At 35.4% G+C, this 99,951-nt stretch carries 90 protein-coding genes and 1 tRNA gene; 52 read left to right on the top strand and 39 right to left on the bottom strand.

All coding sequences use genetic code 11. The annotated features are described in order from the left end of the window. Nucleotides 1-367: 367 nt before the first annotated feature. Together DRF58_RS08565 and rseP are read right to left on the bottom strand one after the other, a co-directional pair. A tRNA-Asn gene (locus tag DRF58_RS08565) sits at nt 368-441 on the bottom strand. Nucleotides 442-513: 72 nt separating this feature from the next. Further along, nucleotides 514-2,022, bottom strand: coding sequence for an RIP metalloprotease RseP (gene rseP / locus DRF58_RS08560; RefSeq protein ID WP_116034632.1), 1,509 nt, complete (start codon nt 2,020-2,022; stop codon nt 514-516). A gap of 272 nt (nt 2,023-2,294) precedes the next feature. Between rseP and DRF58_RS08555 the strand changes: the two genes are divergently transcribed. Then, nucleotides 2,295-3,197, top strand: coding sequence for a pirin family protein (locus tag DRF58_RS08555; protein WP_116034631.1), 903 nt, complete (start codon nt 2,295-2,297; stop codon nt 3,195-3,197). A gap of 342 nt (nt 3,198-3,539) precedes the next feature. On the opposite strand, the gene DRF58_RS08550 is transcribed toward DRF58_RS08555, so the two are convergent. Continuing rightward, nucleotides 3,540-4,736, bottom strand: a complete 1,197-nt coding sequence (locus DRF58_RS08550; RefSeq protein WP_116034629.1) for an endonuclease/exonuclease/phosphatase family protein — start codon at nt 4,734-4,736, stop codon at nt 3,540-3,542. A gap of 220 nt (nt 4,737-4,956) precedes the next feature. Here DRF58_RS08550 and DRF58_RS08545 point away from each other — a divergent pair, with 220 nt between their 5' ends. Together DRF58_RS08545 and DRF58_RS08540 are read left to right on the top strand one after the other, a co-directional pair. Then, nucleotides 4,957-7,839 carry a carboxypeptidase regulatory-like domain-containing protein gene (locus tag DRF58_RS08545; protein ID WP_116034628.1) on the top strand — a complete coding sequence of 961 codons (2,883 nt, stop codon included), beginning with the start codon at nt 4,957-4,959 and terminating at the stop codon, nt 7,837-7,839. Between the two features lie 25 nt (nt 7,840-7,864). Continuing rightward, nucleotides 7,865-9,262 (top strand): DUF5689 domain-containing protein, encoded by a 1,398-nt coding sequence (locus tag DRF58_RS08540; RefSeq protein ID WP_116034627.1) that lies wholly within the window; start codon nt 7,865-7,867, stop codon nt 9,260-9,262. A gap of 55 nt (nt 9,263-9,317) precedes the next feature. Here DRF58_RS08540 and DRF58_RS08535 read toward each other — a convergent pair whose 3' ends face one another. Genes DRF58_RS08535 through DRF58_RS08520 form a run of 4 tightly spaced genes read right to left on the bottom strand, consistent with a single transcriptional unit; the run spans nt 9,318 to nt 11,672 of the window. Further along, nucleotides 9,318-9,911, bottom strand: a complete 594-nt coding sequence (locus DRF58_RS08535) for a DUF4126 domain-containing protein (RefSeq protein WP_116034626.1) — start codon at nt 9,909-9,911, stop codon at nt 9,318-9,320. A gap of 43 nt (nt 9,912-9,954) precedes the next feature. Next, the gene (gene rnpA, locus DRF58_RS08530; protein ID WP_116034625.1) at nt 9,955-10,326 is read right to left on the bottom strand and encodes a ribonuclease P protein component; all 372 of its coding nucleotides are present in this window, start codon (nt 10,324-10,326) and stop codon (nt 9,955-9,957) included. Then, nucleotides 10,316-11,056, bottom strand: a complete 741-nt coding sequence (locus DRF58_RS08525; RefSeq protein WP_116034624.1) for a tRNA threonylcarbamoyladenosine dehydratase — start codon at nt 11,054-11,056, stop codon at nt 10,316-10,318. The genes rnpA and DRF58_RS08525 overlap by 11 nt, the downstream gene beginning before the upstream one ends. Further along, complete coding sequence (locus tag DRF58_RS08520; protein ID WP_116034622.1) at nt 11,049-11,672, bottom strand: TatD family hydrolase; 624 nt, start codon at nt 11,670-11,672, stop codon at nt 11,049-11,051. Before DRF58_RS08520 ends, DRF58_RS08525 begins: the two co-directional genes overlap by 8 nt. 77 nt (nt 11,673-11,749) lie before the next feature. Here DRF58_RS08520 and DRF58_RS08515 point away from each other — a divergent pair, with 77 nt between their 5' ends. Further along, nucleotides 11,750-12,379: a TetR/AcrR family transcriptional regulator gene (locus DRF58_RS08515; RefSeq protein WP_116034639.1), complete on the top strand. Its 630-nt coding sequence runs from the start codon at nt 11,750-11,752 to the stop codon at nt 12,377-12,379. Here the strand turns inward: DRF58_RS08515 and DRF58_RS08510 are convergent. Beyond that, complete coding sequence (locus DRF58_RS08510) at nt 12,376-13,521, bottom strand: serine hydrolase domain-containing protein (RefSeq protein WP_116034637.1); 1,146 nt, start codon at nt 13,519-13,521, stop codon at nt 12,376-12,378. The two genes, DRF58_RS08515 and DRF58_RS08510, sit on opposite strands and share 4 nt — an antisense overlap. A gap of 85 nt (nt 13,522-13,606) precedes the next feature. Here DRF58_RS08510 and DRF58_RS08505 point away from each other — a divergent pair, with 85 nt between their 5' ends. Further along, on the top strand, nt 13,607-14,848 hold the full coding sequence (locus DRF58_RS08505) for a DUF445 domain-containing protein (protein WP_116034620.1): 1,242 nt from the start codon (nt 13,607-13,609) through the stop codon (nt 14,846-14,848). Nucleotides 14,849-14,969: 121 nt separating this feature from the next. Here DRF58_RS08505 and DRF58_RS08500 read toward each other — a convergent pair whose 3' ends face one another. Then, nucleotides 14,970-16,637 (bottom strand): DUF6909 family protein, encoded by a 1,668-nt coding sequence (locus DRF58_RS08500; protein ID WP_116034619.1) that lies wholly within the window; start codon nt 16,635-16,637, stop codon nt 14,970-14,972. Nucleotides 16,638-17,007: 370 nt separating this feature from the next. Here DRF58_RS08500 and DRF58_RS08495 point away from each other — a divergent pair, with 370 nt between their 5' ends. Together DRF58_RS08495 and DRF58_RS08490 are read left to right on the top strand one after the other, a co-directional pair. Beyond that, entirely contained in the window at nt 17,008-19,206 is a 2,199-nt protein-coding gene (locus tag DRF58_RS08495; RefSeq protein WP_116034618.1) for a glutamine synthetase III family protein, read from the top strand. A 224-nt stretch (nt 19,207-19,430) separates the two neighbouring features. Then, complete coding sequence (locus DRF58_RS08490; protein ID WP_116034616.1) at nt 19,431-20,087, top strand: C40 family peptidase; 657 nt, start codon at nt 19,431-19,433, stop codon at nt 20,085-20,087. Between the two features lie 48 nt (nt 20,088-20,135). Here DRF58_RS08490 and DRF58_RS08485 read toward each other — a convergent pair whose 3' ends face one another. After that, complete coding sequence (locus DRF58_RS08485) at nt 20,136-21,152, bottom strand: aminoglycoside phosphotransferase family protein (protein ID WP_116034614.1); 1,017 nt, start codon at nt 21,150-21,152, stop codon at nt 20,136-20,138. 46 nt (nt 21,153-21,198) lie between these two features. Here DRF58_RS08485 and xrtF point away from each other — a divergent pair, with 46 nt between their 5' ends. The 3 genes from xrtF (at nt 21,199) to DRF58_RS08470 (ending at nt 23,794) form a co-directional block, all read left to right on the top strand. After that, on the top strand, nt 21,199-21,729 hold the full coding sequence (gene xrtF / locus DRF58_RS08480) for an exosortase family protein XrtF (protein ID WP_116034612.1): 531 nt from the start codon (nt 21,199-21,201) through the stop codon (nt 21,727-21,729). 317 nt (nt 21,730-22,046) lie between these two features. Further along, nucleotides 22,047-22,469, top strand: a complete 423-nt coding sequence (locus DRF58_RS08475; RefSeq protein WP_116034611.1) for an exosortase F system-associated membrane protein — start codon at nt 22,047-22,049, stop codon at nt 22,467-22,469. A 365-nt stretch (nt 22,470-22,834) separates the two neighbouring features. After that, nucleotides 22,835-23,794, top strand: coding sequence for a T9SS type A sorting domain-containing protein (locus DRF58_RS08470; RefSeq protein WP_116034609.1), 960 nt, complete (start codon nt 22,835-22,837; stop codon nt 23,792-23,794). A gap of 62 nt (nt 23,795-23,856) precedes the next feature. On the opposite strand, the gene DRF58_RS08465 is transcribed toward DRF58_RS08470, so the two are convergent. The 9 genes from DRF58_RS08465 to DRF58_RS08425 all read right to left on the bottom strand — a co-directional run bounded on the left by DRF58_RS08465 (nt 23,857) and on the right by DRF58_RS08425 (nt 32,836). Continuing rightward, on the bottom strand, nt 23,857-24,849 hold the full coding sequence (locus DRF58_RS08465) for a cation diffusion facilitator family transporter (RefSeq protein ID WP_116034607.1): 993 nt from the start codon (nt 24,847-24,849) through the stop codon (nt 23,857-23,859). Nucleotides 24,850-24,900: 51 nt separating this feature from the next. Then, a complete protein-coding gene (locus DRF58_RS08460) occupies nt 24,901-25,890 on the bottom strand; it encodes an aspartate-semialdehyde dehydrogenase (protein ID WP_116034606.1) in 990 nt (329 codons plus the stop codon). Nucleotides 25,891-25,922: 32 nt separating this feature from the next. Next, complete coding sequence (locus DRF58_RS08455; protein ID WP_116034604.1) at nt 25,923-26,351, bottom strand: hypothetical protein; 429 nt, start codon at nt 26,349-26,351, stop codon at nt 25,923-25,925. Between the two features lie 82 nt (nt 26,352-26,433). Next, nucleotides 26,434-29,025: a TonB-dependent receptor gene (locus DRF58_RS08450; RefSeq protein WP_116034602.1), complete on the bottom strand. Its 2,592-nt coding sequence runs from the start codon at nt 29,023-29,025 to the stop codon at nt 26,434-26,436. 60 nt (nt 29,026-29,085) lie between these two features. Continuing rightward, on the bottom strand, nt 29,086-29,949 hold the full coding sequence (nadC, locus tag DRF58_RS08445; protein ID WP_116034600.1) for a carboxylating nicotinate-nucleotide diphosphorylase: 864 nt from the start codon (nt 29,947-29,949) through the stop codon (nt 29,086-29,088). A gap of 90 nt (nt 29,950-30,039) precedes the next feature. Further along, nucleotides 30,040-31,635 (bottom strand): L-aspartate oxidase, encoded by a 1,596-nt coding sequence (gene nadB, locus DRF58_RS08440; RefSeq protein WP_116034599.1) that lies wholly within the window; start codon nt 31,633-31,635, stop codon nt 30,040-30,042. A gap of 33 nt (nt 31,636-31,668) precedes the next feature. Further along, nucleotides 31,669-31,962, bottom strand: coding sequence for a type II toxin-antitoxin system RelE/ParE family toxin (locus DRF58_RS08435; protein WP_116034597.1), 294 nt, complete (start codon nt 31,960-31,962; stop codon nt 31,669-31,671). Continuing rightward, the gene (locus tag DRF58_RS08430; RefSeq protein WP_116034596.1) at nt 31,962-32,186 is read right to left on the bottom strand and encodes a hypothetical protein; all 225 of its coding nucleotides are present in this window, start codon (nt 32,184-32,186) and stop codon (nt 31,962-31,964) included. Before DRF58_RS08430 ends, DRF58_RS08435 begins: the two co-directional genes overlap by 1 nt. A gap of 23 nt (nt 32,187-32,209) precedes the next feature. Beyond that, the gene (locus DRF58_RS08425) at nt 32,210-32,836 is read right to left on the bottom strand and encodes an NAD(P)H-dependent oxidoreductase (protein ID WP_116034594.1); all 627 of its coding nucleotides are present in this window, start codon (nt 32,834-32,836) and stop codon (nt 32,210-32,212) included. A gap of 239 nt (nt 32,837-33,075) precedes the next feature. Between DRF58_RS08425 and mraZ the strand changes: the two genes are divergently transcribed. The 21 genes from mraZ to DRF58_RS08320 all read left to right on the top strand — a co-directional run bounded on the left by mraZ (nt 33,076) and on the right by DRF58_RS08320 (nt 56,495). Beyond that, entirely contained in the window at nt 33,076-33,543 is a 468-nt protein-coding gene (gene mraZ / locus DRF58_RS08420) for a division/cell wall cluster transcriptional repressor MraZ (protein WP_116034593.1), read from the top strand. An 83-nt stretch (nt 33,544-33,626) separates the two neighbouring features. Further along, nucleotides 33,627-34,520 carry a 16S rRNA (cytosine(1402)-N(4))-methyltransferase RsmH gene (rsmH, locus tag DRF58_RS08415; protein ID WP_116034591.1) on the top strand — a complete coding sequence of 298 codons (894 nt, stop codon included), beginning with the start codon at nt 33,627-33,629 and terminating at the stop codon, nt 34,518-34,520. Between the two features lie 76 nt (nt 34,521-34,596). Then, nucleotides 34,597-34,968 (top strand): FtsL-like putative cell division protein, encoded by a 372-nt coding sequence (locus tag DRF58_RS08410; RefSeq protein ID WP_116034590.1) that lies wholly within the window; start codon nt 34,597-34,599, stop codon nt 34,966-34,968. Further along, complete coding sequence (locus tag DRF58_RS08405) at nt 34,949-36,946, top strand: penicillin-binding transpeptidase domain-containing protein (RefSeq protein ID WP_116034588.1); 1,998 nt, start codon at nt 34,949-34,951, stop codon at nt 36,944-36,946. Before DRF58_RS08410 ends, DRF58_RS08405 begins: the two co-directional genes overlap by 20 nt. A 24-nt stretch (nt 36,947-36,970) precedes the next feature. Continuing rightward, a complete protein-coding gene (locus tag DRF58_RS08400) occupies nt 36,971-38,431 on the top strand; it encodes a UDP-N-acetylmuramoyl-L-alanyl-D-glutamate--2,6-diaminopimelate ligase (protein WP_116034586.1) in 1,461 nt (486 codons plus the stop codon). A gap of 6 nt (nt 38,432-38,437) precedes the next feature. Next, the gene (gene mraY, locus DRF58_RS08395) at nt 38,438-39,679 is read left to right on the top strand and encodes a phospho-N-acetylmuramoyl-pentapeptide-transferase (protein WP_116034585.1); all 1,242 of its coding nucleotides are present in this window, start codon (nt 38,438-38,440) and stop codon (nt 39,677-39,679) included. Between the two features lie 16 nt (nt 39,680-39,695). Beyond that, nucleotides 39,696-41,039: a UDP-N-acetylmuramoyl-L-alanine--D-glutamate ligase gene (murD, locus tag DRF58_RS08390; RefSeq protein ID WP_116034583.1), complete on the top strand. Its 1,344-nt coding sequence runs from the start codon at nt 39,696-39,698 to the stop codon at nt 41,037-41,039. A gap of 24 nt (nt 41,040-41,063) precedes the next feature. Further along, a complete protein-coding gene (locus tag DRF58_RS08385) occupies nt 41,064-42,299 on the top strand; it encodes an FtsW/RodA/SpoVE family cell cycle protein (RefSeq protein WP_116034581.1) in 1,236 nt (411 codons plus the stop codon). Next, complete coding sequence (gene murG, locus DRF58_RS08380; RefSeq protein WP_116034580.1) at nt 42,300-43,412, top strand: undecaprenyldiphospho-muramoylpentapeptide beta-N-acetylglucosaminyltransferase; 1,113 nt, start codon at nt 42,300-42,302, stop codon at nt 43,410-43,412. A gap of 47 nt (nt 43,413-43,459) precedes the next feature. Then, nucleotides 43,460-44,818 carry a UDP-N-acetylmuramate--L-alanine ligase gene (gene murC, locus DRF58_RS08375; protein ID WP_116034578.1) on the top strand — a complete coding sequence of 453 codons (1,359 nt, stop codon included), beginning with the start codon at nt 43,460-43,462 and terminating at the stop codon, nt 44,816-44,818. 96 nt (nt 44,819-44,914) lie between these two features. Continuing rightward, the gene (locus tag DRF58_RS08370) at nt 44,915-45,292 is read left to right on the top strand and encodes a GxxExxY protein (protein WP_116034577.1); all 378 of its coding nucleotides are present in this window, start codon (nt 44,915-44,917) and stop codon (nt 45,290-45,292) included. Between the two features lie 90 nt (nt 45,293-45,382). Next, complete coding sequence (locus DRF58_RS08365) at nt 45,383-46,372, top strand: cell division protein FtsQ/DivIB (RefSeq protein WP_245955387.1); 990 nt, start codon at nt 45,383-45,385, stop codon at nt 46,370-46,372. A 132-nt stretch (nt 46,373-46,504) separates the two neighbouring features. Further along, nucleotides 46,505-47,890: a cell division protein FtsA gene (gene ftsA, locus DRF58_RS08360; protein ID WP_116034575.1), complete on the top strand. Its 1,386-nt coding sequence runs from the start codon at nt 46,505-46,507 to the stop codon at nt 47,888-47,890. A 107-nt stretch (nt 47,891-47,997) separates the two neighbouring features. Then, nucleotides 47,998-49,887 carry a cell division protein FtsZ gene (gene ftsZ, locus DRF58_RS08355; RefSeq protein ID WP_116034573.1) on the top strand — a complete coding sequence of 630 codons (1,890 nt, stop codon included), beginning with the start codon at nt 47,998-48,000 and terminating at the stop codon, nt 49,885-49,887. Nucleotides 49,888-49,970: 83 nt separating this feature from the next. After that, the gene (locus DRF58_RS08350) at nt 49,971-50,417 is read left to right on the top strand and encodes a GatB/YqeY domain-containing protein (protein ID WP_116034572.1); all 447 of its coding nucleotides are present in this window, start codon (nt 49,971-49,973) and stop codon (nt 50,415-50,417) included. A 262-nt stretch (nt 50,418-50,679) separates the two neighbouring features. Then, entirely contained in the window at nt 50,680-51,090 is a 411-nt protein-coding gene (locus DRF58_RS08345) for a BrxA/BrxB family bacilliredoxin (protein WP_116034570.1), read from the top strand. 105 nt (nt 51,091-51,195) lie between these two features. Beyond that, nucleotides 51,196-52,134 carry a ribose-phosphate pyrophosphokinase gene (locus DRF58_RS08340; protein WP_116034569.1) on the top strand — a complete coding sequence of 313 codons (939 nt, stop codon included), beginning with the start codon at nt 51,196-51,198 and terminating at the stop codon, nt 52,132-52,134. A 43-nt stretch (nt 52,135-52,177) separates the two neighbouring features. After that, on the top strand, nt 52,178-52,807 hold the full coding sequence (locus DRF58_RS08335; RefSeq protein ID WP_116034567.1) for a 50S ribosomal protein L25/general stress protein Ctc: 630 nt from the start codon (nt 52,178-52,180) through the stop codon (nt 52,805-52,807). A 78-nt stretch (nt 52,808-52,885) separates the two neighbouring features. Next, on the top strand, nt 52,886-53,707 hold the full coding sequence (locus DRF58_RS08330) for a T9SS-dependent choice-of-anchor J family protein (protein ID WP_116034566.1): 822 nt from the start codon (nt 52,886-52,888) through the stop codon (nt 53,705-53,707). An 88-nt stretch (nt 53,708-53,795) separates the two neighbouring features. Continuing rightward, complete coding sequence (locus tag DRF58_RS08325; protein WP_116034564.1) at nt 53,796-55,313, top strand: GH3 auxin-responsive promoter family protein; 1,518 nt, start codon at nt 53,796-53,798, stop codon at nt 55,311-55,313. Nucleotides 55,314-55,331: 18 nt separating this feature from the next. Continuing rightward, nucleotides 55,332-56,495, top strand: coding sequence for a thioredoxin family protein (locus DRF58_RS08320; protein WP_116034562.1), 1,164 nt, complete (start codon nt 55,332-55,334; stop codon nt 56,493-56,495). Between the two features lie 37 nt (nt 56,496-56,532). Here DRF58_RS08320 and DRF58_RS08315 read toward each other — a convergent pair whose 3' ends face one another. The 5 genes from DRF58_RS08315 to bamD form a co-directional block, all read right to left on the bottom strand. After that, nucleotides 56,533-58,182 carry a DNA repair protein RecN gene (locus DRF58_RS08315; RefSeq protein WP_116034560.1) on the bottom strand — a complete coding sequence of 550 codons (1,650 nt, stop codon included), beginning with the start codon at nt 58,180-58,182 and terminating at the stop codon, nt 56,533-56,535. A 31-nt stretch (nt 58,183-58,213) separates the two neighbouring features. Further along, the gene (gene porD, locus DRF58_RS08310; protein WP_116034559.1) at nt 58,214-59,119 is read right to left on the bottom strand and encodes a type IX secretion system protein PorD; all 906 of its coding nucleotides are present in this window, start codon (nt 59,117-59,119) and stop codon (nt 58,214-58,216) included. A gap of 90 nt (nt 59,120-59,209) precedes the next feature. Next, nucleotides 59,210-60,403 (bottom strand): bifunctional phosphopantothenoylcysteine decarboxylase/phosphopantothenate--cysteine ligase CoaBC, encoded by a 1,194-nt coding sequence (coaBC, locus tag DRF58_RS08305; protein WP_116034557.1) that lies wholly within the window; start codon nt 60,401-60,403, stop codon nt 59,210-59,212. A gap of 109 nt (nt 60,404-60,512) precedes the next feature. Further along, on the bottom strand, nt 60,513-60,836 hold the full coding sequence (locus DRF58_RS08300) for a DNA-directed RNA polymerase subunit omega (RefSeq protein ID WP_116034555.1): 324 nt from the start codon (nt 60,834-60,836) through the stop codon (nt 60,513-60,515). Between the two features lie 33 nt (nt 60,837-60,869). After that, nucleotides 60,870-61,862: an outer membrane protein assembly factor BamD gene (gene bamD, locus DRF58_RS08295; RefSeq protein ID WP_116034554.1), complete on the bottom strand. Its 993-nt coding sequence runs from the start codon at nt 61,860-61,862 to the stop codon at nt 60,870-60,872. Between the two features lie 215 nt (nt 61,863-62,077). On the opposite strand from bamD, the gene lepA reads away from it, so the two are divergent. Then, nucleotides 62,078-63,874, top strand: coding sequence for a translation elongation factor 4 (gene lepA / locus DRF58_RS08290; protein ID WP_116034552.1), 1,797 nt, complete (start codon nt 62,078-62,080; stop codon nt 63,872-63,874). 46 nt (nt 63,875-63,920) lie between these two features. On the opposite strand, the gene DRF58_RS08285 is transcribed toward lepA, so the two are convergent. From DRF58_RS08285 to DRF58_RS08265, 5 genes are all read right to left on the bottom strand, one after another. Beyond that, entirely contained in the window at nt 63,921-64,358 is a 438-nt protein-coding gene (locus DRF58_RS08285; RefSeq protein WP_116034550.1) for an HvfX family Cu-binding RiPP maturation protein, read from the bottom strand. Nucleotides 64,359-64,372: 14 nt separating this feature from the next. Next, the gene (locus tag DRF58_RS08280) at nt 64,373-65,119 is read right to left on the bottom strand and encodes an HvfC/BufC N-terminal domain-containing protein (protein ID WP_116034549.1); all 747 of its coding nucleotides are present in this window, start codon (nt 65,117-65,119) and stop codon (nt 64,373-64,375) included. Beyond that, nucleotides 65,100-65,936: an HvfB family MNIO-type RiPP peptide maturase gene (locus tag DRF58_RS08275; protein ID WP_116034547.1), complete on the bottom strand. Its 837-nt coding sequence runs from the start codon at nt 65,934-65,936 to the stop codon at nt 65,100-65,102. Before DRF58_RS08275 ends, DRF58_RS08280 begins: the two co-directional genes overlap by 20 nt. A gap of 85 nt (nt 65,937-66,021) precedes the next feature. Then, nucleotides 66,022-66,396 (bottom strand): HvfA family oxazolone/thioamide-modified RiPP metallophore, encoded by a 375-nt coding sequence (locus DRF58_RS08270; RefSeq protein ID WP_116034545.1) that lies wholly within the window; start codon nt 66,394-66,396, stop codon nt 66,022-66,024. Nucleotides 66,397-66,522: 126 nt separating this feature from the next. After that, nucleotides 66,523-67,035 carry an RNA polymerase sigma factor gene (locus DRF58_RS08265; protein WP_116034543.1) on the bottom strand — a complete coding sequence of 171 codons (513 nt, stop codon included), beginning with the start codon at nt 67,033-67,035 and terminating at the stop codon, nt 66,523-66,525. Between the two features lie 166 nt (nt 67,036-67,201). Here DRF58_RS08265 and DRF58_RS08260 point away from each other — a divergent pair, with 166 nt between their 5' ends. Then, nucleotides 67,202-68,914 carry a M14 family metallopeptidase gene (locus DRF58_RS08260; protein ID WP_116034542.1) on the top strand — a complete coding sequence of 571 codons (1,713 nt, stop codon included), beginning with the start codon at nt 67,202-67,204 and terminating at the stop codon, nt 68,912-68,914. On the opposite strand, the gene DRF58_RS08255 is transcribed toward DRF58_RS08260, so the two are convergent. Both DRF58_RS08255 and DRF58_RS08250 read right to left on the bottom strand, forming a co-directional pair. Beyond that, the gene (locus tag DRF58_RS08255) at nt 68,911-69,327 is read right to left on the bottom strand and encodes a type II toxin-antitoxin system VapC family toxin (protein WP_245955386.1); all 417 of its coding nucleotides are present in this window, start codon (nt 69,325-69,327) and stop codon (nt 68,911-68,913) included. The two genes, DRF58_RS08260 and DRF58_RS08255, sit on opposite strands and share 4 nt — an antisense overlap. After that, the gene (locus DRF58_RS08250) at nt 69,327-69,581 is read right to left on the bottom strand and encodes a DUF6364 family protein (protein ID WP_116034539.1); all 255 of its coding nucleotides are present in this window, start codon (nt 69,579-69,581) and stop codon (nt 69,327-69,329) included. Before DRF58_RS08250 ends, DRF58_RS08255 begins: the two co-directional genes overlap by 1 nt. 162 nt (nt 69,582-69,743) lie before the next feature. Between DRF58_RS08250 and DRF58_RS08245 the strand changes: the two genes are divergently transcribed. Together DRF58_RS08245 and DRF58_RS08240 are read left to right on the top strand one after the other, a co-directional pair. Next, on the top strand, nt 69,744-71,603 hold the full coding sequence (locus DRF58_RS08245) for a M1 family metallopeptidase (protein ID WP_116034537.1): 1,860 nt from the start codon (nt 69,744-69,746) through the stop codon (nt 71,601-71,603). 112 nt (nt 71,604-71,715) lie between these two features. Further along, entirely contained in the window at nt 71,716-72,474 is a 759-nt protein-coding gene (locus tag DRF58_RS08240) for a type III pantothenate kinase (protein WP_116034535.1), read from the top strand. Here the strand turns inward: DRF58_RS08240 and DRF58_RS08235 are convergent, their stop codons facing one another. The 4 genes from DRF58_RS08235 to DRF58_RS08220 all read right to left on the bottom strand — a co-directional run bounded on the left by DRF58_RS08235 (nt 72,475) and on the right by DRF58_RS08220 (nt 76,227). After that, nucleotides 72,475-72,906 (bottom strand): nucleoside deaminase, encoded by a 432-nt coding sequence (locus tag DRF58_RS08235; RefSeq protein ID WP_116034534.1) that lies wholly within the window; start codon nt 72,904-72,906, stop codon nt 72,475-72,477. A 3-nt stretch (nt 72,907-72,909) separates the two neighbouring features. Further along, nucleotides 72,910-73,335, bottom strand: a complete 426-nt coding sequence (locus DRF58_RS08230) for an RrF2 family transcriptional regulator (RefSeq protein WP_089768090.1) — start codon at nt 73,333-73,335, stop codon at nt 72,910-72,912. A 103-nt stretch (nt 73,336-73,438) separates the two neighbouring features. Continuing rightward, the gene (locus DRF58_RS08225; protein WP_116034532.1) at nt 73,439-74,986 is read right to left on the bottom strand and encodes an SGNH/GDSL hydrolase family protein; all 1,548 of its coding nucleotides are present in this window, start codon (nt 74,984-74,986) and stop codon (nt 73,439-73,441) included. Nucleotides 74,987-75,000: 14 nt separating this feature from the next. Then, a complete protein-coding gene (locus DRF58_RS08220; protein WP_116034530.1) occupies nt 75,001-76,227 on the bottom strand; it encodes an OmpP1/FadL family transporter in 1,227 nt (408 codons plus the stop codon). A gap of 376 nt (nt 76,228-76,603) precedes the next feature. On the opposite strand from DRF58_RS08220, the gene DRF58_RS08215 reads away from it, so the two are divergent. The 5 genes from DRF58_RS08215 to DRF58_RS08195 all read left to right on the top strand — a co-directional run bounded on the left by DRF58_RS08215 (nt 76,604) and on the right by DRF58_RS08195 (nt 83,812). Further along, entirely contained in the window at nt 76,604-78,073 is a 1,470-nt protein-coding gene (locus tag DRF58_RS08215) for a PSP1 domain-containing protein (protein WP_116034529.1), read from the top strand. After that, nucleotides 78,066-78,527, top strand: coding sequence for a gliding motility lipoprotein GldH (locus DRF58_RS08210; protein WP_116034527.1), 462 nt, complete (start codon nt 78,066-78,068; stop codon nt 78,525-78,527). The genes DRF58_RS08215 and DRF58_RS08210 overlap by 8 nt, the downstream gene beginning before the upstream one ends. Nucleotides 78,528-78,534: 7 nt before the next feature. Further along, nucleotides 78,535-80,892: a penicillin-binding protein 1A gene (locus DRF58_RS08205; protein ID WP_116034525.1), complete on the top strand. Its 2,358-nt coding sequence runs from the start codon at nt 78,535-78,537 to the stop codon at nt 80,890-80,892. Nucleotides 80,893-80,934: 42 nt separating this feature from the next. Then, nucleotides 80,935-82,470, top strand: a complete 1,536-nt coding sequence (locus DRF58_RS08200; RefSeq protein ID WP_116034524.1) for a protein adenylyltransferase SelO — start codon at nt 80,935-80,937, stop codon at nt 82,468-82,470. Between the two features lie 130 nt (nt 82,471-82,600). Then, nucleotides 82,601-83,812, top strand: coding sequence for a DUF6080 domain-containing protein (locus DRF58_RS08195; RefSeq protein ID WP_245955385.1), 1,212 nt, complete (start codon nt 82,601-82,603; stop codon nt 83,810-83,812). A 49-nt stretch (nt 83,813-83,861) separates the two neighbouring features. Here the strand turns inward: DRF58_RS08195 and DRF58_RS08190 are convergent, their stop codons facing one another. After that, on the bottom strand, nt 83,862-84,371 hold the full coding sequence (locus DRF58_RS08190) for an SPOR domain-containing protein (RefSeq protein WP_116034520.1): 510 nt from the start codon (nt 84,369-84,371) through the stop codon (nt 83,862-83,864). 186 nt (nt 84,372-84,557) lie between these two features. On the opposite strand from DRF58_RS08190, the gene DRF58_RS08185 reads away from it, so the two are divergent. From DRF58_RS08185 to DRF58_RS08150, 8 genes are all read left to right on the top strand, one after another. Beyond that, nucleotides 84,558-85,928 carry a c-type cytochrome gene (locus tag DRF58_RS08185; RefSeq protein ID WP_116034519.1) on the top strand — a complete coding sequence of 457 codons (1,371 nt, stop codon included), beginning with the start codon at nt 84,558-84,560 and terminating at the stop codon, nt 85,926-85,928. Between the two features lie 21 nt (nt 85,929-85,949). Next, a complete protein-coding gene (locus DRF58_RS08180) occupies nt 85,950-89,009 on the top strand; it encodes a TAT-variant-translocated molybdopterin oxidoreductase (protein ID WP_116034517.1) in 3,060 nt (1,019 codons plus the stop codon). A gap of 18 nt (nt 89,010-89,027) precedes the next feature. Beyond that, entirely contained in the window at nt 89,028-90,425 is a 1,398-nt protein-coding gene (gene nrfD / locus DRF58_RS08175; protein ID WP_027383084.1) for an NrfD/PsrC family molybdoenzyme membrane anchor subunit, read from the top strand. Beyond that, nucleotides 90,412-90,933, top strand: a complete 522-nt coding sequence (locus DRF58_RS08170) for a DUF3341 domain-containing protein (protein ID WP_116034515.1) — start codon at nt 90,412-90,414, stop codon at nt 90,931-90,933. Before nrfD ends, DRF58_RS08170 begins: the two co-directional genes overlap by 14 nt. After that, a complete protein-coding gene (locus DRF58_RS08165; RefSeq protein WP_116034513.1) occupies nt 90,926-91,618 on the top strand; it encodes a c-type cytochrome in 693 nt (230 codons plus the stop codon). Before DRF58_RS08170 ends, DRF58_RS08165 begins: the two co-directional genes overlap by 8 nt. A gap of 11 nt (nt 91,619-91,629) precedes the next feature. Next, a complete protein-coding gene (locus DRF58_RS08160; RefSeq protein ID WP_116034511.1) occupies nt 91,630-92,964 on the top strand; it encodes a quinol:cytochrome C oxidoreductase in 1,335 nt (444 codons plus the stop codon). A 75-nt stretch (nt 92,965-93,039) separates the two neighbouring features. Further along, nucleotides 93,040-93,735 carry a 3'-5' exonuclease gene (locus tag DRF58_RS08155; RefSeq protein ID WP_116034509.1) on the top strand — a complete coding sequence of 232 codons (696 nt, stop codon included), beginning with the start codon at nt 93,040-93,042 and terminating at the stop codon, nt 93,733-93,735. Between the two features lies 1 nt (nt 93,736). After that, the gene (locus DRF58_RS08150; protein ID WP_027383088.1) at nt 93,737-94,063 is read left to right on the top strand and encodes an SUF system Fe-S cluster assembly protein; all 327 of its coding nucleotides are present in this window, start codon (nt 93,737-93,739) and stop codon (nt 94,061-94,063) included. Between the two features lie 34 nt (nt 94,064-94,097). Here DRF58_RS08150 and DRF58_RS08145 read toward each other — a convergent pair whose 3' ends face one another. Both DRF58_RS08145 and DRF58_RS08140 read right to left on the bottom strand, forming a co-directional pair. After that, entirely contained in the window at nt 94,098-94,502 is a 405-nt protein-coding gene (locus tag DRF58_RS08145) for an OsmC family protein (protein WP_116034508.1), read from the bottom strand. 118 nt (nt 94,503-94,620) lie between these two features. Beyond that, the gene (locus DRF58_RS08140) at nt 94,621-95,469 is read right to left on the bottom strand and encodes a hydroxymethylglutaryl-CoA lyase (protein WP_116034506.1); all 849 of its coding nucleotides are present in this window, start codon (nt 95,467-95,469) and stop codon (nt 94,621-94,623) included. Between the two features lie 234 nt (nt 95,470-95,703). On the opposite strand from DRF58_RS08140, the gene pepT reads away from it, so the two are divergent. The 4 genes from pepT to DRF58_RS08120 are packed head-to-tail and all read left to right on the top strand — an operon-like array spanning nt 95,704 to nt 99,267. Continuing rightward, a complete protein-coding gene (gene pepT / locus DRF58_RS08135; RefSeq protein WP_116034505.1) occupies nt 95,704-96,954 on the top strand; it encodes a peptidase T in 1,251 nt (416 codons plus the stop codon). Nucleotides 96,955-96,982: 28 nt separating this feature from the next. Next, on the top strand, nt 96,983-97,402 hold the full coding sequence (locus DRF58_RS08130; protein WP_116034503.1) for a SufE family protein: 420 nt from the start codon (nt 96,983-96,985) through the stop codon (nt 97,400-97,402). Then, nucleotides 97,403-98,368: a glycosyltransferase family 9 protein gene (locus DRF58_RS08125; RefSeq protein WP_245955384.1), complete on the top strand. Its 966-nt coding sequence runs from the start codon at nt 97,403-97,405 to the stop codon at nt 98,366-98,368. It abuts the gene before it with no gap. Beyond that, complete coding sequence (locus DRF58_RS08120) at nt 98,365-99,267, top strand: glycosyltransferase family 2 protein (protein ID WP_116034502.1); 903 nt, start codon at nt 98,365-98,367, stop codon at nt 99,265-99,267. The genes DRF58_RS08125 and DRF58_RS08120 overlap by 4 nt, the downstream gene beginning before the upstream one ends. On the opposite strand, the gene DRF58_RS08115 is transcribed toward DRF58_RS08120, so the two are convergent. Beyond that, the gene (locus DRF58_RS08115; protein ID WP_116034501.1) at nt 99,242-99,709 is read right to left on the bottom strand and encodes a VanZ family protein; all 468 of its coding nucleotides are present in this window, start codon (nt 99,707-99,709) and stop codon (nt 99,242-99,244) included. The two genes, DRF58_RS08120 and DRF58_RS08115, sit on opposite strands and share 26 nt — an antisense overlap. Nucleotides 99,710-99,951: the final 242 nt, after the last annotated feature.

Raw genomic sequence — 99,951 nt, 5'->3', positions numbered from 1 at the left:
TAATAATTCGTTAAATATTTGAATTTCAGAAACTTAAATATACGAATTATTACTTTTCATTGCAAATTTTATTTCATTTCTTATCCCGAACTCAGGTTATTTATTATATTTGAATACTAATTGACACATGAAAAACAAGAGTTTTTATCAAAATTAAGGGTGGTCAATTTAAACCGAAATTACCTGGTCACTTTGATTTGAAATTGGGTGGTCAATATCACTGGAATTTACAAAAGGACACCCAAAATTTGTAAGAGAATAGAAAATAGGTAGAAATAAGAAGAATAGGCAAAACTCCAAATAATGAAGCAAACAAGCTATTTACGGTACTAAAACAAAAAAACCATCACATTTCTGTGATGGTTTGCTCCTCTTGCTGGGCTCGAACCAGCGACCCTCTGATTAACAGTCAGATGCTCTAACCAACTGAGCTAAAGAGGAATGTCCTTTGTTTTAAGTGGTGCAAATATATAACGTTTTTATATTTGCACCAAATTTTTTGACAAACTTTTTTTAATTTTTTTGACTTAATAATTGCGCTATCAGCTTAACTATGTCATTTCCAAATATTAACGCCATAAGCCCTAATAAGAAAATTACACCCACCATTTGTGCGTTTTCCAAGATTTTCTGTGGAACCGGCTTTCTTGTGATGATTTCCCACAATGTAAATAGTACATGACCTCCATCTAATCCCGGAATCGGAATTAAATTAAGGAAAGCCAACCAAACCGAAAACATTGCCGTAAAACTCCAGAAAAACTCCCAATTGATAGATAAGCTTCCGTCTTTGCTTTTATCAACGTGCATATTGTTGACAATCGCAATTGGACCACCCACTTTTTTATAACCTTGTATCTTCTTATGGAAAATCAGTTTGAATTGCTTTACCTGCTTTGTCAAAGAGGCAATACTTCTGTCAAAACCTCTTGGAATTGCTTGTAAGAAAGTGTAGCTTTTTGTTATCTCACTTTCTTTAAGAGAACTTTGAGCAAGTTTCAAATCCGGTGTAAAACCTAGTTTTCCTTCTTTATTCACATCTGAGCTGATAGCCAATGGTTGATTATTTCTAACAACGTCCAAAGAAATTTTTCTGCCTTTGTTTGCTTTAAGAATATCTCCAATCTGGTCATAGAATTCTATTTTTTGACCATTGATTCCAACTATTTTATCTCCTTTCTTCAATCCTGCTTGTGTTGCCGGCATATTCGGAGCAAGACTGTCAACTACAGCTGGGAATCTTGGCGTGATATAAGCTTTAGCTTCATTTGCACCTAAGATATGTGCAATTCCGTCTTCATTTGGAGCGAAATTAACTTCTTTTCCATCTCTTAGAACCGTGATTTCGTTACTTAATAAAATATCAAGGAAACTATCTTCCAATCTTTCTTCCGGTTTACCATCGATTTTCAAGATTTTATCTCCCGTTTTGAAACCTAACAATTGTGCAGGTTCAGAAACCGCGATTCCATTTTCGAATTTCGCATTATCGTGATAAGTTTCTCCATTGAAGTAAGAAAGCGAAGAATAAATTGCCCAAGCCAAAAAGAAATTAACCGTAACTCCACCAAGCATAATAATCAAACGTTGCCAAGCCGGTTTCGCACGGAATTCCCAAGGTTGCGCAGGTTTTTTCAATTGTTCGGTGTCCATACTTTCGTCCACCATTCCTGCAATTTTCACATAACCTCCGAAAGGCAACCATCCGATTCCGTATTTCACACCTTCGTGTTTTCTCCAGTCATCTTCCGGAAGTTTAGAAATATCGATTGGCTGAAGAACTTTTTTCCCATCAATTTCCACCTCTTCTTCAGTAGGTTGGTTTTTAGAAAGGAATTTATATTGCCATTTTCCATTGATTTTCTTCATTGCGAAGATGGAAAAATAAGGGTCAAAGAATAAAAAGAATTTGTCTACTTTGGTTTTAAACCATTTCGCCGGCAAGAAGTGCCCGATTTCGTGTAAAGTTACAAGAATAGAGATGCTCAGTACAAACTGAAAAATCTTTAATGCTAATTCCATTAATATGTTTTAAAATTATAGGTTCACAAAGGTAATCATTTCAGTCATAAACTGTACCAACGAAAAATCTTTGTCAAAAAGTCATTTATCGGCTTCGAGACATCAATTTTATTGGGGCAGCTTAATCCGCCTTCCGCTCCCAATCTTTTCACTCTACTTTGTTGCGTAAGAAGGATTTCCGCTCAAGTCGGGCTGCGAGTGATTCAGTATCAATTAAAATGAAAAAGTTCAATAGAAATTATTAATTTTAAGTCCAAATTAAAAATGAAAATATGTCAAATATTCAAATGATAATCGAAGAAAGAGCGGCCGATATCGGTAACTTTTTGGTTGGCAGATTGTTACCTTTTACTCAGAAAAGAAGCGTTGGACCATTTGTGTTCATCGACCATATGGGGCCAGCGGCGCTTAAAGATTATGAAAATTTGGATGTCCCACCTCATCCGCATATTGGACTCTCTACGCTTACTTTTTTGTTCGAGGGAGGCATTATGCACAGAGATTCTATGGGAACAGAAATCGAAATCAAAGAAGGCGCTGTCAATTGGATGACCGCAGGAAAGGGCGTTGCCCATTCCGAAAGAACTCCGGAATACCTCAGAACAACTGATAAAAACCTTCACGGATTACAAATTTGGGTCGCACTTCCAAAAGAATTGGAAACTATGGAACCCGAGTTTTTCCACATCAACAAAGAAGATATACCAAGTTGGATAGATAACGGGGTTAATTATAAACTAATCGCAGGCGAAATCCTAGGTCATAAATCTCCGGTTCCAGCTTATTCACCATTATATTTTCTAGAAGTTAAAAATACACTTCAGGAAGACAGAGAAATCATTCTCGGTGATTATCTTTTTGGAGAATCTTCTCTTTATATATTGGAAGGAAATATCGAAAGTGAAGGTAATCTTTACTCTCCAAAGCATATTCTGATTGCTAAGGATTCCAAACTTTGTCATTTTGTTTTAAAACCCAATTCCACAGTTTATATTTTCGGAGGAGAACCTTTTCCTGAGCAGAGATTCATTTATTGGAATTTCGTTGGAACTTCCAGAGAAATCATAGAAGACGCCAAAACAAGATGGCAAAACCACGAGTTCCCTAAAGTAATCAATGATGATGGCTACGTTCCGCTTCCGCTACAGAATAAGAATCTTAAATTGAAAGAATAAATTATCAAAAGCATTTCGAAATATCGGAATGCTTTTCTTTTTTTTCGGATTAAATTAAAAGTTACATTTCTGAAGTAATAAAATTTTTCTCTTAATTGTCACATTAATAACGAAAAAATCAGTTATAAAATGAAAAAGCTATATTTAATCATTATTTTGCTTTTATCCATAAGTACTTTTGCACAAACTGTGACAGACTTAAACAACAAAAACAATTTAAAAAAAAGAATCAATCTATGCGGAAAAGATGATTGAAAAAAATCGAGAAAGAAATCGGGAAATAACATTGCAAAAATCTACAAAAAAACCGTCCCAAAATTTGAAACGGTTGATTTTTATTACTTAAGGTTCTTTTTGCAATACCACAAATGCAGGAAAGTGATCGGAATAACCTCCGGTAAACTTGTCTCCTGACCATGATCTAAATGGATAACCTTTGTAATTTCCCTCTTTGGTAATTAGATAGTCTGGAGCGAAAATTTCTGCTTTGAAAACAGTATAGTCTTTTCTTAGCTCTTTATTAGGTGAATGTAGGTTGGATGATACAATGATTTGATCAAACAAGTTAGGTGCATCTTGGTAAGCCAAGGAAGCAATACCTTTTTTATACAAGGGATACATAAGGTTAAGATAATGGTTTTCTTCCGATAAATCTTTTGGGTTGCCTACTGCTTTAAGTCCATTTTTTAAACTTGGACTAACTGGATCATCATTGAAATCTCCCATTGCAAATAATTTTGTAGAAGGATCTAGTGCTCTTACGCTATCCATTTGTTGTCTTAAGACCTTTGCAGCAGCATTACGCTTAGAAAGAGAAATAGCTTCGCCTCCTCTTCTTGATGGCCAGTGATTTAGGAAAAATGCAACTTTCTCGTTGTCAAGAAAACCGGTTAAAACTAAAACATCTCTTGTGTATTCTCTTTTTCCTTCGCTACCAAAAATTTTGATTTCTTTTGTCCAAGATTTGGAAGGAGTGAATCTTCTTTTTTGATAGATAAAGGCTATGTCAATACCTCTGTAATCATAAGAGTTATAATGAACAACTCCATAATCATATTTTGCAATAGCTGGTTCTTTTACAAGGTCTTCTACAACTTGGCGGTTTTCTACTTCCAAAAGACCAACCACAACAGGAGCTGTTCCGGTATAAGATTTCCCCATTTCAGAAATCACTTTTGCTTCATTGGCTAATTTTTGTTTATAAACATCATAGGTGTAATTTTTTCCACTTTTGGGAGTGAACTCTTCTGAGCTACCTTGGATTCTCACGACTTTTTTGCCAATAAGGGACTCGTCATTCCATGGTCCTTTGTAATCTTTATCTGTTACTTCAAGATATTTGATAGAGTCTAAAGGCACACTTCTGTGGAAAGCGGGGTTGCTTCTGTCTTTTGTGCCGTCGATATAATCTGCAGAACGAATGGTATCCCAAAGGTTTTCAACGTTTAAAAATCCTATGGTAGCAGCGCGAACCTGTCTTTTTTGAGCGGCTACTAAGGAAATGCTAAGAATAGCAACAATAGTAAATATATTTTTCATAATAAAAAATGTAAGGCTACAAAAGTAATTTTTTTTGAACTGTTGTAAAATAAAAATTGCAATATTTTAATAATATACAATTATGTTTCGAAAAATTGATAATTTGTTAAAATAAAAAAATGTTAAAAAGTATTAATTATCAAAAATTTATTTACATTTGCCTTCCGTGTGTAACGGACTGTATATTAGAAAAAAAGAGCAAACAAAACCTAATTGATTTATGATTAAAAAACTATCATTAATCTCCTTATTTACAGTGCTTCCAGCGTCGTTTTATTTTGCACAAACTACGGTTTTTGCATATCTGAAAGATGCAGAAGGGAAACCAGTTGAAAAAGCACAAGTAAGTCTTAAAGGAGAAGGTAATGATGTTTCGGCAGACAAAATTGGATATTTCCAGTTTGTAGATTTAAAAACCGGACATTATCAGATTGTGGTATCTAAGTCAAATTTCGAAACAAAAACCTTGGAATTTGATATTACTACGGAGAAAAGAAAAGACTTGGGGGTTATTACCCTTTACTCAACATTGACAGGCGCGGATCAAGGTCTTGCAATCCTAGATAATGCGGGTGATGAAGACAATGGGCAATCGTCAACAGTAGGTCTATTACAATCTTCTCAAGATGTTTTCAACAGAATAGCAAGTTTTGACCTTGGTGCATATTGGTTCAGACCAAGAGGTGTAGATGGTAGAACTTCTGAAAATATGTTGAATGGCGTGTCTATGGTAAAATCTGATAATGGAAATGTAGATTTTTCTAATTGGGGAGGTCTTAATGAGATTGTAAGATATCCAGAGATTGCTGCTAATCATTCACCATCTGAGTATGCATTTGGAGGAGCGAGTGGAGTGATTTATAAAAATACCAAAGCTAGCGAGTATAGAAAAGGTTTCCAAGCTGTTTATTCTATCACCAACAGAAATTACAGACAAAGAGTTTCTCTAAGATACACATCTGGAATGTCTAAAAAAGGTTGGGCATTTACAGTAATGGGAGCTAAAAGATGGGCAGAAGAAGGAATCCAAGACGGTACTTTCTATGATGCGTACGGAACTTATCTCGGGATTGAGAAGAAAATTAATGATAATCACACGATTACATTCAATGCTTTTGCTTCTCCTACAAGAAGATCTACGTCTAGTCCTAATACTCAAGAGGTTTATAATTACAGAGGCGTACATTACAACTCATATTGGGGGTGGCAAAATGGAGAAAAAAGAAACGAAAGAGTTAGAAAAGGTTTTCAACCGATTTTCCAATTGCAAGATTTCTTAAAAATCAATAAAAAATCTAGCCTTTGGACTACGCTTTCTTACCAATTTGGAAAAGATAGTGGATCCAGATTAGATTGGCAAAATGCAAATAATCCATCGCCAACCTATTACAAAAAATTACCAAGTTATTACTCCAATAGTATAGAGTATAATGCATATCATAATGTACAAAATCCTGCATTATATACTGAGTTAATGAACGGTCGCGATGCGGCTATTGAAAATTGGGCGAATAATAATCAAGAAGTTACTCAGATCAATTGGAACAATCTATATAACGTAAACCGTAGTAATGATGCTTTTGACCAGCAGGAGATGTCTACAAAATATGGTCTTACAGGAAAAAGAGCAAAATATTTCTTAGTAAATGACGTAAGTGATGATAAGATCTGGAATGCAGCTACACACTACACCTACAATTTTACAGATAAATCCAAATTCTTACTAAACGTTTCTTATCAGAACTTCCGTTCCGAATATTATAGAGAAGTAGAAGATATGTTGGGCGCAGATTATGTACTGGGAGTTGATCCATTTGCAGATTCTAACAGAAAAGGCTCCTCTGGTCTTTATGATGTGAAGGATACCAACCTTGCAAAACACGTTGGCGACAAAATTGGTTATAATTATATCTTAAGAAGACAAGAGGTAAAAGTAAATCCAGGCGTTAAGTTTTCCACAGGCAATTTTGATGTTTTTGTGAGCGGTTTATTTGGATACTCTACTTCTAGCAGAGAAGGATTGTTCCAGCATTATCTTTATCAGGATCATTCTCTTGGGAAAGGTCAAGACTACAATTATTGGAATTATGGTCTGAAAAGCCAAGTTGTTTATAGATTAAATGGTAGAAATTTCTTAGTTTATAACGGCGCATATTTCACAGAAGCACCATTTTTACAAGATATTTTTATCAACCCAAGAAATAATAACTACTCAGCGCCAGGTATTAAAAATGTGAAGATTAATGCCAATGACTTGAGTTATGTTGTTTCTAGTCCTAAATTGAAATTGAGAGTTACTGGTTATCTTGTTGATACAGAAGATGATACTAGTGTGCAGAGATTCTTTGCGGATGGACTTACACTTGCTACAAGTAATAGTGATGAGACTACAGCAGGTGTAGACCAAACTGCTAGTGCTTTTGTAGTACAAACAATGTCCAATGTGAATAAGAGAAACATGGGAGCAGAATTGGGTGTTGATTATAAGATCCTTCCAACGCTTTCTTTCCAAGGAGTAGCAAACTGGGGAGATTATACTTATAGAAACAATCCAACCGTTTATTTTGCATCAGACGTAGTTGCAGCGCCATATGTTGATTATGGAAAAACGAATATCAAAGGGATGAAAGTAGGTGGAACACCTCAGAAAGCTTTCTCCGCAGGATTACGTTATAACAATCCGCACTATTGGTGGGTTGGTGCTAACTGGAATTACCTAGACGATAACAATCTTGATCCTAACGCAATTACAAGAAGTGATCAGTGGTATACAAGTAATATTAGTAGCACACCAATTACAACACTTACTCAAGAAAAGCTAGATTACTACATGAGCCAAAAGAAACTTCCATCTGCGCATTTTATTAATGCTAATGTTGGAAAATCTTGGATCTTCGGGAAATACTATTTGTTGATTTCTGCATCTGTTAACAATATTTTTGATAATACAAATTATATAACTGGTGGATTCGAACAAATAAGAAATACCAAAGGAAATGTAGATTTTGAGAATGATTTTAATAGTAGTACACCAAACTTTGCACCTAAATATTGGTACACACAAGGGCGTTCGTATTTCGTTAATTTACAAGTGAGATTCTAAAAAACAATTTTAAAAAAGCAAGAAAATGAATATAAAAAAATACTTCAAAATAAGTCTTGGTGTAGCTGTTTTAGGAGCTTCCCAGGTTTCGTGTGTCAAAGATGATAATTGGGATGCGCCAGAGATGGTTTGTAACAACAAATTTGATGCGCCAACTACTACAATGGCAGAGTTTGTAGCAAACTCTCCAGCAAACGGTGTTTACACTGTACCTGCGCAAGATGCAACCAATCCTGCAGTTATTTTTGACGGATATGTGGTTTCTTCGGATGCAAGCGGAAATTTTTACAAAACAATATCTTTCCAAGATAAGCCAGAAAATCCAACGGTTGGTTTGGTTGTAGGGGTTAACAAATCTATGAACTATACCGATTTTCCAGTTGGAGCTCACATCAGAATCAAAGCAAACGGAATGGTTATTGGGAAATCCAATGATGTTATCACTTTAGGGGTAAAAGATCCAGATTATGCTATTGGTAGAATCCCAGAGTCTATTATCGGTAGATTTATCTCAGGTGTTTGTAATGGTAATGGTCTTGATATCGCAACCATTGTTCCTCAAGAATTGACTTTGACGCAAATCCAAGATCCAAAATATGTAAATACATTAGCCATTGTTAAAAATGTACAATTTGCTTCTAATGAAGTTGGTTTGCCATTGATGAACAAAGATCTTGCAGGAAATTTTGTAGATTCTAATAGAAATTTGGTAGATAAAGATGGAAATACCGGAATTGTAAGAACAGACGGTTTCTTTAAAGCAACTTCTTACCTTATCCCAGACAAAAGCGGAGATATCACTTTTGTAGTTAGCAAATATGGGACAGGATCTGCACCTTACCAAAATATTATTAGAGGTATAAGCGATATCAACTTTACAAATCCTCGTTTTGCAACAGGATTATTAGGAGGATCAGAAATTGCTTACTCAGGTGCTTTTACAGAAACATTCGAGAGTTATGAAGTTAACCTAGCAAATTTCCCTAAATATCTTAACTATGCTTATGTAGGAAATAGATATTGGCAGGTAAAAACATTTAGCAGTAACAAGTATATCCAAATGTCTGCAAATGCAGGAAATGGATCTTTCCAAAATTATTTTATTGTACCAGTAGATTTTACTGCGGCTAATAATTTTAGTTTTAGAGTCAATGTTGGTTACTACAATGGAGATGCTCTTAAAGTTTATACAACCAATGACTATACTCCGGGTTCTGATATTGGAACAGCTACTTTAACAGATATTACATCTAGTTTTACCATTCCTAAAACACCAACCAATGGTTATGGTACTCTTGCAAATGCGGGAACATATACTATTCCTGCTGGTTTAACAGGCAATGGATTCATCCTTTTCAAATACGAAGGAGCAGGAACAGGTGTTACAACAACTATTCAAATTGATGACATCAAAGTTCAATAATTAAGTTTATTTTCATTAATAATACAAAAGACCGCAATTTGCGGTCTTTTGTATTTTAGAATATCCCAGAGTTATTAGCCTTCATTTTTCGCCAAAGTTTCCTTCCAAAAAATAGAACAAGAACAATTAACACAATTGCAAAAATAAAAGCCAAAATAGGTAAGAAAATAGAAAGAACAGACATCAATCCAGCGCCTGCAGTTTCCGTAGTCGCAACAACATTGTTACCAATTCCTGCAGTTGTTGCTGTAGATGCGGCGCGCGTTCCTGCAAATCCAGATGCTATTGTTGCTGCAGTTCCGCCTCCTGCGATCAAAGCCAGAGCCCACTGTGGGAATGTATCCAATTCCATAAACTGACTTGCAAATAGGATAGAACCAGCAATGGTTGCTAAAGGAATTGTAATCGTATCCAAAAAATTATCAACAATAGGAATGTAGTAGGCTACTATTTCGCAGATCGTTGCAACAGCGGTAGTAATAAGTGTTGGTAATCCAGATAGCCATTCGAAGTTATCCGACATAGGAATCCATCCTAGATAAGACGCCAAACTCACGGCAAACATTGGTAAAAAAACTCTGAAACCAGAAGCTGCCGCCAATCCAATTCCAATAAAAGCACTTAAAGTGTAAGGTAAAATGTCACTCATTTGTAATTTCTTTGAGAATAAAATTACAAATTATATGAAAACATTAGCCTAATTTCTTTTTACAAAGATTCAAAAATTGATTTTCTACAACAGAAAAATGATCCGGCATCTCTTTAGAAGCCCAAAAAATCATTGCTATCGATTGATCACCAAATGCTTCTTTGTATGCTGTTTTGTTGAGTCTGTAAGATTCTCTAAGTAAGCGTTTTAAACGGTTTCTGTCAACTGCTTTTTTAAAAAATTTCTTCGAAACAGAAACGCCTATTTTATGAGAATCGATACTTAGTTTTTCCGAAGATTTTAAATGAATGATTCTAATATTATCCACAGAAAGCCACTTTCCTTTGCCAAAAAGGAGGTCTATCTCATATTTCTTTTTCAGTTTTTCGTGGGAAGGATAGCTATTAGTCTTCAATATATTGTTGTCTTCCAGTTAAATAATTAATGACTTCCGCTGCGGCATACAATCCAAAAAGAGCCGGAATGAAACTGATTGTTCCATAAAAGGATCGCTTAAAATTAGTTCCGTCAGTCATTTTCAAGCTATTCTCGTCCTGTACCTCTGTTGAGAAAACACAGCGGAAACCTTTGTTGATTTTTTCTTTTTTCAGACGTTTTCTCACTTGTCTTGCCAATAGACAATCTCTGGTTTTGTGAAGGTCTCGAACCATTACTTTGCTAGGATCAGTCTTTCCGCCAGCACCCATAGATGATACTAATTTTACCTTATTTCTTCGGCAAGTTATCATTAATGCTATTTTCGGAGTCAAAGAATCAATACAGTCCAAAACGTAATCGAATTTTTCTGATTTTATTAATTCTTCCATTCTTTCTGGTTCCAGAAACTCATTGATTTTGGTAAGATTAAGTTTCGGATTAATGTCCATCAATCGCTCTCCAACCAACTCCACTTTATGCTGACCAATTGTTGAATGAAGTGCGGGTAACTGACGATTAATATTAGTAATGTCTACAACATCGCCATCCACAATCACCATTTTCCCGATTCCTGCTCTTGCCAAAAATTCTGCAGCAAAAGAACCTACACCACCTAAACCTACTACCAAAACTTTGGCATTTTGTAGCTTTTCAATTCCTTCTTCTTTTATCAGTAATTCGGTACGTTCTAACCAAAATTTATCCATAATTAATCACATTTCCGAGATTTTCCCACAACTGAGTTTTCAGGTTTTCCAAAGAAATAGATTTGATTTCGGAAACTTTTTCATATAATTCTGTAATATCAAAATCCGAGTTGTCAGTTTCTAAAAATAATCTTTGAATAGGAAAATCTTCAATCAATTTTTGCAAAGATAAGTTATCTAAAGCCGCTTTTCCAAAACTCAGATAAAAGCCAGCTTTCAAAAGTTCTTTTCCGATATTTTCCTTCTTATTGAAACCATGAATTACCAACGGGACTTTTGCTTTTTTGAAGTGTAATATCTGCGAAAACCTGCGAACACAATGGATGATAATCGGTTTTTTAATTTCTTCTGCCCAAGAAATATGAGCTTGAAAAATTTCAGATTGAAGTTTTTCATCAATAGAAATTAACCCATCCAAACCACATTCCCCAATTGCAAGACAATTTTCTGAAGTCGAGATTTCTTTAATTTTTTCAAAATCTAATTTCCAATGTTCTGTAATGTCTTTTGGATGAAGACCAATCGAGAATTTTCCAGCGGGGATTTCTTCTACAAGATTGAGGTTGTAAATTCCAATTTGATTGGGCTTGTGATGATGAAAATCCAGAAAATCCATTATCAAAGATAAAAAAATAGTGCCTATTGTAATTAATGAAAAATAAGTTTAATTTTACATTAAATCTTTCTTTGAGAATGAGAAAAAAATTTACGGATAAACAAATCATTATTCTAGATGTTGCAGAAGAATTAATTGCCAAAAAAGGCTTTGATGGAACTTCTGTGCGTGATATTTGTACAAAAGCCAATATCAATGTGGCGATGATTTCGTACTATTTTGGTTCGAAAGAAAAGATGATGTCCTATCTTTATCAATATCGTGTTCAGCGTACAAAAGAGAGTTTTTCTGAGTTTGCTCAAACAATCAAAGAAGGTAAGCCCGAGATGCAGATGAAGGAAATTGTGAACTATGTGATTTCTTTGCTTTTCAAATACAATTATTTCCATGGTTTTGTAACGCAGGAGATGCGGACTTTGGATAATGTAAAAGATGACCTTCTAGAGTTTTATCAGACTTGTGTTGCGAGAATTGATGAGATTGTGAAAAGAGGGATTGTTTCCGGGGTTTTTCATAATGCACCAAAATCCGAAGATATTCTAACGATGATTATCGGTTCGACTTTGTTTGTTATAAGAAATAAAAATTTTTACGAAATCTATGTTCCTGCAAGCAACGAAGCACAATATGTAAAAGAGGCCGAACAAAAGCTTAAAAATAGTACACTTCTAAGTGTTTTTGCCTTATTGGACTATGATGCAGATTAGTTTTTATTAGCCAATTTCAAAGCTTCATTAATATAAAACTCTACAACTTTTGGACGGTTTTTAGAGTCTTTTAGAGGATTTTCTTTTTCTCCTAATCTTACAATTATCATATCGTATTTGGGAACCATAATCACAAATTGACCGTGGAGCCCCCACATATAATAGTGATGAATATTAGAATCGTAATTTGTCCATAATCCCATTCCGTAAGCACCTTTAGAATGTTCCGATGGTGTTGTCATTTGGTCTACAAAATTTTCATTAATTAAAGGAATATCATTGAATTTTCCTCGATTTAAAAGTAAAGAGCCAATTTTTGCAAAATCTCTTGCGTTGGATTGGATACAGCAAAACGATTTTTCTACGCCCAAGTCATCGGTTGACCATTTTGCATTCTGTTCCATGCCCAGAGGTTTCCAAAATTTTGCAGATGCATATTCGGAGAGACTTGTTCCTATAGATTTTCCAACTGCAAATCCTAATAGTTGGGTTGTGCCACTTTGATATTCAAATTTTTCTCCAGGATTCTGTTTTAGTTTCTTATTAAAAACAACATCGGATAAAGAAAACCCATAATAAGCTTTTGCGTTGGGTCCAAAAGGATTGCTACCATCTTCGTCCCAATCCAACCCAGCTTCCATTGACGCGAGATTGCCTAAAGTGAGTTTTTTTCCAAAATCATTATTTGAAAAATCAGGATAAAAGTCTGAAAAATGTTGATTAAGTCCCTGGATTCTTCCATCATCAATAGCTTTTCCTAATAATAATACGGTAATAGCTTTTGCCATAGAGAAGGAATTGCTAGGCGTTGTTTTATTATAACTATCCCAATAATGTTCTTGCAGAATTTTCCCTTTCTGAATGACCAAAAATGAAACCGACTCTGTTTCTATCAATTGTTTCTCAAGCTCGGAAGAGAGTTTTTGTTTATTATAATTGATGTCAATCGGCCAAGGTTTTGGGATGCCTTTGGAGATAATTTTTGAAGGAAAAAGTTTTCCGTCATCTATAGTTGAGTTGGATTCGCCTCGCAGATAGGTTGATTTGATTCCACGGAAAAGATAATTGTACCCAGTGATATAAATAAGGACGATAACGGATGCGATTATTAAAAGGAAAATATTCAGAACTCTTTTCAACATTGGAAAATACTTTCTTGTAAAAATAAATTTATTTTCCCCAAATATCAATAATTTTGTTTGGAATGATTTTCGATTTTCCGGATTTATGAATGATGAATTGAAAAAACAGCAACTCAAGCGGTATAAAACATTGGCAACAGGATTGTTTATTCTGATGGCGGTTACTTTCATATCGATGACAATTTTGCAAAAAGAAAATTCTTCACATTGGATCGGCTACATCCGGGCGTTTTCGGAAGCTGCTATGGTTGGGGCTTTGGCAGATTGGTTTGCTGTGACGGCGCTTTTCAATTATCCGTTAGGTCTTAAAATTCCACATACCAATTTGATTGAAAATTCTAAAGAAAAAATCGGGGACAATCTCGGGAATTTTGTGGTTGATAATTTTCTTTCCCCTCAAAATATCAGACCATATATTCAAAAACTAAAAGTTTCGGTTTATGTTGGCGATTGGCTTTCTAAGGAAAGGAATCAAGATGTTTTGATTAATGAATTGTCTTCAATCATTAAAGATATTATTAATAAATTAGATGGTGAATCCGTTGTGAATTTCATTTCAAATAAAGCTGAGGAAATGACGGATTCTATCAAATTAAATTCAGTCATCGGAAACGGAATCGAATATCTTCTTAATAAAAATGACCATCAGAAAATCATTACCAATCTAAGTTCTCAAATCAAAAATTATATTCTGGAAAATGAGGATATGGTTTCCGAAAGAGTTGGAAAGGAGAGTTTTTTTCTGATTCCAAAATCTGTTGATAATAAGATTGCAGAGAAAATTACAAAAGGTTTAAGTGATTATTTCCTCGAAGTTGAAGAAAATCTCAATCACCCATTACGAGCAGAAATCACCAATAAAATTCTTGATTTTTCTCAAGAACTGAAAGATGAACCAAAATGGGAAACAGAATTTGAATCCATCAAATCTGATTTTCTTCATAGCGATAAACTGAAACAATATTCATCCGACATTTGGCAATCGCTGAAATCGTCATTAATCAAAGAATTGTCCGAAGAAGATTCTAAAATGAAATCTTACTTCAGAAAAAATATCAGCGAGTTTGTTTTCAATCTTCAAAATGATGAACAATTCCAAAACCGAATCGACCATTGGGTAAGAGTTACAGCTTATAAATACATTCTGAAAAACACGAAGAATTTTGGCGAGCTTATCAGTACAACGGTCGGAGATTGGGAAGGAAAAGAGCTAAGTCGAAAATTGGAATTAGAAGTTGGAAAAGATTTACAATTCATCCGAATCAACGGAACTATTGTTGGTGGATTGGTTGGTTTGCTTATTTATACGATTGCTAATTTTATATAGAATTTAATTTTCTCGCTGATTTTACAGATGGCGCTGATTTCAATAAAAATGAATCTGCAAAATCAGAACAATCTGCGAGATTTAAAAAACAAAAAAGCCTCCAAATCGGAGGCTCTCAATTTTATTTCTTCTCAAGAATTTTCTCGATGATTTTATGAGTAATCATATAAGTAGGTTTTACACCTGTGAGTCCAAGTCCGCCGGAAGATAATGTACTTCCTGTTTCCAATGGATTGTCCGAAGCGTAATAAGCGTACATCACAAACAAATCCGGAGAAATATGATGACGAATTTTACTTGCCACCTGAATTGCTTTTTGATAATGCGCTCCTTCCATTTCTAGTCCGATTGCTTTCCAAGACGTCGTCATAAAGTAAGAAAGGATATCTTTATTCTGAAGTGATGTTCCTAAAACCGTAACCATTGGTCCTTCAAAAGATTTAACCTCATCATCTACAAAATCTGTAGCTTTCAAAGCGTTTTCGAAAACGTAGTTGTCGGCAGTTCCTTCGAAAATATGAGACGTTGGAATCATAATGTCGCCTTTTCCTCCTGTTAAAATTCCCGCTTTACCCATTATCGAAACCGATTTCACCTTCATCATATAAACTTCGCCGTTCACTTCGTAAGGTCTTAACAATTCGTCCATTACTTCGAAAGCTTGTTCTCCGAAAGCATAATCAAAAACCAGAATCACATCATCGCCTTTATATTTTTGATTAGCGAAAACCGTATTTTTAAGTTCAGTTTTAGCAAGATCGATGATTTGAACATCAATATTACTTCCGCTGTTATCATCGATGTAAATCATTCCTTCTTTCAAGGCGTGGTCAAGAACTTTTTCCTGAAGGTCTTTCTTGTTACTGATGTCAGCGAATAATTTGTAATCAACTTCTTTGGTTCCCTTTTTATTAAGAGCGTCATTGGCAAAAACCATATTTTTCACCGAGTGCATATTCGCGCTGATGATGTGAAGCGGACGCATATGAAGGTCATTTTCAACAAGAACTTTTTTGATTTTGTTTGCCCATCTTTCTCCAAAAAGGTGATGTCCAACTCTCTCTTGAAGAATTGCTGAGAAATGGATTTCTCTTTCTCTCACTTCTTTCCAATCCTCGAAACTTATTTGTCCCATCCAATAGATGATTTTGAACAAACGATCCGGGTTTTTATCGTCACCGAAGTTGTTATAAGCATTTAGAGTTTCATCAAAAGTTCTTCCTAGGAAAGAAGAAAGATGAATCAATGCAACTTCTTTTTCTTTTCTGCTGTATTTTTTTTCTCCTTTTGCAACTTCTTCGATGATTTTCCAAGTGCGTCTAGGTCTTCCTCCATCAGTCAAATCAAAACCGATATTTCTGATTTTGTCAGCTTCCAGATAAAGGAAAGTTAAGTGAGTCAAAATATCATAAATCTCAGAACGACCCAAAAGAACCTCGATGTTCATCTGGTGTTCATCGATTCTGTAGCAGTTTCTACGTCTTTTCTTTGGAACGATTGGTTCAAAACTTCCTTTGTCAAAACCTTCATCTGAGGTTAAGTGAATAAAAGAACATTCCTCAATACCTTCCGGAAGACGGTCAAGAACATAAAGCAAACCGTCCAGTTCTATCTTATTGGGAACGCTCATACTTCCGTAGATTTCCGGATTGATAACCATTAAGAGTTTTCTTAATGACTCACCCGAAACTCCTGAAGGTTTGAAAAATCCTCTGTAGAATAAGTGTCTCATTGAGACATATAGTCTTTCGATAGCTTCTGTGGTTTCTCTTGCTCTTGAATTTGCCATATATTAAAATTTTTGTAAAAGTCTACAAAGATATGAATTTTATTTGAAATCAAAATTGAATGATTAATTGATTGAATTTCAGGAGTTTGTTTTCTTTTACTGGGTTTCGGATTGTTGATTAGTATTAGTTTTTAAAATTAAACTTTCCTACTTATATCCTAAAATAAAAGTGAAAATAAATTTTCTTCATATTTTGATAACATTTATTAAATGTGAAATTTTATTAGATAAATTCTATAATGCGTTGAAAATTGGGGTTGTGTTAATTAATGTGTTAATATTAGTTGTAAATAGCGTTAATTTTTAAGGGGGTCATATTATTTGAATTGTATTTTTTGTAGATTTGCCCTGTTTAAAATAACACACTTTTATGTCAACATTAAGATTTAAAGCCTTGGCTGAGCTTCCTTTTAGAAATTATAGAAGAGATAATTTCATAGAAGTTCCTGCAAAACTATCCGAATTGTTTTGTCAGAATGTATTCTCAGAAGAGACAATGAGAGAATATTTAACAAAAGAAGCATTCAATTCTATTTTGGATGCGATTAAAAAAGGAACAAAAATCCAGAGACATATTGCAGATCAGGTGGCGGTGGCTATGAAAGATTGGGCTTTGTCAAAAGGTGTGACGCATTACACGCACTGGTTTCAGCCGTTGACAGGTGCAACTGCAGAAAAACACGATTCTTTCTTCACGCCAATCGAAGGTGGTAGAGCGATTGAGAGATTCAGTGGTGGAATGTTGATTCAACAAGAGCCAGACGCTTCTTCTTTCCCGAATGGTGGGATTAGAAATACTTTCGAAGCTAGAGGTTATACCGCTTGGGACCCAACTTCTCCAGCTTTCATTATGGGGACTACGCTTTGTATTCCTTCCATTTTTATTTCTTATACAGGAGAAGCATTAGATAATAAAACCCCTTTGTTAAGAGCGCTGAATGCTGTTGACGAAGCGGCTACAGATGTAATGAAGTCTTACTTCGATAAAAATGTAACCAAAGTTTCTCCAACATTAGGTTGGGAACAAGAATATTTCTTGGTAGATACAGCTTTGTATCAATCCAGACCAGATTTGGTTTTGACTGGAAAAACTTTGTTAGGACATTCTCCTGCAAAAGGACAACAGTTGGATGACCATTATTTTGGCTCTATTCCTACAAGAGTGATGAACTATATGAAGGAATTGGAAATAGAATGTATGAAGTTGGGAATTCCTGTAACGACTCGTCACAATGAGGTGGCGCCTAACCAATTCGAGTTGGCTCCAATGTTTGAAGAAGCGAACGTTGCGGTTGACCACAATTCATTATTAATGGATATTATGGCGAGAATTGCACATAAGCATCACTTCCATATTTTGTTTCACGAAAAACCATTTGCCGGAGTTAACGGAAGTGGAAAACATAACAACTGGTCTCTTGGAACGGATACAGGTGAAAACCTTTTGAGCCCTGGAAAAAATCCAAAGAAAAACCTTCAGTTCTTGACTTTCTTTGTTAATACTTTGAAAGCAGTTCACGATTATGCTGATTTGTTAAGGGCTTCAATTGCATCTGCAAGCAACGACCACAGATTGGGAGCTAATGAAGCGCCACCGGCGATTATTTCTGCATTCATTGGAAGTCAGTTGTTTGGAGTTTTGGAAGAATTAGAAAAAGTAACGGACGGAAAATTATCTCCTGAAGAAAAAACAGAATTGAAACTGAATGTAGTTGGGAAAATCCCTGAAATTCTTTTAGATAACACCGATAGAAATAGAACTTCTCCATTTGCATTTACAGGAAACAAATTCGAAATCAGAGCGGTTGGTTCTTCTGCAAACTGTGCGGAAGTAATGACTGTAATGAACGTTATTGCTGCAAAACAATTAAGAACTTTCAAGGTTGAAGTAGATGCCTTAATTGAAAAAGGACTTAAGAAAGACGAAGCTATTTTCAATATCCTTAGAGAATATATCAAGCAGTCTAAAAACATTATGTTCGAAGGTGATGGATATTCTGATGATTGGGCAAAAGAAGCAGGGAAAAGAGGTCTTAATAACTTGAAGACAACTCCAGAAGCGCTTAAAAAGGAATTAGACCAAAAATTCGTTGAGCTTTATGAGGAACTAGGAATCTATTCCCACAGAGAGTTTGAAGCTAGAAACGAAATTAAATTAGAGAAATATTCCACGGTAATTGATATCGAAGCTAGAGTTTTAGCTGACATCGCAAGAAACCACATCATTCCTGCTGCGCTTAATTATCAAAACAGATTAATTGAGAACGTAAAAGGGTTGAAAGAAATTTTCTCGGATAAAGAATTCAAGACTTTGGCGAAAGAACAATTGGATTTGATTACTAATATTTCTGGAAATGTTTCTCAAATAAAAGTAGGTGTTGATAACCTTTTATCTGCTAAAGAAAAGGCTAAAAATACAGCAGGAAGCCAGAAACAAGCTGAAGAATATTGCAACAAAGTAATCCCGTTATTTGAGAACATTAGAGAGGCTTCTGATGCTTTGGAAATGATGGTTGATGATGAACTTTGGCCAATGACAAAATATAGAGAATTGTTATTTACTAGATAGACAATTTCTAAAAAGTTAAAGAATCTTAATAAAAAATGAAACCGCAAAGTCTAAATAAAGGCTTTGCGGTTTGTTTTTTTTTAACATTCTAAAAAAGACTGTTAAATTATGTTAAACTGAAGTGCGATGAATTTGATTTCAGACGCCCTATCGTGAGTATTGGCTATTTTTGCTATGCAATGACAAAAAAAACCCTCAAGTTTAACACGAATAATTAAATATATATGAAGAAAAGAGTTCTAGTTTATATCTTATTTGTGACCACGTTTTTCACACTCCAGTCTTGTGTTTCTAACTATGTGGTTTCTAACAATCAAACATACAAAACTGATGCCAAATTTGCTTCTGTAAATATAAAAGCGGTATCCAATAACTCAAATAACAAAGGACAGCGTGTATTAGCTTCTATGTCTAATACCAATGATGAAATCAAAAGATCTGCTATCGAGAATGCAATCATGCACAGCAATACAATTGACAACATCTTATCCGAAGCTGAAAGTTACCTAGGAACTCCTTATAGATACGGAGGGACTTCCAGAAGCGGAATAGATTGTTCAGCATTTGTTTTATCTGTTTTTGGAGTAGCTGCAGGAATGGATCTTCCTAGAGTGGCAGCAGACCAATCTCAAGAAGGCGAGGCGGTAGAAAGAACAGAATTACAAAAAGGAGATTTAGTTTTCTTTTCACACAGAAGAGGTAGAATATCTCACGTTGGGATTGTAGAAGAAGTAACTCCAGAAGGTAAGATTAAATTTATCCACGCAGCGACTTCAAAAGGTGTAATGGTTTCATCATTGGATGATAACTATTGGGGTCCTAAATTTCAATTCGCAAAACGAATCGTAAAAGAAAATACATTAAGTGTTTTAAATAATTAGAGAGACTGAAAATATTCAGAAAAACCTCAGAAGTCATTCTGAGGTTTTTTATTTAATAATTAAATCTTCAATTTTCTGTTTAATCTCTGGAGTTGTCAATCTCAAAATCAAAAAGTACAATTCTGGGAACTCAACTGCTATTTCTTGCCAGTTTTGATTTAATTTAGATATATTTTCAATGCCTTGCTCAATGCTTGCTAAAAAGTGAGATTTTCTCTGAATCAATCCTCTGAATCCATAAGCGCCTAAAACCTGCAGAAAACGCATCAGTTTCATCCAGTTAAATGATTCTTTCAAATTGTTTTTATCAGTCTCATCCTTCCAAAATGATAAGTAATAATCCAGCATCTCTTCTTTGAAATCATTGGGGAAATTAGCTTTAGCCTGATAGAGAAACGAGATCACATCGTAAGTCGCAGGACCTTCCATTGCAGATTGATAATCGATGAAGAAAACATCATTTTCATCATTGACCAAAATATTTCTTGATTGAAAATCCCGAATCATCAACGTTTTAGGAACAAGCTTCTGAATCTTTTCAGAGATTGCTTTAAATTCTTTTAAAAGTGATGACTTGTGGTATTCGATTTCCAGAATATCCACAAAAAAGTTTTTGAAATAATATAAATCGTGAGTGATTGGAAGATCATCATAACTCTCGTATTCGAAACTGTTTCTGAAATCTACTTTTCCTATAGTTTTTGTCTGAAGTTCAAAAAGCTTCTCCAGACTTTTTTTGACCAGATTTTTTACACGATTGGTTAATCCTTCTTCAGAGATAATCTCCGAAAGAGTTTTGTTTCCAAGGAATTCCTGAACGTAGAGATTTCTTTCAGAATTGATTTTGAAAATCTTCGGTGTGTTGAGATTTAGACTTTGGAATAGTTCTGTGAAATAGAAAAAAGCCTCATTCTCACGATTGTTTTCGTTGTAAGTAATGACAAAATTCTCATTGTCGGATTTACCAATATAATTGATTCTAGAAGAACCGCTTTGAGGTAAAGCTTTAAAAAAAATCGATTTTTTTCCTAAGTAGTCTTCAAAAAAATCCTGATGTTGCTGCATAAGGCAAAGTTAATTAATAATAGAATAAAATCGTAATTTTACAACTATGAAAGATTTTCTGCCGGTTCTGAAGATTCTATTAAGGTTTGTTATAGTATACATAGTTTTGGTATTATTGTATCAATTCTATCTTAACGAATATGAGAACGATGTGGTGGATCCGTTTACAAGATGGGTCGCGCAACAAGTCGCTTTTTTACAAAGTATTTTTGGATTTCCAACAGTTTTGGTGGATAGTCTCAAACTTCATAGCATCTTGTTTCAAACGGAAGGGAGGTTTACTACCAGAATGGTAGAAGGCTGCAATGTGATTTCTGTAGTTATTCTTTTCTCTGCATTTGTTTTTGCGTTTTACAAAGGGGCAAAGACATTTTTATATGTTCTTGCTGGTCTTGTTATTCTTCATATCCTAAATGTCTTAAGAATTGTGATGCTAAATATCATTTTTATAAAATATCCTCAATACGAAAGGGTTGGTCATGACTACATTTTTCCTGCAATTGTCTACGGTGGAGTGGTTGTTCTTTGGCTCATCTGGATTCAGTTTTTTGCATTGAAGAAGACGGATAAATCTTGATTTCCAGTTCGGGATTTCAATTATTAGCAATTAGAATATTTATTTTTGTAATTTTGTTTTCTAACACACTAGAAATAATGAAAAATAAATTTATTACCAAAGTTCAGCTTTCTGATATTTCCTTATTGAATCAAACCGATTCGAATATTTTACAATTCGATTTATAGAAAATTTACTTTCTTAAGTTTATCGGGTATTTATGTTATTTTTTAATCAATATAGATTGAAAAATCCATACTGTTATTTCTTTACCAATTTAAGTTTTTTATAAATGTTCGTTTACGTTTCTATATTGCTATGTCTAAAACATTACAAAGATGCTTAGGTGTTTTTGTATTTTGTTGGGAGTTCTCGGTTTGGTAGCAATCCGTGGCGTAGAAGATTATTTCTTTTATGATCCATTTCTTGTTTTTTTCAAGACAGCCAATCATTCTGCTACTTTTCCAAATTTCACTTGGGGGAAACTAGTTGTAAGTCACTTGTTTAGATTTGGGCTGAATGTCTTTTTTTCATTGGTGATTTTTCATTTTCTTTTTAAAGATAAAGAATGGACGAAGCAGGCTTTTGTATTGATACTATTGGTTTTTGTGATTGTATTTCCAATTTATCTATTCTGTGTTTATGACAAATTTCAAATTGGATACATGTTTTCATTTTATGTAAGACGGTTTGTGATCCAACCTTTGACAGTTGTTCTACTAATTCCTATTTTTTATTACAGAAAAAAGGTTAATGACTAAGTTTTTTGTAATTAACAAAATATTCAAAATCCTTGTTGTGTGATGCTATGAAAAGGATAATGTTATTCATTTGAAAGTTTATTCGTAATTTATTTTTACCATAAAATAGTTACGATACATTATAGAACATTGAAGTTTTAATCTCTTACTTTATGATCTATTTTTGGTCAAAATAAATTATACAAAATATTTCTGGGTTAATATCAAAAATCATTATTACTTAAAATCAGATTATTTAAAACGAACAATACGTTAAAAATATAAATGAATGTATTTGAGTTATTTTTTTTAATAATAATCAAAAAATATTGTGAAATCAAAATAAATTTATACATTTATTGGTGTAAATAATTAAATTATCTTAAATGAAAAAAATCTATTTTTTAGCAGCTTCTCTTTTTGTTTTATCAACCGTAAATGCGCAGGAAAAATTAAGTGCTGTTTCATTAGATACTACGAATGTAGATATTTTAAAAAGTACTAAAGCAGTTTTGTATGAACAGGAAATTTCAGGAACTAGTGGAATTGTTTCTGATGTTTTATCTAATGGTAATTTCGTAACTGTTGCGGATGATTTTACGCTTACTGAATCTGCAGATGTTTCAAAGATTAATATTTCTGGTTTTCAAAATCAAAATAGCTTATCTACTTTGTGTACTGGTATTATGCTATATATTTATACGGATAATGGAGGTCAGCCTTCTGGTATTCCTGGAGATTCTAATGCTTATGTAGCGAAAGTTGACGTAAGTGCTCCCTCTTCTGTATATACTATCAATAACCCATCTGCAGGAAGTTTTGTTTTTACTGTAGATTTAGCAGCTGCTAATGGAAGTCCAGTTGCTTTACAAGCTAATACAAAATATTGGTTGGTTTTTTCACCTAAAGTTAATATAACGGCTTATACAGCAGCTACTAGATGGAATTGGTATACAGGAACAGTTACAGATACTGAAGCGAAGCTTGTAGATCCACAAAATGCGTTTGGTGCTGGTGCTACTGATTGGACAGATATTTCTTTATTAACAGGAGATTCTTCATTTGATGGTTTAGCTTTTAGTATAGAAGGCGAAACAACAATGGGAGTTGGTGAGGTATATAATTCTGTTAAGGATTTAACTGTGGCGCAAAATGCAGATCAACTTTTTATATTAGCAAAAGCTCAGAAAGTACAATCTTCAGATGTTTTTTCTTCGGATGGTAAAAAAGTTTTAACAGCAAAAGGGGATAAAATAAATATTTCTGCTTTATCAAAAGGTGTTTACTTTATTAATGTAACAACAGCAGAAGGCAAGCTATTATCTACAAAATTTATTAAAAAATAATATTTTTAATTTTTATAAAAAAACCGACTCAGCTAGTGAGTCGGGTTTTTTATCTATATATTCTATGAATTATGTTTATCTGGCTGAGAAATATTCTCACCATTCCAATCTATTTTTTTTGTGAAAATATGTTGGCGAACAGGGCAGTTCTCGACTTGGCATATTGCGCAGGAAGTCGGTTTACAATCATCCATATGAAAATTGAATTCCACTTTTCTATCGGTGTTTTTTGCAATAAGCTTGATGACTTCTTCCATCTCGTTGTGAGCTGTTCTTAGTTCGAAATACCAAGGCAAAGTAATATGCGCATCAATATGAAGTCGGCTCCCAAACTGTTGTATTTTCATATTATGAATATCAATCCACTCTGGTTTTCTGTTTTCATTAAGGAAAGTCGCTAATCTTTCAAGCATCTCTGGATCAGCTTCATCCATTATTCCGCTTAGAGATTTTCTAATGATTTTGTAGCCTAAAATAATAATGTAAAAGCCAAAAATTAACGCTACAACAGAATCTAACCAGATCAATTTTGTGAAATACACTAAGACTAAGCTTAAAACAACACCCAAAGTTGTAATAGTGTCGGATTGAAGGTGTTTCCCAGAAGAAATCAAAACAATAGAATTCTCTCTTTTCCCTTTCCGAATCGAGATATAACCAATAATGTAATTGACAATAGCCGTTGCCGCAATAATCCAAATTCCTAAATCAAGTTTACTAAGAACTTTTCCAGAAATCAAGCTATTGGTTCCCTCATAGATAATCATTACACCAGCAATACTAATCAAAGAACCTTCAATAGCGGATGTTACAAATTCGACTTTTCCGTGTCCGTAAGGATGGTTTTCATCTTTTGGTTTTGCGGCAAGATATAAAGAATAAAGCCCAAGAAAAGCACTGATGACATTCACGATACTTTCCATAGCATCAGAAAATACAGCGTCAGAATTGGTCAGTTTCCATGCGATTACTTTTCCAACGAAAAGGATAATACCGACAACGGCAATCCATTTCTGAAAAGCAATATTGGAATTTGTTTTTTTATTTGTTTTCATTGCTAAAAAAAGAATCTTCGAAATTTCGAAGATTCTTTAGATTTTGTTAGTTTATACTAAGTTGTTTTCAACCAGATATTCCGCAATCTGAACTGCGTTGGTAGCAGCACCCTTTCGGAGATTGTCTGCCACAATCCAGAGATTAAGAGTTTTTGGCTGTGAGAGATCTCGTCTGATTCTTCCTACAAAAACGTCGTCTTTTCCTTCAGAATATAAAGGCATTGGATACTCATTATTTCTCACATCGTCTTGAAGTGTAACGCCAGGCGTTTCGGAAAGGATTTTTCTCACCTCTTCAAGATCAAATTCATTTTCGAATTCGATATTAACACTTTCAGAATGTCCACCTTGTACAGGAACTCTTACTGCGGTTGCAGTCAAATTGAAAGTATCATCACCTAGGATTTTCTTAGGCTCTTTCATCAATTTAATTTCCTCTTTGGTGTAATCGTCATCCGCAAAAACATCGCAATGTGGCAATGCATTTTTGAAGATTTGGTAAGGATAAACTTTTTCAGGAGTTTCTCCTTTAATCTCAGAATTCAATTGATCAACAGCTGCTTTACCAGTTCCAGTTACAGACTGATAAGTAGAAACTACAACTCTTTTGATGTCGTATTTTTGATTCAATGGGTGAAGAACCATTACCAATTGGATTGTAGAACAATTTGGGTTAGCAATGATTTTATCTTCTTTTGTCAAAACATTAGCATTGATTTCCGGAACCACCAATTTCTTAGTCGGGTCCATTCTCCAAGCCGATGAGTTATCGATCACTACTGTTCCAACTTCGGCAAATTTTGGAGCAACTTCCAAAGAAGTTCCCCCGCCGGCTGAAAAAATAGCGATCTCGGGTTTGACTGCAATAGCGTCGTCCATGCTAACGATAGTGAATTCCTTGTCCTTAAACTTAATCTTCTTACCAACAGATCTCTCTGATGCTACAGGAATTAATTCGGTGATTGGAAGATTTCTTTCCTCCAAAACTTTCAGCATAACTTGTCCAACCATTCCGGTTGCGCCTACTACAGCTACTTTCATTGTTTTAAATTAATTAAAATTGTTAATAATATTTATCCGAAAACTCTTGCCCAAGGGAATGCAAATACGAATAGCGCAATTGCAACCAATCCTAATGACATCATAGGAATGGTAAGTTTTTCGATTGTTTTGAATTTTTTGTTGATGATGGTCATTAATACTGCCGCAATCAACATTGAAAAAGGATGTTCTACATAAGTGAATCTCAAATCAGCATTTTTCATTACTGCGCCCATATCCAAACCTTTTGTAATGTTAGTGATTAGCATAATAATTCCTATTAAGAATTGAATGTGAAAAAAGATCATTGTAAATAATGTTACTTTTTTCAAAGCCTTTGAAATATTACCGCTGTAACCAAACATTGTTACAACCAAAAGCACTAAAAACACAGCCACCAGCAAAAGTTCAAGATAAGCGAAGCCTTTGTGTGCGTGCAAAAGAATGTTATAAATTTCCATATCCAGATTTTTGAAAAGCAAAGATAGAAAAATCCCGACAGATTGCCGGGATTTGAGTTATAATTAAATATTAATCTAATTTTTAGAAGTTGAAAGATAATGTTGCTGACCAGGTTCTTCCAAAACCGAAGAATACTCTGTTTGAAGGATCTAAACCTTTGTAAAGAGTTGCTTGATAAGCTGAATATTGTTGTTGAGCAGTTCCAGCAGTTGCACTGTCAGTGAAATCTGATAACTGTTTTGTTTTAATGTTAGTTGCTCCATCTTGGATGTAGGTAGTGTCAAATAAATTATAAACATTTGCACCAATTGTAAAATATTGAGCACTATCTTTTAGTCTAATTTTGTAAGAAGCTCCAAGGTCGAATAGGTTAAAATCGGGTAATTTTAACGCTTGGTTACCTGCTTTTGTAAATGTTGCAGCATCCATTGTTGCATAAACTTTTCCAACATAGTTCCACGTACCATAAATGTCAAGATCTTTAACGGGTTTTAGTGTTGCCCCAAGAGAAGCTGTCATTTGCGGAATGCTATTATTACTTGTTCCTCCAACTTTTACTTTGTCTAAGTATAGCTCGTTTGTGTTAGTGCCACCTGCAACAGTCACAGGGTTGTTGTTGTCATCAAAATTTGCTCCTGTGGCATTGCCTTCATAAAAATAATCTCCCCAAGAGAACATTCCTTGGAATTCTAAGAAAGAAAATGCTTTGTAAACACCATCGAATTCTACACCTTGGTGTATTTCTTTAACGCCACTTACTTCTGAGTAACCTTGTATTGTAGATCCATCTACAAGCGTGTGAGTTAAACCTGTTCTTCTCATCCATCTATCACCCCATTGTGTTCTGTAAACGTTCACATTAGCATTTAATTTTGGAGTTCTGAAGCCATATCCTAACTCAGCAGAGAATATTTTTTCATTGGTTAATGTTGGATTTACAACTTGTCTATTACTTGGATATACAGAGTTGAAGAAAGGCTGTTTACTATAATAACCAATGTTAGCAAATACATTATGAACTTCATTTATGTTATAGTTTGCTCCCCCTTTGACGTTAAATCCAACTAGATCTTTAAATCCAGATTTTGTATTTACAGTTTGATTCTGTTGTATAGTAATTCCATTTTGAACAAAATTGTCAATTCTTTGATAAGACTGATTAGAAACCGATCCTTGAACAAAAGCAGATAATTTGTCTGTTGAATATTCTAGCTGCCCAAATCCACTGTACCAAAGAACTTCTCCATCATTACTGTAACCAATTCTTTCATTCATTGGAGCAACAGAGCCTCCGAAAGGATTCCAGCTTAGCTTTTTATAATCGTAAAGGGCACTTACAACATTTGGAGCAATATTAGCGTTGGTCGCATCTTTGTATCCCGAAGCACCGTAAAGGTCAGAGACAACTTGATAATGATATCCATAATAATAACGATCGTCTGTTCCTACTGAAAAGTTCCAGTTATCATTGATTTTATGTTGGAAATTTGATAGAATACCATACCAGTTATGAGAGTTTATGGAGGCTCTTCTTACTAGTGTGCTTCTTGCACCGGATGCATTTACGTTTACCGCAGCATTTGCTGCAAATATTTTATCATAGTCATAATGTCCTTCTGCATCATAGAAAGTAGACATACCTTTGCCTCCAACAGAACCAATATCACCAGTTCCTCCACCTCTACCATTCGACATATATAATACAGTACTCAAAGTAGATTTTTCATTCATCGCCCAATCCCAGTTTAACATCATTACAGGCTTAGAATAATAATTTGAACGGTTAGCAATTGCTATTCTATTACCATTTACATCAGTTCTGTAACCGAAATCAGAGTTGTATGTTCTATCTGGAGAGCCGTCGTGATCAGGATTAAACTTGATGAAATTATTAATTGTTGGAGCATAAGTTCTTTGATCGTGCCATTGAGGAGCGGAAGTAATCATAAATTGCAAATTATGTTTTTCATTAGGTTTATAACCTAGTGCAAAATAATATGCATAAGATTCATATTCAGAATTCTGAATATAAGTTGATCCAGCCTGTCTGCTCATCAAAAAAGAAGTAGCCCAACCGTCTTCTGATTTACCTGTATTGTAAGCAAAAGATGTTTTTAAATAATCATTATTCCCAACTCCTAATCTTATAACACCTCCTTTTTTCATATCGGCAGAGCGTGTTAAAAAATTAACAGTTCCTCCCACTGAGGCAATTGCTAATTTGGAAGAGCCCAAACCTCTCTGAACCTGTAGAGTACTTGTGACGTCTGATAATCCAGTCCAGTTAGAAAAATAAACTGTACCTCCTTCCATGTCATTTACTGGCATACCATTTACCATTACAGCGATGTTTCTAGATTCGAATCCTCGCATAACTAGTCCTCCATCGCCAAAACCACCTCCGCTTTTTGTGGCATAGACAGATGGAGTTGTGTTGAGAATTTCTGGAAGTTCACGATTCCCTAATCTTTCAATAATTTGGGCTGATTTAATAGTCGAAACGGCAACAGGCGTTTTTCTGTCTTTTGCAATATCAGTAACACCTTTAAGAATTACTTCTTCAATTTGAGTGTCTTTTGATAATGTATCCTGCGTGGATTGAGCAAAGTAAAAGCTTGCTGTACTCATCGTTAGCATTAAGGCTAATGATGTTTTTTTCGATAACATTTTCATTTATTTAAGATTTATGACGCAAAAGTCTTAAAAAAAAAGATAAGAGATGTTAATGGATTGTTAATTTTTTAAAGCCTTGAGACTCAGGTCGATATTGCTCGAAGAGTGGGTTAAAGCGCCTGCTGAGATAAAATTTACGCCAGTTTTCGCTACCGAATTTAACACCTCACGTGTAATTCCGCCGCTTGCTTCGGTTTCAGATCTTCCGTTTACAATCTTTACGGCTTTGATCATTGTCTCGACATCCATATTGTCAAACATAATTCTATCTGCGCCAGATTTTACAGCTTCTTCAACCTCATCAAGATTACGGGTTTCCACTTCTATTTTAAGTTTGAGTTTATTTTTTTTGACGTAATCTTTCGCCATTTTCACCGCGTTGGTAATACTTCCGTTATAATCAATGTGATTGTCTTTCAGCATTATCATATCATAAAGTCCGTATCTATGATTGGTTCCTCCACCAATGGCAACGGCCCATTTTTCACAAACTCGGAAATTCGGTGTGGTTTTTCTTGTGTCGAGAAGTTTCGTTTTTGTTCCAACTAATCTGGAATCCCAATCGTGTGTCAATGTTGCAATTCCGCTCATTCTTTGCATGCAATTAAGGACCAAACGTTCAGTTGATAAAATTGACCTTGCTTTTCCTGTTACTACAAAAGCAACATCACCTTTTTTTGCAGATTCGCCATCTTTAATAAAAACTTCAACGTTAAGATTTTTATCAAACGATTTGAAAATAATTTCCGCCAATTCAACACCTGCCAAAATACAGTTTTCTTTTACCAAAAGTTGAGCTTTCTGTTCCAAATCTTTCGGAATGGTTGAAAGTGTAGAATGATCACCGTTTTGGATGTCTTCTTCCAAAGCGGTTCTGATGAATTCTTTTAAAACTTTATCGCTGGCGTATGATGGTCTTTTCATTGGGTTTATTTTTTGTACTAATGTAAAAAAGTATTTATGTATCAAAAATTAAATCTTTAATACATTTTACATTAATAAGTTTTACAGATTTTATTCATTAATAAGAAGTGGTTTCGTAGCCAAATCCTTATTGTAAAATGCTCCTTTATTTTCTTTCATTTCGAGAGAATGTTTGATAATCAGATAAGAAACATTTACAAGATTTCTAAGCTCCGAAAGCTGTGGCGAAAGTATGGAATAATTATAAAGTTCTGTTACTGCTTCGTATATTTCTCGTTGTTTTTTCTTAGCTAATTCCAATCTTGCGTTACTTCGTACGATGGCAACCAAGTCGCTCATCATTTCCTGAAGTTGTTTTCTGAGATAAGTTACCAGAACCATTTCGTCCATCATTTTCATTCCATCTTCATTCCATTCCGGAACAGCTTTTAAATCATCGAAATTAAAATCATTTTCTTTCAACAGTTCAACAGTTTTCATCGCTGCATTGTGACCAAAAACCAAACCTTCTAATAAAGAATTAGAAGCTAATCTGTTGGCGCCGTGAAGTCCTGAATTGGTACATTCTCCAACGGCAAAAAGATTTTTAATAGAAGATTGTCCGTATTTATCAGTGTCGATTCCACCCATTAAATAATGACAAGCCGGAACAACCGGAATCAATTCTTTGAAAGGGTCAATTCCTTCATCCAAACATTTTTGATAGATGTTTGGGAAGTGATTGATGAATTTTTCTCTGTCCATTTCACGACAATCCAATCCAACATAATCATCTCCGCTTATTTTCAATTCATTATCGATTCCTCTTGCAACGATGTCTCGAGACGCTAATTCTTCGCGTTCATCATATTTTTGCATAAATGGTTTTCCATTTTTGGTGCGAAGTTTTGCGCCGTCTCCACGAACAGCTTCTGAAATCAGGAACAGCATTCCGTCTCTTTTAGAATACATCGCAGTTGGGTGAAACTGATAATATTGCATATTCGAAACTTTCCCTTGAGCTCTGTGAACAAAAGCAATTCCGTCTCCTGTTGCAATAATTGGATTGGTTGTGTTTTTGTAAACGTGACCAGCGCCACCTGTTGCAACCAAAGTGATTTTTGACGTGATTTTTTTGATTTTCTTATTCTGCTCATCAAGAATATAAGCGCCGTAAGCATTGATATTTCCCTTGTCTAACTCTTTCCCCGGAACGTGATGTTGGGTAATTAAATCGATGACGTAATGATGAGGAAGCATCTCGATATTTGGAGAGTTTCTAATAGTTTCCAAAAGAGCTCTTTCAATTTCAAAACCAGTAATATCTTTATGGTGAACAATTCGGTTTTCTGTATGTCCGCCTTCTCTCCCTAATGAATATTTTCCTTTTTCTTGGTCAAATTTTGCGCCCCATTCTACGATTTCATTAAAACGATGTGGAGCTTCTTCCACCACCATTTTTACAATTTCTGGGTCATTGATGTAATCTCCAGCCCGCAAGGTGTCGTCAATATGTTTTTGAAAATTATCTTTGGAAAAATCCGTTACGACTGCCAATCCGCCTTGTGCATATTTGGTATTGCTTTCGTCCTCGTTGGATTTTGTAACGATTGTTATTTTAGTTTCCGGTAATTGTTCAGCAATTTTGATAGCGTAAGATAAGCCCGAGATTCCGGAACCGATTACAAGAACGTCTGTTTTTATCATTTTAATTTTGAAATTGTAGGATTATTAAAGATATTAAATCTTTGGATAACTGTCAGGATTGGATTTGGCAAAACGAATGCCGTAAACCTTGACTACTTTTTCCTCTTCATTAATAATATAATGAATCATAACGGGGAAGTTTTTGACTTGCCTCAGACGAAACTCATCAAATCTTATTTGGAAATAGGGAATTTCTTTAAGTTGGTTTAATGTATTATTGAAATTAGTAAGAAATCTTGCCTTAAGTTCTTTAGAAATTGCTCCATAATAATCACTTGCATCTCTAAGGTCAGATTTCGCACTTTTTAGAATTGAAACTTTGAACATTATAAAAAGTTATCTTTAATAGCGTCCCAATCTTCAAAATCTGCTTCTTTAGCTTCTGCAACACGCTTTCTCATCAATGCTTTCTCATCTTCAGAAATTTCAAAATCAAGTTCTTCTTCTTTCGGAAAAATGATAACCTCAGCATATTCTGCATCGAAGTTTTCTGGAAGTTCGATGTTTAACTTATGGTTTTTGACCTCAACGATTTGTCTGATTGCATTCATTTTATTTGAATTAATAATTAAAATTACAGAAATTTGATGAACTTATCCGCAGGTTTTCTGACTTTTTTGAAATTCTGAAATATATCATCTTCCGCTCTGTAGCCAAGCGCCAGAACAACTGCAATTTTTTCGTGTTCTTTGTCGATTTTCAAAACCTCTTCCAGGATTTCAGCTTTGAAGCCTTCCATCGGGCAGGTGTCGATTTCTTCTTCTGCAGATGCCATTATTAATGAGCCTAAAACAATATAACTCTGTTTCTCGGACCAACTTTCCAGTTCTTTCTGAGTATAATTTTCTAAGAAAAGATTGATATTATTTCTAAAAGCTGACAATTGTTCCAAAGTCACACCGCGTTCATTAATAATATGACTGAAGTAATTATCAACATATTCCTTATTAATATGAGTTTTTGTGACCAAAGCAATCAAGTGCGAACAAGTCGATATTTGTGACGGATTATAAAAAGCCGGAATCAATTTCTGAATCGTCTCATCATTTTCCACAACCAAGAGATGATAAGGTTGTAGTCCTAATGAGCTGACAGACAGTCGTCCTGCTTCCAGGATGTTGTTCAATTTTTCAGAAGAAATCTTTCTTCCGTCAAATTTTTTCACAGAATATCGCCAGTTAAGTGCTTCTAAATAATTCATAATAACAAATATAGGTAATTTGAAATTTTAGTTAGAATCATTTTAAATAATGAAACAATTCTAACCGAATTTTTTAAATCATTCATTGCAAAGGCTTTATAATAAAGGTTTTCGCAATAATTCATTTTAAATCAAATCATTAGCCAAGAAAGCTTTAAAACTAAAAAGTTATAAACATTAAGTATAAAAGTGGGCAAAAGTGGTAAAATGTGGTAGATTTTTATATAAATTTGCTCCAAATGAAAAACTTCATTGGAACATACGAGTGCAAAATAGATGACAAAGGACGCATCAAACTGCCTGCTTCGCTTACGAAGCAGATGGAACACTTTGCGGATGAGCCATTTGTGATCAAGCGTTCGGTGTTTCAAAAGTGTCTTGAGGTCTATCCGATGAAGCCCTGGGAAAAACTGATGACAAAAATAAACGGTCTCAACCGATTTATCAAACAAAATGCAGATTTCATCAGGATGTTTACGGCTGGAGTCAAAACTGTGGAGATGGACAATGTTGGTCGTCTGCAAATCAGTAAAGATTTGACACAATATGCCAATCTGACCAAAGATATCGTCATCACAAGCGCAGGGGAACTCGTCGAGATTTGGGATAAAGAAGCTTATGAGCAAGTCATTTCTGTCAGTGAAGCAGACTTCGCCAATCTTGCAGAAAACGTGATGGGAAATCTTGATTCAGACGAATCAAATTAATAATTAAGAAAGAATAATTAAAAGGTTTTATAAACCGAATAATTAAATCATTTATCAATCATCATTCATCAATTATAAAAACAATGTATCACAATCCTGTCTTATTAAAACAAAGTGTAGATGCTCTGGTTACCAATCCAGACGGGATTTATGTGGACTGTACTTTTGGTGGAGGCGGTCACTCTAGAGAGATTTTAAGCAGGCTTTCCGATAAAGGGAAGTTGTTTTCTTTTGACCAAGATTTGGATGCGCTGAAAAATACGATTGATGACCCGAGATTTACTTTGGTCAATCAGAATTTCAGGTTTTTGGAAAACTCGATGTTGGCTTATGGAATTTCTCAAGTTGATGGTATTTTAGCGGATTTGGGCGTTTCTTCTCATCAGTTTGATGAAGCGGAACGTGGATTTTCTACGAGAAGCAATGCACCTCTTGATATGAGAATGAATGTGATGCAAGGTTTGGACGCAAAAAAAATCATCAACGATTACGAAGAAGAAGACCTTGCGAATATCTTTTATCAATATGGAGAATTGAGAGAATCTCGAAAATTGGCAAGAGAAATCGTTCATCACAGAAAGACTAAGAAAATCAATACGACTGAGGACTTAAAAAATCTCTTCAGTTATATTCCAGCTTTTAAGCAGAACAAATTTTTTGCTCAAGTTTTTCAAGCTATTAGAATTGAAGTCAATCAGGAGTTGGAAGTTTTGAAAGAAATGCTCGTTCAGTCTTACAAGATTTTAAAAGTTGAAGGAAGGTTGGTTGTGATTTCTTATCATTCTTTGGAAGACAGATTGGTGAAACGTTTCCTGAAAAACGGAATGTTCGAAGGTGAACCTCAGCGTGATATTTACGGAAATTATGCAAAAGCTTTTGAATTATTAAAGACAAAAGCAATCATTCCGGACGATAAAGAAATAGAAGAAAACTCAAGAGCGAGAAGTGCAAAAATGAGAATTGGAACAAAATTATAGTTGATGGTTTTTAGTTGATAGTTGTTTGAAGATGTTTTAAATCTATCAGCTGTCAACCGACAACAAACAACCAAAAATGGCAAAGCAGACAACCTACAATAAGCAGAAAAAGAAACTCACTTTTATGGATATCATAAAAGGGAATTTTCTTAACCGTGATGAGGTAAAGGCGCATTACAAATATTTTCTGTTCATTTTCGGATTGTTGATGGTGATGATTTATAGTAATCACTTGGTGAATCAGAAAATTGAGCGTGTCAATAAACTCAAAGAAGAGACAGAAGAATACAAATCGAGAAATGCCTATGCGCAAAGTCGATTAATAAAGATAAGAATGGAATCCGAACTGGGAAAAGAAATGGTTCAGGATTCTCTGGTGAGTTTGGATAGCCACCCGATGAAATTATTGATAAAAGTTGATAGCACAGATGATAAAGCAACCAAATAACAATTACGATAAAAAGCGTTCCAATGCGTTGAAGTGGGGCTACCTTTTTGTGTTGGGAGCTTTCATTTTGTTTGTCATTTTTTTAACAAGAATTTTAATTCTTCAGAATACGAATGTTGAAGAATTCGAGAATAATTACATCAGCAAAAATTATCGCGAAGCAACTTTAAAGGCTGCTCGTGGAAATCTTTTCGCTTCGGACGGTTCCATTTTGGCGACAACGGTAATGCGTTACGATATCTATCTTGATTTCAAATCAATGAGAGATACAATCTATTCCAACAATATTGGAGCATTGACGGATTCTCTCAGCAAAATGTTTGATAAACCGCGAAGTTACTTCAGAGGGAAATTAGATGCTCAGAATCAGAAGAATAACCAGTATTATCTTTTAGCAAGAGGGCTTGATTTTGACGAATATGACAGAATCAGAAATTTTCCAATTTTCAAAAAAGGAAAAAATAAAGGAGGTTTCATCGTTGAAAGAAATTTTCGAAGAGAATTGGCAACAACCCAAATCGGAGCCGGAACAATTGGAGCTGATAACGGCGAATCAAAATCTGGATTGGAAGGTGCTTTTAGCAAATATCTTACAGGAATTGATGGAAAACGTTTGGAGCAGAAAATCACTTCTTCTCAGTGGAAACCAATAGATTACTGGAAAGTTCAGGAGCCGGTTGATGGGCAGGATGTTTATACAACTCTGGATTTAAGGATTCAGGATATTGCACATTCTGCGCTGGAAAATCAATTAATCAAATTCGATGCAAACCACGGAAGTGTTGTTGTGATGGAAGTTGAGACAGGGAAAATCCGTGCAATGGTTAACCTTAGAAGAACCGAACCGGGAATCTATGTTGATGCTTACAACTATACGGTAAAAGATGCTCAGGAACCGGGTTCTACATTCAAAACGGTTTCTCTTTTAGCGGCAATGGACGATGGTTTCATTGATGAAAATACGAAAGTCAATATCGGAAATGGAATTTGGACTTATGCAGGACAAAGAATTACCGATGGTCACGGAGGAGGAACTTATGATGTGAGCGATGTTTTAGCGAAGTCAAGTAATGTTGGTGCGGCAAAATTAATTACAACACATTACGCGGATAAACCTCAGGTTTTCATTGATCATTTGAAACGTTGGAAGATGTTTGATAAAATGCAGATTGAGCTTCCGGGAATTGCAAAACCATCGATTCAAACACCTCAAAGCAAACGTTGGAATAAGGCGACTTTGGCTTCTTTGGGTTACGGATATTCTTCTCGTTTTCCATTGTTACAATTGGTAGCTTTCTATAATGGGGTTGCGAATAAAGGTAAAATGGTAAAACCGCTGTTCATTGATAAAATTACAAAAGACGGTAAAGTGCTTTATGAAGCTTCGCCTGAAATTATGGTGAAAAAAATGGCTTCTGATAAAGCAATTACAATGATGACGAATGCTTTGACAAAAGCTGTTGAGAAAGGAACAGCAAGAAGTATTTACACACCGAATCTTAAAATTGCGGGTAAAACCGGAACCGCAAGATTTGAATATTGGAAAGCAGGACCAATGAAATATCAGGCATCATTTGCAGGGTTTTATCCAGCTGATAATCCAAAATATACGTGTATTGTAGTTGTTAATCAGCCAGATACTTCAAAAGGTTTTTATGGAGGAACAGTTTCTGCGCCAGTTTTCAAAGAAATTGCCGGAAAGACTTTCCTGAAAACACCTTTGAATGTTGAGAAAGAACTGTTGGTTGAGCGTAAAGTCAATCTTAATAAAATGACTGCACCAAACGTTAAAGTGAGCGTAAGAAAAGACTCTATGCCGAATTTGGTTGGAATGATTGGAAAGAATGTGATTCCTCAACTTGAAAATTTGGGTTACAGAGTAGACTACAAAGGTGTTGGGAAAATTATGGAACAGTTTCCTGCAGAAGGAGCGACCATTGGAAAGAACCAAAAGATTTATCTGAATCTTCAAAACTAAAAATTAAAGCGAAAGCTTAGATATATGATTTTAAAAGACTTATTACAAAGAATCCAAGTTTTGGAAACCATCGGAACTCTTGAAAGAGCGGTTTCGGAATTGGTTTTTGACAGCAGAAAAGTTGTTGAGAATTCTTTGTATGTTGCATTGAAAGGAACGATTTCAGACGGACATTCTTACATCAATCAAAGTATTGAAAAAGGTGCGAAAACGATTGTTTGCGAAGAATTACCTTCAGAAATTAATGATGAAGTAACTTATTTGAAAGTTGAGAATTCTTCTAAAGCTTTAGGACATTTGGCTTCTAATTTTTACGGAAATCCTTCTGAGAAATTAAACTTAATTGGCGTTACAGGAACTAATGGAAAAACTACGGTAACAACTTTATTATTTGATATTTCCAAAAATCTGGGTTATCAGTCCGCTTTGATTTCAACTGTTGAATACAGAATTGCTGACGAAATTATTCCTTCGACACATACAACTCCGGATGTAATTCGTCTAAATCAAATGTTGGCGAAAGCTGTTGAAATTGGATGTGAATACGCTTTTATGGAAGTGAGTTCTCACGGAATTTCCCAAGATAGAATCGAAGGTTTGCATTTTAAAATTGCTGGTTTTACGAACATTACACACGACCATTTGGATTATCACAAGACTTTCCAAAATTATATTTACGCTAAGAAGAGATTCTTTGACGAGTTGGAAGATTCAGCGGTTGCAATTACGAATGCTGATGACAAAAACGGATTGGTAATGTTGCAAAATACCAAAGCGAAAAAGAAGACATTTGCTTTGAAAACAATGGCAGATTTTCACGGAAAAGTGCTGGAAGTGGATTTCAACGGAATGTTGCTGAATTTCAATAACAAAGAATTCTGGACAACTTTGACAGGAAAATTCAATGCTTATAATCTGCTTTTGGCTTACGGAATTGCTTTTGAATTAGGAATGGATGAAACAGAAGTTCTTCAGGCGATTTCAGTTCTTCAAAGAGTGAATGGAAGATTTGAAACGATAAAATCCGACAGCGGAATTTTCTTCGTGGTTGATTATTCGCACACGCCGGATGCATTGGAAAATGTATTGGACAGCATCAACGAAATCAGAACCAAAAATGAAAGATTGATTTGTGTTTTCGGTTGTGGAGGCGACAGAGACAAAACCAAACGTCCGGAAATGGGCGACATCGCTACCAAAAAATCGACTTTGGCAATCATCACTTCTGACAATCCAAGAACGGAAGACCCAATACAGATTATCAAAGAAATAGAAGGTGGTGTTCAACCCCAGAATTTTAGCAAATACACTTCGATTCCTGACAGAAGAGAAGCAATAAAAATGGCCATCAAATTTGCTGAACCAAAAGATATTGTTGTTGTAGCTGGAAAAGGGCACGAAACATATCAGGAAATAAATGGAGTGAAACATCATTTTGATGACAAAGAGACGATTAGGGAATTATTACAATTAATGGGAAAATAGACAAATATGCTATATTATCTATATGAATATTTAACCGCTCACGGAATCCACGTTCCGGGAATGAACTTGTTCAAATACATTTCGTTCCGCGCAGCGATGGCAGTTTTGTTTTCGCTGATTATTGCGATGGCTTACGGAAAAAGGATCATCAATTTCCTGAGAAAAAAGCAGATGGGAGAATTGGTTCGTGACCTTGGATTGGATGGCCAAAAACAAAAGGAAGGAACACCGACAATGGGTGGTTTGATTATCATTTTGGCTACTATCATTCCGGTTTTGTTGTTTACCAGAATCACAAATGTTTACATTGTTCTTTTGATCATTTCGGTTTTGTGGATGGGAGCCATCGGTTTTCTGGACGATTATCTCAAAAAAGTTAAGAAAAATAAAGACGGATTAAGTGGGAAATTCAAAGTAATCGGACAAGTTGGTTTAGGCTTAATTGTCGGAGTTACAATGTATTTTCACCCTGATGTTGAGGTTAAAAGAAAGTATGCCGATGCAACGGTTATCAATAGAAATAATGTAGAACAGAACTTTATGCCTGATGAGAAAATTCCGGTTTCTACAGTTCCATTTACTAAAAATAATGAGTTCGATTATAGTGGAATTTTATTCTGGATGGATGATGCAAAAGCGCACGAATGGGCTTGGATTGTTTTCATCCCGATTGTAATTTTCATTGTAACAGCAGTTTCCAACGGTGCAAATATCACGGATGGAATTGATGGATTAGCTGCAGGGACAAGTACAGTGATTCTATTGACTTTAGCATTTTTTGCTTACGTTTCCGGAAATATGATTTTCGCAGACTATCTGAATATTATGTTTCTTCCGCATATGGGCGAGACGACGATTTTTGCGCTTGCATTGGTTGGAGCGGTAATAGGATTTTTCTGGTACAACACTTATCCAGCGCAGATTTTTATGGGCGATACAGGAAGTTTGATGTTGGGTGGTGTAATTGCCGTTTTGGCCATTATTCTCAGAAAAGAATTATTGATTCCTGTTCTTTGCGGTGTGTTCCTCATAGAAAATCTTTCCGTGATTTTGCAGGTGATGGTTTTCAAATACAGAAAGAAAAAATACGGGCTGGAATATGCTCAAAACAATAGATTATTCAAAATGTCTCCACTGCATCATCATTATCAGAAAGAAGGATTTCACGAGAGCAAAATTGTGAACCGAATGATAATTATTGGTGTAATGCTGGCGATTATTTGCTTAATCACTTTAAAAACTAGATAAAAACTAATAACCACAAATGAGAGTAGTAATACTTGGAGGAGGCGAAAGCGGCGTTGGTGCTGCGTATCTGGCAAAAGCCAAAGGCTTTGATGTCTTTCTTTCGGATATGGGAACTATCCGTGAGAATTACAAAAAAGAATTGGACGAGCTTGGGATTGACTATGAAGACGGAACACATTCCGAAGAAAAAATTCTGAATGCTGATTGGGTCATCAAAAGCCCAGGAATTCCGAAGAAAGCAGAAATGATTCAGAAGATTCAGGAAAGAGGAATCAGATTGTCTTCTGAGATTGAATTTGCTTCGGAATTTACCAATGCAAAAATTATTGCGATTACAGGAAGTAATGGAAAAACGACGACAACGTCTTTGATTTATTACATCTTGAAAGAAGACGGTTTCAATGTCGGATTGGGCGGAAACATCGGAAAGAGTTTTGCAAAACAAGTTGCGGAAGAAAATTTTGATTATTATGTGTTGGAGGTGAGTAGTTTCCAGTTGGACAATATTCAGAACTTTAGACCATATATTTCATTGCTATTGAATTTATCCAAGGACCATCTTGACCAGTACAATTACAATTATGAAGAATATGCTTTGGCAAAGTTCAGAATTGCTGAAAATCAGGATGCTAACAATTTTTTCATCTACAACAAAGATGACGAAATGAGCAAGTCGATTCTTGAAAAATTAGATTTGAAAGTAACTAAAGTTCCATTCTCATTAGATGAAAAATTAGAAAAAGGAGCTTTCTCGATTGATGAGAATTTTGTAGTCAATATCAATGAAGGATTCACGATGAATATTGACGAATTATCATTGGTTGGAAAACATAATGTGGCGAACAGCTTAGCCGCGAGTATTGCCGGAAAGTTATTGGAAATCAGTAATGAAAGTATTAGGCATTCATTAATGACATTCCAAGCGGTTGAACACAGATTGGAACCTGTGGCTGAAATCCACGGTGTGAAATTCATCAACGATAGCAAAGCTACAAATGTGAATGCGACATATTTCGCTTTAGAAAGTATGAAACAACCGGTTGTTTGGATTGTTGGTGGAAAAGACAAAGGAAACGATTATACAGAAATCGAGGAATTAGTTAAGAAAAAAGTAAAAGCGATTGTTTGCTTAGGAGTTGATAATCATAAGATTATTGACTTCTTTAAAGATAAGAAAACCCAGATTTATGATACTTCCAGTATGGAAAAAGCAGTAGAAGTTTCTAAATCGATTGCAGAAAAAGGAGACGTTGTTTTGTTGTCACCTTGTTGTGCAAGTTTTGATTTATTCAATGGTTATGAAGACCGTGGGAACCAATTCAAAAAAGAAGTTTTAGACGAATTGACAATTAAGAATTAAGAAAATTAATTCATTTAAAAATAAATGGAAAACCAAACTACAGAAAACAAATTCGAATTGCTGAAAGGAGACAAGGTTCTTTGGTCGGTTATCATTTTGATATCCTTCCTTTCAGTGTTTCCGGTTTATTCTGCAAGCTCGAATCTGGAATATATCGTGAATAATGGGACTACAACCGGTCACGTTATCAAGCATATTTTCTTCGTTTTTTTAGGGTTGGGTATTATGCGTTTTGTAGGAACTGTTAAATACGAATACATCGGGAAACTGAGTTCCATTTTGCTTTTGTTCACCATTGGATTATTGTTGATAACAACATTCACAGGTCAAAAAATTGAAGGCGCGAGTGCTTCTCGTTGGTTAAAGATTCCCGGAACACCGATTTCTTTTCAGCCATCATCATTCGCTTATTTGATGTTGATTATTTATCTGTGCAGATATTTAACTAAGAAAATCAAAAGAGAAAGACTTCCTCTGGAGAATATCATTTACATATTCGGACCAATTCTGATTGTTTTCGGATTGGTTGCAAAAGACAATGGTTCAACCGCTTTGATGATTATGATGGTTTCAATTATCATCTTGATTATTGGTCAGCTGGCTTGGCAATATGTAGCGGGATTTATCTCACTTTCGGTGGTTTTCATCGTAATGTTTTTAGTGATTGCATTGAATACTAATTTGCTTGGAGGAAACCGTGTTCACACCTGGATGAGCCGTATAGAAACCTTCTCAAACTCGAAGAAAACAGCCGATGTCGAAGATGAAAGTCTGAAGGCAAAAAACTATCAGGTAATGCAGGCGAAAGCCGCCATTGTTCACGGTGGATTCAATGGAATCGGACCGGGGAAAAGCGCATTGAAGCAGACATTACCACAATCGGTTTCGGATTTTATTTTCGCAATTATTGTGGAAGAATATGGCTGGATTGGAGCGTTTGTTTTGATTAGCCTTTATATGATAATGATTATCCGGATTGTAATGATAGCCAGTAAAATGCCCGCATTTTTTGGGTCGTTGCTGGTGCTTGCAATTGGATTAATGATATTCATTCAGTTATCAGTGAATATTGCCGTTGCTGTGAATCTGATTCCTGTTACAGGACAGCCATTACCATTGATAAGTTATGGAGGAACATCGATGTTGGTGACGTACATTCAGTTAGGAATTATTCTGAATGTAAGTTCCAGAATTCAGGTGTTTGATGAAGAAGGTTTGGGCAAAAGACAAAGTATTGAAGAAATAAATGATATTGCGTAAATGAGCAAAAAACTAAAAATATTAATGAGTGGCGGCGGGACTGGAGGACACATCTTTCCTGCAGTTGCGATTGCTCAGGAAATCCAGAAAAGATTTCCCGGTGCAGAGTTTTTGTTCATTGGTGCTAACGGAAAAATGGAAATGGAGAAGGTTCCTCAATCCGGATTCAAAATCGAAGGATTGAATATCGCAGGATTTGACAGAGGTAATCTTTTGAAAAATATCGGACTTCCATTTAAAATTATTTCCAGCTTGATGAAAGCTAAAAAAATCATCAAAGATTTCAAACCGGATTTTGCGGTTGGAACCGGTGGTTTTGCGAGCGGTCCGGCTTTATATATTGCTGCGAAAATGGGAATTCCGACTTTTATTCAAGAGCAGAATTCTTTGCCGGGAAAGACGAATGTTTTCAATGCTAAAAAAGCAAAAGCAGTTTTCACAGCATATCCGGATATGGAGAAATTTTTCCACGGAACGAAAACTTATTTCTTAGGAAATCCAATTCGTCAGAATATTATTACGGATTTGATTGATAAAGATTTAGCTAAAGAAAAATTAGGCTTAGATAAAAATAATTTAACGATTCTTTCAGTTGGAGGTTCACTCGGTTCCAGAACATTGAACAACGGCTGGAAAGATAATTTTGATAAACTAAAAGAAAAAGATTATCAGTTAATCTGGCAGACCGGGAAAACAGATTTTAAAGAAATTTCTGACAACCAGCAACTGACAACCAACAACCAAATCCAGATTAAGGAATTTATATCTGATATGGCTTTAGCTTATTCAGCAGCGGATGTGATTGTTTCCAGAGCTGGTGCGATTGCAATTTCCGAATTAGCGGTTGCTAAAAAACCGGTTTTACTGGTTCCATTTCCATTTGCGGCGGAAGACCATCAAACCAAAAATGCATTGACTTTGGTTGATAAAAATGCGGCTAAAATGGTCAAGGATTCGGAGATGAAAGACGAATTCTGGAACACACTTTCAGAAATCTGTGAGAACGAAAATCTTAGAAAAGAAATGTCAAATAATCTGGAGTTTTTTGCAAAACCAAAAGCAGCAGAAGGGATTGTGGATGAGATAATTAAAACTGTACAAAGTAAACTGTAGAAAGTACATTGTACATCATACTTTTTACATTAATACAATAAAGAAAAATGAGCATCTTAAATAAATATCAAAACTTCTATTTCATCGGAATCGGTGGGATTGGGATGAGTGCGCTGGCGAGATATTTTCACGCTAACGGCAAAAATGTTTTGGGTTATGATAAAACGCCAACAAAACTGACAGCTCAGCTTGGTTTTGAAGGCATTGATATTTCTTTTGAAGATGTGATTGATGAAAAAATTATGGCGTTCGACAAAGAAGAAACGCTTGTGATTTACACACCGGCAATTAAGAAATTGGGAATTCTGGATTATTTCGCAAGTGAAAGCTTTGAAATTTTGAAGAGAGCGAAAGTTCTTGGATTAATCACAGAAAATACAGATTGTATCGCCATTGCGGGAACGCACGGAAAAACAACAACTTCTACTTTAATTGCACATCTGTGCAAAGAAGCGAATCTTCCGTCATCAGCATTTTTAGGTGGAATTTCGGAAAATTTCAAATCAAATTTCGATTACAATGGAAATCAGTTTTCTGTAGTTGAAGCCGATGAATACGATAGAAGTTTTCTTAATCTTTCTCCAGATTGGGCAGTTGTAACATCAATTGATGCAGATCATTTGGATATTTACGGAGATAGACTTCATATTGAAGAAGGATTCCGTCAGTTTGCAGCTTTGGTTCCGAATGACAATCAACTGTTTGTCAGAAAAGGAATCGCGATTGGAAGAGAACATTTGACTTATGCAGTGAATGAAGAAGCGGACTATTACTCTGATAATTTGAGAATGGACCACGATAAAATCTATTTCGATTTTCATACGCCCACGCAGGAGATTGAAGACTTTGTCTGGGAAATTCCGGGAATTCATAATGTTGAGAATGCGACAGTTGCATTGGCAATTCTGAGCAATTTGGGTGTTGATTTCGACACTTTGAAAAAAGCAATTACAAGTTTTAAAGGCATCAAAAGAAGATATACGAAACATATTTTCGATAACGGAAAAATCTATATCGATGATTATGCGCATCATCCGACAGAGCTGAATGCAGTCATTGGTTCGATAAAAACTTTTTATCCAACCAAGAAATTGCTGGTGGTTTTCCAGCCTCATCTTTTTAGCAGAACGAGAGATTTTGCTGAAGATTTTGCAAGAAGTCTGGAAAAAGGAGATGATTTGTTATTGTTAGATATTTATCCTGCGAGAGAACTTCAGGAGAACTTTGAAGGAATTACTTCGAGCTGGTTAGCAGAAAAAATTGAAACAGAAAACAAAGAAGTCTGTGCATTGCAGGAGACTTTTGAAAAAATAAAAGAAAAAGACTTTGATATTTTATTGACAGTCGGAGCGGGAAATATTGATACACTTTATGACCCGATTATGGAATGGCTTGCGAATGTTTGATTTTAAACGCAAGGTTCGCAAGGAAATTTTTATAAATATTGAAAACAATTCTTAGAAGCAAAGGCGTTTCACTCAGCAAATGAAAATTGAAAATAAATGAATGAAAACGAAATTTCAAGTATTGTGTTTGATGCAGGAATGAAAATTCATCGCAAACTTGGAGTTGGTCTTTATGAAAATGTCTATGAAGAGTGTCTGGCTTATGAACTGAAAGAAAGAGGATTGATTGTTGAAAGACAAAAAGATATTAAGGTTGAATATGAAAATTTGATTATTCAAAAAGCATTTAGAGTCGATTTATTGATTGAAAACAAATTGATTATAGAAATAAAAGCAGTTCCAGAAATTAATGATTATCATTTTTTCCAGCTTTTAAATTATTTAAGATTAACAGAAATGAAGTTGGGAATGATTTTAAATTTTCATTCAATGTTATTCAAAAATGGAGTAAAAAGAGTAGTAAACAAATTATAAACAATTGCTGAGCAAAGCGCCCTTGCGAACGAAAATAATCAGCATTAATGTAAAAAGACTTAGCGCTCGTTGCGTTAAAAATAAAGAAGAATGAAAAACAAGTGGAGAATATTGAAGATACTTGTAACAGTTATCCTTTTTGGATTTCTGCTCAGTTTCTCGTTGAAGCGTTTCAACAACGCTAAAATGGAGAACGTTTCTATCAATATGAACCAAAGCAAAACGCCGGTTTATTTCATTGATGAGAAGGACATCAAAGATTTGGTGAAGCAGTATAATCCGACAAGAAAAATTGGAGATGTGAAGATTCCGGAACTGGAGAAAAAAATTAATGAAAATCCATTCGTTGACAGTGCAAATGTTTATATGAATCTGAACGGAAACCTGAATGTTGATATCAAACAACGTGTTCCGGTTTTCAGATTAAGCAAAAATGGAAAGGATTTTTATGTCGATGAAAAAGGTGTAGAATTCCCGATTTCGAGAAACTTTTCTTATCCGTGTATGCTGGTGATGGGCGATGTTGATGCTTCGGAATATCAGGAACTGGGACAATTGGTGGAAAAAATTGACAAAGATGATTTCAGTAAAAAATATTTCATCGGAATCAAAAAAGAAAAAGACAGTTACAATCTTTTGACGAGTGACGGGAATTACAAAGTCGAGATTGGAGATTTAGAAAATATTGATTTTAAGGTTAAAGGATTTAAAACTTTTGTAGAGAAATATCTGGTTTATCAGAATCCGAATAAGTATAAAAAGATTTCGGTTAAATATAACAATCAGATTGTAACCACACTGAATCCTTATTTCAAAGAAAATGACAGTATTCTGAGAAATGCACCAAAAATTGAAATAAAGTCAGAAGTAGAAAGTCACAAGACGGAAGAGAAAAAATCGGAACCCAAAGCTGAGCCGAAAAAAGAAATAAAAAAAGCTGAACCTAAAAAATCAGAATTCAAAAAAGAATCTTCAAAACCTAAAAAAGTAGAGAAGAAATCTGAACCTAAAAAATCTTTGGATAAGAAAAAGGAAACCTCTTCCAAATCGTCTTCTGACAAAAAAAAAAAGCAAAAGTAGTAGTAGAATAAATTAGATAAATAAAGTCTTAGCTGAGTGAAACGCCTTTGCGAACTTAAAAGCATAATAATGGTAAAATAAAACTTTGCGGACTTTGCGTTAAAAATTAAAAAAAATCAAATCGAGCATATAATGGAAAATCAAGAGTATTCAGTAGGTCTGGACATTGGGACAACTAAGATTGTCGCTATTGTCGGAAGACGTAACGCTCACGGGAAAATCGAAATCCTGGGCGTTGGGAAGGCTAAAAGTCTTGGTGTTCACAAAGGAATCGTGAACAACATTTCCCAAACCATCAATTCCATCAAAACAGCAGTGGCGGAAGCGCAATCCAGCGCCGGTGTTCCTATCCATAAGGTAACTGTAGGAATTGCAGGAAAACATATCCGTTCTCTCCAACATTCGGATTATATAATGAGAGAGCATCCGGATAGATACATCACAGAAGATGATATCGAGAAACTAAAAGACCAAGTAAAGAAATTGGTAATGTTACCTGGCGAAGAAATCATCCACGTTTTGCCTCAGGAATACAAAGTAGATTCTGAAGGCGAAATCCAAGAACCAGTCGGGATGCACGGCAAAAGATTAGAAGCTAATTTCCACGTTGTTGTGGGACAGATGGGTTCTATCAGAAACATTGCAAGATGCGTTCGCGAAGCTGGTTTGGAGATGGAAGCTTTGACATTGGAACCTTTGGCATCGTCTGAAGCGGTTCTTACAAAAGAAGAAAAAGAAGCAGGTGTTGCGATTGTTGATATTGGTGGTGGAACTACGGATATCGCTATTTTTAAGGACAACATTATTCGACATACTTGCGTGATTCCTTACGGAGGTGGAATTATCACTGATGATATTAAGGAAGGATGTTCAATCATCGAAAAACACGCAGAACAACTGAAAGTGAAATTCGGTTCGTCTGTTCCGGAATTGGAAAAAGACAGCACGTATGTGACAATCCCTGGATTACACGGTCGTCCGGATAAAGAGATTTCGCTTAAAGTTTTGGCTCAGATTATCAATGCAAGAGTTGAAGAAATTCTTGAAATGGTCAATACTGAATTAAAGGCTTACGGTGCATTCGAGCAAAAGAAAAAATTGATTGCCGGAATCGTTTTGACAGGTGGTGGTTCCAACTTGAGAAACCTTCGTCAATTAGCGAATTACACAACCGGATTCGACAGCAGAATTGGTTTCGCAAACGAATATGTTGCGAATGATAAAAACCAATATCTGAAAGGACCGGAATTTGCAACGTCCATCGGTTTATTGATGGAAAGTCTTAAAATCAGAGATAAAAAAATGCTTCCAACAGAAGAAGAAATCATCGAAGAAGCTGTAGCGAAAGCAGAACCGGTTGCACTTCAGCCAACCGCAGAAGTGGAGAAACCTCAACAGGTTGTTAAGCAGATAGAAGAGCTTGCAAAACCAAAAGAACAAGCCAGAAGAAACAAACCGACTTTCGGACAGTCTCTAATGGATAAAGTGAAAAAATTCTTCGAGGAAGTAGAAGATTAAATAATAATTGTAAAATCGCGGAATCGTGGAATCGTAAAACCAGCAAAAGCCAATTTTGCAAATCAACGATTTAACGATTTAACAAAAATTGAGAAAAATAAAATACTATGGACAATATAAATAATACACAAGGATTTTCATTTGATTTACCAAAGGGCAATTCTTCAATTATTAAAGTAATTGGTGTTGGCGGTGGCGGAAACAACGCTCTAAAACATATGTACGAAAAGGGGATTTATGGTGTAGATTTCGTGATCTGTAATACCGATGCACAGACGCTTGATAATAATCCTGTGGCCAACAAAGTGCAGTTGGGCGTTACAATGACGGAAGGTCTAGGTGCAGGAGCAGACCCAGAAGTGGGAGAAAAAGCAGCCATTGAAAGTATTGATGATATCAAGGCATCAATGGGACAAAATACCAAAATGGTTTTCATCACTGCAGGAATGGGCGGTGGAACGGGAACTGGTGCGGCGCCTGTGATTGCAAAAGTAGCTAAGGAAATGGGAATTCTTACTGTAGGAATCGTAACCGTACCTTTTAGTTTTGAAGGAAAAAGAAGATTGGACCAAGCTAATTTAGGTTTGGAAAAATTGAGAAATAATGTTGATTCTTTAATTGTCATTAATAATGATAAATTGAGACAGCAATTCGGGAATCTAGGTTTCAAACAAGGATTTTCTAAAGCCGATGAAGTTTTGACCAATGCGGCAAAAGGAATGGCAGAAGTGATTACTGGTTATTTCGATGTGAATATTGACTTCCGTGATGCTAAATCTGTTTTGGCTAATTCCGGAACAGCATTGATGTCAACTGGCGTTGCCACTGGCGAGAAAAAAGCAGAAGAAGCTGTTAAAAAAGCATTGGATTCTCCTTTATTGAATGACAACAAAATCACTGGTGCGAAAAACGTTCTATTGTTGATTAGAAGTGGTGTTTCTGAGGTAACGATGGACGAAATCGGGGTAATTATGGATTATATCCAGAAAGAAGCTGGAAATACGGCAGACATCATTTTTGGAGTTGGAACAGATGAGGAATTGGGCGACGCAGTGAGCGTTTTGGTGATTGCAACTGGTTTCTCTAATGAAGACAAAAAGCACTCTGGCGTTACAGAGACCATCAAATATACTTTGGAAGACAGACCAACGCCTTCTTCCAGACATAGAGAATCTCCGTTTAAAAGCCGAGCTCAGGAAGAAAGACAACAGCCAGAATCTGGAAAGAATTTTTTTCGATTAGAAGATGATGACGATTTCAGAACTTCGAATTTTCCAACTAATTCTTTAGGAGAAAGTCTTGTGGAAGAAGTTAAAACCGATACGCAAATCATCGAGAACGAGGAAATCCAAGATTTCTCAAATGATTATCGACCAAACGAAAAGCAAGAATATAACCTTTTCAATTTTGACGAAGACGATAGCTATGATCTCGATTTAGAACCACAATCTTTTACTTTCGAAGTGGAAGATAAGCCAAAAGCGTCTTTCAAAGAAGAAGAAATTGAGAAGCCTGTTGAAGTAACTTTTACAATCAATGAACCGGCTGTTGAAGAAGATTTTCCTGTAATCGAGAAGCAGGTTGTTTCTGACATTTCGACTCCGCTCAATGTGACAGAAGAAATCGTTAACGAAATCATCGAAGAAAAAGTTGAAGAACCAACCAAATTTTCTTTCGCTGTGGAAACTAAGGAAGAAGTTGTAGAAGAGAAGAAACTAGAACCAGTTCAGGAAACTGAAAGCGGATTCACGTTCTTCAACAAAACGCCTGATGCTTCAAAAGCGATGGAAAGAAGAAACAAGTTGAAAGAATTCAATTCCAGATATCAGCAGTTTGATAATGAAAATGTTTTCGAAACAGTTCCAGCTTTCAAGAGAAAGAACATCAATATTGATGGTTCTAATGCATCTGACCAGAATATCAACACGTATTTGTCTGATAATAATGGAAGTATGCAACTGAGAGAAAACCGTTTTCTTAACAAAGATGTAGATTAATCTAGTTGGTAGTTTTCAATTGTTTGTTGATAGAGTTTTGACCATCAACAATCAGCTAAAAGCCTTCAACCAAAATTGAAAAAATGAGTTTAGAAACTATAATAAGCGACGCGATAAAAACCGCAATGCGTGATAAAGACAGAGTAGCTCTGGATTCTCTTCGTGCAGTGAAAGCGCAAATTATTTTGTTGCAAACCGAAGCAAGAGGCGCGGAAGTTACAGCAGAACAAGAGATTGCTATTTTGCAAAGAATGATTAAGCAGAGAAAGGATTCTTATGAGCAATTTACGGCTCAGGGAAGAACTGACCTTGCTGAAGTAGAAGAAGCTCAATCCAAAGTGATTGAAAAATTTCTTCCAAAACAATTGTCTGCTGAAGAATTGGAATCAGAAATCAAAAAAATCATTTCTAAAACCGGAGCAGAATCTCTAAAAGATTTAGGAAAAGTAATGGGCGTTGCTTCCAAAGCATTAGCCGGAAAATCAGACGGAAAGAGTATTTCCGAAATGGTGAAGAAGTTACTGTCTTAAATCATCAATGATATTTGATAAGCGATAATTGATAATCATTCATCATTTATATTTTATCAATTATAAAAACTGGATATACTTAATTTGCATATCGATTTGATTAAACCCAAAGTCTTCGGATTTTGGGTTTTTGTTTTTGAAAATCTGGACAAAATGGCTCAATAGATTTTTGGTATAATTTTAATAGAATCATTAATGTAATAATCAAAATAATAATTGATTAAATTTGCAATTCAAGAATTAACCTAAAATATATTTTAATATGTATCCAGCAGATTTAGTATTGCCAATGAAGGCAGAACTTACAGATAAAGGTTTTGAAGACCTTACAACACCAGCACAAGTTGATGCAGCTCTTAAGCAGTCAGGAACAACATTATTGGTTATCAATTCAGTTTGCGGATGTGCAGCTGGAGCGGCAAGACCAGGTGTTGTTTATTCTTTGACAGGTGAAAAGAAACCAGATCATTTGGTAACAGCATTCGCAGGATTTGATACAGAGGCGGTTGCAGAAGCTAGAAAATTACTAGCGCCATTCCCACCAAGTTCGCCAGCTGTTGCACTTTTCAAAGACGGAGAGTTGGTGCATATGTTAGAAAGACACCACATCGAGGGTAACCCTGCAGGCGCTATTGCTGCGAATCTTCAGGCCGCTTTCGAAGAATATTGCTAAGAACAAAAAAGACCAAAATAGAAATGTTTTGGTCTTTTTTTTATTAATTCTTTAAAATCGATTTTCAGATTTTTCATTATTTTTTAAATTTGCAAAAAAGTAAAAATGTCAGATCAAGCAAGTTATTTGTTTTCTACCAGAACCAGCCACGTGTTGGCAGAAAAAATTGCTCAGAGCTATGGGCAACCATTAGGAGTTATTAATTTTCAATATTTTAGCGACGGAGAATTTGAGCCAGTTTTGGAACAATCTGTAAGAGGTGCAAGGGTTTTCCTAATTGCCTCTACGTTTCCGCCAGCAGATAATCTTTTGGAGCTATTATTAATGATTGATGCTGCGAAAAGAGCTTCTGCTAAAAACATCACGGTTGTAATTCCTTATTATGGATTAGCGAGACAAGACAGAAAAGACAAGCCAAGAGCACCAATCGGAGCAAAATTGGTAGCCAATCTTTTAACTGCAGCCGGCGCTACAAGAATTATGACAATGGATCTTCACGCAGATCAAATCCAAGGTTTCTTCGAGATTCCTGTGGATCATCTTTATGCTTCTACGATTTTCATAGATTATATCAGATCTCTTAATTTGGAAAATCTTACCATTGCTTCTCCAGACATGGGAGGTGCAAAAAGAGCAAAAAATTATGCCGGTCATCTTGGAGCAGATGTGGTTATTGCCTATAAAGAAAGAAAAAAAGCGAATGTTGTTGAAGAGATGTTCCTGATTGGTGATGTTACACATAAAAATGTAATCCTGATTGACGATATGATTGACACTGCAGGAACACTTTGCAAAGCTGCTGATATCCTTATGGAAAAAGGAGCAAGATCTGTAAGAGCAATGGCAACTCACGGTGTGCTTTCTGGAAAAGCTTATGAGAACATAGAAAACTCAAAATTATTGGAAGTAATTGTAACAGATTCTATTCCAGTGAAAGAAGATATTTCCTCAAAAATAAAGGTGTTGTCTTGTGCGAAGTTATTTTCTGATGTCATGAAAATGGTACACGAACACAAATCTATAAGCGAGAAGTTTATTATTTAAAAAAAATTAATATCTTTGCACCCTTAAAATAATTTTATACAAAATGAAATCTATTACAATTCAAGGTACAAAAAGAGAAAGCGTGGGCAAAAAGTCTACTAAAGCTTTACGTGATGCTGAATTAGTTCCTTGTGTTGTTTATGGAGGTGAGACTCCTTTGAACTTCTCTGCAGAAGAGAAAGCTTTCAAAGGTCTAGTTTATACTCCTGAAGCACACACGGTATCTATTGAGGTTGACGGAAAAACAATCCCTGCTGTTCTTCAGGATATCCAATTCCACCCATTGACAGACAAAATTATCCACGCAGATTTTTATCAATTGAGCGAGGACAAACCAGTTATTATGGAGGTTCCAGTAAGAATTACTGGTCGTTCAAAAGGTGTTGTTGCCGGTGGTGTTCTTAGACAAACTTACAGAAAACTAAAAGTAAAAGCTATCCCAGCTAACTTGCCAGACGAGATCGTTGTAGATATTACAGCGCTTAAAATTGGAAACAAGTTCTATGTAGAAAGTCTTAAAAATGACAAATATTCTTTCATGCATCCAGATAACGCAGTTGTAGTAGCTGTTAAGATGTCTAGAAATGCTAGTAAAAATGCTTCTGCTGGACAAGACGATGATGATGAAGAAGTAACAGAAACAGCAGCTCCAGAAGCAACTTCTGCAGAATAATAATCAAATTATTATAAACTATATAAGCCGTAGGATTTTCTACGGCTTTTTTTATATCTTTATTTAAAATTTAAAGACATGAAAAAAATTCTATTCTCTATTCTATTTGCGTCTACATTAAGTAATGCTCAAACCACTGTTTTTACGGAAAGTTTTGAAGAAATGGCAGATTTCGAAAGTGCTGGTTGGACATTGTATAATGACTCCAATATTCCGTATGGTACATACGCAGCAATGCTTCCCGATGCATGGAATCTTATCTCTTGGACTTCGGAAAGTGGGAATACTGTTGCTAGTGCTCCTTCTTGGTTTACTGTTGTAGCTCCTGCAGACCGCTGGATGGTTACACCTTCTATTACCTTGCCTGCCAACTCCACAATTGCTCTGGAGTTTTTTGCTAGATCAAGTGATGTTAGCCCTTACGATGATGGAGTAAAAGTAAAAATCTCTACCACTGATACCGAGAAAATTTCCTTTACAAATATATTGGAAATTGATCATGCTGTCAATGCTCCTATAGCGGATCAAACGCCATACACAGTAGATTTGTCTGATTATGCAGGACAGACTATTTATTTGTCTTGGGTTAACGATTATACAAATGGGAATGTGCTAAGTATAGATGATATTAATATTACTGCAACGCCAATGTTAGCGATAAATGATGTTAATAAAAAAGACTTGACATTGTACCCAAACCCAACGGCAGATTATTTTACAATCAATAATGTAAAAGATTTGGTAGCGGTTAAGATTTATGATTTGGCAGGTAAAATTGTAAAATCAAACTTAGAATCTGTGAACAACAAATTCGATGTTTCTAGCCTTGAAAAAGGAGTTTATACCGTGTCTATCGAAACCAAATCTGGTTCTATAAGCAGAAAAATCATCAAGAAATAATTTCACAAAAAATATTGATAAGAAAGGTATTTCAATTCGAAATACCTTTTTTTATTTCCATTCCCAAAATTTATTATATTTGTGAAGCATGGCAACGAAAGCACTTTTTAACTCGGTCGTCAATTGGTTTATTCTTCAAAGGATAGATCAAATAGAGCATTTTAAAAAATATCCTACAGAAACCCAAGAGGGGCTTTTGTTCTCGCAGCTCTTCCATGCGGAAGAAACCGAGTATGGGCAGAAGTATGGCTTCAGTTCTATTTCCAATTACAAGGATTTTCAGAAAAAAGTACCAATTGTATGTTACGAAGACTTCGAACCTTACATCGAAAAAGCCAGGCAAGGCAAGAAAGATGTGTTTTGGCCAGGACTCATCAGGCAATTTGCAAAATCTTCTGGAACTACCAATGCCAAGAGCAAATATATTCCTATTACGGACGAAAGTTTAGAAGATTGCCATTACAAAGCAGGGAAAGATATGGTTGCCATATATGTTAACAACCATCCGGAGAGCGAGTTGTTCCAACATAAAAATCTAAGACTTGGTGGAAGTGCAGAGATGTATCAGGATTTCAATACCAAATTTGGAGATTTGTCCGCAATCTTGATAGATAACCTGCCTTTTTGGGTCGAGATTATCAATACGCCCAGCAAGAAAACCTCCCTAATGTCCGAATGGGAAACCAAAATGAAGGCTATCATTGGTGAAGTTAAGTACGAAGATGTCGGTAGCCTCACTGGTGTTCCTAGCTGGATGATGGTTTTGCTTCAAAGAACATTACACGAAACGGGAAAAGAAAGTATTGGAGAACTTTGGCCAAATTTGGAAGTGTTTTTTCATGGTGGAATTAGCTTCAAACCGTATAAAAATCAGTACAAAGATATCATAGGAAAAAAAATTCGCTATTACGAGATTTATAATGCATCCGAAGGTTTTTTTGCAATTCAGGATCAAAAAGACAGTGATGAGATGCTGCTGATGTTGGACTACGGAATTTTCTATGAGTTCATCCCAATGGATCAATATTATGCTGGAGTTCGTGAGGCAATTCCTATTTCGGAAGTGGAATTGAACAAGAATTATGCTGTTGTCATTACTACCAATGGCGGTCTTTGGCGTTATCTGATAGGTGATACTGTTAAGTTTACTTCCATCGCTCCTTATAGAATCAAAATATCGGGTAGAACAAAACATTATATCAATGCTTTTGGAGAAGAACTGATGATTGATAATGTAGAAACGGCACTCAAAATGGTTTGCGAACAGTTGGATGTCAGCATTTCCGATTACACAGGTGCACCGGTTTTTATGACTAATAATAACAAAGGATGTCACGAGTGGATTTTCGAATTTACCAAGAAACCTAATTGTATTGATGAATTTACAGAGGTCTTCGACAAATCCCTGAAATCCTTGAACTCTGATTACGAAGCAAAAAGATATAACGATATTACATTAAGAAAGCCAATCGTTCATTCTGCAAAATCAAATCTATTCTATGAGTGGATGGCAAGTCGTGGCAAGCTAGGTGGACAAAACAAAGTTCCAAGACTTAGCAACGATCGCGAATATATCGAACCATTACTAAAACTGAATAATAACTAAAAACAGACTATTAAAACAATGAAAAAAATCTTCCTTCTTTTAACGTTCATATCATCATTATTATATTTTTCTCAAGGAATCGTTTTTGAAAACTCTGATTTCAAATCTATAGTAGCTAAGGCTAAAAAAGAAAATAAGATCATCTTCTTAGATTCTTACACGACTTGGTGTGGACCATGTAAATTGATGGCTAAAAATATTTTTACGCTACAATCTGTGGGAGATTATTATAATAGCAATTTCATAAATGCTAAAATTGATATGGAAAAGGGGGAAGGTATAGAGTTGGCGAAGAAATTCAAAGTGACGGCATATCCTACTTATCTTTTTATAGATGGTAATGGAGAAGTGGTGCATAGGACTTTGGGATATGTGGAAGAAAAAGATTTCCTTCAATTTGCTAAAGATGCTCAAGATCCTAAAAGAAGAATCGGAGCTTTGAAAAAACAATTTGAAGATGGTGAAAAAGAGCCTGGTTTTCTTAAAAACCTTGCAGAACTTACAATTTATACAGAACCAGATTTTACGGCTAAAGTGTTAGATCGTTATTTCTCAACCAAAAATAACCTGGATAAAGAAGATGTTCAACTTTTACTAAATGCTATAAGTAATACAGAATCTCCATTGTATCAACTTTTTGAGTCTAAAAAAGCAGACATCGTGGCTGTAGTTTCTGAGGCTACTTATAATAAAATTAATAATAATCTGAAACTTAAATCAATCTCGACGAAGGCTTATAACAAGGAAACAAAATCTTATAATGATGAATTGTTCTTGAAAGAAGCAGAAAAAGTAGTGGGGAAAGAAGAGGCAACCAAATATATTTTATCTCAAAAAGCGAGTACTGCATTTAGAAATAAAGATATTCCTACTTACGAAAAACTGATGTTAGAACTCTATAAAGATTACACAACAGCTTCTTCTATGGCTCTCAATAGTGCTGCTTGGAATTTCTTCGAAAATGTCTCTACAAAGTCATCTTTACAGACCGCTTTACTTTGGGCACAAGAGTCCGTTAAAAAAGATGAAAACTATGCAAACACCGATACGTTAGCGAATCTATATAACAAAACAGGAAATAAAAAAGATGCTAAAGTCTGGGCGCAAAAATCAATAGAGCTTGCCAAAAAATCGGGTGAGGATTATGAAGACACAGAAAAACTACTGAATAGTATTAAATAGTATCAATAAAAAACCAAAACAGTCTGGTTTTGGTTTTTTATTTTATAAGTTCTTTAGCTTGAGAAATAGCAGCATCTGTAATCTTAGAACCGGAAATCAACTGAGCAATTTCGTTCAGTTTTTCATTTTCTGATAATTTTACAATAGTGGTTTTTGTAATAGCATTTTCATCAAATTTCACCACTTTGTAATTCTGGTTTCCTTTGGCAGCAACTTGCGCCAAGTGCGTGATAACAATCAATTGAAGATCCTGAGCCATTTCCTGCATTAATTTTCCCATTTCTTCAGCAATTCTTCCGGAAACTCCGGTGTCAATTTCATCAAGAATCAATGTAGGAAGGGCATTATTCTGTGCCATTATTTTTTTGATGGCGAGCATTACCCTAGAACGTTCTCCACCAGAAACAGCACCTTGGATAGGTTTCAAAGGGAATCCTGAATTGGCCTGAAACAAAATTTGAATATTATTTTTTCCGTGAAGATTATAAGCAGAAGAATCTGTTAATTCTATTTTCAGGATAGCTTTTTCTAGACCTAGTTTTGCGAAAATTTCTTTCGCTTGATTTTCAAGATCCGAAGAAAATTTCTTTCTGTTTTCTGATAATTTTTGACTTAGAGATTGGAGCTCTTTTTCAATCAGTTTAAGGTTTTTCTCTTTTTCCTCGATTTGACTTTCAATCGTTTCAAGAGAGTTTTGGCTAGAGGATAGCTCTTCTCTTATTTCCAAAAGCCCAGTGATATCATTCACTTGATGTTTTAGAAAAAGTGAATTCAGCCGGTTGACTGTCATTAGCAAAGCTTGCAAAAGATTCGGGTCGATCTCCAGATTTTCAGCTTTGTTTTCGATTTCCGTATTAATGTCTTTCAGTTCCAGATAAGCGGTTTCCAACCTTTGGCTGAGGTCTTGATATTCAGAAGATAATTCGGAAAGTTTACTCAACTTGTTTTTAGCTTCAAAAATATTAGATAAAACGCCAAAATCATCCTGATTCAGTTTTGATAATATTTCAGAAAGATTTTCACTGATTTGTCCTGCATTTTCTTGAATATTGAGTTGATTCTGAATCTCTTCAAAATCAAGATCATCCAATTGCATTTCTTCCAATTCGGAAAGGAGGAAGTTTTTGTAATCAGATTCTTTATTATTTTCGGCAAGAGCAGATTTCAGCTGCTCAATTTCTCTTTTGGTATTCTGATAACTAGAGTAATAATTTTGGTAATCGGACAACAATGATTTGTTTTTTGCCAATCCGTCCAGAATTCCAAACTGAAATTCTTCTGTAAAAAGATTAGAGGTTTCAAACTGAGAATGGATGTCAATCAATCTAGAAGACAATTCCTTCAAAATATCCAGTGTTACAGGAACATCATTGATGAAAGCTCTAGATTTTCCGCTGGGTAAAATTTCTCTTCTAATGATGCTTTGCTCTTCAAAATCGAGATCATGATCATCGAAAAATTCTTTGAAATTCTTATTGATTTGGAATTCGGTTTCTACGATACTTTTGGCGTCAGATTTAGCAAAGGATTTAGCATCTGCTCTTTCGCCCATTATCAAACGGAGAGCGCCAAGAATGATAGATTTTCCCGCGCCAGTTTCTCCGGTAATAACTTGTAGCCCGTTTTTTAAATCGATTTCTAATTGATCGATTAACGCAAAATTTTGAATGAAAATTCTAGAAAGCATAATAAAATTAACAATTAGCAATTAAAAATTGTTATTTCCACTTATTCCATTTGCTATCAATATCTTTTGGAGCTAATGTAGACATCAAAGTTTTGAGTTCGCTGATGTTGACAGATGCATTGTTCCCCGTATCAAAAATGTTGAATATCTCTGTACTTTTACTTTCCATGAAAACACCGAAAGCATAATTCATCTGAAAATTATTCTCATAGAACTTAAGCTGCATCAGAGATTCTGCAATCGTTTTCTTAGCTGGCCCCTGATCTGGTTTTGCCAAATTATCTAGACCCGAACGATGATAGCTGTAATAAACAGTTCGCAAGGTAGATGTGTTTTCGTTTTGTAAGCCAGAGATCAAAGAACCTCTATTTCTTTGACTTTCTATCTGGTTCCAACCTTCATAGTTTTGATTCTGAGAGTTTTGAGCAATTTTAAAAGCTTTGTCAAACCAAGGTTGTCCTCCTTTTAACTGAAAGCTGTCGCCATCATATCCTAATATGGTGTAGATATAAAAACTGATGACATCGATGAGGTTTTTGCCAGAGAACTGTCTCTCGTTGAAGATCAAATTCTCGTTTTCGTTGTATTCAAAAGAAAAACTAGTGTCGTTGATATTCATCAAAGGCGTTTCGTATTGAGAATTGAAAACCGGCCTGGTTGCTTGGACTACAAGCGAACCTTTGAAGCTGTTATTGGACGGACGGTCCGAAATGACAATGGCAAAATTGCATTTGATCTTTTCAAAATTCTGAAGTTTTTTGCCGGTCCAACTGGTATTGTTGATGAAATCTCGCAGTCCTTTTTCCAATGTTCGGAAAACCTGTGTATTACTTCCTGCTATCTGTTGATTATTAATCTGCACATTCGCCAAAAGCTCTTGCGAAAAAGCTGTTTGTGAGAAAAGTAAAGCACAAATTATATAAAGTAGTTTTTTCATTCAAATAAAAATGTTTGTAAAAATAAGGATTCTTAGTCAAAAAAATAATCCCAACTAGGACAAAATAATAACGGAAAACTATTGTTTTTGTTACAATTTTTCTTCAATAAAATTCAAGATGTCTTTTGCAACTTCTTCTTTTGATTTCAAAGAAAATGATTGTTCCTCGGTTGGTGTGAAAAATTTGACTTTGTTTGTCTCATTGGCAAAACCTGCGCCTTCGTCCCGAAGGGAATTAAGAACGATTAAATCCAGATTCTTCTTCACCAATTTTACTTTAGCATTTTCTTCTTCATTCTGAGTTTCTAAAGCAAAACCAACCAAAAATTGATTCTTTTTTTGTTCACCCATTGTTCTGAGAATGTCTTTGTTTTTAACCAATTCTATCGTTAATTCGTTCTCGTTTTTCTTGATTTTTTCTGTTGCTTTTACTTTCGGAGTATAATCTGCAACCGCTGCGCTCATTATCGCAACATCAGCGGAATCATAGTATTTGAAGACTTCATCAAACATTTCTTTCGCTGAGGTTATCTTGTGAAGTGTAATATTCTTATTATCTATTTTTTGAGAAGAAGGTCCAGAAATTAGAATCACTTTTGCGCCTCTCTTTGCCGCTTCTTTTGCTAAATCAAATCCCATTTTACCGGAAGAATGATTTCCAATGAATCTTACTGGGTCTATATTTTCATAAGTTGGGCCAGCCGTAATCAAGAATTTTTTACCTGCAAATGTTTCTTTAGCTTCATCAAACTGGTTTTTAATAAAAGAAAAAATCGTTTCCGGCTCTGCTAATCTACCTTGTCCAACTAATCCGCTTGCTAGTTCTCCAAATTCTGCAGGAATGATTAGATGTCCGAAACTTTCAGCCGTTTGCAAATTTTTGGTGACTGTTGGGTGAGCGTACATATCCAAATCCATTGCTGGTGCTATAACTACGGGGCATTTTGCTGACATATAAACAGCCATTAATAGATTGTCACAAACTCCAGTCGTAATCTTTGATAAAGTGTTAGCGGTACAAGGGGCTATGAGTAGTAAGTCCGCCCAAAGTGCCAATTCTACATGGTTATTCCAGGTTTTGTTCTCGTCATAAAAATCGGTGTAAACTTTGTTTTTACTTAGTGTAGAAAGTGTGAGCGCAGAGACAAACTGTTCTGCTGATTTTGTCAAAATAATTTTCACTTCGGCTCCTGATTTTATAAGATCCCGAACCAGATAATTCATTTTGTATGCAGCAATTCCACCTGTAATTCCAAGGATGATTTTTTTACCTTGTAAACTCATTTTGTTTTGATTTTTATTAACGAAAGTATTAATAATTTTAATAACAAAAAAACCGTCTTATTGAACATTAATTCAATAAGACGGTTTTATATTTTTTAATGGAAAAAAATTAGTTTTTTTCTTCCGTTTTTCTGTAATAGATCTCATCATCTAGCCATTCTCTGATAGCGATAGATGTGGGTTTGGGCATTTTTTCATAATGCTTAGAGATTTCGATTTGCTCTCTGTTTTCAAAAACTTCTTCCAAAGTAGAGTTGTGAACAGCAAACTCGTCTAGTTTCCCGTGTAGTTCAGAACGGATCTCAGCATTGATTTGCTCTGCTCTTTTACCCATGATTACGATAGCCTCATAGATGCTACCTACTTTTTCTTCGATTTTATCTTTGTCGTAAGTGATTGTGCTTACTTCTGCTTTTGTATCTTTAAGGCTCATTGAACGAATTGTTTAGGGTGGCAAATATACTAATTATCTTTTAAACTTGAAAGTAGCTTGTGGTTCTGGCGAATTTACCTTTGCACTGTCTCTTCTAGCCTGATCTGCGGATTTTTCCATCTTAGCTTGATGTTTTTCTTGCGCTAATTCTTTTTTCTCGTTTTCCTTAGCTTCAGCATTTTTAACTTTTGCGTCGTATTCTGCTTTTCTTTTTTCTACTTCTACTTGCAAAGCAGCAAATTTAATTTTTTCGGCTTCTAATTTCGTATTTAGATCCTCTGCTGTTTTAGAGTATTCGGAATTAGGAAGTTCTGTAGAAATTCTTTTTGTATAGGCAATAGCATTATCTAGTCTTTCTTTTTTAAGATCATAAATAGAGTTGATTGCCAATTCGTATTTAGATTTCATAATGATATCGTAGATCTTTGGTCTCAACTTAGTTGCTGGGAAATCCTCCAAAACATTTTCAAAAGTTACAGCAGCCGCTTTGTATTCTCCCATTTTATAATATTGCCTAGCGTTTTCAAACGCTTTAAACTCCAACTTATAAGTCAACTCATCCACAAGCTGAGTGATGTTTTTGGAACGCTCAGAGTCTGGATAATCATTCAAGAAGTTTTGCAATTCTGTGATTGCCGATTCGGTATTACTTTGATCCAGATTATATTGCAAAGATCCTTCATAATAACAAAGCGCAGACAAATAAGCAGCCTCTTCTTTTCTAGGATCTTGAGGGAAACTGATAACAAAGTTCTTGAACTGGTTAGCCGCCAATCTATAGTTTTTGTCGTAGTAATTAGCGTAAGCTGAATTGAAAACAACATTAGGAGCATCATCCGTCCCAGCTACAAGGTTGGGTAATCTGTCGTATAATGCCAAAGCATCTGACCATTTTTTCTTTGCAAATTTTTCGTTAGCAACTTTTAAGATAAAATCTTTGTCCGCACTCTTCATCGCTCTGTCCATTTCTGTCTTACAAGACAATAGAACGACAGACATCAACATCAAACTAATATATTTCTTCATGTGTAATCGTCAGAATATTCTGATATATTGAATATTATTAATTTGCAAAAATAAAACTTTTTTCATCAATCTCTTTTTTTTATGAAAGATTAACGTTTTTTCTTTGAATTGGCTTAGGAAACTAATGAAAATCATTTTAGAAATTAGCGACAATATATATAAGCGTTTTTTTACATCTTAAAAAAATGTATTTTTGCAAATTACAAGAATTATAAATGAAAAATATCAGGAATTTCTGCATCATTGCACATATCGACCACGGTAAAAGTACATTGGCAGATCGTCTTTTAGAATATACAAATACCGTTACGCAAAGAGAATTGCAATCTCAGACGCTTGATGATATGGATCTTGAGAAAGAGCGTGGCATCACAATCAAGTCTCACGCTATCCAAATGGATTATGAATATAAAGGAGAAAAATTTGTTCTTAATCTAATCGATACACCAGGACACGTAGATTTCTCATACGAGGTTTCTCGTTCCATTGCCGCTTGCGAAGGCGCACTTTTGATTGTAGATGCTGCGCAAAGTATTCAGGCTCAAACGATTTCTAACCTTTATTTGGCTTTAGAGAATGATTTAACAATCATTCCTATTCTTAATAAAATCGATTTACCTTCTGCAAATCCAGAAGAAGTGACCGACGAAATTATGAATCTAATCGGTTGCGACTATGAAGATGTTTTGAGAGTGTCTGGAAAAACGGGAGAAGGCGTTCACCATTTATTAGAGCAAATTGTTGAAAGAATTCCGGCACCGGTTGGTAATCCGGATGCGCCGCTTCAAGCTTTGATTTTTGACTCTGTTTACAATCCGTTCAGAGGAATTGAAGCATATTTCAAAGTGGTGAACGGAAGCATTTCTAAAAACGAAAAAATCAAATTTTTCGCCACTGGAAAGGAATATGGAGCCGATGAGGTCGGAACACTGAAACTCAAACAGGTTCCAAAGAAAACCATCGGATGTGGTGACGTAGGTTATCTGGTTTCGGGAATCAAAGATGCCAGGGAAGTTAAAGTTGGTGATACGATTACTTCTTTTGAAAAACCTGCAGCAGGACCGATTGAAGGTTTTGAAGAAGTAAAACCAATGGTTTTTGCCGGAATTTATCCTATCGATTCAGAAGATTTTGAAGAGTTGAGATTTTCCCTTGAAAAATTAAGGTTGAATGACGCTTCTTTGGTTTTCGAGCCGGAAAGTTCGGCAGCGCTTGGTTTTGGTTTCCGATGCGGATTCTTAGGGATGTTGCATATGGAAATTGTTCAGGAACGTTTGGATAGAGAATTCAATATGAACGTGATTACCACGGTTCCCAACGTATCTTATTTTGGATATTCTAAAAAAGAACCAGAAGTTCCAATCTTGATCAATAACCCATCAGAAATGATGGATCCATCCATAATGGATCGTGTAGAAGAACCTTTTATCAAAGCCTCTATCATCACAAAATCTGATTTTGTTGGAGCGGTGATGACACTTTGTATTGAGAAAAGAGGCGAAATTGTTAACCAAAGTTACTTGACTTCCGAAAGAGTAGAATTGATTTTCAATATGCCATTAGCTGAAGTGGTTTTCGATTTCTATGACAGATTGAAATCTATTTCCAAAGGTTATGCGTCTTTTGATTATCATCCAATTGGATTCCGAGCTTCGAAGTTGGTGAAAATGGATATTTTGATTAATGGCGATATGGTAGATGCTTTATCTTCATTGATTCACGATTCTAACGCTTATCACATTGGTAAAAAAATGTGTGAAAAACTTCGTGAACTGATTCCGAGACAACAGTTTGATATTGCAGTTCAGGCCGCTTTAGGAACGAAAGTTATCGCAAGAGAAACCATCAAAGCTTTAAGAAAAGACGTTACCGCAAAATGTTACGGAGGTGATATTTCCAGAAAGCGTAAACTTTTGGAGAAACAAAAAGAAGGTAAGAAAAAGATGAAACAAATTGGTCGAGTAGAGGTTCCACAATCAGCTTTTATGGCTGTTTTGAAGCTTAACGACTAAAAATAAAAATGATAAAAGCTGCGCCTTAATTGATGCAGCTTTCTTATTAATCGGAAGCTTTTGCGTTTTTTCTGAATAATAAATGATCTAAGCTTATCCTACCAGAACCAAAACATATTAAAGTAATCAGCATAATAATATAATATAATGGTATTTCGAAGCCATTGTCACCTGAAGAAAATCCGTTTTCCCAATGCACAGTTACTATAGCAACAATCATTGTTATAATAAGTGGAAAGGAAATGATTCTTGTAAAAAGTCCTAAAGTTAATAAAATAACACCCAGAATTTCTGTTCCCGTCGCAAGATAAGCCTGGAAATATGGTGCGGGAATGTTAAGACTTGCAAACCAATCCCCAATGGCATGGATATCCTGAAGTTTTTTCATGGCGGGTTCATAAAATCCGTAAGCCAACGCCAATCTTATAGCTAATAAAGGCACATCTTGTAATTTGTTTAGTAATAGTTCTAATTTTTTCAGCATTTTTATCAATTTAATTATTTATAACCTAAAATAAGGTTGTTTTCTATGGCAAAGGCAACAAACTCTGCAGTTATTTTCTTGGCGATAGTTTTGTCATTTTCATATTTGGAATAAACTTTTTCTAGTTCTTTCAAAGTAATGTTTTCTTCATTGAGCTGTATGAGCATCTCTATAAATGGATACGACAAATCATTAAAATATACTTGCTTATCAATATTGTTTCTATGGATGGTTACAAAATATTCACCTATATCTGCTTCTGTAATATCCTTGGTTTTTTTTGTATGAATAGGATATTGCAAGCCTAAAATTTTTATTTCAGGATTCCCAACAAGTATTTTTTGTTTAGATGTTGACTCAGGCACAAACCTAGGAATATCAGCATCTTCCATCATAAAAACTTCTATCTCAAGCCATTCGAACTGTAAAAGCTCTAATAAGAAAGGAAATTGTTTTTTAAATGGAAACGGATTTTCTCTGTAAAAGTCACATAGTTCTGATGGTAGTTTCCAGACTTGTGGCGTTTTACATTTGTGATTGGCAAAAAAATGATGAACCAATTTTTTCCATTTCTTTTTCCCCACAAATTTTCGAGCAATTGGGAAAGCGGTTTTCAAGGTGTCTTTTACAATGCTAAAAACTATTCTTCTGTATTCTGGTGTGTTTTCTTGGTTGCTGGTTTTAGGCGCTTCTAAACCAGTTCTGCAATAAAGACCCAAATCTTGCTGAAGAGCAAATGTATCAGTTTGGGAGAGCAACATTTTTAGATTTTTTTAAAGCATTTTTCTTGATTTTCCTCAAAGCATCTATTTCAGCTTGCAAAATAGAAAGTTCGGGGATATTAAAATCTCTTTCCAATAGAACCGGAATGTCTCGTTTCAGCTTTCTCATTGTAAATTCAAACAATTCGTAAACCGGATCTATGATTTTGCTTCCGTGCGTATCAATAATCAGATTTTCGTTTACCTTAAGATGCCCTGCCATATGAATATATTTTACTCTATCCAAAGGCATTTTTGTGATGAAATTTTTTGCATTGTATCGATGATTGAATGCGTTTACATATACATTATTAACATCCAAAAGCAATTCACAATCGCTACGCTTCACAATTTCATTAATGAAATCTTCTTCCGACATTTCGGCTTTTAAAACTGTATAATAACTTCCGTTTTCTAAGATTAATCTTCTGCCTAATAGATCCTGAACCTGCTTGATATTCTCAACAACCCGGTTTATAGCATCCTGCGTGAAGGGTATAGGTAAAAGATCATATAAATGAGCATTATCTACTTTAGAAAATGTGAGATGCTCAGAATATACAGAAACCTGAAAATCTTCTAAAAATTGTTTTACTTTTTTTACGAAGCCTATATCTATTCCTTCAAGACTTCCTACAGAAAGGGACAATCCGTGACAAAATAATGGGTATCTTTCAACAGCTTTTTTTAATTGCTGTTTCCAAAAACCGCCAATTTCCATCCAATTTTCGGGTGCTACCTCTATAAAATCGGGTTTAAGAATAGAGCTTTCTAAAAACGCATCCGAAAAATCTTTCCGATAACCAATTCCTATCATAGCTGCTTGATTAAGTGAATTTAAGATACAATCGGAACTCTTAGTAAGAATCCCGATTGTTACTTGCGGTTAATAGATAATCGAATTATTTGGCAGCAGTTGCTTTTTTAGCCTTTTTGCTACTTTTGTCTCCGCACTTACCATCACCACATTTTCCATCTTTTGTTTTGCCTTTCGCTTTTTTGTCTCCACATTTACCATCGCCGCATTTTCCGTCTTTTGCTTTACCGGTAGCTTTTTTGTCCCCACATTTGGCATCTTTCGTTTTAGCATCCGCAGCATTTCCTCCACCGTGAGTTCCTGTTCCGCAAGTAGAGTCGGATGTTAATTTTTCCGATGAAGAATTAGTTAGGTTTGTTCTTAAATCATTTCCCGTTCCTAAGCTTGAAAAAGTTTTTGCCGATGTCATTGTAAAAGCTCCTAATGCAATTGCGCCTACTAAAATTGATTTTGTTTTCATTTTGCTGAATTTTAAAATTATTAAATGATATTTTTATATTAATACCAGTTCAGATTTTAAAATCACCCATTAAATTGCAATAAAATAAAATTTGTTTGCAAATGATTGATAATCAGATGTAAAAAATTATTTTTCGATGTTCTTTTCTCTATATCTTTTAATTTGTTGCATGCATTTGTACTTCTGGTTGCTTAAGTTATGTTTCGTTGCATAGTTGTATTTTTTCTGAATTTCATCCAGAGTGGCAGACTTTAGAAATAATTCTTCTATAAGTTCTTTGCAATGATCCGTGATCTCTAGAAAAAAGGCATCTATTTTTTCCTTTTCAGATTTTTCCTTTTCGATATCATCGGATATTTCTTCAAAAAAATCACTTTGGTTTATATGCTCCCAATTCACAATGGTCTTTACACGTCTTAATTTTTTTAGCCAAAGGTTTTTGCATATAGCAAAAATGTAAGTTTTAAGCGAAGCAGATAAATGAAAATTGTCCTGACTAAGCTTTTCCAACAATACAATCAGTGCATCTTGATAGAGATCTTCTGCATCAGATGATGTTCCGTTGTTTTGCTTTACATACCAGATTATATCATCTAGATAAGCATAATATTCTGCACCAAATATTTCAGTTTTTTTCATATGGGGTCATTTATGTTTTAGCTTTTGAAGTTTTAAAACAATTTACTAATTTATTAAAAATATACTATATTAATGCTTTAAAAATGTAATTTTTAATAAGTCGTGAGAATTAGTCAATGTTTATATAAGTTGTGATTCATAAAAACTGATTCTTTACATTTGTACTATGAAAAATCTCTCCATTCTCTTCATCCTCATTTCTGCTTTTGCTCAATCTCAGATGCTTACACCTTATGAAAAAGGCAATGGCAACCAAACCACAACTTTTGATGAGATGCGAAAATTCTATCAGGAATTATCAAAACAATATCCATCAATCAGTTACGAAACAAAAGGCGAAGATGACAACGGCGCTCCAATCGATGTGGTGATTTTCAATCCGACGAAATTAAGTTTCGAAGAAGCGAGAAAAGGAAAATCGGTTTTGTTGGTTAATAACGGCATTCATCCCGGCGAACCGGACGGAATTGACGCAACAATGATGTTGATGCGAGATTTAGCAATCGGAAAAATCAAAGCGCCGAATAATGTAATTTTCGCAGCAATCGCAAGTTACAACATCAGCGGAATGATGAACCGAGGAAGTTTCTCCAGAGCCAATCAAAACGGTCCGGAAGAATATGGTTTCAGAGGAAACGCTAGGAATTATGATTTGAACCGGGATTTCATCAAAACAGATTCAAAAAATTCCAGAAGTTTTCAGCAGATTTTCCAATGGCTGAAACCGGATGTTTTTATTGATAATCACGTGAGCAACGGTGCAGATTATCAATATACTTTCACTTATATTTCGACCAATAAAGAACGTTTGGGAACTATTTTAGGAAATTATTTCAATGACGAAATGCAGAGAACGCTTCTGAAAAATATGGAGAAAAAAGGTGTGATTTCTGTTCCTTATGTCAACATTCACGGCGATGTTCCGGATGGTGGTTTTCCTGCTTTTGTGGATTCACCGAGATATGCGACGGGTTACACGACTTTATTCAATTCCATCGGGACGGTTGTGGAAACGCATATGCTGAAACCTTACAAAGACCGAGTGAAAGTGACTTATGATTATATGGTTGACAACCTGAATTATATCGGTGAAAATTATAAAACCATTCAGCAAAAACGAGCCGAAAATCTGAAACAATACAAAGTCGGGAACCGATATGCTCTGGCTTGGAAACTCGATTCTACAAAATATGAAACTATCGATTTCAAAGGTTTTGAAGCGAAATATAAACCAAGCGATGTATCCGGAAAAACCAGACTTTGGTATGACAGAAACTCGAAGTTTTCAAAGCCTGTCAAATTCTACAATACTTACGTTCCGGCAAAAGAAATCACGATTCCAAAATATTACATCATTCCACAATCCGAATGGAAAATCATCGATTTGTTGAAACTTAATCAAATCAAAATGATTCCAATCAAACAGGATTCTACGATTACAGTTGAACAATACAGAATCAAAGATTTCAAAACCGTTCCGAATCCTTACGAAGGTCATTATCTGCATTACGACACGTTTGTGACCAAAGAATCCGGGAAAATCAAATTCAGAGCGGGCGATTTTCTTGTTCCGCTGAATCAAGATGGCGTGAAATTTCTTCTAGAAACTTTGGAGCCGGAAGCGGTGGATTCTTATTTCAACTGGAATTTCTTTGATGCGATTCTCGGTCAGAAAGAATATTATTCGGCGTATGTTTTCGAGGATACAGCGACCAAACTTCTGAAAGACAACAAGGCTTTGAAAACCGCTTTCGAATTAGAGAAAACCAACAATCCAAAATTTGCAGAAGATGGACAAGCGCAGTTGGATTGGGTTTACAAACATTCGTTGTATTACGAGAAAACGCATCGGCTTTATCCAGTTTTTAGGGTTAATTAGTTTCTCAAACTCAATAAATAACTCTCGGCATTCATCACAGGAATTAAGGCGTTTTTGAAATCCTTCTCGTTTCGGGTAATGATGACATCACAATTGGAAGCCAGCGCACTGAAATACTGCATTGCATCCTCAAAATCTTTGAAGTTCGAATGGATCGCTTTTTCCACCACTTCGTCATCCATCACGGACATCGAACACAAAAGCTTGAATTTTCTGATTTTTTCTAATACTGTTTTGGAATTTTCATATTTTGCCAAGACATAGAACACATTCGAAATGGAACTTGGAGAAGTATAAACTTTGATTTTCTTTTGGTCTGCTAAAGTCAGTATTTTTGCAGAATATTTATAAAAACCCTCTCTTTCTCCAAGAAAATCGATGATAATATTGGTGTCTAAAAATACCTTTTTCATCACTGATATTTTTTATCCAAATCATTGGTGTAATCGTCTCTCATAGTTTTCCAATCCAAATCTGCCGGTATGCTTTTTCCGCTGGAAATGCTTTTTACAAAAGGCGAAATATCAAAATCATCATTTGCTTCACGTGTAATGGAGTCGAGGTAATTTTCAATCAGTCTCGATAAGCTGACTTTTTTTTTGGATGCATAATTTTTAGCACGTTCTATAACGTTTTCATTTAATTTTAAAGTGAGTTTGGAATCCATAAACAATGATTTTACGTACAAATATAAAAAATTAATACGTAAAAATTAATTTTGACTTTATATTAAACTTGTCATTCAACAAAAACTTCCTATTTTTGGTAAAATTATTATAAAAATCCTTTCAGAGTTCAAAACTCTGAAAGGGTTGATAAAAATGAATCTATGAAAAAACTGAAATTCTCTCTATTCTCAATTCTTTTTTCTTTAATCTTATCGGCTCAGCAAAATCCTTATTATCAACAATATGCCAAATATAAAATGGATATTGATGTGGATGCTGCCAATTTCACATATCAAGGAAAACAAACTTTAGATTATAGAAACAATTCGCCAGACGAGTTGAAAGTCGCTTATTTCCATTTGTATTGGAACGCCTTCAAGCCAGGTTCTATGATGGATCAGCGTGTGCAGTCTCAAGGCGTAAATGCAGACGGAAGATTGGCGAAAAGAGTAGGGAATACAGTGGTTTCCAGATTGTCAGAAATTCCTAAAAGCGAAGAAGGCGCGCAGAATATCCGTTGGATAAAGCAGAATGGGAAAGATTTGAAGTTTGAAATTCAGGGAACTGTGATGAAGGTTTTCTTAGCAGAATCAATCAAACCAAATTCTTCCACCACGTTCACAATGGAATGGGACGCCAATATCCCAATGCAAATCCGTAGAGCCGGAAGAAACAACCGAGAAGGTGTTGATATGACAATGACACAATGGTATCCAAAAATCGCTGAGTACGATTATGACGGCTGGGCAGCTTTTGATTATGTCGGAAGAGAATTTCACGCGCCGTTTTCTGATTACGAAGTGAATATCAAAATCGATAAAAATTATGTCATAGGCGCTGGAGGAAATCTGGAAAACCCAACGGAAGTGAAAGGTTATGACAGCAATGCAGCTATAAAACAAGATATTTCTAACAAAGTCACTTGGAAATGGACAGCAAAAAATATTCTGGATTTTGCTTGGGCAGCAGACAGAGATTATTCGGTGGAGAGTTTCCCGATTTTGGATGGACCAAAGGTTTACTTAGTTTATCAAAAATCTGAAAAGACAAAATATTGGTCAGAAATGAAACCATACATCACGAAATATTTCCAATTGATGAACGCGACTTTCGGTCGTTACAAATGGCCAAGTTATTCCTTCATCCAAGGTGGAGATGGCGGAATGGAATACGGAATGTGTACAATGATTTTGGGTGAAGCTACTTCGTTGGAAGGACTTTCTGGTTTGATGTTCCACGAAGGTGCACATTCTTGGTTTCAGCAGATGCTGGCGACCAATGAAAGTGTGAGACCTTGGATGGATGAAGGATTTACGCAGTATGCCGAAGATTTTGTGTCTTACAGATTGTTCCCGCCAAAAGAATCTCAACCGAACCCATTTGTGGGCGCGTTGAAAGCTTATGCTAATTTCGCCAAATCGGGTAAAGAAGAACCTGCGGTTTGGTTAGGTGATCATCACGATAACGGCACGGCTTATACTTATGCAAGTTATATCAAAGGAGAAACATTTTTAATAGAGTTGGGTTACATCGTGGGCGAAGAAAATCTCAGCAAAATTATGCTGAAATATTACGACGAATGGGCGATGAAACATCCAACGGAAAGAGATTTCATCCACATTGCTCAGTTGGTTTCCGGGATGGATTTGAAATGGTTCCAGCATTATTGGATTAACACAACCAAAACTATCGATTACGGAATCAAGAATGTGAAATATGACCCTCAATCAACAACTATTACTTTAGTCAACAAAGGTGGTATTCCAATGCCGATTGATTTCAGTATTTTGACAAAAGATAAAAAAGTTATCAATTACAACATTCCATTGAACTTGACCAGAGTTTGGAAAACGAAAGATATTTATGGTAATATTCAAACTTTACCTTACTGGGCTTGGACTCAGCAGGAATACAGTTTTACAATACCTTATACCAAATCTCAGATAGCAGCAATGGGAATAGATTTCAGCCAAAGATTAGCGGATGTTAATCCTCAGGATAATTATCTGGAAGTGAAATAAGGGTCAGAAGATGGGTATCAGAAGTCAGAAGATTTCAATTCAAAAAATATTATAGTCTATAGGTAAAAAACTTCCGTCTTCCAGCATCGGACTTCGGACAAAAAATCAAAAAATGAATTCCATTGTAATCAATATAGGAAATACCAATATCCGTTTCGGTTTGTTTGATGATGACAATTGCGACATCTCTTGGGTTATCAATACGAAACCCTATAAAACTACGGATGAACTTTATGTTCAGATTCTGATGCTTTATCAAACATATAAAATCGAGATTGATAAGATTGATAAAGTCATTATTGGTTCTGTAGTTCCACAATTGACGAAAGTGGTAGCAAGTTCGATTAAGAAAATTCACCAGAAAATTCCGATAATTGTTGATAGAAATACGCCATCTGGAGTGATTCCAAAGTCCAAACAGATGGGAACAGATATCTATGCAAATCTTGTTGCGGCGCATAATCTATATCCGAGAAATAAAAAAATCATTTTGGATTTTGGAACTGCGCTCACAGCAAGTTGTCTGACGGAGAATGGAGAAACTGTAGGCGTTATCATCGCGCCAGGAATTGTGACCTCACTCAATAGTTTGATAAAAGGAACCGCCCAACTACCGGAAATCGAATTGGTAAAGCCGAAATCTGTTTTAGGTTTGGATACGATTACTTGTATGCAAAGCGGAATGGTTTACGGTTTCCTTGGTATGGTAGAAGGTTTTATAGACAGGATTAATGATGAGGTTAATGATAACTGTTTCGTTATCGCAACCGGCGGTGTAAGCCATGTTTATAAACCGTTGACAGATAAAATCAATATTGCGGATAAACTTCACACTTTGAAGGGTTTGTATTACCTTGGGAAAGACTTATAGTTATCTTTTATTTTTAAAGAAGTCTTTTACGATTGCCGAACATTCATTTTCCAAAACACCTGTAACAACTTTGGTTTTTGGATGAAGAGATAATCCTTTGTTGATAAAACCTCGTTGCTCATCTCTAGTGCCAATCACTACTTTAGAAATTTGTGACCAAGCCAAAGCTCCGGAACACATCACACAAGGCTCCAAAGTCACATACAAAGTACAATTCTTTAAGTATTTACCACCAAGAAAATTAGCCGCTGAGGTGATGGCCTGCATTTCTGCGTGAGCCGTAACATCGGTAAGTGTTTCTGTAAGGTTATGAGATCTAGCAATCACTCTATCATTTGAAACAATGATGCAACCAATTGGAACTTCGTCTTTTTCTAATGCTTTTTCGGCTTCTTGCAAAGCCATATTCATAAAATATTCGTCTGTGAACATAGTTTAGATAGGGAACTTTTCAGATTTCGTCATATCAGCAATACTGGTATCCAAAATTGGAAGCATACTGTCACGAACATTGATTAAAAGTTTTCTGATGCTGCAGGTAGCCTCATCTGTGCAGTCCGCACATTTTTCATAAAAATTGAGGGAAGCACAAGGTAACATTGCAACCGGACCATCTACAATTCTAATCACATCCAGAACTTTGATGTCAGCAGGATCTTTCATAAAAGTATAGCCACCTTCTGCGCCTCGTTCGCTTTTGAGAATTTTGTTTTGCTTTAGTTCACGCAGGATTTGTTCCAAAAATTTGAGCGGAATACGTTCGTTCTCCGATATTTTTTTTGCTGAAAATAATGAAGCATTGTTTGTCCTGTTAAGGAAAAGCAAAGTTTTGATAGCGTATTTGACTCTTTTTGAAAGCATTTTGTAAAAATAATCAAAATTTTATATTTTGAAAATATATTTATTATCAATAAAAAACCGCCTCATTAACTTAATGAGACGGTCATATAATATCTAATTCTGATTAAGGAAATGTAACTCCAGAATAAGAATTTGGACTAATCATTGGTAGATTAGATTTGTATTTAGTATTGATAGCTTTAAGGAATTCATTAGCAATAATAGCATAACCACGTCCGGTTAAATGCACTCCATCCAGAGAGAAAGCTCCTCCAGTTACAAATTTTGCAGAATATCTTACGCCATCCCATTGGATTCCAGATGCAGAATTCAATTCGACCATTTTAGCATTGGCATCTACAAAAGCATAACCATTATCGTCCGCTGCTTTTTTAATAATAACATTATAGCTGTTAATTGCAGTGTCAATAGCTGTAGCTTCTGTGCTTGTTACAATATATTTGTCTTCGAACGGGTACGCAACACCTCTTGCGCTTAAACTAGCTGGGATACCTGGAGGAAGAGTCGCAGCAGTACCAATTGACGCGGACGTAGTCAAAGGAATAAGGTCTGTGGATTTCGCCTGTCTGGCACGACCATAGGTAGCACCCAGATAAGGTGCTAACGCCATCAATTGTGGGTTTCCAGATGCTAATGCAGCTGTTGTTATAGCGTTACCTAGGTTAGGAAGGCTTTCATCAAAAATCAATAAAGGATTGGTTGTGGTTTTTGATAATGGTTTAATTCTGTCACCAGCTCCCAAAGCAGTTAAAATTTGATTAAGTGGTCCATATAAACTACTATTTAGTTGGTCAATCGTAGCGTTTCCAACATTTACATCTCCCTTACCAAGCAATGTTGCTGTTAACGGGTTGTAAGGAACTGTTGTTAAAGAAGGAATAGTTGTTACATTTGGGATGTTTGCAATTACACCTTTCGCTCCAGAAGTCTTGATTTGAGATACCAAGAGATTATAGTAGGTTCCGAATTGGTCTGCTGGAGTTAATTTTTCAACAGTATCATCAGCACCAGCTAAAGCGTAAAGAAGAGCATCATTATTTCCAATCCATAAGCTGAAAAATGTTGGTTTCTGTGCTAAAAAGTCTTGGATAACAGAAGTTGTTGGGCTTGATGCAAATCTAACAAAATAAGGGTTAGCTGTTTTAGCAAGAATACCTTGAACGTTTCCATAATCAGGAGCTAACAAATGTGATACTTTTGCACCAGGAACTCCCATATTATTAAATGGACCTGTTAATACAGTATTGCTGATAGTAGCAGCTTTGTTATCATTAGCAAAAGCTATTGTAGGTGTTCCTCCACTGAAGCCGGTAATTACTCTTTTAGTATCTGCTATCTGTATATTTCCTGTCGGCAGAGTAAGTAGTAAACCTCCATTATTATCAGGCATCAATGGTTGCTTGAATTCTCCACCGCCAGCTGATTGCATTTGTTTAGCAATCATACTTGGGTAAGACTCGTTCTGTCCGTCCGCATATAGTGCACCATCTCTGTAACCAGCAGTTAAAGAGTTTCCTAAAGCAATATATTTAGAAAAATTAGCTTCGCCAGATGTTACCACCACATCTTCGGTACTGTTTTCAAAATCATGCTGACAGCTAACCGTGAAAAGCAAAGCCGCAGCTACTGTTGATATATATAATTTTTTCATAATTAATTCAAATATTAGAATGCGTTATAAGATAATCCAAGACCAAAAAAGAATACATCAGCTTTTGCCTGCCCCGCAAAACTCAGGTTGGGATTGTTAAATGTTCTGCTCTTTGGCATTGCATACGCTCCGGAAAGATCAACTCCAAGTTTGTTGAACTTAAATCCTACACCACCTGTTATAACATAATTGTCAAAAGAAGGTATTTCAGGGATAAAATCTTTGTCAGCATACGGTGACTGATCATAGTACCAACCCAATCTACCGAAAATCATATCGTTAAACGCATACTGTGTTCCGATACGCACACTGGATGTATTCTTAAAGTTTTTAGGTGATACGGAGACGGTTGGATCATTTGGCTGATTTCCTGCTGCAACTGTACTGAAGTCAAGTGTCAACTTGCTGTATCTTTCCCAGCCGTGGTAATTATAGTCCGCAGAAATTAACCATTTAGGTGTAACCTTGTATGTAACACCAATAGTGTATTCGTCCACAAGAGGAAGTGTAGCCTTGAAATTGTCCGAACCACCATTAAAATTAGATAGCAGAGAAGATGGCACCGTAAAAGTTGCCTTTCCTTCTTTTGCCTTCATATCTACCGGTGATCTGTATGCTACGCTGACATCCAAATTGTTATTTGGCTGGAAATAGAAACCAAAACCAAAACCATGTCCTGTAGCGGTGTCATCTAAAAGATTGAGTTGCCCACCGTATTGAGTCAGAGCTTTTGTCCAGTCCACTTTTCCTTTGACGTAGATGTAACTTGCTCCAAAAGATGCCCAAGGTGCCAGTTTTACTGAAATCATTGGTTGGAAGAAATAACTTTTCAGTTCCAGTTTCTGAACGATTTCTTTACCTTCCCAATCGCTTGGCCATTCTATGGTGCTTCCGAAAGGTGTAGAAAAACTAAAACCAACAGAAACATTATCCATCACCTTATAAGCTATTGCTGCATAAATCGGTGTTCCAAGTGGGTTGTCCGTTTCTGTCTGTTGCAACGTGCTGGTATTTTGATAAGTAATTTTATCAGATACACCAAACCCTCCTGCAGCAACACTAAGCTTTGCCGGGATAAAAGAAATACCGGCAGGATTGAAGAATGCAACACTCGCATCCTCTGCGTGTGCGCTTGTATGTGCCATTGCCAGCTGCTTAACACCCTGAAGAGACACTCGGAAACCTCCTGCGTAAGCCATCATACCGGCAGCCAATGCCATGGATACTAAAATTTTTCTCATATAATTATTATTAATGTTCCAAATTTATAATTATTTTAATAATAACTATAGAAATTATTAAAAAAAGTTAAACATTGCTATTCTGTGAATAATTGTTTAGTTTTGGGTAATTGTAAAAATGTTATAAATCAGTTGTTTATGATGTATATTAGCGACTATTTAATTTTAGTTTAATTTTAAACGTTATGATGCAAACCATAATAAAGAGGCAAATTGTTATTTATGTAATAATTGTTTAAATGCTTGTTTTATTGCTATATTTTCAATGTTAAGACTGTATTAACTCAAAATTAACAAAAAAGTTTTTTTAAAAAATATATTCGGTAAGCTTAAATAAAAATTATATTAACTTTGCAACTATTAAAATAAAATAAATATGAGTTGTGGATGTAAAACATCCGGCGATTCTTCCCACTCTTGCGGTACGAAGAGTGCCAGTGGGTGCAGTAGTGTAGATACTTGTGGCAATAGTTATAAATTAAGTGTTTTTGACTGGCTTTCGGATGTTAATCCATCATCGTCGAAAAGTTCAGAATATGTGGAAGTTCGTTTTAAAAATGAACGTAAATTATATTATAGAAACGTCAACAGCCTGCCTTTACATATCGGAAGTATCATTGCTGTAGAATCTAGTCCGGGTCACGATATAGGTGTAGTAAGTCTTTCTGGAGAATTGGTGAAAATCCAAATGAAAAAGAAAAACGTACACGAGGATGGGATACAAAAAGTTTATCGTCTTGCCAATCAAAAAGATGTAGAAACTTGGCAGGATCTAAGAAAAAAAGAAAACGATATCAAGGTACAAGCTCGTAAAATTGCTTACGGTCTTAATCTTGAGATGAAAATTACAGACGTTGAATATCAAGGAGATGGCTCAAAAGTTACTTTTTATTATACAGCAGATAATCGTATCGATTTTCGCCAGCTGATAAAAGAATACGCTTCTACTTTCCGCACAAAGATTGATATGAAACAAATTGGTTTCCGTCAAGAATCTGCAAAAGTAGGAGGAATTGGTTCTTGTGGAAGAGAATTATGCTGTTCAACTTGGTTAACGGATTTTCGCTCTGTGAATACCAATGCTGCGAGATATCAACAATTGAGTATCAATCCTCAAAAATTAGCAGGACAATGCGGAAAATTGAAATGTTGTCTGAACTATGAATTGGATAGTTATCTTGATGTTTTAAGAGATTTTCCTTCATCTAGCACCGTTCTGAATACAGAAAAAGGAAGAGCATTTTGCATAAAAATCGATGTTTTCAAAAAGAAAATGTGGTTTGCGTACGTAGAGAATTCTATGGCTTGGTATGATCTTGATATCTACGAAGTTCAGAAGATGATTGTAATGAACAAAAGGGGAGAAAAATCTCCGGCTTTGGAAGATCTGAAAGTGATTGAAAATAAGATGGTGACATCTGATTTGATTCAAGAAAATAGTGTGGATCGTTTCGAGAAAAAGAACAGAAAACCAAGACCAAACAATAATAATAGAGAGAGAAATAATCCGAGACAATCAGATAACAGACCGTCCAAGAAGCAGGCTGATAATAAAACTCCAAGACAAGCGGATAACAGGAATAGTTCTAATGAGCAAAAACCTGTAGAAAGCAAAGCTGGTGAACCAAAAGTTCAGACAAAAGGAAATCAAGGACAAGGTCATAAAAATCCGCGAAACACTGATCATAAAAATCGTCAGAACAATCAAAAGCCTACGGAAAATAAAACTGAAACTCCGAAAGCTCAAACTACAGATAATAATCAACCAACGGAAAATAAAACTCAGAAAAAACCGTTCAAGAAACCGAAAAAGAAATTTCCGCCGAAAAATGAAGGTAATGCTTAGATCAATAGTTGTTTTTGTCCTATTTTTATCTTTGAGTTCCTGCCAAAATAGTAATGAAAAAATTTTGGTAAATGATGTTGGGAATCAATGGAAAAAGAATGTTCCTCAATCATTTGATTTTGATGTGGAAGATGCTCAGAATCAGAAAAATGTGATGTTTGTTGTTCGGAATAATAACGATTATCCGTACAGTAATCTAAGATTGATTGCAAGTATTGAACATAACAAAAAAAAGATCTCAACAGATACTCTTAATTTTGTTCTAGCAAAGCCAAATGGAGAATGGATTGGAACAGGTTTTGGTGATACGAAAGAGATTATTTTTCAATATAAACTCAATTATAAATTTCCACAAAATGGTAATTATTCTGTCAAAGTTGTTCAGGCAATGAGAAGAAATGTATTGCCAGGAATAGAAGATATAGGAATTAAAATTCAAAACTTAAAGCCATAATTTATTAATGGAAAATAAGAAAACTGAACATAAAAAATTTCCTCTGCCAGACAAGAAAAAAGCGAAATCCGGAATCAGAAAATGGATTAAGATTGTTTGGATAGGGTTTTTAGCCGTGGTGCTAGGAATATCCGGATTGTTTTTCGCAGTGTCTCAGGGTTTTGTAGGAGATATGCCGGATGTGAAGGAGTTGGAGAATCCTGACATTTATGTTGCATCGGAGATTTACTCTTCAGATAATGTTCTACTAGGGAAATTTGAAAAAGAAAAAACCAAACCGGTAACTTACAAGCAACTTCCGCCATATTTGGTTTATGCATTACAAGCGAAAGAAGACGAGCGCTTTAAAGAGCATTCTGGAATTGATATGCAGTCGGTTGCTAGAGCAATTTATTTTGGTGGGAGAAGAGGTGGAGGTTCTACGATTACACAACAGTTAGCGAAATTGTTATTCACAGGAAATGCTTCCCAAAATAGATTTGAAAGAGCTTTCCAGAAACTGAAAGAATGGTGTGTTGCAGTAAGCCTTGAAAAGCGTTACACGAAGGAAGAAATTGTTGCTTTATACTTCAATAAGATGGATTTCCTTTTCAATGCAAAAGGAATCGAAATGGCTTCCAGAGTTTATTTTAATAAATCTGTGAATCAGTTGACATTACCAGAGGCAGCAACTTTTGTAGCAATGTTGGAAGCGCCAAGAAGAAATAATCCTTACAGAAATCCAGAAAAAGCAAAAACCAGAAGAGATGTTGTTCTTAAACAAATGTTGGAAACTGGTTACATTGATAATTCTACTTATGATAAAGCGATTGCAACGCCAATAGTTGTAGATTTCCACGAAATCAAAACCGTTGAGGAAGGTTTTTCTTCTTATTATAAATATTACCTCAGAAAAGAAATTCAGCAGTATCTAGATTCTTACGAAAAAGAAACAGGAAAAGAACTCAATCTTTATAAAAACGGACTCAAAATCTATGTGACTTTAGACTCTAGAATGCAGAAATATGCTGAGGAGGCGATTAAGGAACATTTGACAGATCTTCAAAGAAACTTTGATAATGAGATGAGGCGTAATCCAAATCGTCCTTATTATAATCTTTCCAAAACTCAGATCAATGATTTGATGATGTCTGCAGTTAAGAGAACAGGTCGTTACAAGCAGTTGAAAGCGGAAGGGATGTCAGAAGACTCTATTATGATCGAGTTCCACCAGCCTACGAAAATGACTAGGTTTACTTGGCAAGGTGAAGAGGAGGTTGAGATGTCTCCTTGGGATTCTATCCGTTATCACAAGCAGATTGCACAAGCAGGTTTGATGTCTATGGAGCCTGCAACTGGAGATATCAAGGCTTGGGTTGGAGGGATCAATTGGCAACATTTCCAGTATGACCATGTGAAACAAGGGAAAAGACAGGTTGGTTCAACTTTCAAACCATTTGTATATGCAACGGCTATTATGCATCTAGGTATGACGCCTTGTTCTGCTGTTTCTAATGCGCCTTATCAAAAAGGAAGCTGGTATGTAAAAGGTGGAGGAGGTAGTGTTACACTGAAAGAAGGGATTGCAAAATCCTTGAACCCTGTTGCAATTCGACTAGCAGAAATGGCGGGAACGGAAAACGTTATTCAATTAGCAAGAGATTTAGGCGTTACAAGTCCAATTGATAAACATTTGCCAATGGCTTTGGGTACTTCCGATATTACCATTTATGAGATGTTGGGAGCTTTCAGTACGTTTGCCAATTTCGGAAATTATACAAAACCGGAAATGATTTGGAGGATTGAGGATGCGAACGGACGTGTCATAAAAGAAGTGAAACCTGTTGTAAAAGAAGTAATGAACGAGATGTACGCTTACACAATGATTGATTTGATGAAAGGTGTTGCAGAATTCGGGACAGCTTCTGGAGAATTAAGAAGAAGAGGAATTCCTGCAAGTGTAGAAATCGCTGGTAAAACCGGGACAACTCAGAAAAACTCAGATGGTTGGTTTGTAGGAATTGTTCCAAAACTAGCGACTGATGTTTGGGTTGGTTGGGAAGATAGAGCAACGCACTTCTGGAGCACAGGTGAAGGACAAGGAGCAAAAATGGGACTTCCGATTTGGGCAATTTATATGAAAAAGGTTTTTGCAGACAAAGCTTTGAATATTCTTCCAGAAGATAAATTCATTAAGCCGGCAAACTGGACAGGAAGTTGTTCGGATCTCAATAATCTCAGAAATGGATATGGTGATGATGGTGGATTACAATCTATTGAGGAACTCAAAAATCCAGTGAGAGAAGTTCCTGATAAACCAGTGAAAAAAGAAGATAATTCTAATGAAGCTATTAATTCCTCGGATGATATAGACTTTAACAAATAAAATTAAATCCCGTCCGCATCAAGCGAGACGGGTTTTTTGATAATGAATTTAAAAAATATTACTCATCAATTCACAAAACGATTTGCTGGAGATTTTTCGGGAAATCTGATGCAGAGACAAACTCCAGATGTTTTGTTTTCAACAGTGGAACCTGCAGATTTTGATAAAACAGAATTAATTGATTTTAATGAAGAGTTATCAATCGAAATAGGTTTAGGTAAATTAGACAACAATAAAGATTTCCTTGTCGCTCAAAATCTTCCTGAAAATGTCGAAACTTACGCAACCGCTTATGCAGGTCATCAATTTGGAAATTGGGCGGGTCAATTAGGAGATGGTAGAGCAATTTATGCTGGTGAAATTATCAATAAAAACCATCAAACCGAAATCCAATGGAAAGGAGCTGGCGCAACACCTTATTCTAGACACGCAGATGGAAGAGCGGTTTTGCGTTCCTCAATTCGGGAATATCTGATGAGTGAGGCGATGTTTCATCTCGGCGTTCCAACAACCAGAGCTTTAAGCCTTTCCAAAACTGGTGAAGATGTTATTCGGGATATTCAATATTCTGGGAATCCACAGAAAGAGCAAGGAGCAGTTGTGGTAAGAACGGCTGAATCTTTTCTACGTTTCGGACATTTCGAATTGTTGTCTGCTAGAAATCAAACTGATCTGCTGAAACAATTAGCAGATTATACAATTGAAAATTTTTATCAAGAAGTCAATTCAGAAAGTAATCCTAACAAATATATTGATTGGTTTCAAGCCATTTGTGACAGAACTTTGAAAATGATAATCGATTGGTATCGTGTAGGTTTTGTTCACGGCGTGATGAATACCGATAATATGTCAATTCTTGGACTCACAATTGATTATGGACCGTTTTCTATGATGGATGGTTATGATTTAGATTTCACACCAAACACAACTGATTTGCCCGGGAAACGTTATGCTTTTGGAAAACAAGGTCAGATATCGCATTGGAATTTGGCAGCTTTAGCGAATGCTATTTTCCCATTGATCAATGATTCAGAAGTTTTAGAAAAAATCTTGGATGATTACGGAAAACGATTTTGGATAGAGCACGACAAAATGTTAGCAAACAAATTTGGTTTCGATGAAGTTTTGCCAGAAGACGAACGGTTTTTTACCGAATGGCAACAGTTGTTGCAGGATTTTAATCTTGATTATACTTTATTTTTCCAAAGTCTTGAAAAGCGTGATTCAGAAATTAAAACTGATGACTTTTCCAATTCTTCTTATCGAGTTCTGAATGAAAGTGAATTGAAAAGATTATCAAATTTTATCGAGAAATATCAAGCAAGAAAACTCAAAAATAAAATCTTGGAAACAGAATCTGTGGAATTAATGTCAAAAGCAAATCCGAAATTTATTCTAAGAAATTATCTCTTATTCGAGGCGATTCAAGATTCGGAAAATGGAGATTATGAATTGTTTTTCAAACTGAAAGAAGCTTTACAAAATCCTTATGAAAATCGCTTTCCAGAATTCAATCAAAAACGACCTTCAAAATATGATAATCAGACAGGTTGTAGTCAATTGTCTTGTAGTTCTTAAAAATAGTGAGAGATTTTTAGAAATTAGTCGCTAGACTTCCTATTTTTGCAGAAAATATCATCGGTTGAAACTATTGAACAAAATTTTATCCTTCCTGAAATCAGTTTTTCCGTCAACGAAAATAGAATTATTGATTTTCTTATTCTTTGTCCTTCTTTATGGTGCCAATGCTTGGTTTATTGCAAGTAATTTCAGAATTATTTATGATGATAGAATTCCTTGGGATGGCTATTTCAGTTTTGACAATAGGGCGATTATTCAAACTGGTGGAGGTTTTGAAAGACATCCTTTGTCCAATTATTTCTTTGACCAAATCAGAAATTTCGCTTTATGGATTTCGGGAAATAGATACGATTCTGTTTTTAGATTGGTTTTAGCATTGTTTTCAACAATTGTGATTTCGTTGGCGAATGTTCAGATTTTCAAATATCTTAATAATATTATCCAACTTCCACTGAAAATCAGTTTGTTGATTTTGGCTTTCTACGGATTGTTTGTGACTAATATTCTCTTGTCTTTCACGCCGGAAACTTATACTTACACGTTGCTGTTTCTTTCGATTTTCAATTACTATTCAGCGAAGAAAATCAAAGAAGAAAAACCGATTTCTTTTGGAGCAACCATTTTTGGTTCTGTTTTCATTGGAGGATTGACAATTACGAATATTGTCAAAGTTTACATTCCGTTTTTGTTTGAGAAAAAAATCTTCTGGGATTGGAAAAAAATCGCGATGGCTGTTGCAAAAATTGCGACTTCGGTTGTTGTATTTGTTTTTCTGTTTTTGCTGAGATTAGATTTTAATTTTCAAAATTTTCTAAACAAAACTGAAGAACAGTATGATAAGTTTTCTAAGCCAAAAGCAACGCCACTTTGGGATATGATTTATTCTTGGTTTTTTGGTGGGAATATTCTGTTTTCCAATTACGAGATTAGAGATTATCATAACAAAGACAAAACGTTCTATTACAAAGCACTTTTTATGGATGTTTATACATCGTTTGTTCCCTATCTTTTTGTTGGAATCGTTTTATTGTTAATAATTTGGAGCGTTTTCAAAAATTGCAAAAACAAATTGGTTTGGATTCTTGTAATCACATTTTTGTTTGATGTATTAGTGCATTGCGTTCTGAAGTTTGGACTCCATACATCTTACATTTACGGCGGACATTTTGTGTTTGTTTATCCCTTATTGTTGGGCTGGTTGTTCTTCAGTTATCGAGAAAAGAGAACTTCAATCAGTTTATTTTACGGGTTACTTTTGATAATGACCGTCTACCTCGGATTGAATAATTATTATCGATTAACAGAGTTCTATCAATTCTTAGAAACGTATTACAAATAAAAAAAACCTTCGGAATTTCCGAAGGATTTTTACTTTTTTTAACTTATAGTTATTTAGCTTCTACACAAAAGACTGCGTATGGAATGACACGCGCCTTGGGATAGACTTTCGAAACATTTCTCAAATCGTCTGCTGCACTTTGTTTTGAGAAATAACTTCCGGCTAATATTTTATAGTTAGGTCTTAATGATGCATCGGTCTCAACCTTCAGGTTTCTAAAATCATTTCTGAATTCTGTTGCTATCTTTCTAGCTTCATCATTACTTTTTACAATCACAACTTGAATTTTGAAACCCATAATTTTGGGATTCTTTCTGCAGATTTCGGCATTTGTAAGTTCTCTGTTTGCAACCAAAACTTTATTTGGAGTTTTTACAGGAGCACCAGAATTTCTGTTACAGTTGTCTTCAATTTTTTCCAGAGCATCATTCACACGCTCATCTAGTGCAAAAGAAAGCTCAGTTCCGGATAAAGTATCTTTTTTCACAACATATTGAGCATCAGTTTGGTAAAAACAAAATAATGTTGAGATTATGAAAAGCTTAAGCAGGTTGTTCATTTAAAATATTTTTAGCAAATTTAAAATAAATTGATTGAAACGCAAACTCCGTTATTTAGAATGCTTACAAATTAATTATAAATGAAAAAAAAGGATGCGATAAGGTCTTCTTAATTTTTGTTAAAGTGTTATTTTTGCCGGATTGAATGTAAACTGAATAAAATTTACTAACCCAAGATTATATAAATGATTAGTTGGAGAAAGCATTACAAAAAGGGTCTGATAGCAATTGGTCTATTGTTATCAACCGGCGCTTCCGTTTATGCACAAGGCGATCCGAAGAAAGGTCAGGAGCTGTTCAAGGCTAACTGTACTGCGTGTCACGCACTGGATAAAAAAGTTGTAGGGCCAGCACTTGGCGGTGTTGTTGAAAAAGTTAAAAAAGACGGTCAAGATGTTGACTGGCTTCACAAATGGATTCTCAATAATGAGAAGCTTAGGGCGTCTGGCGATGCGTACGCAAACAAGATTTATGAGGAAAATGGAAAAGTTGCTATGCAAGTTTTCGAAGGAACTCTTTCTGACCAAGATGTCGATGATATCTTGGAGTACACAACCAATCCTCCTAAAGAAGAGCCTGCGGCGGATGCTGCAACAGAAGGTGCGGATGTAAATAGCACCGCAGCCATCGAAGCTCAAAAAGCAGAACAATTGAACTCTAAAATAGTAATAGCAGCATTGATTGCAATTGCAAGTTTACTGTTCTGGTTGTTGATTAAAATTCGTCAATTAGTAAAACTTCAGCAGACTCCAGAGTTATCAGAACTTAATTCTACTAGATTAACTTCTTTCTCTGCATTGTATGAAAAATACAGTTATGTAGGAAAAGGAGTTGTAGGTTTGTTAGCGTTATTTGCTGTGTATGGTGTTTGGAACTGGTTGATGTGGGTTGGTGTTTACAAAGGATACGCTCCAGAGCAGCCAATCTATTTCTCCCACAAGATTCACGCTGGAGAAAATAAAATCGACTGTCAGCTTTGTCACTCAGGTGCAAAATATGGTAAAGTTTCTGAGATTCCTTCTCTTAATGTTTGTATGAACTGTCACCGTTCTATTTCTGAATACAAAGGGAAATATATTGAGCCAGGAAAAGATAGAGAATTCTACACAGGAGAAATCAAAAAGATTTATGCTCATGTAGGATGGGATGAAGATAAGCAGGCTTATACTGGAAAAACAGAGCCTGTTGAGTGGACGAGAATTCACAATATGCCAGATTTCGTATATTTCAATCACTCTCAGCACGTTGTTGCTGGTGAGCAGGCAATCATCAATAGTTTCAATGCTAAGCAGAAAGATGCTGCTAACAAGATTGATGTTGTTTGTAAAGCTTGTCACGGTAAAATTGATACAATGAACGTAGTTCAAATGGCTAACAACTTCACAATGGGATGGTGTATCGAATGTCACAGGACTACCGAAGTAGATATGAACAACGGTTATAATAAAGAATACTTCAAAAATCTACACGATAAGTTGAAAAAACAATATGGTGAAGGTAGTAAGATTACTGTAGATGCGATTGGAGGTCTTGAGTGTGGTAAATGTCATTATTAATAACAAAAATTAGAAGTATAAATGGCTTCAAATAAAATACAATTCAGAAGTATTCACGAACTAAAAGACCCGACTTTAACTGGAAAGTTAGCGGCAAAAGAGTTCCAGAATGAAATTCCGGTTGAAGAATTCTTAGATGATTCTAATAGTTCAGGGACTTCTCGTAGAGATTTCCTTAAGATATTAGGATTTTCTACTGCGGCTGTTACATTAGCAGCTTGTGAGGCACCGGTTCTTAAAACGATTCCTTATGTTGTAAAACCTCACGATATCATTCCTGGTATCCCGAATTTTTACGCATCTTCATATTTTGACGGTTTCGATTTCTCAAGTGTTTTGGTAAAAACAAGAGAAGGTCGTCCTATCAGAATTGATCCTAACCCAGCAGCTGGTTCATTAGGTACAACTAATGCCAGAGCTCAAGCTAGTGTTCTTTCTCTTTATGATAATGATAAAGTAAAAAAACCAGCTTTGAACGGAGAAGAGCAAGAGAATTTCAATAAAGTTGATGATTTTATCCTTAAAGGATTAGCAGAATCTCAAGCTGGTGGTAAAAAGATTGTCGTATTATCTCACTCTTTCCCGAGCCCGACTTTCAAAAAATTATTCGCTGATTTTAAAACAAAATATCCTTCTGCTGAATTAATCACTTATGATGCATATCCTCACGCTGCGGCTTTGGATGCTGCACAGGAAGTTTTCGGACAAAGAGCATTGCCAGTTTATGATTTGAGTACAAGTCAATTGGTAGTTTCTTTCAACGCAGATTTCTTAGGAGATTACAATGGAGGAAGTTTAGAAGTTTCTTACGCTGCTGCTAGAAAACCTGGAGAAAATATGTTAAGACATATTCAGGTTGAATCTAATATGAGCTTAACGGGAGCTAACTCAGATTCAAGATATAAATTGAAGCCAAGTGCAGTTTTCAACACTTTGGTAGAAGTTTATAACGGTCTTAACGGTGGAACTTCTGATAAAACAGCTTCTGCAATCGTTAAAGAACTTCAGGCTAAAGGCGACAAAGCTGTTGTTTTTGCTGACGGTTCAAAAGCAGCTTATGTTTTAGCACATCTTATCAATCAAAAATTAGGTTCTAAAGCTTTCACAGGTAAAGCTAATTTCCTTAAAGAGTACGATAACGCAAGATTCAATGAATTTGTTTCTTGGTTAAATGGAGGACAAGTTGGTGTTTTGATTACTAACAACGTGAATCCAGTTTACTCTCATGCAAAAGGAGAATCTCTTAAGGCGGCTTTCTCAAAAGTTCCTTACTCTGTAGCGATTGTAGACAAAAAGAATGATATGTACAAAGCTTCTAAAGCAGTGATTCCTTATACTCACTGGTTAGAATCTTGGGGAGACATAACTCCAGAAACAGGAGCATATTCTTTGATGCAGCCTACAATTCAGAAGATTTATACTTCCAGACAAGTTGAAGAATCTTTATTAGTTTGGATTAATGGTAAAAATAGTCCTGCTAATAACTATTATAATTATCTTAAAGCAAATGCTTTAGTTCTTAACGGCGGTCTTTCTTTCAACAAAAACCTTTATAATGGTTTCACGAATGGAGGCCTTTCAATGGGATTAAGCTATGCTGGAGGAAACGCAGCTCAGGCTGTTGCAGAATTATCAGCATTTAAAAATGTTGAATTCGAATTACAACTTTATACTAAATCAGGTATCGGTGACGGAACACAGTCTAACAACCCTTGGTTGATGGAGCTTCCAGACCCAATTTCTAGATTGTCTTGGGATAACTACTTAACCATTTCTCCAAAAGATGCTAAAACTCTTGATATTGAGAATAGCCTTAATGCAAGAATGCAGTTGGATGGTGACAAAGTTAATCTTACTGTAAATGGTGTAACATTGAAAGATGTTCCAGTATTTATTCAGCCGGGTCAAGCAGAAGGTTCATTAGGATTGGCGCTTGGTTATGGTAAAAAAGATTCTGGTAAAGTTGCTGAAACAGGAATCAATGCATATCCATTATTCGACGGTTACAATACAGTTATTTCTAATGTTAAAATTGAAAAAACTGGAGAAACTCACGAATTTGCAGGAATGCAGCTTCAAAATACATTGATGGGTCGTTATGAGATTGCTAAAGAAGTTTCTTTAGAAGATTTTATTAATAAACCTGTTGATGACTGGAATGCACCTTTAAAAATGCACACTATTGGAGGTGAACTTCCAATTGGTAAAGTTGACCTTTGGGATTCTTATGATGATACAGATGGTCCTCACTTTAACTTGTCAGTTGACCTTAACTCTTGTACAGGTTGTGGCGCTTGTGTAATTGCTTGTCAGGCTGAGAACAACGTAGCTGTAGTTGGTAAAGAGGAAATCAGAATGTCGAGAGATATGTACTGGTTGAGAATTGACCGTTATTATTCTTCTGAGCAAAAAGTTGAAGTTTATGAAGGTCTTAAAGAAGGAATGGCAGTTCCAGAACTTTACGGTAGTAGTCTTCTAGGAATTGAAGGAGCTTTGGAAAATGCGGCTGATAATCCGGACGTAATCTTCCAGCCCGTAATGTGTCAGCACTGTAACCACGCACCTTGTGAAACAGTTTGTCCAGTAGCTGCAACATCTCACGGTAAGCAAGGTCAAAACCAAATGGCTTACAACAGATGTATCGGTACTAGATATTGTGCAAACAACTGTCCGTACAAAGTAAGAAGATTCAACTGGTTCAACTATGCGTTGAATGACAAGTTCGATTTCAATATGAACAATGACTTGGGAAGAATGGTTCTTAACCCAGATGTTGTAACAAGAACAAGAGGGGTAATGGAGAAATGTTCTCTTTGTATCCAAGAAACGCAGCTTACAATCCTGAATGCTAAGAAGGAGGGAAGAAGAGTGACGGATGCAGAATTCCAAGGTGCTGTTGCTTGTGCATCTGCTTGTTCTACAGGCGCTATGAAATTCGGTGATATGAATGACGTAGAATCTGAAGTTAGAAGCTTGTTCAACGGAAATAGAAAATATACTTTGCTTGAAGAGATTGGTACAAAACCAAACGTATTCTATCACGCAAAAATCAGAAACAGAAAAGAAGAGAAAAACGTTTAAATAATAAATAGGTAAAAAATGTCAGGACATTACGAAGCTCCGATAAGGGAACCTTTAATTATTGGTCATAAGACTTATCACGATATCACAGAAGATATCGCAAGACCTATCGAAGAACGTGCAGGGAAATTATGGTGGGCATCTTTGTATGCGGCTTTAATCTTGTTCGTTTATGGATTTGGTTGTATCGCTTACACAATCGGAACCGGTATCGGTGCGTGGGGACTTAACAGAACTATCAACTGGGGTTGGGATATTACCAATTTCGTATGGTGGGTAGGTATTGGTCACGCAGGTACACTAATCTCTGCGGTACTATTATTATTTAGACAAAGATGGAGAATGTCTGTTAACCGTTCTGCAGAGGCGATGACGATTTTTGCAGTTTGCCAGGCAGCTATCTTCCCGGTAATTCACATGGGTAGAGTTTGGGTTGGATATTGGGTTTTCCCATTGCCAAACCAGTTTGGTACACTTTGGACCAACTTCAACTCGCCGTTACTTTGGGACGTATTTGCAATCTCGACTTATTTCTCTGTATCAGTTGTATTTTGGTTTATGGGATTGATTCCTGACTTTGCAATGATTAGAGATAGAGCTAAGACTCCATTTAATAAAAAGATTTATACACTTCTTGCATTCGGATGGGGTGGAAAAGCAAAACACTGGCAAAGATTCGAAGAACTATCTTTGGTTCTTGCAGGTTTGGCAACGCCGCTTGTATTCTCGGTACACACCACGGTATCATTTGACTTTGCTACGTCGGTAATTAAAGGATGGCACTCAACTATCTATCCTCCTTACTTCGTTGCTGGTGCGATTTTCTCAGGATTCGCGATGGTACAGACCCTATTGTTGGTAGCAAGAAAAGTTTGTCACTTAGAAGACTATATCACAATGTACCACATCGAGATTATGAATATCGTAATTGTTGTAACAGGTGGTATGGTAACTGTAGCTTACGCAACTGAATATTTCATCGGATGGTATTCTGGATCAAGATTCGAAGATTTCACATATCTATCTCCTGGAGCAGCTGTTGGGCCTTATTGGTGGGCATTCTGGGCATTGATTATCTGTAACTTGGTTGTACCTGCAGCGTTCTGGTTCAAAAAAGTGAGAACTAATATCTTCTGGACATTCATCATCGCATTGATTATCAACATCGGTATGTGGTTTGAGCGTTTTGATATTATCGTAATCAACTTGTCTAGAGATTATTTACCATCATCTTGGACAATGTTTAAACCAACCATTATTGATGTTGGTGTATATCTTGGAACAATAGGATTTTTCTCTGTATTATTCCTTTTGTATGCGAGAACATTCCCTGTAATTGCACAGGCAGAATTGAAGAGTATTTTGAAAATTTCCGGTGAAACTTATAAAGCAAAAGAAGGAGATGAGCACCACTAAGATTATATATGGACTTTACGGCGACGACGATGATTTGATGCACGGCGTTAAAGCCTTCAATGATAAAGGAATTAGTATAAATGAAGTTTATACACCGTTTCCTGTTCACGGACTAGACAAAGCTCTTGGTTTAAAGAAAACCAGAATTTCTGATGCAGCATTTATATACGCTTGTTATGGAGTTACCATTGGTATCACAATGACAGCCTATATTATGAACCACGACTGGCCACAGAATATTGGTGGTAAACCTTCTTTTACCTGGATTAATAACTTCCCAGCTTTTATTGATCCCATGTTCGAGCTTATGGTATTCTGTTCTGCTCACTTGATGTCATTAACATTTCTTGTGAGAAACAAAATGTATCCAGGTGCTAAACCTCAGAATCCGGATCCTAGAACTACAGATGACAAATTTATGATGGAGTTTGTTTCTGATGATGTTGAAACGATTAAACAACTGTTAATTGATACAGGTGTTGAAGAAATAACCGTAAAAGATGCCTAAGATGAAGAATAGTATATTAAAAATTACAGCAATCTTTGGTTTAACTACTGTTTTACTAAATTCTTGCGGTCCAAAAGATAACCCACCTTTGGTCTATTTTCCTGATATGTATTTTCCTGTGGCTTATGATCCATTGATGAAAGCTAAGGATGCATATTCTGACCACGAAAATGAAATCCCTGCTTTTGTAGCTCGTAACGGAGCAACTGGACTTTCTCCTGTAGAAGGAACTGTTCCCCAAAACAAAGACGGAATCGTAAGTGAGGAAACTTTACCTAAAAATGTTGACGAATATAACGCAGGTTATGATGCTTCAAGATTGGTTACTGCTTCTCCTTTGAATCCTAAAAATCTTGAAAAAGATTTAGCTAGAGGAAAAGTATTATTCGACCATACTTGTTCTGCTTGTCACGGTACAGGAGGTGATGGACAAGGACCAATTGTAAAAAGCGGTGCTTATTCTGGAGTTCCTAATTATGCAGATAGAGATATCACAATCGGTTCTATCCACTATGTTTTGACTAATGGTAGAAACGCAATGGGTTCTTATGCAGGACAATTGAATGTTGGAGATAGATGGAGAGTAGCATTGTATGTTTATAATACATTCAAAGCTCCAACTGCTACCGTTGCTCCAACTGAGGCTGCACCAGCAGCAACTGAAGATAAAACCAATGCTAAATAAAAAAATAGAAAATGTATAGTTTTTCACCTAAATTAAGATTATATTCAATTATACTCATTGTTGTAGGAGTTGCTTTATTCGGTATTGGTTATGCACTTAACCACGGATTGGATGATACGGCAATCTCTCATTGGATGGAGTCAGTCCATTCAAAAGGACACGAAGCACCTTCTCATTCTAGCGAATTGGTTGGTCCTCAAGACCACGAAGCGCACTTGGAGCACGCTAAGCATCAGATTCATAATCAGCCATTGGCAGCAATTCATACATTTGCAGTTTTCGCTTTTGGAATCAGCTGTTGTGCTTTGTTCTTTTACAGTATCCAGCACGCAGCACACGCGGGTTGGTCTATTATTGTAACAAGAATTATGGAAGCGATTGCTTCATTCATTCCTTATGGAGGAGCACTTTTGGTAATTATTATGTTACTGAATATTACTCACCAAGGCCACCTTTTCCATTGGATGGACCCCAATTTAACAGACCCGAATTCTCCGGAATTTGATGTTATACTTTTCGAAAAGAAAAAATTCCTTAATATTCCTTTCTATGCAGTTAGAACTTTGATTTATGTAATTGGAGCATCGTTCTTCGTTTGGAAACTGAAAAGTGTTTCTAAAAAAGTTGATGAGAACAAAGGCGATAGAAAAATCTACGCTAGTTTGTATAGCTGGAGTGTTGGTTACATCGCATTCTTCGGATTTGCTTCTGCAGCTTGGGCTTGGGATTGGTTAATGTCAATTGACCCTCACTGGTATTCTACACTTTATATTTGGTATTCAATGGTTAGTTGTTTATCAACTTCTATCGCTGTAATGATTATCATCAGTGTTTATCTAAAAAAGAAAGGAGTTTATCCTCAGTTTAATAACAATCACCTTCACGATCTTGGTAAATTCTTATTTGCTACTAGTTTGTTGTGGTCCTACCTTTGGTTCTGTCAGTTTATGCTTTATTGGTATGCTAATGTGCCAGAAGAGGTTAACTATTTCTTTGGAAGATTTGAATATTATGGGCCTACCTTCTTGCCAATGCTTGTGGTAAACTTTCTAGCTCCTTTATTGGTTTTAGTAAGCAGCAGCATCAAGAGAAATTATAAAGTAGTAACCTTTATGGCTGTTTTGGTAATTTTTGGACACGCCGTAGATTACTTCAATATGGTAATGCCAGGAACAGTTGGTCCTTATTGGAACAATGCTTCAAATGCTTTATTGGTATTAGGTTCATTTGTTTTTGTAGTTGGATTATTTGTTTTCACTGTAATGACAGCTTTATCAAAATTAAAGTTGATGCCTACAGGAAACCCTTTCTTCCACGAATCGGAGATTTACGAATATCCTTTCTAATTAATTTTAGAATTATAAATATAACCCAGCAGCAATGTTGGGTTTTTTTGTATATTTATAACAACTTAATTTGCTATGATACAGAACCTTCCTATAGAAAATATTCTTTTTCTTGATATCGAAACTGTTCCTCAAATTGACAATTGGAATAATGTAGATTCTACAACACAATATCTTTGGGATAAGAAAACCAAGTCTCAGAGAAAAGAAGAAATCGAAGCTTCAGAATTCTATGAACAACGAGCAGGAATAATGGCAGAGTTCGGGATGATTATCTGTATCTCTATTGGAATGATTGATAACAATACCGGAAAGCTTAAAATCAAGACTTATTCTGGAGAAGAAAAAGATTTGTTACTTTCTTTCTGTGAGTTATTTAACAATTCTCGATTGAATAATGTTATTCTTTGCGCTCACAATGGAAAGGAATTTGATTTTCCTTACATTGCGAGAAGACTTTTAATTAATGGAATTCAACCACCAATTCCGTTTCAGATGTTTGGGAAAAAACCTTGGGAAATTCCTCATATCGATACAATGGAACTCTGGAAATTCGGAGATTGGAAAAGTTATGTTTCATTAGAATTACTTGCTCATATCTTTGGAATTCCCTCTCCAAAAGACGATATCGATGGAAGCATGGTTGCCGATATATACTACAAAGACGGTGATATAGATAGAATCATTCATTATTGTGAAAAAGATGTCTTAACTTTGGCAAATGTTTTCAGGCGGATGCGTCAGGAAGATTTATTAAAAAGATTAGATTAAAATGAAATATACAGACGACCAAATTGCAGATATTGGCGAAGAAATAATCAAGGAGCTTAAAACCGTTTTTGACCCAGAAATTCCGGTTGATATTTATGAACTTGGATTGGTTTACGACGTCCAGATTTCGGATGAAGGCGAAGTTCTGGTAATAATGACATTAACCTCTCCAAATTGCCCAGTTGCAGAAACTTTACCTGTAGAAGTAGAAGATAAAGTAAGAGGAGTAGAAGGAGTAAAATCTGCGAAAATCGAACTAACTTTTGAACCAACTTGGACCAAAGAAATGATGAGTGAAGAAGCAAAGTTTGAACTTGGTATGTTATAAAAAATAAATCCTGCAATTTGCAGGATTTTCTATTTTAATTTTGATATTCGAAAAGGAATATTTTCTTAATTTCTGTGTGTAAACTAAGATAAACCGGACTTGTTTTAGCGGTATTCTCGATAAACTCTTTCTCTTCTGGAGAATAAGAATGAGGAAATTTGAATACGCAGAAAATCTCACCAATTCTTCTTGGTTCAAAGTACATTGTTTTTTTCAATTCACAAGTTGCTCCTGTGATGTCGATGTTTCTATCTTTACCTAAAACAACTAGGGAAGCAAATACACTCTCAGCTAATGCAGTTGCGAAAATGTCTGTCGGAGAAAAATGATCTCTCACAGCAAAATCGTTGGAAGGAACATAAGTTGAGAAAACTTCACCAGAGGCTTCGTGTACAGATTCGATTTTAGATTCGCCTAAGTAAGTTGTTTTTGAAGTCATAACCTGATTATATTAAATTGTTTTTTCTGTAATAAAATTACACTAATTTTTTGAAATTTTGAATTCTAAATATGAATAATTGTTAAAGTATGATATAATTTAGGTCTAATCAGATAATTCAGAAATGAAAAATATCCTTCGCCATATTATAAGCACTTTCAAAATGTAGAAGATTCTGATGAACATCCAGCTTCTCTGACTGCATAAAAGTAAACACTTTCTCAGTCGGCATATTTCCCACCAAGTCATCCTTCGCCATCGGGCAACCGCCAATTCCTTTTATAGCGCTATCAAATCTTCTGCAGCCTTCGTCATACGCTGCTTTTAGTTTTACATAAGATTCTTCATATCTGTTATGAAAATGCGCTCCGAAATTAATCTCAGGATATTTTGCAGGAATTATATTAAACAAAAGTGATATTTTCTCCACATTACCAACGCCAGTAGTATCAGAAAGTAAAATATTTTTTATTCCGATTTCTTCAAAGCGTTTCGCCCAAAAATCGACATATTCCCATTTCCAGCTTTCACCATAAGGATTTCCAAAAGCCATCGAAAAATAGAGATTCAGTTGTCTGCCTTCAGATTTTGTCAGTTCCAAGATATTCACAACTTCTGTAAAAGCCTCTTCACGACTTTTATTCGTATTTCTATGTTGAAAAGTTTCAGAAATAGAAAAAGGAAATCCAAGAATGTCAACCTGCTCGTGGCTCAAAGCTTTTTCTGCACCTTTAAAGTTAGCAACAATCACAGAAAGCTTTGTATTGGAAAGTGACTTGTCTATTTCGTCTATCACAATCCCAGAATCTGCCATTTGAGGTATTGTTTTAGGATTCACAAAACTTCCGCAATCCAACACGTCAAAACCGACCTCCATCAGTCGGTTGATATAATCTATTTTCTGTTGCGTAGGAATCATTTCTCCCCAGCCTTGCATCGCGTCACGTGGACATTCGGTTAAGAACATTGGTCTTTCAATTTTAAATATTTGGGCAGCTTAATCCGCCTTCCGTTCCCGCTTTTTTCTTTTTTATCAAAAAAGAAAAAGAGCTCCACTCAAGTCGGGCTGCAATTACAGCGTGTAAGAACTTTTTAGTAATCAATCATCGTTTATCTGTTATAATCAAGACTCAACTCTGACAACATATTATTTGTCGTTCACTGCATAAATATATAACTTTGCGGAGATATAGCAAATTATATGGAAAACATCCAATTAGACGGTATTTGGAGAGAAAAACTCCTTAATAGATTCATTACTTACATCAAGATATTTTCAACCAGCGACGCAGAAAGTGAGACGACTCCTTCTACAGAAAGGCAGTGGGATATCGCTAATTATCTGTACAAAGAATTACAGGATTTAGGATTGGAAGATGTGAGTATTGATGAGAAGGGTTACGTTTTTGGATTCATTCCTTCTAATAAAGAGGAAAAAGTTCCACAAGTTGGGTTCATTGCACATTATGATTCGTCACCGGATTTCAATGGTGAAAATGTGAATCCTCAGATCTGGGAAAACTATGACGGAGAAGATCTGTTACTGAACAAAGAAACAGGATTCACTTTGTCCTCAACCAAATTTGAAGCTTTAAAGAAATATATCGGGCAAACCATCATCACAACAGACGGAACAACATTGTTGAGTGCTGATGATAAAGCAGGTGTTGCAGAGATTGTAACTGCGGCAGAATTCCTTTTAGCCAATCCACAAATCAAACACGGAAGAATCTCAATCGGATTCAATCCAGATGAAGAGATTGGAAGAGGCGCACATCATTTTGATGTGGAGAAATTCGGAGCAGAATGGGCTTACACAATGGATGGAGGAGAAATAGGAGAGTTGGAATATGAGAACTTCAACGCAGCCGGCGCTGTTGTAAAAATCCACGGATTGTCTGTTCATCCAGGTTATTCTTTTGGTAAAATGCTGAATGCAGGATTAGTGGCTTCAGAATTTATCAATTCACTCCCAGCAAACGAAACGCCAGCAACAACGAAAGGGTTTGAAGGATTTTTCCATTTGACAGATTTTGAAGGCGATGTTTCCGAAGCTAAACTTCAATACATCATTCGTGACCACGATGACCAGAAATTCGTAGATAGAAAAAAATCGATTGCTGATAAAGTTGAGGAAATCAACAAAAAATATGGAGAGAAAACTGCTGAGATAGAAATCAAGCAGCAATATCTCAATATGAAAAAACAATTTGAAGGTAAAATGCATATCGTAGATATTGCAGAGCAAGCAATGAAAGATTCTGGAATAGAACCGAAAATCAAAGCGATTAGAGGAGGAACAGATGGAGCACAGTTATCTTATATGGGATTACCTTGTCCAAATATCTTTGCTGGCGGACACAATTTCCACGGACCTTACGAATTTGTACCTTTGGAAAGTATGTTGGCTGCCGTAAAAGTAATTGCTAATATTGCTCAATCGGTAAAATAATTTAATTTTAATTCAAATATTCTTTTGAATGACAATCAAAGAAAAACAACAGGAACTCATAGAAGAATTCGCCTTTCTAGACGATTGGGAACAGAAATACGAATATATCATAGACCTTGGAAAAGAGCTGAAAGGACTTCCTGAAGATAAAAAAACGGACGAAAACTTAATCAGAGGCTGTCAATCCAAAGTTTGGATTGATGCAGAATTTACTGACGGAAAATTGTTTTTCAATGCAGATTCTGATGGGATTTTACCAAAAGGAATAGTTTCACTTTTGGTAAGAATTTATAGTGGTCATAAGACTCAGGAGATTCTTGATTCTGATTTTGATTTTATTTCGGAAATAGGATTGCAGGAGTTCTTGTCGCCATCAAGAGCAAACGGTTTAATGGCAATGACCAAGCAAATCAAATTTTACGCAGTTGCATTTCAACTAAAGAAGTAGGTGAAAAGAATTCTGGCATATCGTTTTTCTGCATTCGGAGATGTAGCAATGACAGTTCCTGTTTGTGTTGAGTTTCTAGAACAGAATCCCGATACGGAAATTGTTTTTGTGAGCAGAGAAAACTTTAAAGACCTTTTTGATAAACATCCAAGACTCAAATTCCACGGAATCAGTTTTGATGAGTATAAGGGGATTTTCGGCATCAGAAAATTGACAAGACAATTAATTAAAGAATTTAAACCAGACTTTGTTGCTGACCTTCACGATGTCATCAGAACAAAAATGCTGAATGCTATTTTCTTCAGACACGGATTCAAGGTTTACCAAATTGATAAAGGTAAAGATGAAAAAGAAAAACTGACTGATGTCTGGAATCTGGATAAAGTTCAATTGAAAAGAACAACAGAACGTTATGCGGATGTTTTCAGAGATATGGGCTTTTCTCTTAACTTATCTAATCAATTAAGACCAGAAAATATAACGAAGAAAGACATTGGCTTTGCACCTTTTGCTCAACACAAAGGGAAAATGATGCCCGAAGAAAAATCTTTTGAGCTGGCTAGAATCTTAGCAAAAACGCATAAAGTGTATTTTTTCGGAGGCGGAAATGAAGAAAATGAAATCCTAACAAAATGGGAAAAACAAATTCCCAATACACATAGTTTATCCGGAAAATTATCTTTGAAAGAAGAACTGAAAAAAATCTCTGAACTTGAAGTGATGATTTCTATGGACTCAGCGAATATGCATTTGGCGAGTCTGATGGGAACCAGATGTATTTCGGTTTGGGGTTCAACGCATCATTTTGCAGGTTTTTTGGGTTATGGACAAAGCGAAGATGATATCGTCCACGTTAAGGATTTATCTTGTAGACCTTGTTCTGTTTTTGGAGATAAAAAGTGTTTCCGTGGCGATTATGCTTGTCTGGAGGAATTGAACATTCAGAAAATTATTGATAGAATATGAAGCTAAGTATTTGTATTCCTGTTTATAATTTTGATGTCAATGATTTGGTAAAAGGCCTTCAGAATCAGATTGTTTCAAATGAATTGGATGCTGAAATTATCTTAATCGATGACCATTCTAAAACTGAATTCATTAATATAAATAAGAATTTAGAGAAAACCGTAAGCCAATTTGTTTTCCTTGATAAAAACATTGGACGCTCTAAAATTCGAAACTTGTTTCTAAATTATTCTCAGTCAGAATACTTGCTTTTTCTGGACTGCGATGGTAAAATAATCAGTCCTGATTTTCTTAAAAATTACATAGATTTTATTATTACTAAAAATCCAGACGTCGTTTTTGGTGGTAGAAAAGTGAGTGATGTAAAACCTTCGTCGGAATTTGGTCTTAGATGGAAATTTGCTGTAGAAAGAGAGAATTTACCATTAAAACGACGCTTGAAATCTCCGTATTTGGACTTTCAAACCAATAACTTTATTGTCAAAAAGAATATTCTGAAGGAAAATCCTTTTAATGAGACTATTACGCAATACGGTTATGAAGATTTGATTTTCGCGAAAGATTTATTCAAGAATAAGATATTTATAGACCATATCGACAATCCTATTTTTAATAATGATGTGGAGACTAATGAAGTTTTTCTTTCGAAAGCTGACCAATCCGCAAAAAGTCTTTCTCAGCTAATAAAAAGTGATAAAGATGTCGAAAGGATCTCTAAAATCAAACTAGCCCAAGCTTACTCACAATTGAAAAAAACAGGCGGTATTTTTCTTTACAGGTTGATTTACACATTGTCGAAGCCGTACGTACAAAAAAAGCTTTTAGAAGGAAATATCTCTCTAAAAGCTCTTGATTTTTATAAATTAGGTCAGCTTATTTATTATATGAATAAGAAGTAAAAGGCTTTTCATAATTAAGTTCTAGCCTGATGTCTGAAATATCCAACCATTTTGCTACTTGAAGAGCAAAGTATCCAATCAACATTCCGAAGGTATTCAAGAAAACATCGTCTATATCAGCAGTTCCTCTGGCTGTCCAATACTGTAAAAGTTCTATAGTAGAAATTCCACAAACAAATAAACAAAACAGTAGAGGTAGGTTGTTCAGTTTTCTAACTAATAGACCAAGTCCACCAAATGGGATGAAGACCAAAATATTTCCTACGATATTTACCATAAACTTTTCTGAGAAGAAGTTATTGTATCGTAAAAAGTAAGTGATGCTTTGAAGCGGATTAAGTTGTAGGAATCCAAATTCAGGATGGCGTCCACATCCATAAAACATCATATATAGTAGAAAAATAGTGTAAAAGGGAATTAACACTGCATAATATCTTTTCATAGGTTTCCTTTTGCGTGGATTAGTAATTAAAAGAGTTTATGCCAAATAATAGGGCGAAACAATTTTATCTGGTACACACTATCAAAAATCTTTCCAAAATCAAAAATTTAAACAAATGATTGACTTTTTAAGTGAAATTTAACGGATCAATCTCAAAAGTTGTGTGCAAATTGAAATAAGTTTTCGATTTTTGCAGTAAACTTTAAGAACATTGGATCATTATCTGGAACTGCTGAAACATA

The organism is Epilithonimonas hispanica (assembly GCF_003385395.1).
GTDB lineage: Bacteria > Bacteroidota > Bacteroidia > Flavobacteriales > Weeksellaceae > Epilithonimonas > Epilithonimonas hispanica.
This window is presented reverse-complemented; position numbering and strand designations above follow the sequence as displayed.

What these genes read in the sequence shown, in the direction of transcription:
- rseP (WP_116034632.1), bottom strand. Translation starts at nt 2,022, where the DNA reads ATGGAATTAGCATTAAAGATTTTTCAGTTTGTACTGAGCATCTCTATT.
- DRF58_RS08555 (WP_116034631.1), top strand. Translation starts at nt 2,295, where the DNA reads ATGTCAAATATTCAAATGATAATCGAAGAAAGAGCGGCCGATATCGGT.
- DRF58_RS08550 (WP_116034629.1), bottom strand. Translation starts at nt 4,736, where the DNA reads ATGAAAAATATATTTACTATTGTTGCTATTCTTAGCATTTCCTTAGTA.
- DRF58_RS08545 (WP_116034628.1), top strand. Translation starts at nt 4,957, where the DNA reads ATGATTAAAAAACTATCATTAATCTCCTTATTTACAGTGCTTCCAGCG.
- DRF58_RS08540 (WP_116034627.1), top strand. Translation starts at nt 7,865, where the DNA reads ATGAATATAAAAAAATACTTCAAAATAAGTCTTGGTGTAGCTGTTTTA.
- DRF58_RS08535 (WP_116034626.1), bottom strand. Translation starts at nt 9,911, where the DNA reads ATGAGTGACATTTTACCTTACACTTTAAGTGCTTTTATTGGAATTGGA.
- DRF58_RS08525 (WP_116034624.1), bottom strand. Translation starts at nt 11,056, where the DNA reads ATGGATAAATTTTGGTTAGAACGTACCGAATTACTGATAAAAGAAGAA.
- DRF58_RS08520 (WP_116034622.1), bottom strand. Translation starts at nt 11,672, where the DNA reads ATGGATTTTCTGGATTTTCATCATCACAAGCCCAATCAAATTGGAATT.
- DRF58_RS08515 (WP_116034639.1), top strand. Translation starts at nt 11,750, where the DNA reads ATGAGAAAAAAATTTACGGATAAACAAATCATTATTCTAGATGTTGCA.
- DRF58_RS08510 (WP_116034637.1), bottom strand. Translation starts at nt 13,521, where the DNA reads ATGTTGAAAAGAGTTCTGAATATTTTCCTTTTAATAATCGCATCCGTT.
- DRF58_RS08505 (WP_116034620.1), top strand. Translation starts at nt 13,607, where the DNA reads ATGAATGATGAATTGAAAAAACAGCAACTCAAGCGGTATAAAACATTG.
- DRF58_RS08500 (WP_116034619.1), bottom strand. Translation starts at nt 16,637, where the DNA reads ATGGCAAATTCAAGAGCAAGAGAAACCACAGAAGCTATCGAAAGACTA.
- DRF58_RS08495 (WP_116034618.1), top strand. Translation starts at nt 17,008, where the DNA reads ATGTCAACATTAAGATTTAAAGCCTTGGCTGAGCTTCCTTTTAGAAAT.
- DRF58_RS08490 (WP_116034616.1), top strand. Translation starts at nt 19,431, where the DNA reads ATGAAGAAAAGAGTTCTAGTTTATATCTTATTTGTGACCACGTTTTTC.
- DRF58_RS08485 (WP_116034614.1), bottom strand. Translation starts at nt 21,152, where the DNA reads ATGCAGCAACATCAGGATTTTTTTGAAGACTACTTAGGAAAAAAATCG.
- xrtF (WP_116034612.1), top strand. Translation starts at nt 21,199, where the DNA reads ATGAAAGATTTTCTGCCGGTTCTGAAGATTCTATTAAGGTTTGTTATA.
- DRF58_RS08475 (WP_116034611.1), top strand. Translation starts at nt 22,047, where the DNA reads ATGCTTAGGTGTTTTTGTATTTTGTTGGGAGTTCTCGGTTTGGTAGCA.
- DRF58_RS08470 (WP_116034609.1), top strand. Translation starts at nt 22,835, where the DNA reads ATGAAAAAAATCTATTTTTTAGCAGCTTCTCTTTTTGTTTTATCAACC.
- DRF58_RS08465 (WP_116034607.1), bottom strand. Translation starts at nt 24,849, where the DNA reads ATGAAAACAAATAAAAAAACAAATTCCAATATTGCTTTTCAGAAATGG.
- DRF58_RS08460 (WP_116034606.1), bottom strand. Translation starts at nt 25,890, where the DNA reads ATGAAAGTAGCTGTAGTAGGCGCAACCGGAATGGTTGGACAAGTTATG.
- DRF58_RS08455 (WP_116034604.1), bottom strand. Translation starts at nt 26,351, where the DNA reads ATGGAAATTTATAACATTCTTTTGCACGCACACAAAGGCTTCGCTTAT.
- DRF58_RS08450 (WP_116034602.1), bottom strand. Translation starts at nt 29,025, where the DNA reads ATGAAAATGTTATCGAAAAAAACATCATTAGCCTTAATGCTAACGATG.
- nadC (WP_116034600.1), bottom strand. Translation starts at nt 29,949, where the DNA reads ATGAAAAGACCATCATACGCCAGCGATAAAGTTTTAAAAGAATTCATC.
- nadB (WP_116034599.1), bottom strand. Translation starts at nt 31,635, where the DNA reads ATGATAAAAACAGACGTTCTTGTAATCGGTTCCGGAATCTCGGGCTTA.
- DRF58_RS08435 (WP_116034597.1), bottom strand. Translation starts at nt 31,962, where the DNA reads ATGTTCAAAGTTTCAATTCTAAAAAGTGCGAAATCTGACCTTAGAGAT.
- DRF58_RS08430 (WP_116034596.1), bottom strand. Translation starts at nt 32,186, where the DNA reads ATGAATGCAATCAGACAAATCGTTGAGGTCAAAAACCATAAGTTAAAC.
- DRF58_RS08425 (WP_116034594.1), bottom strand. Translation starts at nt 32,836, where the DNA reads ATGAATTATTTAGAAGCACTTAACTGGCGATATTCTGTGAAAAAATTT.
- mraZ (WP_116034593.1), top strand. Translation starts at nt 33,076, where the DNA reads ATGAAAAACTTCATTGGAACATACGAGTGCAAAATAGATGACAAAGGA.
- rsmH (WP_116034591.1), top strand. Translation starts at nt 33,627, where the DNA reads ATGTATCACAATCCTGTCTTATTAAAACAAAGTGTAGATGCTCTGGTT.
- DRF58_RS08410 (WP_116034590.1), top strand. Translation starts at nt 34,597, where the DNA reads ATGGCAAAGCAGACAACCTACAATAAGCAGAAAAAGAAACTCACTTTT.
- DRF58_RS08405 (WP_116034588.1), top strand. Translation starts at nt 34,949, where the DNA reads ATGATAAAGCAACCAAATAACAATTACGATAAAAAGCGTTCCAATGCG.
- DRF58_RS08400 (WP_116034586.1), top strand. Translation starts at nt 36,971, where the DNA reads ATGATTTTAAAAGACTTATTACAAAGAATCCAAGTTTTGGAAACCATC.
- mraY (WP_116034585.1), top strand. Translation starts at nt 38,438, where the DNA reads ATGCTATATTATCTATATGAATATTTAACCGCTCACGGAATCCACGTT.
- murD (WP_116034583.1), top strand. Translation starts at nt 39,696, where the DNA reads ATGAGAGTAGTAATACTTGGAGGAGGCGAAAGCGGCGTTGGTGCTGCG.
- DRF58_RS08385 (WP_116034581.1), top strand. Translation starts at nt 41,064, where the DNA reads ATGGAAAACCAAACTACAGAAAACAAATTCGAATTGCTGAAAGGAGAC.
- murG (WP_116034580.1), top strand. Translation starts at nt 42,300, where the DNA reads ATGAGCAAAAAACTAAAAATATTAATGAGTGGCGGCGGGACTGGAGGA.
- murC (WP_116034578.1), top strand. Translation starts at nt 43,460, where the DNA reads ATGAGCATCTTAAATAAATATCAAAACTTCTATTTCATCGGAATCGGT.
- DRF58_RS08370 (WP_116034577.1), top strand. Translation starts at nt 44,915, where the DNA reads ATGAATGAAAACGAAATTTCAAGTATTGTGTTTGATGCAGGAATGAAA.
- DRF58_RS08365 (WP_245955387.1), top strand. Translation starts at nt 45,383, where the DNA reads ATGAAAAACAAGTGGAGAATATTGAAGATACTTGTAACAGTTATCCTT.
- ftsA (WP_116034575.1), top strand. Translation starts at nt 46,505, where the DNA reads ATGGAAAATCAAGAGTATTCAGTAGGTCTGGACATTGGGACAACTAAG.
- ftsZ (WP_116034573.1), top strand. Translation starts at nt 47,998, where the DNA reads ATGGACAATATAAATAATACACAAGGATTTTCATTTGATTTACCAAAG.
- DRF58_RS08350 (WP_116034572.1), top strand. Translation starts at nt 49,971, where the DNA reads ATGAGTTTAGAAACTATAATAAGCGACGCGATAAAAACCGCAATGCGT.
- DRF58_RS08345 (WP_116034570.1), top strand. Translation starts at nt 50,680, where the DNA reads ATGTATCCAGCAGATTTAGTATTGCCAATGAAGGCAGAACTTACAGAT.
- DRF58_RS08340 (WP_116034569.1), top strand. Translation starts at nt 51,196, where the DNA reads ATGTCAGATCAAGCAAGTTATTTGTTTTCTACCAGAACCAGCCACGTG.
- DRF58_RS08335 (WP_116034567.1), top strand. Translation starts at nt 52,178, where the DNA reads ATGAAATCTATTACAATTCAAGGTACAAAAAGAGAAAGCGTGGGCAAA.
- DRF58_RS08330 (WP_116034566.1), top strand. Translation starts at nt 52,886, where the DNA reads ATGAAAAAAATTCTATTCTCTATTCTATTTGCGTCTACATTAAGTAAT.
- DRF58_RS08325 (WP_116034564.1), top strand. Translation starts at nt 53,796, where the DNA reads ATGGCAACGAAAGCACTTTTTAACTCGGTCGTCAATTGGTTTATTCTT.
- DRF58_RS08320 (WP_116034562.1), top strand. Translation starts at nt 55,332, where the DNA reads ATGAAAAAAATCTTCCTTCTTTTAACGTTCATATCATCATTATTATAT.
- DRF58_RS08315 (WP_116034560.1), bottom strand. Translation starts at nt 58,182, where the DNA reads ATGCTTTCTAGAATTTTCATTCAAAATTTTGCGTTAATCGATCAATTA.
- porD (WP_116034559.1), bottom strand. Translation starts at nt 59,119, where the DNA reads ATGAAAAAACTACTTTATATAATTTGTGCTTTACTTTTCTCACAAACA.
- coaBC (WP_116034557.1), bottom strand. Translation starts at nt 60,403, where the DNA reads ATGAGTTTACAAGGTAAAAAAATCATCCTTGGAATTACAGGTGGAATT.
- DRF58_RS08300 (WP_116034555.1), bottom strand. Translation starts at nt 60,836, where the DNA reads ATGAGCCTTAAAGATACAAAAGCAGAAGTAAGCACAATCACTTACGAC.
- bamD (WP_116034554.1), bottom strand. Translation starts at nt 61,862, where the DNA reads ATGAAGAAATATATTAGTTTGATGTTGATGTCTGTCGTTCTATTGTCT.
- lepA (WP_116034552.1), top strand. Translation starts at nt 62,078, where the DNA reads ATGAAAAATATCAGGAATTTCTGCATCATTGCACATATCGACCACGGT.
- DRF58_RS08285 (WP_116034550.1), bottom strand. Translation starts at nt 64,358, where the DNA reads ATGCTGAAAAAATTAGAACTATTACTAAACAAATTACAAGATGTGCCT.
- DRF58_RS08280 (WP_116034549.1), bottom strand. Translation starts at nt 65,119, where the DNA reads ATGTTGCTCTCCCAAACTGATACATTTGCTCTTCAGCAAGATTTGGGT.
- DRF58_RS08275 (WP_116034547.1), bottom strand. Translation starts at nt 65,936, where the DNA reads ATGATAGGAATTGGTTATCGGAAAGATTTTTCGGATGCGTTTTTAGAA.
- DRF58_RS08270 (WP_116034545.1), bottom strand. Translation starts at nt 66,396, where the DNA reads ATGAAAACAAAATCAATTTTAGTAGGCGCAATTGCATTAGGAGCTTTT.
- DRF58_RS08265 (WP_116034543.1), bottom strand. Translation starts at nt 67,035, where the DNA reads ATGAAAAAAACTGAAATATTTGGTGCAGAATATTATGCTTATCTAGAT.
- DRF58_RS08260 (WP_116034542.1), top strand. Translation starts at nt 67,202, where the DNA reads ATGAAAAATCTCTCCATTCTCTTCATCCTCATTTCTGCTTTTGCTCAA.
- DRF58_RS08255 (WP_245955386.1), bottom strand. Translation starts at nt 69,327, where the DNA reads ATGAAAAAGGTATTTTTAGACACCAATATTATCATCGATTTTCTTGGA.
- DRF58_RS08250 (WP_116034539.1), bottom strand. Translation starts at nt 69,581, where the DNA reads ATGGATTCCAAACTCACTTTAAAATTAAATGAAAACGTTATAGAACGT.
- DRF58_RS08245 (WP_116034537.1), top strand. Translation starts at nt 69,744, where the DNA reads ATGAAAAAACTGAAATTCTCTCTATTCTCAATTCTTTTTTCTTTAATC.
- DRF58_RS08240 (WP_116034535.1), top strand. Translation starts at nt 71,716, where the DNA reads ATGAATTCCATTGTAATCAATATAGGAAATACCAATATCCGTTTCGGT.
- DRF58_RS08235 (WP_116034534.1), bottom strand. Translation starts at nt 72,906, where the DNA reads ATGTTCACAGACGAATATTTTATGAATATGGCTTTGCAAGAAGCCGAA.
- DRF58_RS08230 (WP_089768090.1), bottom strand. Translation starts at nt 73,335, where the DNA reads ATGCTTTCAAAAAGAGTCAAATACGCTATCAAAACTTTGCTTTTCCTT.
- DRF58_RS08225 (WP_116034532.1), bottom strand. Translation starts at nt 74,986, where the DNA reads ATGAAAAAATTATATATATCAACAGTAGCTGCGGCTTTGCTTTTCACG.
- DRF58_RS08220 (WP_116034530.1), bottom strand. Translation starts at nt 76,227, where the DNA reads ATGAGAAAAATTTTAGTATCCATGGCATTGGCTGCCGGTATGATGGCT.
- DRF58_RS08215 (WP_116034529.1), top strand. Translation starts at nt 76,604, where the DNA reads ATGAGTTGTGGATGTAAAACATCCGGCGATTCTTCCCACTCTTGCGGT.
- DRF58_RS08210 (WP_116034527.1), top strand. Translation starts at nt 78,066, where the DNA reads ATGCTTAGATCAATAGTTGTTTTTGTCCTATTTTTATCTTTGAGTTCC.
- DRF58_RS08205 (WP_116034525.1), top strand. Translation starts at nt 78,535, where the DNA reads ATGGAAAATAAGAAAACTGAACATAAAAAATTTCCTCTGCCAGACAAG.
- DRF58_RS08200 (WP_116034524.1), top strand. Translation starts at nt 80,935, where the DNA reads ATGAATTTAAAAAATATTACTCATCAATTCACAAAACGATTTGCTGGA.
- DRF58_RS08190 (WP_116034520.1), bottom strand. Translation starts at nt 84,371, where the DNA reads ATGAACAACCTGCTTAAGCTTTTCATAATCTCAACATTATTTTGTTTT.
- DRF58_RS08185 (WP_116034519.1), top strand. Translation starts at nt 84,558, where the DNA reads ATGATTAGTTGGAGAAAGCATTACAAAAAGGGTCTGATAGCAATTGGT.
- DRF58_RS08180 (WP_116034517.1), top strand. Translation starts at nt 85,950, where the DNA reads ATGGCTTCAAATAAAATACAATTCAGAAGTATTCACGAACTAAAAGAC.
- nrfD (WP_027383084.1), top strand. Translation starts at nt 89,028, where the DNA reads ATGTCAGGACATTACGAAGCTCCGATAAGGGAACCTTTAATTATTGGT.
- DRF58_RS08170 (WP_116034515.1), top strand. Translation starts at nt 90,412, where the DNA reads ATGAGCACCACTAAGATTATATATGGACTTTACGGCGACGACGATGAT.
- DRF58_RS08165 (WP_116034513.1), top strand. Translation starts at nt 90,926, where the DNA reads ATGCCTAAGATGAAGAATAGTATATTAAAAATTACAGCAATCTTTGGT.
- DRF58_RS08160 (WP_116034511.1), top strand. Translation starts at nt 91,630, where the DNA reads ATGTATAGTTTTTCACCTAAATTAAGATTATATTCAATTATACTCATT.
- DRF58_RS08155 (WP_116034509.1), top strand. Translation starts at nt 93,040, where the DNA reads ATGATACAGAACCTTCCTATAGAAAATATTCTTTTTCTTGATATCGAA.
- DRF58_RS08150 (WP_027383088.1), top strand. Translation starts at nt 93,737, where the DNA reads ATGAAATATACAGACGACCAAATTGCAGATATTGGCGAAGAAATAATC.
- DRF58_RS08145 (WP_116034508.1), bottom strand. Translation starts at nt 94,502, where the DNA reads ATGACTTCAAAAACAACTTACTTAGGCGAATCTAAAATCGAATCTGTA.
- DRF58_RS08140 (WP_116034506.1), bottom strand. Translation starts at nt 95,469, where the DNA reads ATGTTCTTAACCGAATGTCCACGTGACGCGATGCAAGGCTGGGGAGAA.
- pepT (WP_116034505.1), top strand. Translation starts at nt 95,704, where the DNA reads ATGGAAAACATCCAATTAGACGGTATTTGGAGAGAAAAACTCCTTAAT.
- DRF58_RS08130 (WP_116034503.1), top strand. Translation starts at nt 96,983, where the DNA reads ATGACAATCAAAGAAAAACAACAGGAACTCATAGAAGAATTCGCCTTT.
- DRF58_RS08120 (WP_116034502.1), top strand. Translation starts at nt 98,365, where the DNA reads ATGAAGCTAAGTATTTGTATTCCTGTTTATAATTTTGATGTCAATGAT.
- DRF58_RS08115 (WP_116034501.1), bottom strand. Translation starts at nt 99,709, where the DNA reads ATGAAAAGATATTATGCAGTGTTAATTCCCTTTTACACTATTTTTCTA.